This window comes from Christensenellaceae bacterium 44-20 (genome assembly GCA_041223705.1).
Classification (GTDB): Bacteria; Bacillota; Clostridia; order Christensenellales; family Christensenellaceae; genus QANA01.
Genome location: JBCLQU010000003.1, coordinates 57,672 through 155,891, shown reverse-complemented (window position 1 = coordinate 155,891; position 98,220 = coordinate 57,672). Strand labels below are relative to the sequence as shown.

Below are 98,220 nucleotides of genomic sequence, written 5' to 3'. Positions count from 1 at the left end.
TTTTCAGCTCCGCGTGCGGCAACGGCAAGTTTCACATCCCCAGCAATCGGGTACAGCGGCGCGTGCGGGCAAGCACAGCACGGGAGAGCATTTGCTCCCTGACAAGCCGATTTTCAGCTCCGCGTGCGGCAACGGCAAGTTTCACATCCCCAGCAATCGGGTACAGCGGCGCGTGCGGGCAAGCACAACACGGGAGAGCATTTGCCCTCTGGCAAATTAACTTTCAGCTCCGCGTGCGGCGACAGCAGGTTTCACATTCCCATCATTCGGGTATAAAAAAGCATTTCCCCGCGAAATGTTTTCGCAGAAAAATGCCTTCCTGACATAGTTATGAATAAAAACGGGAAATCCCGGCGATGGCCGGGCTGTTCGTGCATGGCGGCCCTTCCTGAGCCGGTTACCTGGTTATTATAGCAAAGCCGGGCAGGGGCGTCAAGGTTTGACAAGCCCCGCTCCGGCCACTATAATAAAAGCAAGCAGTATCAGGAAGATACCATTTTGCCAGGAAGGCCGCGCCATGGGTGCCCGTTTTCGTGGCTTTTTTTGTCATCAGCATAAACAAAGGAGAGAGCATGACGCTGGAGAAATTTTTCAGGGAAAACCCCAGGGCCGCCGTCGCCTTTTCGGGCGGAGTGGATTCGGCCTACCTGCTCTGGGCGGCCAGGCAGTGCGGCGCGGATATCCGGGCATACTACGTCAAAACGCAGTTCCAGCCGGCTTTTGAGCTGGCGGATGCACAGCGGCTGGCCCAGGAGATCGGCGTGCCTATGACCGTCCTGCGGCAGGACGCGCTGGCCAGCGAAGCTGTGGCCCAAAACCCGGCGGACCGCTGCTACTACTGCAAGCAGGGTATTTTTACTGGGATTTTGCAGGCCGCGGCGGCAGACGGCTACACGCTGGTTCTGGACGGCACCAACGCTTCGGATGACGCGGACGACCGCCCGGGTATGCGGGCCCTGCGCGAGCTTCGCGTGCGCTCGCCCCTGCGGGAATGCGGGCTCAGCAAAGACGAGATTCGCTCGCGCTCGAGGCAGGCCGGGCTGTTTACCTGGAAAAAGCCGGCATACGCCTGCCTTGCCACGCGCATCCCCACTGGCCAGCGCATCACGGCCGAGCTTTTGGGCAAAATCGAGCGGGCCGAGGACTTCCTGTTTTCCCTCGGGTTTACGGATTTCCGCGTGCGCATCTTATCCGGCTGCGCGCGGCTTCAGCTGCCCGAGGCGCAGATGAGCCAGGCCATCCGGCAAAGAGGCGCCATCCTCCGGGAGCTGGGCCCGCTGTTCGGCGGCGTACTGCTGGATTTAAAGGAGCGGTAGGCGGGGAAGGTCAAGGGCGATGGGTAAACATGGGGGCAAGCCCCCATACCCCCTTACAATATAATAGTAGGGAGGCAGCGCGGAAAGAGAGGGAATACGGCGGGCAATCTTTGCCGCCCTAAACCCGGCATATCCCAAGTATGGGGTATGGGGCTTCGCCCCATGGCTGCTAAACAGCCCTTGGCCAACCGAAACGGGAGAGCATTTGCCCTCTGGCAAGCTGATTTTCAACGCCGCGTGCGGCGACGGCAATTCCCGCCGCCCCGCCATTCGGGTGCAACAGCCAAAAGGGCAAGAGCGCTTCTGATTTGCGGGGCAGAGGGTCAAGGGCGATGGGTAAACATGGGGGCAAGCCCCCATACCCCCTATATAATAGGAACGCAATTTGCAGGAAAAGCGTGTGCGCCGGAAACAGCATGGGAGAGCATTTGCTCACTGACTGGCCGACTGCCAGCGGCGCGTGCGGGTCGGCACAGCATGAGCGAGTATGCGCTCTCTGACAGGCTGACTTTCAGCGCCGCGTGCGAAACTGACAGATTCCGCCGCCCTATCATTCGGGTGTAGAAAAGGAGTAGAGATGGAGAGAGAACAGTTGCTTGCCCTGCTGGGGCAGGTCCAAAGCGGGGAAATCTCCCCGGAAGAAGCGCTGAACCGCTTCCGGCTGGCGCCTTTTGAGGATTTGGGGTATGCCAAAGTCGACCACCACCGCTCCCTGCGCCAGGGCGCGGCGGAAGTCATCTACGGGCGCAGCAAGACGCCCGAGCAGATTCTGGGCATCGCCCAATCCATGATTGCCGGCGGCGCGCGCAACATCCTCATCACCCGCATGTCGCCCCAGGCGGCAGAGCTGGTGGGAGAGGAAATCGAGCTGGATTACCACCCCATCCCCCAAATCGGCATTGCGGCGCCGATGAAGCAGGAACTTCTGGGGGAAATCGTCGTGGCATCCGGCGGAACCAGCGATATGCCCGTCTGCGAAGAGGCCGCGCTGACGGCGGAGGCGCTGGGCAGCCACGTTACCCGGCTTTACGACGTGGGCGTGGCCGGCCTGCACCGCCTGCTGGCGCATCTGCCCGAGCTTTCCCGGGCGCGGGTGGTGGTGGCGGTGGCCGGGATGGAAGGCGCGCTGGCCAGTGTCATCGGCGGGCTGGTAGACTGCCCGGTCATCGCCGTGCCCACCAGCATCGGCTACGGCGCAAACTTCGGCGGGCTTTCCGCCCTGCTTTCCATGCTCAATTCCTGCGCCAGCGGGTGCAGTGTCGTCAATATCGATAATGGGTTTGGCGCTGGCTTTCTGGCCAGCCGCATCAACCAGATGGAGGGAATTAGATGAAAACGCTGTATTTACAGTGCAATATGGGCGCGGCGGGAGATATGCTCATGGCCGCGCTTTACGAGCTGCTGGAGCCGGGGGCCCGGCAGGAGTTTTTGCGGGACATGAACGCGCTGGGCATTCCCGGTCTGAAGGTCGCGGCAACCCCGGCGCAGAAGTGCGGCATTTGGGGGACGCATATGGACGTGCGCATCGGCGGGCAGGAGGAGCACAGCCACGACCTGCCCCACGGCCATTGCCACAGCCACGATGGGGAAGAGCACGGGCACGGCTGCTGCGGGCATGGGCATACCCACCAAGGCCAAGCAGGCCATTGCCACAGCCGCGCCATGCTGGCAGACGGCCAAAACCTCCAGCTGACCGCTCCCACCGAGCCGGAAGGGCACAGCCATCATCACAGCGAAGGACAGGGGGAGCACAGCCATTGCCACGGCGGGCACGCGCACAGCCACGAAGAGGGTTGCTGCCATGAACATGACGGCGGGCACGGCGAAGGCCACGGCCACCATCATGGCGGCGAACACGGCCATACGCACGAACACGGCCATTCCCACAGCCATTCGGGCATGGCGGATATCGAGCATCTGCTGGCGCATCTGCCCGTCTCCGAGCAGGTCCGGGAAAACGCGCTGGCGGTTTACCGCCTGATTGCCCAGGCCGAATCCCACGCCCACGGCCAGCCCGTCAGCCAGATTCACTTCCACGAGGTGGGCACCATGGACGCGGTGGCAGACGTGGTTGGGGTGTGTATGCTGATGGAGCGCATCGGCGCGCAGAAAATCCTGGCTTCGGCTGTGCATGTGGGCAGCGGGCAGGTGCGCTGTGCGCATGGGGTGCTGCCCGTCCCGGCACCGGCCACAGCGCATATTCTGCGGGGTGTTCCCACCTACGGCGGCGAGATTGCCGGCGAGCTGTGCACGCCCACCGGCGCGGCGCTGCTCCGGCACTTCGCCCAGGGCTTTGGCCCCATGCCCGCGCTCTGCGCTTCGGCCATCGGCTACGGCATGGGCACCAAGGATTTCGCCGCGGCCAACTGTGTGCGGGCGTTTTTGGGCGACGACGGCGCAGGGGAGGGCGGCCCGAACGGCGAGATTGCCCTGCTCTGCTGTAATCTGGACGACATGCCCGGCGAGGATTTGGGCTTTGCCCAGCAGGCGCTTTTGGATGAGGGCGCGCTGGACGTTTACACGCTGCCCATCGGGATGAAGAAAAACCGCCCGGCCGTGCTGCTCTGCTGTATCTGCGAGCCGGATGCAGCGGATAAGCTGGCCGCCGCCATGCTGCGGCACACCAGCACCTTCGGCGTGCGCAGGACACTTTGCCAGCGGTATATGCTCTCCCGCAGTTTTGAGCAGGTGCAGACGCCCTGCGGTGCTGTGCGCATCAAGACCGGCCAGGGTTACGGCGTGAAAAAGAGCAAGGCAGAATATGAGGACATCGCCCGCATCGCCCGGGAGCAGGGCATTTCCCTGGCAGAGGCCCGGGCGCTGCTCAAATAGAAGTACGCAAACAAAAAGAGCCTGCAAGGGCTCTTTTTGTTTGCAAAGAAAGGGGGGTAGCAGAAGGTCAAGGGCCATGGGTTAACATGGGGGCAGAGCCCCCATACCCCCATGAAAAGACAAAATAGGAGAGCACACACGCCGCATGGATGAGTGATTTTCAGCGGCGCGTACGGAATCGACAGGCTCCACATTCCCATCATTCGGGTGCAGAAAAGCCCCCCATACCCCCCATTACTATGATAAGAATAGGATAGTGCGAAAAGAAAATGCGTGCGGAGGCTATATGATGAGCGAATATGTGGCTTCTGACAAGCTGGCCGACAGCCAGCGGCGCGTGGGGGGAGCGGCACAGCATGAGCGAGTATGCGCCCTCTGACAGGCTGACTTCCAGCGCCGCGTGCGGCGATTGCACCCTCCACATTCCCATCATTCGGGTATAAAAAAAGATTTTTATCTGTTATCATAGAGGTATAGATAAAATAGCGGCGTAAAAAGCTATCAAATCATCGAAAAGCTGTTGGCAAAATAGGCCGCAATTTTCAAAAGGAGGGCGAATTGATGGAAGAACACACTTGCGGCAACTGTACACATTTCCGCCTGCACTACATCCGCCAGTCATGGGGGAGATACGACGCGCTAAGCTATGGGCACTGCGTCTATCCGCGCTGCAAAAAGCGGGAGGTGGCCCATCCTGCCTGCCAATACTGGAAGCCCGCCAAACAGGAGGAGGGAGAGGATTCGCTTTCGGATTAGGGCGCTTCCTGCGCGGGGCACAGCTTCGCGGCCGCTTTGGCGCACTGGCCGCCGGCCTAAGAAACCCGGCTTTCTGTTTTTTGCGCCGGGCACCGCCGCGCCAAGGCGCCTTTCGGGTGTTCAAAGCCGAAATTCTATGATACAATACTCCTGCGGAGGACAATACCGCACCCGAATGAGGGGAATGCGAAAGCTGCTATCGCCGCACGCGAAGCCGGAAGTTAGCCTGCCAGAAAGCAAATGCTCGCACAGGTTGTGCCGACCCGGTGCGCGCTCCTGCGGAGGACACACCCGAATGAGGGGAACGTGAAAGCTGCTATCGCCGCACGCGATGTTGGCAGTCAGCCTGCCAGAGAGCAAATGCTCGCTCATGCTGTGCCGACCCGGTGCGCGCTCCTGCGGAGAGCACACCCGAATGAGGGGAACGTGGAAGCTAAAATCTTTGCACGCGAAGCCGGAAACCAGCCTGCCAGAAGGCACCTGCTCCCTCGTGCCGTGCCCGCCGCACGGGCTGTCTTCCCGCACTATTCCATTCTATTATCCCGGTGAGGGGGTATGGGGGCTTGCCCCCATGTTAGCCCAAGGCCCTTGACCTTTTCCCCATGGCTAAGAACGGCCCTTGAACTTGACCTTTCCCTTCCCCTGACTGCAAAACACAACTGGAGGAAACCATGAACCAAACACCCCGCCTAAATCCCTCGGCCAAAGACGGCCTCTCGGCAGAGCAGGTGCTCGGCCAGAAGCAGGCCGGCCTGCAAAACGCCGCGCCTGAGAAAATCACCAGAACCACCGGGCAGATTATCCGGGACAACGTCTGCACGCTGTTTAACCTCTTCAACCTGCTCATCGCCCTGGCGCTGGCGGCCGTGCATGCGTGGTCCAACCTGTTTTTCATGGCGATTATCGCGCTGAATACGGCCATCGGCATTTTTCAGGAAATCCAGGCCAAAAAGCTGGTGGACAAGCTCTCTCTGCTCTCCGCCCCGAGGGCGCAGGTCGTCCGGGGCGGCGAAATGCAGACTGTGGCCGTGGAAGAGCTGGTGCTGGACGACGTCCTCTGCCTGGAGGGCGGCCGGCAAATCTGCGCAGACGCCATCCTGCTGGAAGGGGAGATTGAGGTCAACGAATCCCTGCTGACGGGCGAGAGCGACCCGGTGGCCAAGCGGCCGGGGGATATGGTGCTCTCGGGCAGCTTCGTGCTTTCGGGGAAGTGCCGCGCCAAAGTGGAGCATATCGGCGCGGCAAACTACGCCACCAAAATCGCCGAGGAGGCCAAGGCGCACCGCAAAGTCAGCTCCGAGCTTCTGGCCTCCATGCGCAAGGTTACCCGGTTTACCGGCTGGTTCATCCTGCCGCTGGGCGCGCTGCTCTTTGTGCAGGCGTATTTTTTCCGGGGCGACATGCTCTCTGAGAGCGTCGTCGGCACGGCCGCCGGCCTGCTGGGTATGCTGCCCAAGGGGCTGCTGCTGCTCATGAGCATCGCCCTGGCCACCGGCGTCATCCGGCTGGGCAAAAAGAAAGTGCTGGTGCAGGAGCTCTATGCCCTGGAGACGCTGGCGCATGTGGACGTGCTCTGCCTGGATAAGACCGGGACCATTACTTCCGGCCGCATGAGCGTCGAGCGGGAGGTAATCCTGGCGGAGGATGCGCGCTTCGAACAGCTGATGGGCAGCTTCCTGGCGCATACCGACGACAACAACGCCACGTTCCAGGCGCTTTCGGATTACTACACTAAGGGCGGCGCGCTGATCCCCTGCGGCAAAGTGCCCTTCTCTTCCCAGCGCAAATGGAGCGCCATGGCTTTTGAGGGCGGGGAGGTGTTCCTGGTGGGCGCGCCCGAGCGGCTCTGCCCGGATTACCAGCTGCCCGAGGAGATTGCGGCGCAAATGGAGGCTGGCGCGCGGGTGCTGATGGCCGGACTGGCGGAGGGAGAGGTCTCGGCGGATGCGCCGCTGCCCGCGGTTACCCCGCTTCGGGCCATTCTCATCGCGGATTCTATCCGGGAAAACGCGCACCAGACGCTGGAATATTTCAAAAATGAGGGAGTCGCCCTCAAGGTGATTTCCGGGGACAACCCGAAAACCGTCTCGGCCATCGCAAAAAAGGCCGGGCTAGATGGGGCAGAGCGGTATCTGGATGCCAGCCAGCTGGGCGAGGCGGAGCTGGCCGCCGCCGCGGAGGAGTATACCGTGTTTGGCAGAGTCTCCCCGCATCAGAAAAAACAGCTGGTGCAGGCGCTCCAGGCCGCGGGGCACCAGGTCGCCATGACGGGCGACGGCGTCAACGATATTCTGGCTCTTCGGGAGGCGGACTGCTCGATTGCCATCGGCGAGGGCAGCGACGCGGCCCGGCAGGTTTCCCAGCTGGTTTTGCTGGAATCGGATTTCGCCGTGCTGCCCCAGGTGCTGGCAGAGGGCAGGAGAGTCGTCAACAACGTCACCCGGGTGGCCAGCATCTTCTTCGTCAAGACGATTTATTCGGCCATTTTATCCCTGCTCTGCATTTTCATGAACACGCCGTTCCCCTTCCTGCCCATTCAGATTACGCTGATTGACCTGGCTATTGAGGGCTACCCGACGCTGTTCATGTCGTTCGAACCGGACGGCCGCAGGGTGCGCGGGCGGTTTTTGCCCCAGGTTCTGCGCCGGGCACTGCCAAACGCGCTGGTGATTGTGGCGGATGTGCTGCTGCTCTGGCTGGCCGGGCCGGCGCTGGGCTTTGCCGGCGCACAGGCCGAGACGGCCATGTATCTGCTGGTGGGCCTGATGGGCATTGCCGCAGTTTTCAAATCCTGCTGGCCGTTTAACAAACTGCGGGTGTTCTTATTTGCGACCATGACCATCGGGTTTTACGCGGCGATTTGCCTATTCCAGGGGCTTTTGCAGGTCTCCCTGCCCAGCGCGGCGCAGCTTCCGGCGCTTCTGGCCATCGCCGCCGGCAGCATTTTGCTGGAGCGCGTTTTCGCGGCTCTCATCGGCTGGGCGGGGAAGGGAAAGGCCAGGGACTAAGGTCAAGGGCTTTGGCTAACATGGGGGCAAGCCCCCATACCCCCCTGACTGGGATAGGAAGAAGAGCAAGTTCAAGGTCAAGGGCTGGGTTTAATCATGGGGCTTCGCCCCATACCCCTTCACTTGGGTATAAAAATGGGTTGGGAAAAGGTAAGGTCAGGGGCGGTTCCTAGTTATGGGGCTCCGCCCCATACCCCGTGCCCGAGATAGGAAGAAGGGCAAGTTCAAGGGCCGCTCTTAACCATGGAGCTTCGCCGCCCCATGACTGGGAAGGATAAATGGGGCAGTGCGAAAATAGGTTTTGTGCGGCGGGCACAATGCGGGAGAGCATGTGACCGCTGGCAAATAAGATTCGCAGGCAAAGCCACGGCCCGTGCGAGCATGTGCTGGCTGACAAGCTGACTTCCAGCTTCACGTGCAGAGCTGGCAGGTTTTGCTGTTCTGTCATTCGGGTGCCGCCCTCCGCTAGGAGCGCGTGAGGAGCTGGCAGATTCCGCACTCCCGGCAATCGAGTTCAGACAAGGCCCCGCCGCCTAGGCATAATAAAAGAGCGAGTGCATCATGATAAATTTGCACTCGCTCTTTTATTTCCTCTTATAAGGGCGCGTCTGCCAAATCCAAAGAGCAAGGCCGCGAAACCCTTTGCCCGCGCATACTGCCGCCGCTTAGCCAGCAATCAGGCGCGCACTCACATCTCTTTTTCTTTATCATGGGGGTATGGGGCGAAGCCCCATGGTTAAGAGCGGCCCTTGACCTTGCCCTTTAAGCCTTGGCCTTTTCCGCCGCCTTCTCCCGCTTTTTGGCGGCAAGCAGCGCGCCCATCAGGCAGGCGGCCATGAGCACGGAGAATACCAGCCAGAGCATCCAGGCAGGAGTGTAGCTGCCGCTGGCGTCGTAAATCACGCCCATGAGCGGCGCGGCCACGGCGGCGCCCAGCGTCGACGCCATGGAAGCCAGGCTGAAAATCGAGGCGAAATCCCGGTCGCCGAACACATGGCGCACCAAGGCGCTGATGCCCACAGACGGCCCCATGCCCGTAAACCCGAGAAACGCGGCATACGCCCAGGGGATGCCCGGAACGCGGCAGAACAGCGCCAAAACCGGGAAGCCGATGCAGGCCGCGCAGAGCAGCAGCGCCGTCCGGGGCGTGCCCAGGCGGTCGAACAGCGTGCCCGCGGCGATTTTTCCCGCGGCCACCACCGCCATATACCCGGAGGTTACGGCCGCGGCAAAGGCTGTGGAATAGCCGAGGTCCTGCAAAAAGGCGACGTTGTGGTTGCTGGGGCCGCCGCAGCAGATATTGAGCAGGAAGAACCCGAAAATCAGCAGCCAGAAGGCGGGCATCTTCTTTGCGGCAAACAGGGAAACCCCGCTCCCGGCCCCTGCCGGAGCCTGCCCTTCCTCCTGCTTTTTGCCCGGGGCCTGATAGGGCGCAAGGCCCATCTGGGCAGGGCGATCCCGCAGGAGCAGCAAAATCACGGGCAGCAGCACGGCCACCGAAACCGCCGCCACGCCCCGGTAGGCCCAGCGCCAGCCCAGCCGCTCGGCAAGCTGGCTGATGATGGGCACGAACACCGCGCCGCCCAGGCCCGTCCCGGCGTAGGCGATGCCGGCAACCGTGCTCCGATTATCCAAAAACCAGTTGTTGATGAGCACGCCGATGCTCAGAAAGCTGATGCCGTTGGTAAAAATGCCCTCCAGCGCCGCAGCGAGATAGAACTGCCAAAGCGCGCCGGCAAAGGAATACAGCGTATAGGCCAGCGCATTGCCCATTAGGCCAATCAGCATGACTTTTTTCACGCCCGCCTTTCGGATGAGCCGGGCAAAGACGGGCATGAGCAGTGCCCCCAGCAGTGAGACGATGGTGCGGTAGAGCGTAAACTCGCCTTTGGCAAAGCCCATCTGCGCGCAGACGGGCGCGATATAGGCGGCCGCCGCGCCGGTAAACGCGCCGCACCCCAGCATCATCAGCGCGACGGATGCCGCCACGATAACCCAGCCGTAAAACGGCTTTTTCTTTTCCAATTTTCCTTTTCCCCTAACCCAGGCCCGCGCCTGTTTCTCCCTCGCCCTCTATTTTACCCCTATTTCTCCGCGGGCACAATCTCATTGATGCAGGAAAGGGCGCCCAGCGCCCGGGGAAAGCCGATATAGGGCAGGCACTGGGTCAGCGCGGCGATAAGGGTCCCCCGGGTATTGCCCACATTCAGGTTGCCCCGAATATGCGCGCGCACCTGGCCCTCGCAGCCGCCCAGGGCGCAGAGCACGCTGAAGGTGAGCAGCTCGCGCATGGGGATGCCAAGGCCGCCCCGGGTGTAGATATCGCCAAAGCAGTAGGCCGAGAGGTAATCCTGAATGTGTTTCAGATCTTCCGGCGCGGAGCCGCGCATATTCATGATCGTCTCCTGGCCGAAGATGGCGCACTGGGCTTCCAGCCCCTTTTGCAGGCGGGTTTCCTCACTAACCGTGGCCTGGGCGGGATGCGGCAGGGAAATGCCCCGCTGCTCGAACACCTGGTTGGCCTGCTGCGCGGCGACCAGCGTCCGCGGGAAGCCGATATACGGCGCGCACTGGTAGATGGCCTCCTTGATCTGCGTGGGTGTCGCGCCGACGCAGAGCGCCGCGCCCACATGCGAGCGGCACTGATCCGGCGTGCCCAGCGCGGCCAGCACGGCGACGGTGATCAGCTCCCGCTGGACGTCTTCCAGGCCGCCCTGCTGCCAGACTTCGCCAAACAGAAAGTAATCCAGAATTTTTTGCAGTTCCGGGTCTGCCGGGTTTTGGCTGACGGGCGCGAGGCCCATCTTTTCCCGGACGATTTGGGAGTGTTTGATGCGATCCATTGTTTTCTCCTTTTTTGAGCGGGCTATGTCTGGGGCCGGGAGCCTGCTTTGAACGCGCATCCCGCTCCCGCAAAAGCCCAGTTTTTAAATATAAAGGCCAGCCGGGCTGCCGGCTGGCCTGTTTGCCGCTAGTTCAGGCCGGCCTGCTCAAGCCATGCGGCGATTTTGCCCTCGGCATCCGCGCCGCCGTCGTCATAAAGGGCAATGCCGGCGCAGTTCTGCGCGCCTGGGCAGAGCGCCAGGGTATCCCGCTCCAGCCCGGCCATCCCGCCACCGCCATGCGTGCAGAAGGGGGCGACGCGCTTGCCCGCAAAATCCTGCTGTTCCAGAAAGGCCGCGATAGGCGGCGCAATGGTGCTCCACCAGTTGGGGCTGCCGATGAAAAAGGTGTCGTAATTTGATGCAATTTCTGCATAAGGCTGTAGCTCGGGGCGGAAATTTGTCGAAATCTCCTGTTTCGCCTGGGCCACGACTGCGTCATACTCGCAGGGGTACGCGGACACCGGCTGGATTTCCAGCAGGTCTGCGCCCGTCTGCGCCGCGATGATGCGCGCGATTTTCTCTGTGTTGCCCGAGTGGGTGTAGTAGACCACGAGTTTGTTTGACATGGTTTTTCTTCCTTTCTATTTGAGTTGGATGGAAAAAGGGCAAGGGCAGTGGGTAATCATGGGGCTTCCGCCCCATACCCCTTCACTAAGTAAACAGAACAGAGCCAAAGGCAGTGGACAGTTATAGGGCGATAGATCAAGGGCTGTTCGTTGACATGGGCTTCGCGTTCAGGCCACACAAAAGGCGAAAGGGCAAGCGCCGCTTCTAATCATGGGGGCACGGCCCCCATACCCCCTCACTTGGGAAAAATATGGGAAGGCATTCGCTTTCACAGGCTGAAAACAGCGCGCGGTGATGATGCTTTTCGCCGTCCCGGCAATCGGATAAGCACATGATGAGCGAGCATGTGCCGGCGGGCTGACTGACTGCCGGCTTAGCGTGCGGCGATGGCAGATTTCACACTCCCAGCAATCGGGTAAACACAGCATGAGCGAGCATGTGCTGCCTGACAAACTGATTTCCAGCCCCGCGTGCAGAACTGCCAGTTTCTGCATTCCCATCATTCGGGTATAGCGCCGCGTATGGGATTGGCGGATTCTGCCGTCCTGTCAATCGGGCATTATCCTTCGCAAGAGCAGGTGTGCTTGCCCTTTTTCACCCCAGCCCAAGTGAAGGGGCAGCGAAGCCCCATGGCTGCCCATCGCCCTCGACCTTTTCTCCTCTATTTCCCAAACAGTTCGGCCGCCTGCCGCATGTTTTCCCGAACCGAAACGCCAAACGGGCAGCGGCTCTCGCAGGCGCCGCAGGCAATGCAGTCGCCGCCGGCGCGCTCCAAAACCGCGTAGTGCTCGCGCACGGTTTCGGGGATACCGCCCTGGGCCTTTGCCAGATTGAGCAGCTTGGTTACCATGGCCACATCGATTTTCTGCGGGCAGGGCGCGCAGTGGCCGCAGTACATGCAGTGCCCCTGCCAGCTGATTTTGGGGAACGCGGCAAACGCGGCGGCGTAATCCCGCTCTGCATCCGAGGCATCCTCATAGGCGACGGCATCGGCAAATTCGGCGATTGTGTGCGCGCCCGAGAGCACGCAGGCCACGGCCGGGCGCGTCAGCGCATAGTGGATGCACTGGTTGACCGTCAGCGCGGCGCCGGCGGGCGACATGGCCGCAGAGAGCAGATCGCCGCCGCCAAAGGCTTTCATGACCGTGATGCCCACGCCCAGGCGCTGGCAAGTCTCGTACAGGCGCTCCCGGTCCGGATCCAGGTTGGTGAGCTGGCCGGCATAGGCCTCATCTGCCCAGAGCGCCTCCACATCCTCGCCGGCGGGCTGGAGGTCGTAGCAGGGGTTGACGGAGAACATCAAAACCGCGATATCCCCGCTCTCGGCCGCCGCCTGGGCCACCAGCGGGTTGTGGCTGGAAAGGCCGATATGCCCGATTTTGCCCTGGCGCTGGAGCTCCTTGGCATATTCCAGCACGCCGCCGTCTCTCACTTTCTGCCAATCCGCCATGGAATCCACATAGTGAATCATGCCCACTTCAATATCATCCGTTTGCAGCTCGGCCAGCAGCGCTGCAAAGCCTTGGCGCACTTCGGCCAAATCCCGGGTGCGCTGATACTGCCCATCCTTCCAGACAGAGCAGAGGTGTGCCTGCAAAATGAATTTTTCCCGCCGCCCGGCCAGCGCCTTGCCAAGGGCCGTGCGCGCGGCTGGATCGGAAGTGTATAGATCGATATAGTTGGCGCCTGCCTGCTCGGCAGCATCCAGAAAATCCTGCGCCAGCGCCGGGTTTTGCACAAACCCCTCACAGCCCAGGCCAATTTCGCTCACGTTTAGGCCCGTGCGGCCAAGTTTGCGGTAAATCATCGTCGTTTTCTCCTCCCTAAGGTGATATGGCTCTCTAAAATCATCCTAGCACTTAAAGCCGACTATAAGTCAAGAGGTTTCTTTGAAAAAGGACAGGCCGGGGCGGGGAAGGGCGGTTTGCAATCGTGAAGGGCAAGGTCAGGGGCCGGTTTTTAACATGGGGCAAAGCCCCATACCCCTTTACTAAGGGAACGGCGCAGAGCCAAAGGCAGCGGGTAGTCATGGAGCGATAGGTCAAGGGCCTTGGGTAATCATGGGGGCACGGCCCCCATACCCCCTTACTTGGGAAAAATATGGGAAGGCATTCGCTTTCACAGGCTGAAAACGACGCGCGGTGATAATGCTTTTCGCCGTCCCAGCAATCGGGCAAGCACATGATGAGCGAGCATGCGCTGGCGGGCGGGCTGACTGCCGGCATCGCGTGCGGAAATGGCAGGTTTCACACTCCCGGCAACCGGGTAAGCACGGCCTGTGCGAGCATATGCTGACGGGCTGGCTGGCCACCGGCATCGCGGGCAGGAATGGCAGGTTCAGCCGTCCCATCATTCGGGTACAGCACAGCATGAGCGGGCATGTGCTGACGGGCAGGCTGACTTCCGGCATCGCGGGCAGGAATGGCAGGTTCAGCCGTCCCATCATTCGGGTATAAAAAACCAGCGGGGGTGCCGCTGGCTCTTTTGTTTCTATGGAAGATTCTTCCCGCTTTGTATGAAGCTCTAGCCGTTCAGGTTGAAGGAGAGCATGATGTTGTTGGCGCCCTGGATATAGGCGTTGCCCCGGAGCATATAGTCCACAGCCAGGCTCAGCTTGCCCCAGCTTTGGCCCTCGGATTCGATGATGAGGTCCATAGACTTATAATAGCAGGTGTAGCCCAAAATCATCAGCCGCTGGAAATCCTCAAAGTTTGCGGAAGGGGTCAGCGCCTCGAACCGGGCGCAGAGCTTCTTTGCCTCGGCGGAAATCTCGGAGATGAGCGGCTTCCACTCCTCGGTATTATCGGCCTTGATGGTGTTCGCGTCGACTTTATAGAGCAGGTCTGCCAGATTCTGGGTATCCACCAGAATCGGGGAAGCGCCATCCAGGAAGTAATCTGCATCTTCTTCTGTGATGACGGCGGTTTTGGCGCGCTCCACCATCCGCTCAATCTCCTCATCCGAGATGACCATCGCGGGGTCTATCGTGGGCTCCAGAGTGGGGGTGGGAGTGGGCGTCGGCGTGGCAGAAGGCGCGGCAGGGGGCAAAATTCCCTTGCCCGCGGAAAAGCAGCCCGTCAGCGCGAAGAGCATAACAGCCGCCAAAAGCAGGCTCAACAGTCTTTTTTTCATCGTATCATTTCCTTTCATCATTTCCTGACTATAGTTTAGCACGTTTGCCCTCATCCTGCAAATTTCTACACCCGATTGATGAGAATGTGGAACCTGTTATCGCCGCGCGCGGTGCTGGAGGTCAGCCTGCTCATCAGCACATGCTCGCACAGACTGTGCTTGCCCGGTTGGGGAGATGGCGGAGCCTGCCATTCGCGCACGCGATTGATGGGAATGCGAAACCTGCTGTCGCCGCACGCGCCGCTACACCCGATTGATGGGATAGCAGAACCTGTTATCGCCGCACGCGAAGCCGGCGGTCAGCCTGCTCGTCAGCACATGCTCGCACAGACTGTACCCATCAGCAAAAGCTCCCGCGGACGGCGCAGGAAGGGCGCACTTTGGCATGGGGCCCCGCTCCGTATCCCGCAATGGGAAGCGGGCAGGCCACGCCGCACCTGCCGGGGAAAATCCGAATGATACTCTGAAAAGCCGGGCGATTCTATCTCCTCTTCCACGTCAGAAAAATTCCCGCGACTGCGGCTATCAGGAGAATCGGCGCTGTCCTGACAAACAGCCATTCAAACGCGTGAAAAGCTGTTCCGGCGATGGCAAGTTCCGGGTCGCTGTAATCCCAGCCCAGATAAGGGCCGCGCAGCACAACCAATGCCGCAAAAATCGCGACAATAGCCGCGCACAATAAGACGCATAGCCAAAACAGCAGTTTTCTTCTGGCGGCCTTTCTTTGGGCAAGCTGCAAATTGATTACCTCCAGCTTTTCACAAATGGCTTTTAAATCATCTGTCTCCGGCTGGGCAACCGTCTCTCCAAGCAGAGTGCTGACGGGCGTTTCCAGCGCTTCTGCCAGGGAGAGCAGCAAATCGGCATCGGGAACCGACAAACCCTGCTCCCATTTGGAGATTGTCTGCCGCACCACATTCAGCTTAACCGCAAGCTCTTCCTGCGAAAGCCCTTTGGCTCTTCTAATCGCTTTGATATTTTCATTCAGCATCAAAGGACGCCTCCTTTCTTTTGACACTATTATCACCAAAACTGCCCGTTGCTGCAAGCAACGCAGGATAACATTCGAGGTTATGGCTCTTCTTTCACGGGAAAAGGGCAAGGGCGATGAGTAATCCCCCTCACTGGGAAATGCGGAAAATAGACGCCCATGAGGCGTTTTTCATCATAAGGCGGGCCATGTGAAAGAATCGCTCCTGCCCCGCGAAGCACGGGAGAGCATTTGCCAAATGACAAGCTGATTTTCAGCGGCGCGTGCAGGGCTGGCGGTTTCTGCTGTTTTGCCATTCGGGTACAGAAGGTCAAGGACATTGGTCAACATGGGGCTTCCGCCCCATACCCCGCTGACTTATTCATATAAAGTTGCCCGGGGCGGCGCAGTCTATGCGAGCATTTGCCTTCTGGCTAACTGACTTCCAGCTTCGCGTGCAGGGCCGACAAATTCTACTGTTCTGACATTCGGGTGCGGCATGCCCTCCGCAGGAGCGAAAATGCCGTGTGAGAGTTTTGGAGGCGGGGTGAGTACCCATATATATAGAATAAGAAAAAACTTTCAAATTTCCCAATTATGGTGTATAATAAGAGTGAGCAAAAACCAAGTTTGCCGGGCGCATTTTGGCAGAAGCCAGAAACTCCGGCAGGCGGGAGGGGAAGGCCGCGTGCCTTCCGAAGCGTGGGGGCGCTTTGCCCCCATACCCTCTTTTCAGGAAATACCCGGCATCGGCAAAGGTCAAGGACGATGGGGAAACATGGGGGCGCGCCCCCATACCCCCGACACTTGGGATGATAAATGGGGCAGTGCGGAGATAAATTTTGTGCGGCAGGCACATTATGTGCGAGCATTTGCCTTCTGGCAAGCTAGCTGGCGGCTTCGCGTGCGACGCCGACAGATTTTTCCATCCATCCCGCCATTCGAGTATGCCCTCCGCAGGAGAGAGCATTTCCCCCCTGACAAACAAGTCAACGCACCGCGCGCGGAACTGACAAGCTCCGCCGCCCTAGCAATCGGGTACGCCCTCCGCAGGAGAGAGCAACTGACTGACTCAGCGCGTGAGAAATCAAAAGATTACTGCATCCTAGCAATCGAGTATAAAAAATGGAGAAAACAATGCAAGAGAAAGAAAATCTGCAAAACCACCAGGAAAACGACTACGACGAAAGCCAAATCCAAATTCTGGAGGGGCTGGAGCCGGTGCGCAAACGGCCGGGCATGTATATCGGCTCGACGGACAGCCGCGGCCTGCACCACCTGATTTACGAGGTTGTGGACAACTCGATAGACGAGGCCATGGCTGGCTTTTGCACGCATATCGAAGTAACCCTGACGGCGGGCGGCAGCGCCAGAATTAAGGATAACGGCCGGGGCATCCCCACGGGCATCCACCCCAAAACCGGGCGGACGACGCTGGAAGTGGCGGTCTGCATGCTGCACGCGGGCGGCAAATTCGGCGGCGAGGGGTATAAAGTCTCGGGCGGCCTGCACGGCGTGGGCGTATCCGTCGTCAACGCGCTTTCCACCAAAATGATTGCGACCATCTGGCGGGACGGCCGGGTTGTCACCCAGAGCTACTCCATGGGGCACCCAACTTCCGAGCTCACCGACCTGGGCCCTTCGGACGAGACGGGCACGCAAATCGAGTTTTTCCCGGACCCGGAGATTTTCGAATCCGTAGCCTTTGATTACGACCTGCTGCGCTCCCGCTTCCGGGAGATGGCCTTCCTCAACAAAGGCATCTGCATCACCCTGCGGGACGAGCGGGGTGAAAAGCCGGTGGAGCAGGTCTACGAGTTCGAGGGCGGCATCAAGAGCTTCGTCGAATACCTAAACCGCAACAAAACCCTGCTGCTGGACGAGACCATCTATATGTCTGGCCAGAAGGGCATGGGAATTGTGGAAGTCGCCATGCAGTATAACGACAGCTTCAGCGAAAACGTCCACAGCTTTGCCAACAACATCAACACCCACGAGGGCGGCGCCCACGAGACCGGCTTTCGGAGCGCGCTGACCAAGGCCGTGAACGACTACGCCAGAAAATACAACCTGTTAAAAGAGAAGGACGAGAACCTCTCGGGCGAGGATATCCGGGAGGGGCTGGTGGCGGTCATCTCCGTCAAGCTGCCCGACCCGCAGTTTGAGGGGCAGACCAAAACCAAGCTGGGCAACAGCTATATGCGCACGCTCACGGACAACATCGTCTATACCGGGCTTTCCGAATATCTGGAGGAAAACCCCAAAAACGGCAAGCGCATTGTGGAAAAGTGCATCCTGGCCATGAACGCCAGAGAAGCCGCCCGCAAAGCCCGGGACATGACGCGCAAAAAGAGCGGCGTCTTCTCCATGCCCGCCAAGCTGGCCGACTGCACGAGCAAAGACGTCTCCGAGCGCGAGATTTTCATCGTCGAGGGGGATTCGGCAGGCGGCAGCGCCAAGAGCGGCCGCAACCGCAAGACTCAGGCCATCCTGCCCCTGCGCGGCAAGATTTTGAACGTGGAAAAGACGCGCTACGACAAGGCCCTGGGCAACGCGGAAATCCGCGCCATGATTACCGCCTTTGGCACGGGCATCGGCGAGGAGTTCGACCTCTCCCGCCTGCGCTACGACAAAATCATCATCATGACGGACGCGGACGTGGACGGCAGCCATATTCGGACGCTGCTGCTGACCTTCCTCTACCGGTTCCTGCGGCCGATTATCGAGCAGGGGCATGTTTACATCGCCCAGCCGCCGCTCTACAAGCTGGCCAAGGGCAAGAACGTGCAATACGCCTACACCGAGGCAGACCGGGCCCGCATCGTGGCCGAGATGGGCGACGGCATCGACACCCAGCGCTACAAGGGCCTGGGCGAGATGGACGCTTCCCAGCTCAAGGAGACCACCATGGACCCCGAGCATCGGACGCTCCTGCAAGTCTCCCTGGACGACGCCATCGAGGCCGACGAGGTTTTTACCATTCTCATGGGCGAGGAGGTCGACCCGCGCCGCGTCTTTATCGAGGAGAACTCCAGGCTTGTGGATAAGGATACCCTGGATATTTAAGGGAAAGGGATTAAGGGCGTTAAGGTCAAGGGCTATGGGTAAACATGGGGGCATCGCCCCCATACCCCCTTACTATATTATGATAAGGGAATAGCGTGGAAAGAAAGTATACGTGGTTGGCAGGAAATGGGAGAGCATTCGCCATCTGGCTGGCTGATTTTCAGCGGCGTGTACAGGACCGGCAGATTGCTGTGTTCCATCAATCGGGTATAGGAAGAAACGTGCTTCCCATCAGCAAACTCGAGGCTAGAAATGCGCCGTTTGGGGGTGTGGGGGTGTATGTACGGCGGCACCGACTTACAGTTTCTTCCAGAATTGCTTGTGCGGCAGATTTTAGAAGGTTCCAACATCCTCTATCGCACATCCCACCCCCACGGTGCTGCGCACGGCATACGGAGGCAGCGCGCGTGACGGGCAGAGACTGTGCCAGCATGCGTTTTCGGGCAAGCTGACTTTCAGCTCCGTGTGCAGCGAAAGAAAGCTCCACATTCCCAGCAATCGGGTGTGCCCTCCGCAGGAGCGCCAAAAGTAACAAGAAGAAAGGCTTATGAACAGACCGATGGTCGGATTTTGCACGACCTGGGAGATTTGCGCCAAATAGAAGCCTTTGAACTTGCCTTAGCCCTTCAAAATATACGGCACATAAGATAGAAACCATCTGCTTTTTGCCAATCCTGCAATTTTTGGAGTATTGGGGTATGGGGTGAAACCCCATGTTTAGGAATGGCCCTTGATGCGCACAGCTACGGGTGAGCATTTGCCCTCTGGCAAACTGACCAACAGCGCCGCGTGCAGGGCGACAGATTGCACATTCCCAGCATTCGGGTGCAGCGCGGGCGGAAATGACAATTTACACGAACCTTTGAATCGAGTAACTTGCCCCCTGGCAAACCGGCTGGCTGAGCGCGAGCAATCCTAAAAGGTTAAACGAACTTATCAATCGAGTATAGAGGTAGAAAATGGACGAGAAAAACCAAAATCTTTCGAGAATCATCCCGGTAGACCTGGGCGGCGAGATGAAGAAGAGCTTCATCTCCTATGCCATGGCGGTTATCATCAACCGCGCGCTGCCGGATGTGCGCGATGGCTTAAAGCCCGTGCACAGAAGAATTCTCTATTCCATGGCCGAGCAGGGCATCACGCCGGATAAGCCGCATAAGAAGTGCGCGCGCATCGTGGGCGACGTGCTGGGTAAATACCACCCGCACGGCGATACGGCCATCTACGAGAGCCTGGTGCGCATGGCGCAGGATTTCTCCACCCGCTACCTGCTGGTGGACGGCCACGGCAACTTCGGCTCGGTGGACGGCGACGGCGCCGCGGCCATGCGGTATACCGAGGCAAGGCTGGGCAAAATTTCCATGGAAATGGTCCGCGATATCGATAAGGATACTGTGGACTTCACGGATAACTTCGACGGCTCCTTAAAGCAGCCGGTAACGCTGCCCGCCCGGTTCCCCAACCTGCTGGTCAACGGCACGGGCGGCATTGCCGTGGGCATGGCGACCAACATCCCGCCGCATAACCTGGGCGAAGTCGTCCGGGCAATCGACGCGTATATCGACAACCCGGATCTCACCGTCGAAGATTTAATCGACTATATCCCCGGGCCGGATTTCCCGACGGGCGGGCAAATCGTGGGCGTATCCGGCATCCGCCAGGCCTACCGCACCGGGCGCGGCAAGATCCGCGTGCGGGCCAAGGCCGAAATTGAGGTGGAAAAAGACGGCCGGGAGCGCATCGTCATCACGGAGATTCCCTACCAGGTCAACAAAGAGATGATGGTGGCCAATATCCGGGAGCTGGCGCACGAGAAGCGCATCGAGGGCATCGCCGACGCCAACGACGAATCGGACAGCCAGGGTATGCGCGTGGTGGTGGATCTCAAAAAGGGCTTCAATGCCAACGTCATCCTAAACCAGCTTTATAAGCACACCCAGATGCAGACGACCTTCGGCGTCATCATGATCGCCCTGGTGGGCACAGAGCCGAAAGTGCTCAATTTGAAGGAAATCATCGTCGAATACGTGGACTATCAGCGGGAGATCATCACCCGGCGCACCCGGTTCGACCTGGAAAAGGCCGAGAAGCGGGCGCATATCGTGGAGGGCCTCCTAAAAGCGCTGGACAGCATCGACGAGATCATCGCGACGATCAAGGCCAGCAAGGACGGCGGCACGGCGCGGCTGGCGCTGATGGAGCGCTTCGGCTTTAGCGAGGTGCAGGCTCAGGCGATTCTGGATATGCGGCTCCAGCGGCTCACCGGCCTGGAGCGCGACCGCCTGGAAGAGGAGTTCGCCGCGCTCATGAGCAAAATCGAGTATTACCACGACGTGCTGAACAACCCCTCCATGGTGGACGACATCATCAAGGAGGATTTGGCGGATATCGTCAACCGCTACGGCGACGACCGCAGAACCGAGATCACCATCGACGAGGACGAGGTGGACGCAGACGACCTCATCCAGGAGGAGGAGATGGTCGTAACCCTGACGCACCACGGCTATATCAAGCGCACGGCTTCGGATAACTACCGGGCACAGCGGCGGGGCGGCCGGGGCATCACCGCGCTGGCCACCAAAGAAGAGGACTTCGCCGAGGACGTTTTCGCGACTTCCACGCACAACTACCTGCTCTTCTTCACGACCAAGGGCAAGGTCTACGTCAAAAAATGCTACCAGATTCCCGAGGCCGGGCGCACGGCCAAGGGCATGGCCATCGTCAACCTGCTCTCGCTGGAGAGCGGCGAGAAGGTTTCGGCCGTGTTCCCAGTGGAGAAATTCGAGGATGATTCGAATCTCGTGATGGTAACGCGCCAGGGCGTCATCAAAAAGACGGCCATGAGCGCTTTCTCCCGCATCCGCCAGAACGGCCTGATCGCCATCGCCATCCGCGAGGGCGACGAGCTGATTTCCGTGCTGCGCACCCACGGCGACGACCGGGTCATCATCGGTTCCCGGGACGGCATGGCCATCGCCTTCCACGAGGGCGACGTGCGCCCCATGGGCAGAGTGGCTGTGGGCGTGCGGGGCATCAAGCTGCGGGAGGGCGACGAGGTCATCGGCGCATCCCGGCTGGAGGAGGACCAATACGTCGCCGTCATCTCGGAAAACGGCTACGGCAAGCGGACGGCGGCCGACGAATACCGCGAGCAGACCCGCGGCGGCATTGGCGCCCGGACCATGAACATCACGGAAAAGACGGGCAAGCTGGTTTCGCTTCTGGCTGTGCACAGCCACGAGGATATCATGCTGATTAATGATAGCAACGTCATCATCCGCATGAACTCGGACGAGATTTCCGTGTTCGGGCGCTCGGCTCAGGGTGTGCGGCTCATGCGCATGGAGCAGGGCGGCAGGGTCGTCAGCGCCGCAAAGCTCCCGCCCATGGAGGAGGACGACGCCGCAGGGGAGGACGCCGAGGAGTAGGGCGAAAAGGGAAAGGTCAAGGGCCATTGGATGACATGGGGAAAAGGTCAAGGGCTTCTCTTAGCCATGGGGGCATAGCCCCCATACCCCCTTACTGGGGATAAGAAAATGGGAGAGCATGTGCCGAATGGATGAACAGCTTTCAGCGGCGCGTGCAGGGCTGGCAGGTCTTGCCGTCCTGCCAATCGGGTATAAAAAAGAGCTAGTGCACGATGATAAAATTGCACTGGCTCTTTTATTTTTTGGGAAATAAAAAATACGCTTATTTTTATAGGTTTTTTCGCTCTTCTGTTTATATCAAAATCTGGAAGGATTCACATATCATAGACAAGCGGGAATTGCTCCAGCTATGGCGGGAGACTTGAGGCTAGGGATGAACAGAGCCGGGGGTGTGGGGGTGTTTCACACGCGGAAGATAACCTTCCAAAGCACACTTGCTTTCTGGGGGGTGATGGCCTTGCGGCCATCTGCATTATCCCGCAGGTGTGTCCACCCCCACGTTTTGGTTACTTTTGCGCCAAAAGTAACAAGGCAAATCCTTTTTGAGCCAACGGTTGGTCGGACTCTGCACGGCCTTTGAAATTTGCGCCACATAGAAGCCCTTTCGCCCTTGACCTTTTGCTTTTTGCTCCCAAATAAAAAACCGGAATCCAAACCATAGGATTCCGGCTATTTTATCTCTTGCTCCAGAGCATCGAACTCCGGCGTGCTGAAAAATTCTCCAAGCGTGATGCCCAGCCCATCACATATCATCTTAACCGTAAGTATCTTTGGATTCTGGCTTTTCCCATACAAAATATTTTTGATACTGGAAGGCGGCAATCCGCAAACTGTCGCCAGGCGGTTGATGCTCATGTCCCGCTCTTCGCAAAGAAGCAAAATGCGGTTCTTAATTGCCGTAACAGTATCCATGCCAGCCTCCTCTCCGCTTTTTCTATAGAATAACCAATTTTATTGGACTTTATAGGCTATGTGTGCTACTATTAGGCTATACATAGCCGAAAGGATGCTGTTATGGAAGAAAAGACCTGTGGAAACTGCAAGCATTTTCGCCTGCACTATATTCGCCGGGCGCGGAAATACTCTCCGCTTCACTATGGGCATTGCGTCTACCCCCGATGCAAAAAGAGAAAGACCGAAGAGCCGGCCTGCCAGCATTGGAAACCGGCCGAAAAGGAAAATTAAGTTGTTTCAAATTGATAAGGGGCCGTATGGTCCGAGCAGATTTCGAACTATACGCTTTCCTGAAGCGCTTTTCGAAAGGCTCTCCCAGCTCGCCCAAGAAAACGGAATTTCCTTCAATTTCCTTGTGCTGCAATGCTGCAAGTATTCGCTGAAGTACTTGAAGCCGTTTGAGGAAGAATAGGAGAGCAGCAAAAAATTGCTGGTCTTCGGCAGGAGGAAGAGCGCGCCCCTCTATCTTCCATTTTTTTCTAAATTTCCCAGAAAATAAAAAGAGCCAGTGCCTAATAAGTAAATTGCACTCGCTCTTTTATTATTTCTAGTAAGGGGGTATGGGGGCTATGCCCCCATGTTTGCCCAATAGCCCTTGACCTTTTTCCCTAGCCCTTCATCTTGTCGTAGCTGACCTCGTTTTCAATCTCGCCCTTCTCGAAGAAGTCCGAAATATTCTTGAGCGTAACCTTGGCGATGTTGTGCAGAGCCTCCTGCGTCAGAAACGCCTGGTGGGAAGTGATGAGCACGTTGGGCATGGTGATGAGCCGCGCCAGCGTGTCGTCCTCCACGATGTGGCCGGAGTAGTCCTCGAAAAACAGATCCGATTCCTCCTCGTAAACATCCAGGCAGGCCGCGCCCACATGCCGGTCCTTGATGGCCGAAAGCAGCGCCTCGGCATCGATGAGCGCGCCGCGGGAGGTGTTGATGAGAAAAACGCCCTTTTTCATCTGCGCGATGGCCGCCGCATCGATGATATGGTCGGTCTGCGGGGTCAGCGGGCAGTGCAGGGAAATAATATCGCTCTTTTCAAACAGCTCGGCCAGGGGGACGTAGCAAATATCGCTGCCCTGGGCGGGATAGGGGTCGTAGGCCAGAACCTGCATGCCAAAGCCCCGGCAAATATCGATAAAGCACCGGCCGATTTTGCCCGTGCCGATGACGCCCACCGTCTTGCCGTAGAGGTCGAAGCCCGTCAGCCCGGAAAGGCTGAAGTTGAAATCCTTGGTGCGGTTATAGGCCTTGTGGATGCGCCGCACAGACGCCAGCAACATGGCCATGGCGTGCTCGGCCACGGCGTGCGGGGAATAGGCCGGGACGCGCGCAATGGGGATCTGCCCGCTGGCCGCCTTCAAGTCCACGTTGTTGAACCCGGCACAGCGCAGGGCCAGCAGCCGCACGCCGCACTCCTTCAGCTTCCCGATGACTTCGGCGCTGAGGTCGTCGTTGACGAAGGTGATGGTGGTATCGTAGCCACGGGCGAGATCCGCCGTATCTGCCCCGAGTTTGGTCTCGAAATACTTGATGCTGATGCCGGCCTCTTCGGCCAGGGGCGCAAAGGACTCTTTATCAAAGGATTTTGTATCGAACATTGCCGCTTTGATCATACTAGTTACCTCTTTTCATGCTTTTTGGCTTAGCCTCTGCAAAAATGGAAATTTTATGCGGAGGGGAAGGTCAAGGGCGAAGGTCAAGGACATAGGGGTATTTTTGAAAAAATACCCCTAAAACCCCAAAAACTTTTGGGATAAGGGGAAAGCGTTTTCTGCAAACCGAATTGCCCGCCGCACTATCCCATTATCATAATATAGTAGAGGGGTATGGGGACTTGCCACACCCGAATGATAGGGCAGGGGAAGCTGCCAGCCCTGCACGCGATGTTGTCAGCGGGTTTGCCAGAAAGCACATGCTCTCTCCTGCGGAGGGCATACCCGAATGATAGGAATGTGGAATCTGTCAATTCTACACGCGGAGCTGGGAGTCGGCCAGCCAGAAGGCAAATGCTCTCTCATGTTCTGCCCACCACACAGCCTTTCTTACCGCACTATCCTGTTATCATAAGAATATGGGGGTATGGGGGCATTGCCCCCATGATTACCCATCGCCCTTGACCTCCCCAACCTATGCAATCGCAAACCAACTTCCGTGCCCGCGAGCCAGCATGGCAGGCCGCACATTCCTATCGTTCGGGTGCGGCCGCCCGCCAGGGCTACCGAACGAAGTTGGTCCGGCAGAAAGGCTCTTTTTCGGGAATGCCAAACTCCTGCTTGCCAAGGGCGATGCTCTTCATGAGAAACGCCATGTTGCGGGCCAGCGTGCGCATGATTTGCAGGCCCTCGCCGTCCTGCACTGCCTCGCCCGGCTCGCCGCCGTGGATGCTGTTCCAATACTGGCCGGAAGCCACGGGCATGCCTGAAATGGTGAAAAACTTGTTCAGCTCGTCGAACGTGGAAGAAAGGCCGCCCCGGCGCGCCGCCACCACGCTGGCGCCCACCTTCATGCTCTTGTCAAAGCGCGTGCTGTAAAATAGCCGGGTCAGCAGGGCGACCAGCGTCGCGTTGGCAGAAGCGTAGTAGACCGGGCTGCCCACCACAAGGCCGTCGCAAGCCTCGAACTTCGGGGCAATCTCGTTGACCAAATCGTCGAACACGCATTTGCCGGTTTTTTTGCAGGACATGCAGGCGATACAGCCGCGGATATCCTTCTGGCCGATATGCAAAATCTCGGTCTCGATGCCCTCCTGCGCGAAAACCTGCTCCATCTCGTGCAGGGCGATGCTGGTGTTGCCCTTTGCCCGGGGGCTGCCGTTCAGCATTAAAACTTTCATTTTCTTTCCTTTCCAAAGGCCGCGCGGCCTTTTTGCTTGCTTTATGATTTTATCATAACACTTAAAGCAAGCTTCACGTCAAGCTTTTCTATACCCGATTGATAGGGCGGTGGAACCTTTCAGCACTACACGCGACGCTGGCAATCAGCTTGCCCGAGGGCACATGCTCTCACAGGTTCTGCCAACCGCGCGCTCCTACACCCGAATGAAGGGGGGTAGAATCTGCCATCCCCGCACGCGGGGCTGAAAGCCAGCTTGCCAGAGGGCACATGCCCTCACAGGCCGTGCCAACCGCGCGCTCCTACACCCGAATGATAGAACACAGCAGCCTGGCAGGACTGCACGCGCCGCCGGAAGCCAATTTGCCAGAGGGTACATGCCCTCACAGGCCGTGCCGACCGTACGCTCCTGCGGAGAGCGCACCCGAATGAAGGGGGTAGAGTCTGCCATCCCCGCACGCGGGGCTGAAAGCCAGCTTGCCAGAGGGCATATGCTCTCTCATTCTCTGCCCGCCGGCACAAAAGCTATTTTCGCACCATCCCATCCCTTAGTAAAGGGGTATGGGGCTTTGCCCCATGATTACCCATCGCCCTTGACCTTCCCTTGACCTTCCCTTGACCTTCCCTTGACCTTCCCTTGACCTTCCCTTGACCTTCCCTTGCCCTTCTCCCGCTATGCCTGATGCACATACACCCGAGCCAGGCCGCCCTGCTCCTCCCTTGTCATGCAGAGAAACTCCCAGCCGTAGCGCTCGTAAAAGCTCGTGTGGTCTGTGAGCAGATAGAGCCGGGAAATGCCCCGAGCCTTCATATCTGCGCAGGCGTATTCCAGCAGCGCCCCGGCAATCCCCCTCCGGCGCGCACGCTCCTCCACATAAACCGCACAGATATTGGGCGCCAAATCCTTCCTCTCGTGAAAATCGTTCTCAATCACGCCCAGCCCGCCGAGGATTTGCCCGCCCTCCAGCGCCAGATACCAGGCGGGAACCGGCCCGCTCTGCGCCAGGCTCTCCTCCATGCTCTGCAAATACGCCTCCAGGGGAACGCCCCATTTTTCGTGAAACCAGCGCGCTGCCTGCTCCTTTTTCTGCGGCTCATCTTCCAGCCGCATTATGCGAATCTCCATTTTTTCCCTCCTCTGCTTTTTTAAGCATAACATGGCCTGGCAGGCGAATCAAGCCAGCCGGTTTTGTAAAAATTTTCTTTTTACCCTATTGACTTAGTAGGTGAATCGCAGTATAATTCTACCAAGTTAAAAGGTAGGTGAAAACAAAATGCACTTTCTACACCCGAAATACCCGAATGACAGAGCTGTAAAACCTGTCAGCACTGCACGCGAAGCTGAAACTCCTGCGGAGGGCATACCCGATTGCCAGGGCTGCAAAATCGCTGTTACTGCACACGGTGCTGGCAGTCAGTTTGCCAGAAAGCAAATGCTCGCACAGGCTGTGCTTTTTCGCACGCGCTGTCTCCGTATGCCGTGCGCAGCACCTCCTGCGGAGGGCATACTCGATTGCCAGGGCTGTAAAATCGCTGTTACTGCACGCGGTGCTGGCAGTCAGTTTGCCGGAAAACAAATGCTCTCCCGTTCTCTGCTTCCCGGCACATGCCGATGTACCCGAATGTGGTAGACCCGAATGATGGGGCATCGAAAGCTGGCAATCCCGCAGACAAAGCCGGAAATTACTTTGCCAGAGAACACATGCCCGCCGCACACATTTTCTTCCCGCACCATCCCATTCTAGTAAGATAGCAATGGGGTATGGGGCTTTGCCCCATGATTAAGAGCGGCCCTTGACCTTCGCATTTTCGCGCCACGCCATTGCCCAGTAAAGGGGTATGGGGCGGAGCCCCATGTTAAGAACCCGCCCTTGACCTTATCACCAGAAAGGAACCGATGACCATGAGTGAATACAAATTTGAAACCTTACAGCTGCACGTAGGCCAGGAAACGCCGGACGCCGCCACAGACGCCCGAGCCGTGCCCATCTACGCCACCACCTCCTACGTCTTCCGCGACTGCGCGCACGCCGCCGCCCGGTTTAACCTGACGGACGCGGGCAACATCTACGGCCGGCTGACCAACTCCACCCAGGATGTCTTGGAAAAGCGGGTCGCCGCGCTGGAAGGGGGCGTGGCCGCGCTGGCGCTGGCCTCCGGCGCCGCCGCCATCTCGTATACGATTCAGGCCCTGGCGCAAAACGGCGGGCACATCGTCGCCCAAAAGACCATTTACGGCGGCAGCTACAACCTTTTGGCGCATACGCTTCCCGGCTTTGGCATCACGGCGGCTTTCGTGAATATCCATAATCTTGAGGAGGTCGAGGCGGCCATCCGGCCAAACACCCGGGCCATCTATATCGAGACGCTGGGCAACCCCAACAGCGACATTCCGGATATCGACGCGCTGTCGGCGCTGGCGCACGCCCACGGCCTGCCCATGGTCGTGGATAACACCTTTGGCACGCCCTATCTGCTCCGGCCCATCGAGCATGGGGCGGATATCGTCGTGCATTCGGCGACCAAGTTCCTGGGCGGCCACGGCACGACGCTGGGCGGCATCATCGTGGATTCGGGCAAGTTCGACTGGGCGGCTTCGGGCAATTACCCGGCCATCGCCGCGCCAAACCCCAGCTACCACGGCGTCTCCTTCACCCAGGCGGCCGGGCCGGCGGCGTTCGTAACCTATATCCGGGCGATTTTACTGCGGGATACCGGCGCGACGCTCTCGCCCTTCGCGGCGTTCCTGCTGCTCCAGGGCATCGAGACGCTCTCCCTGCGGCTGGAGCGGCACGCGGAGAACACCAAAAAGGTGCTGGAATTTCTAGTAAAGCACCCGCTGGTGGAGCGCGTCAACCACCCGGCTCTGCCCGGCCATCCCGACCACGCGCTGTATGAGAAGTATTTCCCGCGCGGCGGCGCCTCGATTTTCACATTCGAAATCAAGGGCGGCCAGGAGCAGGCGTTTCGGTTTATCGACAACCTGAAGATTTTCTCCCTGCTGGCCAACGTGGCAGACGTCAAGAGCCTGGTCATCCACCCGGCTACCACCACCCACAGCCAGCTCACCGACCAGGAGCTGGCCGACCAGGGCATCACCCCGGGCACCATCCGCCTCTCCATCGGCACCGAGCACATCGACGACATTCTCGCCGATTTACAGCGCGGGTTCGACGCGGTAAAATAGGGGAAGAAGGGCAAGGTCAAGGGCCACTCTTAACCATGGGGGCACAGCCCCCATACCCCCTACATATATATTGATGGGATAGTGCGGGAAGAAAATGCGTGCGGCGGGCACGGCATACGGAGACAGCGTGTGCGGAAAAGCACAGCCTGTGCGAGCATGTATTGTCTGCCAAACCGACTTTCGGCCTCGCGTGCCGAACTAGCAGATTCTGCATTCCTGTCAATCGGGTGCGGCGAAGCCCCATGTTAAGAAACCGCCCTTGACCTTCGCCGCACAGCACGGGAGAGCATTTGCCCGCTGACCGGCCAGCCGCCAGCACCGCGTGCAAGAATAAAAGGTTCCCGGTTCTATCAATCGGGTATCGCCCTCCGCAGGAGCGCGTGCGGCAAGAACAGCACCCGCATATTTATCAATCGGGTGAGGCATGACCCCACTCCTTAGTAATGGGGTATGGGGCTTTGCCCCATGATTACCCATCGCCCTTGACCTTACATCCCGAAAGGAGATTATTATGGCAAATATCTATACATCCGCCCAGCAGCTCATCGGCAAAACGCCGCTGCTGGAGCTGGTAAACCTGGAGAAAAAACTCGGGCTTGAGGCGAAAGTCGTCGCCAAGCTGGAATACCTGAACCCGGCAGGGTCTGTCAAAGACCGCGTGGCGGCCGAGATGATCGAGCAGGCCGAGCAGAGCGGCGCGCTCCGGGAAGGCTCTGTCATCATCGAGCCCACCTCGGGCAATACGGGCATCGGCCTGGCGGCAGTGGCCGCGGCCAGGGGCTACCGAACCATCATCGTCATGCCAGATACCATGTCCGTCGAGCGGCGGCAGCTCATGAAAGCCTATGGCGCGGAGCTAGTCTTAAGCGAGGGGGCGAAGGGCATGAACGGCGCCATCGCCAAAGCCGAAGAGCTGGCGGCAGAAATTCCCGGGAGCTTTATTCCCGGCCAGTTTACCAACCCCGCCAACCCGGATGCGCACCGCAAGACCACCGGCCCGGAAATCTGGGAGGATACGGACGGCGGCGTGGATATTTTCGTGGCCGGCGTGGGCACGGGCGGCACGATTACCGGCGTGGGCGAGTATCTCAAAAGCAAAAAGCCGGGGGTGAAGATTGTGGCAGTCGAGCCGGCGGATTCCCCTGTGCTTTCGGGCGGCGCGGCCGGGCCGCATAAACTCCAGGGCATCGGCGCCGGGTTTGTCCCCAAAACGCTGAACACCGCGGTTTACGACGAGATTTTGCAGATTACCACCGAGCAGGCGTTCGACGCCGCCCGGCAGATTGGCAGGAGCGAGGGCGTGCTGGTGGGCATCTCCTCGGGCGCGGCGGCCGCGGCGGCCATCACTCTGGCAAAGCGCCCGGAAAACCGCGGCAAGACCATCGTCGTTCTCCTGCCGGATACCGGCGACCACTATCTCTCCACGCCGCTTTTTGAGCAGTAGGAGGAAGGGCGCATGATGATTTCCACGCGCGGGCGCTATGCTCTGCGGTTTTTAATCGACCTGGCCGAACACCAGGGCGACGGGTATGTGCCCATGAAGGAGATTGCCGCCCGGCAGGGCATTTCCCCCAAATACCTGGAGCAGATTGTCCCTGCGCTGGCCAAGGCCGGCTATTTGAAAGGGCTTTCCGGCAAGCGGGGCGGCTATCGGCTGGCCGTTTTGCCGGAAAATTGCCGCGCAGGCGATATTCTGCGGCTGACCGAGGGCGAGTTTGCCCCGGTGGCCTGCCTTGCTCCCGGCGCAAAGCCCTGCCCCAGGGAGCAGGGCTGCCGCACCATCGGCATGTGGCGCGGCTTTGCTCAGCTGGCGCACGATTATTTTGATTCCATCACCCTGGCCGATTTGATGCAGGGGTGTTAAGGTCAAGGGCGATGGGTAAATATGGGTGCAAAAGGTCAAGGGCCACTCTTAACCATGGGGGCAAGCCCCCATACCCCCTTACTGGGGATGATAAATGGGGCAGTGCGGGAATAAATTTTGTGCGGCGGGCAGAGAATGGGAGAGCATGCGCTAACTAACAGACTGACTGCCAGCGCCGCGTACAAAAATAAAAGGTTCCTGCATTCTGCCATTCGGGTATAAAAAATCTGGTGCAATTATAAAAAAGATTGCACCAGCTTTTCTATTTTTATAGTAAGGGGGTATGGGGCGAAGCCCCATGTTTAGAAGAAGCCCTTGACCTTGACCCTTCGCCCTTGACCTTAAACTTTACCCCATGTTTAGCCCTGCACTTCCTGGCCATAGAGCAGATCGTAAAAATAGGATTTGAAAGCCTCCATTCCCATCTGAGTATACTGGTCGTAAAGCTCCTGACAGATATGGTCGGCAGGATAGTTGATTTGGTCTTTGCCGTCGTGAACGGCGCTCCAAACAGTCTGCGCGGCCTCCTCCGGGCCGGGAAATGCCGTATGCCCATTTTTCAGATACTCATGCTGGCGCTGTGCGGCATTCTCGTATCCGGTTCTGTCGTTGACCGGGGTTTGAAAGTTCGTCTTGGTTGCGCCGGGAATGATGGCCTTCACTGCGATGCCAAAGGGCTTTAACTCATAGTAGAGCGATTCCAGCATCCCCTGCTGGGCGCGTTTGGCGGCGCCGTATGCTCCGTCTTTTGGCAGGGCGATAATTCCGGCCAGGGAAGTTGTCGTCAGAATAGCGCCGGCTTTTCTTGCTTTAAAATGCGGGATAAACTGCTGGGTAACAAGCATGGTTCCGATGACGTCCGCATCAAAAACCTCTCGGATCGCTTTTTCCGAAAGCCGCTCAAAGGGCGCCATAATACCATAGCCTGCGTTGTTGAACAGCACATCCACATCGTATTCTTCCAAGGCTTTGGCACAGGTATCGCGAATCTGGCCGGGGTCTGTCAAATCGAGCGGAAGAATGGAAATGTTCTCCATCTCCCCAAGTTCGCCAGCCCGCTGTAAATTTCTCATGGTGGCAATTACATGCCATCCTTTTTGCGCAAAAAGCTTTGCGGTTTCTTTTCCGATTCCAGAGGAAGCCCCTGTGATAAATATTGTCGACATTTTATTCTCCTTTTCTATACCCGAATGGCGGGAATGCAAAACCTGTCAATTCCGCACGCGCCGCTGGCAGTCAATTTGCCAGAGGGCACATACTCGCACAGTCTCTTCCTGCCGCACAAAATCCATCCCCGCACTATCCCATTTATTATCCCCAGTGAGGGGGTATGGGGGCTTTGCCCCCATGATTACCCCTTACCCTTGAATTTGACCCTTACCCTTCGCCCTTGGCTTTTCCTTTCCTACTTCCGCGCAGGCGGAGCCCAGCTCTCCAGCTTTTCGGCCACATCCTTCAAATAATCCACGATGGGCAAATGCTGGGGGCAGGCGCGCTCGCACTGCTTGCAGCCAATGCAGTCGCTGGCCTTGCCGTGGGTCTGGGCAAGGTTGTTGTAGTAAACACCCTGGCTGGAAAAACCGCCGGTGTTGCGCGCAGCGCTGTTGTAAACCGCGAAATACTGCGGAATGGCGATGTTTTTCGGGCAGCCGTGTGTGCAGTATTCGCAGCCCGTGCAGGGGACTAGCGTGTTTGCGTTGATAATCTCGGTGGCCTTGTCGATAACGGCGCGCTCCTCCTGGCTCAGAGGAACAAAGGGCAAGAAGGTTGCCGTGTTGTCCTCCAGCTGCTCCATGGCGTTCATGCCCGTCAGCACACAGAAGACGCCTTCCTGGCTGGCGGCAAAGCGCAGCGCCCAACTGGCAGCAGAAGCCGCGGGGTTATGCTCCTTCAGGCAGGCCAGCGCCGCCTCGGGCAGGTTGACGAGCGTGCCTCCCTTGCAGGGCTCCATCACGCTCACCGGCTTGCCATAACGGTTTGCAATTTCCAGGCAGCGGCGGGATTGCACATTGGGCTGCTCCCAATCCACATAGTTGATTTGCAGCTGAATGAAATCCAGCCCATCGCCGTGCTTTTCCAAAATCTCTTCCAGCAGCTCGGGCGTATCGTGGAACGACATGCCCACATGGCGGATTTTGCCCTCGGCCTTTTTGCGCTGCACAAAGCCAAACGCATCGTATTTGCAGCATTTGGAATACACATTGGTGCCCATATTATGCAGCAGATAGAAATCGAAATAATCGACGCCGCAATGCTCCAGCTGCTCTGCAAAAATCTTCTCCATATCCGCCGCATCCCTAAAATCCCGCAGCGGCAGCTTGGTCGCCAGCTGGAAGCTATCCCGCGGATGCCGCCGCACCAGCGCCTCGCGCACGGCCTCCTCGCCGTGATAGCCGTGGTAGGTGTAGGCAGTATCGAAATAGGTGAACCCCTTTTGCAGGAAAGTATCGAAAAGCCGCTCAATCAGCGGGTAGTTAAAAGAGGTTGCATCCTCCGCATTGTTAAGCGGCAAGCGCATGCACCCAAATCCCATGATTTTTTCTTCAAATACGCTCATTTTCTTCCTCCCAAAATCTTTGATGCATACAGCATAATATATGGAGCTGACTCCAAGTCAAGAAGTTTTTTGGAAAAAGTAAAAAATTTTTTATGCTCTGCCAAATCTGCAAAAAGAGCTTGACCTAGAGCCGGCTCTAAGTGATAATTTAGAGGTAGAAGCAAGCGAAAGGAGTGCAAAGATGACGATTGCGCAGGTGAGCAAACAATACGGCGTATCCGCGGATACGCTGCGCTATTATGAGAGAATCGGGCTGCTGCCCAATGTCGGGCGCACGGCAGGCGGCATCCGGGATTATTCGGAGCAGGACTGCAAGTGGGTTTCCTATATCAAATGTATGCGGGATGCGGGCATTTCTATCGAGACGCTGGGGGAATATATCCGGCTGTTTCACATGGGCCCGGCCACGATTCAGGCCCGCAAGGAGCTGCTTTTAAAGCAACGGGAGCAGATTGTCGCCCGCATTGAGGAGCTGAACAACACGCTGGAGCGCCTGGACTGGAAGCTGGATGGCTACGAGGAGCGCATGCTCAAGCACGAGGAGGATTTGCTCGGCTGACGGCCAGGGAAAAGGGAAAGGGCGAAGGTCAAGGGCCATTCTTAATCATGGGGGCAGGCCCCCATACCCCCTTACTGGGGATGATAAATGGGATAGTGCGGGAATGGATTTTGTGCGGCGGGCAGAGAATGGGGGAGCATGCGCTTTCTGACAAACTGGCTAGCAACGACGTGTGCAGAACTGCCAGATTTTTCCACTCTATCATTCGGATGCAGCACCGCGTGCAGAACTGGCAGGTTCCACATTCCTTCCATTCGGGTGCGCCCTCCGCAGGAGTGTGCGAGCATGCGCTAACTGACAAAATGATTGGCAGCGGCGCGTGCGGAAATAGCAAGTTTTCACTGCCCTATCATTCGGGTATAAAAAACAGCACAGAGGAGTCTGTGCTGTTCTTTTTCCTATCCTTCTTGCCGCTGTTTTTCCATACTGCATAATGCGTAGTTGCAGCATTGCAGAATCAAAGCGTTCATAGAAATGCCGTTCTCCCGGGCAAGCTCGTCAAGATGCCGAAAAAGCTCATCTGGAAGGCGAATTGTTTTAACGCGGATTGCTCCTGCCCCTTTTTGAATTTCAAACATGGTTTTCCTCCTTTTTATACAGCTTTTTTCATAAAAGAATATAAGATTATTATATTATGCCGTCATTATGCCGTCAATATATTTTTTAACGGCATAATGACGGCATAATAGGATATAAGGAGGGTACTATGACAACGAATACGGCCAAATTCACATTAAGAGTAAATGAAGAGTTATTAAAGAAATTTCGCTTTGTTGCAGATTATAACGCACGCTCGGCCAACCGGGAGTTGGAAATTCTTATGAAAAAACATGTTGCGGAGTTTGAGAAAGCAAACGGCACGATAAAAATGGATGAAATTTAGTTTATTTTTTATAATGAAGATAAAACAATAGAAAGAAAAAAGCTGATGCAATCTTTTTATGATGCATCAGCTTTTTTATACCCGATTGGCGGGAATGTGTAACCTGTCGGTTCTGCACACGACGTTGACAGTCAGTTTGCCAGGAATTACATGCTCGCACATACTCTGCCCGCCGCACAAAATCCATCCCCGCACTATCCCATTATGATAAGTAAGGGGGTATGGGGGCTTGCCCCCATGATTACCCTTCGCCCTTGACCTTACCCCTCCTGCGCGGCGTGCTTCTTGGTGTAAATCAGCCACCTAGTAAAACCGTAGCAGGTGTTGACGAGCATGGCGGCAACGGTGATGAGCATGATATACGTCCCGGAAGAGATGTATAAAACCGCGTAGAGCACCAGCGTGATAAGCCAAGCGTACCACTGCTCGCTGTAGCGCAGCAGCAGCAAAATGCCGTTGGCCATGCCGAATGCCGCGGAAAGCGCATCCAGATACGAATCTGCCGCGCCGGGCAGCATGGAAATCAGATAGCCCACGCCAAAACCGAATGCCAGAATCGCCAGAACCGCCAGCGCGCCCTGCTTCCAGGAAAGCCGCTTGACGACGGTCAGCTCCTCCTCTTGGCTGTCGGGATGGCGCGTCCACTGCCGGAAGCTGAAAATATCGATGGGAATCCAGAAAAACATGGTTACGATGGCGATGGTATACCAGCCCATGGCCAGGCAAATGACCAGCTCGGGGAGCTCGATGAAGAAGATATCCACCATGAAGTTCCACTTGCTCTGCTTGGAGATGAGCAGCTCGCAGAGCGGGTTGGCCAGCGTCGCGACCACCGAGCAGACGACTACCAGCGTGTTGCTCATGTCGTCCAGCATGAGGTCGGGCAGGAAGAGGATGAACAGCGCCGTCAGCAAAAACACGACGAGCAGATAGCCGATTTGGTAGGGCGTAAAAGATTTTAGAAACTTCTTCATAGCAAATCACTTTCCTTGAGGTATTTTTTGAGCCGCGGGAAGGCCCGCAAGCAGTTCTCGTAATAAATGGAAGGAAAATCCTTTTCTGGGAAAATCTCTTCGATGCTCTGGTCGTATTCGGCCAGCCGGCCCAGGTTGATAGGCGGGCAAAAATCCGTCCCGTAGAGAATCTTGCGCGCCATGCCCGGCTGGGAATGGATGGCCGCGGCAAACGTCGCAATCGCCCCGGCGACGTCTCCGCCCTCTTTGGTGCCCGTCTCGTAGGCGCCGGAGAAATCCGTAAACAGGTTTTCATGCTGGGAGACGATGCGGATGCAGTCGGTAAAGCGGGGGTCGTCCATATGCGCGATGACAAAGTTGACTTCCGGGAACTTCTGGGCAACTTTTCCGATATAGCGCGCATCCGAGCCCTCCATATCGCCGTCCGAGGGCAGCACCAGCGAGCAAAGGCCGGTATGGAAAGTAACCGAGAGGCCGTGCTTTTTGGCAAACTCGTAGGCCGGCAGGAGGGCTTCGTCGCTGGCCCGGCCCTGCTGATACGTCAGGTAAATCTTCAGGCCCACCACCTTGTGCTTTTCCAGATTCGGCTCTATTGCGGCCAGCTGGGGCGGGATGGGCTGCTTCAAATCGATGCAGGGGCAGAGGAACAGCCGGGGGTCGCTCATGACGGTTTTGGCGCAGTCTGGGTTGGGCAGGATGCGCTCCGGAAGCTGCATGACGATGGCATAGCCGCTCGTCCGCGAGAAATACTCGGCGCGGATTTGCTCGTTATAAATATGCGTATGGCAGTCTATTTTTTTGCCGCTCTGATATGCGTTCATTCTATCTCCTTCTATAGGGAAAAGGTCAAGTTCAAGGGCTGTTGGTTAACATGGGGCAAAAGGTCAAGGACCATGGGTGAACATGGGGGCACGCCCCCATACCCCAGGTGAAAAATAAATGGGGGAGTATGCGCCAAATGGACAAGTAACTTTCAGCTTCGCGTGCAGGGCCGGCAAGTTTCACCGCCCCAGCATTCGGGTGTGGCAGGCCCCCATACCCCCCTTACTAGGGATAATAAATGGGATAGTGCGGGAATGGATTTTGTGCGGCGGGCAGAGCCCGTGCGAGCATTTGCTCTCTGGCAGACTGACCGACAGCGGCGCGGACAAACATAAAAGTTTCCTGTGTTCTGCCGTTCGGGTAGAGCGGCGCGTGCAAGACTGGCAGGTTCCGCATTCCCCTCAATCGGGTATCGCCCTCCGCAGGAGCGCCAAGAGATATTCTAATGAAAGAGGGAAGAGATGTCAAGCAAGAAAGAAAAACGCACATTCAGCAAAAAAGTCGGCAGACCAAGAGACTGAAAATGCACTTTTTTTGCAGAAAGGCCGGAATAAGGCGATAAAAAGATAGAATTTTGTGAAGACTGCGGATATTTTGCAATTAAAAAGAAGAATGGACAATTTTTCTTTAAAAATAAAAAATCGGAACGGGCATAACTCGTTCCGACGTGCCTAAGCCACATGAAAAAGATATTTTCGGCTTTTCGGAGGCGGGAGTCGAACTCTCGTAACTCGCAAAAAGTTGGCAGCGCCGCGAAGGCGTTGTGAGAGCGATTGCAGGCGAACAGCCGTAGCTGCGAAAGAGGAGGAGCAGCATAAGTACACTCCAATTTTTATAAAAAATCGGAGCAAGCTTTATATCGCTTGCTCCGACATGGCGGAGATGGAGAGATTTGAACTCTCGCGACGCTTCACGCATCCTACTCCCTTAGCAGGGGAGCCCCTTCGGCCAACTTGGGTACATCTCCGAATCAAAGACAATTTATTTTACTGCCGCGGCATCCTGCCTGCTCCGAAAAAATGGCGGAGAAGGTGGGATTCGAACCCACGGTACCTTTCGGTATCACTGGTTTTCAAGACCAGCTCCTTAAACCCCTCGGACACCTCTCCGCATCGGGGCAAAGAATAGGGCCGCGCCAGGCGCAACACCTATGGCAAACGCCGTGATGAGGTTATGATACCGCCTAAGCGCAAGCCAAAGGCTTGCTTCCTTATTTTCGCATTGCGGCGAAGTGGAGCAATGCGCGGTTCAATAGCCTCTCAGGCATCCGAAGCTCTGCCTCGGGTAATGCCGTGAGGTTATTATAGCAATATTTTTTTCAGATGTCAACGCCGCACTCTGCACTTTTTTGCACACATCGTGATTGCACCGAAGCAAAACTTCGAGTTTTTAGCCGTTTTTATAAAAAGTTATCCACATTCTATTTCCCCGGAAACGATGTTCGAATGACGGGATAGCGCAACCTGGAAGAAATACACGCGCCGCTGTACCCGATTGGTGGGACGGCGGAGCCTGCTATCGCCGCACACGGCGCTGGAAGCTGGCCTGGCAGAGGGCAAATGCTTTTCCATGCACTGTCCGCCGCACAAATTTTATTTTCACACTGCCCATTTCCTTAGTAAAGGGGTATGGGGCATTGTCCCCATGTTTACCCAAGGCCCTTGACCTTGCCCTTTTTCCCTCATCCCACCGGGGCAATCCGGTGTTCCTCGGCCTGGAAAAACTGCACCCCGGCGAACCCCTCCACGCCGGCGGCGTCTGTCGCCGTGATGAAAACCTGGTTCTCGCCGGTCAGCGAAAGCAACCGCTCCCGCCGCCCAATATCCAGCTCGGAAAAAACGTCGTCCAGCAGCAAAATCGGCGCCTCGCCCGTGGCCTCCTGAGCGATTTTCGCGCACCCCAGCTTGATGGCCAGCATGGCCGTGCGCTGCTGCCCCTGGGAAGCATAGAGCCGGGCGTCTCTGCCGTTGATTAAAATTTCCAAATCCTCCCGGTGCGGGCCGACCATGGCCGTATGCAGCTCCTTCTCCCGGCGCTCGGCCGATTGCAGCTTGAAAGCGATGCTGTCCGGCAGATGCCCCAGCCCGGCGCAGGCCCGGTAGCGGATGGCCAGCTCCTCGCCCCCCGCCAAAAACGAGAAAATCTCCCCGGCCGCCTGCTCCAGCTTGGCCACAAACACCTCCCGCTTTTTCATGATATACTCCGCGCTCTGGCAAAGCGCCTCGTTGTATACTAAAAGCAGGGCGTCGTCTATCTTCTGCGCCTTCAAAATCTTGTTTTTATTCTTTAAAATCGTGTAGTATTTTTGCAGTTCCAGGTAGTAGGCCGTGCGCATCTTGGAAATCTCGATATCCATCAGGCGCCGCCGCAGCTGGGGAGAGCCTTTGACCGTCTGCAAATCCTCGGGCGCGAACACGATGGAGTTGGCCACGCCCATCAACTCGGCCATGCGCCGGGCAGGCAGGCCGTTGACCTTGATGCTGCGCCTGCCGTCTTTTTGCAGAACCACTTCCACCTTCCCGTTGTGGCTTTTTTTGGAATACTCCGCCCGAATGCCGCAAATCTCGCAGCCTTCCCGCACCATCTGCGCACCAGAAGCGCCCCTGAAGGATTTCCCGCAGGAGAGATAATTGATGCTCTCGATGAAGTTGGTCTTGCCCTGGGCATTTTTCCCGATGAGCACATTGACTTTCTTTGAAAAGCCATCTAGCTCCAGCCGGGAAAACCCGCGAAAATCTTTCAGGGCGATTTTCCGTATTCTCATTTCTATACCCGACTCCTGCGGAGGGCACACCCGAATGATAGAACAGCAGAACCTGTCAGTTCCGCACACGCCGCTGGCAATCAGTTTGCCAAAAAGCAAATGCTCGCACAGGCGATGCGTCAAGGGCGATGGGTCATCATGGGGCAGCGCCCCATACCCCATTACTTGGCATGGGTATATGCTTTCCCATTTTCGTATCCCAGTCATGGGGGTATGGGGGCGTTGCCCCCATGGCTAAGAGAAGCCCTTGACCTTGGCCCCCATGTTTACCCATCGCCCTTGACCTTGCCCTTAACCCTTCCCCCTAGGAAGCCACGTTGACAGGCACCACGAGATAGAGGAACTTGTCGCCCTCGATGGGACGGATGACGCAGGGCTTGAGGCGGCTGTCGAACTCCATAAACACCTCTTTGTCCTCCACCACCCGGAAAACGTCCAGCAGGTACTTGGCGTTGAAGGCGATTTTGAGCACCTCGCCCTCCATGAAAATGGGCACTTCGTCCTGTGCCACGCCGTATTCAGATGCCGAACCCAGCCTCAGCGAGGAGTTGCCAATCTCCATGCGAATCAGGTTGCTGCCGTCCTCCTTGGCCAAAACCAGCACCAGCTCCAGGCTTCTGGCAATCATCTTGCCCTCGATGCGCACCCGGGTCTTATACTCCCGGGGGATGATGCTCTCGTAGTTCATGAACTCGCCGTCCAGCAGACGGGTATAGATGATGGTATCCTCACAGGTGATGAAGAACGCGCCCTGGGCAAAATACAGGCTGATGTCGCTGTCCTCGTCGCCAATGATGCGGGAAGCCTCTTTGAGCGTCTTGGCCGGGATGACCGCCCGCAGCTTCTCCTTGCACGAGATGGGCGCGGAGTTTTTGGCCAGACGGATGCCGTCGATGCCTACCACGTGAATCCTGCCGGCATCCGGGTCTGTCTCAAAAAGCAGGCCGGTGAAAATCGGCTTGTCCTCGCCGATATAGGCCGAGAAGGCAGTCTTGTCCACCATCTCCCGAAAAACCCGCCGGTTTATCGTGAGCTGCTCGCCCTCCAGCGCCGGGAACGAGGGGAACTGCTCGGCATCCATCTCCTGCAGGCTGGCCTTGCTGTTTTCCCCTTTGACAAGAATCGTCGAGCCTTCCCGCTCAAAGCAGATTTCCCCGGCCGGGAATTTGGAGACGATGTCGTAGAAAATCCGCGCAGGAATGGCCGTCTGCCCCGGCTCGCCCACTTCCGCATAAATCGCCGTTTTGATGGCCGTGGTCGTATCAAAAGCATCCAGCGTCAGCCGCCCGTCTCTGGCCACAATATGGATGCATTCCAGGATGGATTTCTGGTATTTGGCATACGCTGCCCGGATGACGATATTGATGCCTTTCACAAGTTCTTCTTTGTTGCAGGTAAACTTCATTTGTTCTCTCCTTTGTGATACCTATAAAATATAGAATATAGTAGTAGTAATAGTAGGGGCTGTTGATAGTGTCAGTTTCGCATTTTTTGGCTTACTGACGCGGTTTTTCGGCGCTCCGCATTGTGCAATTCCTGTCCAAATACTGTGGCTGAAACGTGGAAAACTGCCTGGTTTTGTGCATAACTCCTGCCCGCGGCCTGGTTTTGCACTGTCATTTTTGCCCCGCAGTTTTTGTTATCCACGCTCTGCGCACCGCTTATCCCAAAGTTATCATCAAGATATGGACAGGGGGAGGGGGAAGGGCAAGGTCAAGGGCAAAGGTCAAGGGCAAAGGTCAAGGGCAAAGGTCAAGGGCCATTGGTAAACATGGGGGCATGGCCCCCATACCCCCTTACTATATTATAATAATGGGGTAGTGTGGGAAGAGAGTGCGTACGGCGGGCGCATGATGGATAGAAAGCAGGTTTGGCAAGCACGAACTGTGCGAGCATTTGCTCTCTGGCGATCTGACTGTCAGCGCCGCGTATATTTTTCCAGATTGCACCGTTCCGTCATTCGGGTGTGCCCTCCGCAGGAGTCGGGTATATAATATAGTAGGAAATTTGAGCAGGGGCAGAAAAACTCTTCCATTTTATATAGCAAAGTATATCATAATTTGGGCTGGATTGCTAGAAAAAAGGAGATGAGAAGGAGAAAAGAGCAAGGGCTTTTTTGGCCATGGGGCAAAGCCCCATACCCCATAGGAAAAATAAAAAAAAGCTGACGCATGACTGCATCAGCCGATATATTTAAAAAAAGCTAGAGAGCATCTTTTTTTGAAAACCGGCAGATTTTTGCTGGTTTTCTTTTGTTCATTTTTTCATGCAGATAAAAAAGTTCAATGATAAAATGGGATATTTCATCTTTTTCATGAAGGCCGCATTGCCTAAAAAGTTCGAGCAGGCCGCCGCCTTCCTTTAAAAGAGAATTGCGGATATATGTTCCAAGCCCGAAATGATAGAGATATAGATTTTCAAACGCGCATGATAAAAATTCATCCATCGATTTTTCGCTGAAGAGGGCTTCTATCTCTGGAAAGTGCTGCTGAATGAGAGAAATGAGCAAGGCTTTTTCCTCCTTTTCTTCTATTTTACTATCGTTTGATAGTAAAAACAAGGGGAAATGGGCATGATAATTTAGCATATACATTGAGGTGGAAAAGCAATGCCGATGTATCTGTCTAGATTAAAAGATTTAAGAGAAGATGAAGATTTGACGCAAAAAGAGGTCGCCGCGATGCTCAAAATTGACCAGAGAGTTTACAGCAATTATGAGACTGGAAAGAGAGAACTTCCAATTTCTCATTTGATTGCCCTGGCAGATTTTTATCATACGAGCACAGACTATATTTTGGGCAGGACGAATAAAAAATAGCCTGACTGGGTGAAGCCCAAGGGCGATGGGTGAACATGGGGTTTCACCCCATACCTCAACACTTGGAATCAATGGGTTTGCAAGATGTGAATATTTCTATCATTAGAAAATGAAAAAGAGTTGATGCAGTTTCACTGTTGTGCACCAACTCTTTTTTATTATCCCCAGTAAAGGGGTATGGGGGCTTTGCCCCCATGTTTACCAATGGCCCTTGACCTTCGCCCTTTCCCTTAAAAATCCTTAATCTTCTGGGTGATGTCGCCGATGGTGCTGGCCAGCTCTGTGCTGGCGGCCATGGCCTCGGTGATTTTCTTGACGCCGTAAACCACGGTGGTGTGGTTGGTCACGCCCAAGAACTCGCCGATAGCCTGGAAAGTTAAATCCGTCATGTTCTTGAGCAGGTACATGGCAATCTGGCGCGGGAAAGCGATTTCCCGGCTCTTCTTCTTGCTCTTGATATCCTCCTCGGTGATGTCGTAATACTCGCAGACCTTGGAAATAATCTGCTTTGGCGTAACCACCCGGGTGCTGGGCCCGCCCGAGAAGAAGGTCTGAAGCGCCTTTTCCGCGATGGGCAGCGTGATGGAGGAAATGCCGTTTTCCAGCTGTGCGCTGGCGATGACTTTGGTCAGCGCGCCCTCCAGGTCTCGGATGTTGGTATCCTCCTTGGAGGCGATATAGCTGATGACGGCCTCGTCTATCTCCAGATTGCAGCGGATGATCTCCTTGATATGCGGCACTTTCTGCTTCAAAATCGCCACGCGCGTCTCGTAGTCCGGCAGGCCGATGTCTGTGAGAAGGCCCCATTGGAAGCGGGAGAGCAGGCGCTCTTCCAGCTTGGGAATTTCAGACGGCGGCTTGTCCGAGGAAAGCACAATCTGCTTATTGGCCTCGCGCAGGGTGTTGAAGGTGTGGAACAGCTCTTCCTGCGTCCCCTGGGCCTTGGAGATGAACTGGATATCGTCTATCATGAGCACGTCCACCTTGCGGAACTTGTTGCGGAACGCCTCGGTGGTGTGCTTCTGGATGGATTCGATGAACTCGTTGGTAAAGGCCTCGGTGGTGATATAGATGATTTTGGCCGTGGGGCTGTTTTCCAAAATGCGGTTGCCGATGGCGTGCATCAGGTGCGTTTTGCCCAGGCCGACGCCGCCGTAGATGAACAGCGGGTTATATGCCAGCCCCGGGGCATTGGCCACAGCCCGGCTGGCGGCGTGCGCCAGGTTGTTGGAGCTGCCCACGACGAAAGTCTCGAAGGTATAGTTGGGGTTTAGGACGATATCGCCCAGGTTGATTTTGGGCGCCTGCTTTTCCAGCAGCATGTTATCCAGCTCCTGGCCCGTCATGATGAGGATTTCCACAGCCCGCTCCTGGCCGTAGCTCTCGCGGTAGGCCTCTTTCATGGCATCCGAAATCTGCCGGATAAACCGGCCGGCCAGCTCCTGGTGGTGCACATTGGGCACCCGGAAGACATATCTGCCGTTCTCCTCAAACTGCGGGGAGAGCGTTTTGATATAGGTGTTGAAAGCGGTGCCGTTGTTGTTGAGATAAAAATACGTATCCAGTTTTTTGAGCGCCGCTTCCCAGAGCACAGTAAATGAATTCATAATTTTTCCTTTTTTACACCCGATTGATAGGGTGGTATAATCTGTCAGTTTTGCACGCGCCGCTGTCGGTCGGTCTGCCAGTTAGCGCATGCTCGCACAGTCTCTGCTCACCGCACACGCTGTCTCCGTATGCCGTGCGCAGCACCTCCTGCGTAGGGCACACCCGATTGGAGGGAATGCAGAAATTTCCAGTTCCGCGCGCGGGGTTATATTTGATTGATAAGACAGTATAATCTGTCAGTTTTGCACGCGCCGCTGCACCCGAATGATAGGAATGTGAGACGTTTTATCGCCGCACGCGCCGCTGTCGGTCAGCCTGTCAGTTAGCGCATGCTCGCACAGAATGTGCCCGCCGCAAAAAACTATTTTGGCACTGCCCCATTTTCTAGTAATGGGGTATGGGGCTTTGCCCCATGATTAAGGGCCGCCCTTGATCTTCGCCCTTTGCCTGTTTTCCGGCAGATGAGAATAGTATACCACAAAAAGAAACCGGAGTGTATTTATTTCCCGTTTCGGTGATAGTATAACATAATCTTGTGGTAGATGTCATGGAAATTGGCAGAAATTATTTTTATCAAAATGTGGATAATTTTTATAGTTATCCACACAAAAAACAAAGTTATCCACATTTTGTTGATGAAAGTTTGTGTAAAAACCACCCAAAACCATGCTTTTTTGAAAAGAATTCCACAAAATGCGTAAAAGTTATCAACAGTTGTGGATAACTCATGTTCATCGATTTACACCGTTTTTGTGGAATTTTGAAAAAACCATTCCAATACAACCTGTAGTTTTTTCTGAAATTTCGACACCCGTTTCGGCATAAAATAGTCTCCCAAAAAAATTATTTCCCGCAGGGGAGGGGCGGTAAGGTCAAGGGCCATGGGTAAACATGGGGGCAAGCCCCCATACCCCCTTACGGTTTTACTATAATGGGACAGCGCGAAAACAAAGTTTGTGCGGCGGGCGTATTATGAAAGAGCATGTACTGGCTGTTGGCAGTGTGGACGGGAACAGAAGATTACTGCATTTTGCCAATCGGATGCACAAAAGCGGCAAGCAGAAAATGAGAGAGCATTTGCCCTCTGATAAAATGATTGACAGCTTCGCGTGCAGAATTGACAGGTTCTGCTGTTCCATCATTCGGGTGCGCCCTCCGCAGGAGGTGCGGCGGGCAGAGACTGTGCGAGCATTAGCTTTCTGACAAATTGGCTTTCAGCATCGCGTGCAAATCTGGAAATTTTTGCGGGCCTATCAATCGAGTGCGGTTGACATTGGGGGGCGGCTTCTATATAATAATAGACGTATTTTTATCGGTTTTATCTGGACGGCTTTGAAATAGGGACGGGCCAGAGCCCATCCAAAAACGTAAAAAAGCAGCTTAGGCGCTTTCAGATAAACAAGGAAGTGAGGAGACAACATGAAAAGAACGTATCAGCCCAAAAAGCGGCAGAGAAGCAAAGTGCATGGCTTCCGCAAACGCATGGCAAGCAAGAACGGCAGAAATGTCCTAAAACGCCGCCGCGCTAAGGGGAGAAAAAAACTGACTGCTTAGTTTTAAGCCGGGCTGCAACGCTTTGTTACAGCCTTTTTTCTCATGGACGAAACTTCAAACCGGGCAGCTGCCCAGGCGGTTTGCCGCCTAATTCTGGCCTGGAGCGAGCCCTCGGGCCTTGTTTCTGTTAGAATTTTTGGTTTGCCGGGGCGCTGGAAGAGAGGCGGGTTATGCAGGCAAAAAAGACGAGCGGCCTGCTCGTTACCCTGAAAAAAAATAGAGAATACGGCTTTGTCTACCGCAGGGGCAAATCCTGCGGCGGGCACTATATGGTTTTGCTCTGCGTTTTTCGCAAATACGGCGGCCTGAAGGCCGGCTTCTCGGTTAGCAAAAAGGTGGGCAACGCGGTCGTGCGCAACAAGACCAGGCGCCGCTTAAAAGAGTGCCTGCGGCTGTATCTGCCCGAGATTTCCAAAAGCGCTCAGATTATCTTTATCGCCAGGGCGCCCATCGCCGCGGCCGAGTTTGCCGCCATCGCAAAGGAAATGGGCTACCTCCTGCGCAAGGCCGGCCTGCTGGAGGGCGGCAAAAAGCAGGGAGACTAGGGTGTTAAGGGCAAGGGTGAAGGCCAAGGGCGAAGGTCAAGGGCTTTGGGTAAACATGGGGCAGGGCCCCATACCCAGCAATGGGCAAGAGAATGGCGAAGTTCAAGGCCCTTGGGTGAACATGGGGCAAGGCCCCATACCCCATTACTATCTTATTTATATAATGGGATAGTGTGGGAAAAAGTTGTGCGGCAGGCAGAATATGAGAGGGCATGTGCCGTCTGACTGGCCGGCCGGCAATGGCGCGTGCCGAACTGACAGATTCTGCTGTCTCATCATTCGGGTGCGCCCTCCGCAGGAGTGTGCGAGCATGTGCTTTCTGACTGGCTGACTTTCAGCTTCGCGCGCGGCAATAGCAAGTTTAACTGCCCCATCAATCGGGTGCAGCGGTGAGGGCAAGCGCAACACGGGAGAGCATTTGCTCCCTGGCAAATTGACCGCCAGCATCGCGTACGGGGCTGACAAGTTCTGCCGTTCTGGCAATCGAGTATTGCCCTCCGCAGGAGGTGCTGCGCACGGCATACGGAGGCGGCACGAGTGGTAAGCACAAACTGTGCGAGCATGTGCTCTCGGACAAACAGACTTCCGGCTTCGCGTGCAAAACTGACAGATTGCACCATCCTATCATTCGGGTATAAGATTCCTCCTTAGCTCAGTTGGTAGAGCGTATGGCTGGTAACCGAACGCCGCGCAGGCGATGAAATGGGGGAGGAAGGGCCGATATTTGGGTAATCGGATAAAATGCCCCTATCATGGGGGTATGGGGGCTTGCCCCCATGTTTACCCAAAGCCCTTATCCTTTTGCGCCGTGATTGCCCCCATGATTAAGAGTGGCCCTTGACCTTTTGCGCCGCGCTTGCCCCCATGATTAAGAATGGCCCTTGACCTTTTGCTCCCGCGAGTCCCATGTTCATAATATGTGCGAGCATGTGATTCCTGGCGAACTGGCTGGCAATGAAGCAGACGTGCACAACACGGGAGAGCATTTGCTCCCTGACAAACCGACTATCAGCTTCGCGTGCGGGACTAGCAGGTTACGCATTCCTGTCAATCGGGTATAGAAGATGAAAAAAATATTGCTTGGGCTGATTCGCTTTTACCGCAGGCAAATCTCGCCCTTTCTTGGCAGCCACTGCCGGTTTTCGCCGACGTGCTCGCAGTATGGCCTGGAGGCTATCGGGAAATACGGCGCGCTTCGGGGCGGCTGGCTGACGCTCAAACGGATTATTCGGTGCAACCCGTTCTGCAAAGGCGGGTATGACCCTGTTCCATAATGGAGGAAACAATCTTTGAACTGGTTATACGACAATTTTATTTCGGATTTTCTGGTGATCGTCATCCAGTGGATCGTGCGCTTTATCGGGGAGTATTCCATCGCGATTATCCTCTCCATGCTGCTGGTGCGGTTCGTGCTGCTGCCGCTCGACCTTAAGAGCAAGCGCAGCATGAAGCAGATGGCGGCGCTGGGGCCGGAAGTGGAAAACCTCAAAAAGCGCTATGCCAACAACCCAGAACAGCTCAACCGCAAGGTGCAGGAGCTGTATAAAGAGCGCGGCGTCTCGACCATGGCCGGCTGCATCCCCATGCTCATCACGCTGCCGCTTTTAATGGCATTCTACGGCGCACTGCGCTCCATCGCGGCCGAGCAGACCATGGCGCTGGTTTTGCGGGCGGCGGAGAACGGCGCGGCAAACACCCAGCTGACCAGCTGGCTTTGGGTGCGCAACCTCTGGCAGCCGGACTCGGGCAGCGCGGGCATCATGCCGAGCGCGGCCGAGTTCCTCACCTTCCTCCAGCAGAATACCTCCAAAATCACGCCCCAGGCCATGGAGATTTTAAAGACCAAGGGGCTAATCAGCTATTCCTCGGGCATTCTGGCCGTCAACGAGCCCGCGTATACCGCGCTTTCAAAGGCGCTGGTCGCGGCAAACGGCGGCACGGGCTATGCCAACGGCTGGTTCATCCTGCCCGTGCTTTCGGGCGGCACGCAGTTCCTCTCCCAGTGGATCGCCCTGCGCAAGGGCCCCAAGGAGCAACAGCAGCAGGGCAAGATGATGCTGTATATGTTCCCGGTGCTCTCGGGCTGGATCTGCCTGACCAGCAACTCGATGTTTGCAATTTACTGGACCTTCTCCAATATCTACGCCATGCTGATGGACCTGATTTTCAACTTCTTCTATGAGAGAAAGCAAAAGCGCCTGGAGATTGCATCCCGCAAAGTTTCATAACCGGAAGAAAGGAGAGAAGACATGGCAAAGAGCATTGAAGTCAAAGCCAAAACCGTAGACGAGGCGATTCTAAACGGCCTTTCAGAGCTTGGGCTTGGGATAGACCAAGTGGACGTCGAGATTGTGCAGGAGGGCAAGGGCTTTTTGGGCCTGGGCCGCAGCGCGGTAATCCGGCTGACCGAGAAGCAGACTCTGGCGTCGGACGCCGAGCAGTTCTTAAATGAGCTGTTTGTGAAAATGGGCGTGCAGGCCACGGCCAGCGCCGCCGAAGAGGAAAAGAGCATCAAGGTCGACATCGCCGGGGATTCCACGGGCATTCTCATCGGCCGCCGCGGCGAGACGCTGGACAGCCTCCAGTATCTGACCAGCCTGGTCGTCAACAAGGGCACGCAGGATTACAAGCGCATCACGCTGGATACCGAGAACTACCGGGCCAAGCGCGAGGAGACGCTGGTCGCCCTGGCAAACCGCATCGCTTCCAAAGTCGCCCGGACGGGCAAGCGGGTGGTTTTAGAGCCCATGAACCCCTATGAGCGCCGGATTTTGCACGCGACCCTGCATAACCACGACAAAGTCGAGACGGTTTCCGAAGGCGAGGAGCCCTTCCGCCGGGTGGTCGTCCGCAGAAAGCGCGGGGCAGAGCCCGAGCGCAAGAAGCAGGGCAGCACGGGCGCGCTGGGCACGACGAGCATTCAGATGTAGGCACAGACAGGAAATAGCACCGCGCGCGCGGTGCTTTTCTATACCCGCTCCTGCGGAGGGCATACCCGAATGATGGTGCGGCGGAAGGTGCTGGCGCCGCACGCGGAGCTGGGGGTCAGTTTGGCAGATGGCACATGCTCGCTCATTGTGTGCTTACCCCGCACGCGGCGCTATACCCGAATGACGGGGCAGCGGAACTTGTCAATTCCGCACACGGCGCTGAAAGTCGGCCAGTCAGATGGCACATGCTGGCACGGTCTCTGCTTGCCGCACATACTGTCTCCGCATGTCGTGCGCGCAGCCAAGGTCAAGGGAAAAGGGCGTTCGTTTGATGCAAATTTCAAAGGCTGTGCAGAATCCGACCATCTGGCTATTCAAAAGGGATTTGCCTTGTTACTTTTGGCGCAAAAGTAACCAAAACGTGGGGGTGGGATGTGCGATAGAGGATGCAGGGAGCCGTCAAGCTCTGCCGCACAAGTCGTGTTGGAAAAATTTGTAAGCCAGTGTGGCCGTACACACACCCCCACACCCCCGAACGGTTCATTCCTAACATCGAGTTTGCTGATGGAAAGGGCGCTTATCGCGGCACCTGAATGATGGGAATGTGGAAGGTGCTAACGCCGCACGCGGCGCTGAAAGCCGGCCAGTCAAAGGGCGCATGCTCTCCCATTCTCTGCCCCCGCCCGTGCCTTCTTTTCGCGCCATCCCCTTATCATAATATAGTGAGGGGGTATGGGGGCTTGCCCCCATGATTATCAACCGCCCTTGACCTTAACTTCGTTGACCTTAACGCCCTCAAACCTTAACCAAAGGAGAAACCATGCGAGAAGATACCATCTGCGCGGTCGCCACGGCGGCAGGAAGCGCAGGCATTTCCATATTGCGGCTGAGCGGCAAGGATGCCCTGGCCGTTGCCCGGCGGGTGTTTTTTGCGGGAGCAAAGCTGCGTCCCCGGTATTTTGCCCTGGGCAAAGTCATGGACGGCGGAACGCTGATAGACCAGGCCCTGGGCGTCTACTTCGCGGCGCCGGCCTCGTATACCGGGGAGGACGTGTTTGAGATTCACTGCCACGGCGGGCAGGTCGCCACACAGCTCACCTTGGAACTGCTGCTCAAAAACGGCGCACGGCCGGCAGAACCCGGCGAGTTCACCAAGCGCGCCTTCCTGAACGGCAAGATAGACCTCTCGGAGGCCGAAGCCGTGGCCGACCACATCGGCTCGCTTTCGGAAGAGGGCGCAAAACGCGCCGCCCGGCAGATGAGCGGCGAGCTTTCGGAGAAAATCCGGGCCATGCAGGACGCCCTCTCGGATATCCTGGCCGAGATGGAGGCGGGCATCGAGTACCCCGAAGAGGATTTGGAGGACCAGATTGCCGGCGAGGCGCTGCCCCGTCTGCGGGCGCTCTGCGCTCAGGCCGAGGCGCTGGCCCAGAGTTTCCGGCAGGGGCGGGCCGTGCGGGAGGGCATCGAAGTCGCCCTGTGCGGCAAGCCCAACGTGGGCAAATCTTCCCTGCTCAACGCGGTTTTCGGCGAGGAGCGCGCCATTGTCAGCAATATCCCGGGCACGACCCGGGATATCGTCTCCGGGCACTATACGCACCGGGGCCTGGCGCTGCGCTTTCTGGATACGGCGGGCATCCGGCAGACGGACGACGCCGTCGAGCGCATGGGCGTGGAGCGTTCGCACGCGGCCATCGAGAACGCGGGCATTGCCGTGGTGCTCATGGATGGCTCTGTGCCGCTCTCGGAGGAGGATGAGCAGGCCGTCCGGCTGGCAAAAAACAGCCCTGCTGGCATGATTGCGGTTTTGAGCAAGAGCGATTTGCCCCAGGCCGCCGGGGTTTTCCAGCAGGCGCAGGAGCTGGCCGGCCAGGAGCCGCTCTGCATTTCCACAAAAACCGGGCAGGGCATCCCGGCGCTTTTGGACTGCATCTACCAGCAGGCAGTGGGCAGTGCGCGGCTTTCCGAGGGGCTTGTGATTACCAGTGCCCGCCACGCACACGCTCTGCGCATGGCGCAGGCCGCGCTTTTGGAGGCGATTTCCGGCATGGAGCGCGGCGAGGACCTGGACTGCATCACCATCGATTTGAACGAGGCCTGGATGCGCCTGGGCGAGATTACCGGCCAGACCGTCGGCGAGGAGATTATCGACCGCATTTTTAACAAGTTCTGCTTGGGGAAGTAAGGTCAAGGGCGTTAGGGTCAAGGTCAAGGGCTATTGGTTAACATGGGGGCAAGCCCCCATACCCCCATTTGTGGGAAAATAGAATGGGAGAGCATGTGCTGACTGGCAGACTGGCTGAAAACGGCGCGTTCAGAAGCGACAGTTCCCGCATTCTTATCATTCGGGTGTGGTAAGGCCCCATACCCCCTTACTGGGATATAAAAAGGGATAGTGCGGGGTGGAGAAAATTTATGAAGAACTGGAATAATCTTACAATTAAAAACCAGCGGTTTCCCCGCTGGTTTTATCGTTCTTTTCTTCCATATGATCCACAGCGTATTTACAGCATTGAACGACGAATCGGTTGAGTGAAATTTCATTCTCCTGCGCCAGCAGGCAGAGATGCTTAAGAAATGCATCCGGGAAGCGGATGGTCCGCGGGCTCTTTGGCCCATGTAATTCCTTGTCAATCTGAAACATGCGGCTCCTCCTTTTCTGATTTCCAATATTGGCAGGCCGTCTGGGCGGCCTCTCTTTTTTTGAGGCGCGGGCAGACGCAGTGCCCATAGCGAAGCGAAAAATATCTCCGCCCCCGGCGGATATAGTGCAGGCGGAAATGCGCACAGTTGCCGCAGGTTTGCTTGTTCATCTGGTTTTCTCCTTTCTGAAAACGATGGATAAGTTTTTATCATTGTAACATGCAAAATTTCTTTTCTATGCTCAATATATTGAGCATATTTGAAAAAATATGCGATTTAGAAAGAACAGAGCGTTATTTTATGATATAGTAAGGGGGATGGGGGCTTTGCCCCCATGTTTCCCATTGCCCTTGACCTTATGGCATAGCGAAATGTGCTTTGCTGATGATATAGAGAATGAGGATAATGATAAGAAAAAAATGAAGAGCATTTTGGCGGCACGCTTAAAGCAATGCAGAAAAGAGCGCGGCCTTTCGCAAATTAATGTCGCGGTTGCCTGCGGCATTTCCGAAAGAGCGTATCAAAATTATGAAATCCTGCGGCGAGAGCCCAAATTAGAGATTTTGGTCAGAATTGCCGATTATTTCGGCGTGTCATTGGATTATCTTGTGGGGCGGACGGATAAAAGAGATTTGAATCGATAGATTCGCTTTTTTATGATATAGTAGGGTAGTGAAATTTTATTGAGGGCAGAAAAAAGGGCAAGGGCTTCCAGTTTTTAACAAATTTTACAGATTGTGCAGAGTCCGACCATCTGTTTGTTCATAAAAACTTCTTTTTGTTACTTTTGGCGCAAAAGTAACCAAAACGTGGGGGTGGGACACACCTGCGAAAGAACGGAGACGGCCGAAAAGCTATCGCCCCCCAGAGGGCAGGAGTGCCTTGGAGGGCTATCTTCCGCGTGTGAAACACCCCCACACCCCTAATTCTGTTCATCCCTGGTCGGGGGTTGGCTGATGGGCGCTGGGGGCGAAAGATTTACCCGGCAAATGCTAGCCTATTTTTATATTATAGAGGGTATGGAGGCTTGCCGCACCCGAATGATGGGAATGTAAAGGCCATTATTTCTGCACGCGACGTTGGAAGCCGGCCAGTCAGAGGGCAAATGCTCGCCCAGGCTGTGCCGTCCGCACGAAATTTATTTTCGCAAAATCCCATTATGATAATAGTGTGGGGTATGGGGGCGTGCCCCCATGTTTACCAAAAGCCCCTACCTTAACAAACGGAGAAACAAATGAACTATTACGAAGGCGGAACATACGATATCATCGTGGTGGGCGCGGGGCACGCGGGCATCGAGGCGGCGCTGGCGGGCGCGCGCATGGGGATGCAGACGCTTCTGCTCACGCTCAACCTGGACAGCATCGGCCTGATGCCCTGCAACCCCTCCATCGGGGGCACGGCCAAGGGCCACCTGGTGCGGGAAGTGGACGCGCTGGGCGGGCAGATGGGCCTTGCCATCGACGAGACTTTCATCCAAATCAAAATGCTCAATACGGGCAAAGGCCCGGCGGTGCACTCCCTGCGGGCGCAGGCGGATAAAAAGGCCTACCAGGCCTATATGAAGCAGACGCTGGAGCATACGGACAACCTGGAAATCCGCCAGGGCGAGATTACGGCGCTGGATGTGCAGAACGGCCGCATCGCCGGGGTGTATACCGCGTGCGGCGCGCACCTGGCCTGCGGGGCAGTCGTGCTGGCGACGGGGGTATACCTCAAGAGCCGCATCATCATCGGCGAGTTTTCCCAGCAGAGCGGCCCATCCGGCTTCCAGGGGGCAAACGCCCTCTCGCCCATGCTGGCCGAGCTTGGTATGCGGCTGCTGCGCTTCAAGACGGGCACGCCCGCCCGGGTAGACGGCCGCAGCCTGGATTTTTCCAAGATGACGCCCCAGTACGGCGACGAGAAAATCGTCCCGTTCTCCTTTTTGAGCGGAAAGATTGAGCGGGAACAGGTGCCCTGCTATCTGGCGTATACCAACGAGAAAACCCACGAAATCATTCGGCAGAATATTCACCGAAGCCCGCTGTATTCCGGGCAGATTAAGGGGACGGGCCCTAGGTACTGCCCGTCCATCGAGGATAAGGTCGTCAAGTTCCCGCAAAAAGAGCAGCACCAGATGTTCCTCGAGCCGGAGGGGCTGGGGACGAATGAATACTATGTGCAGGGGATGTCCAGCAGCCTGCCGGAGGAGGTGCAAATTGCGCTTTACCGGACGGTTCCGGGCATGGAGCGCGTCCGCTTCACCCGCACGGCCTATGCCATCGAATACGACTGCATCGACCCATTGCAGTTAAAGCTAAACCTGGAATACAAGCAAATTGCCGGGCTGTTTCTGGCCGGGCAAATCAACGGCTCTTCGGGCTACGAGGAGGCGGCGGCCCAGGGCATTTTGGCGGGCATCAACGCGGTGCAGTTTCTGCGGCAAAAGGAGCCGCTCATTCTGGGCCGGGACGAGGCGTATGCCGGCGTGCTGGTGGACGACCTTGCCACCAAGGGCACCCGGGAGCCCTACCGCATGATGACCAGCCGGGCGGAATACCGCCTGCTTTTGCGGCAAGACAACGCGGATGCGCGGCTGGTGCAGAAGGGGAGGGAGGTCGGCCTGGTGAGCGACCAGCGCTATGACGCGTTTATGCGCAAGCAGGAGGCCATCGCCCGGTTTACGTCTAGGCTGGAGCAAACGTCGGCCACGCCGGCGCAGATTTTGCAGAAAACCGGTTTGCAGATGAACCGCACGATGAAGCTGGCAGAGCTCATGCGCCGGCCGGAGGCAGAGGCCGAGCAGGTGTTTGCGCTGCTGGGCGAGCGGCCCAGCGAGGATGTGGCCGAGTGCATTCGGATTGCGCTCAAATACGAGGGGTACATCGGCAAGCAGAGGGCGCAGGTGGAGCGGTTCCGCAATCTGGAAAACCGCAGGCTGCCCGCGGATTTCGATTACTCCGCCATTTCCGGCCTGCGCCTGGAGGCCCGGGCCAAGCTGGCAGAGGCGCGGCCGGAGAACCTCGGCCAGGCGGCCCGCATTTCCGGCGTTTCCCCGGCAGACATCACGGTTCTGCTCGTCGAGCTCAAGGCCCGGGGGATGTAGGGGAAAGGAGTTAAGGGAAAAGGTCAAGGGCGAAGGTCAAGGGCGGTGGGTAATCATGGGGGCAGCGCCCCCATACCCCCTCACTATTATCATAATGGGATTATGCGGAAAGAAAGCGCGTGCGGTGGGCAGAGAATGTGAGAGCATGTGCTGGCTGGCAAATTGACTTTTAGCTTCGCGTGCGGGGTTGGCAGGTTTTGCATTTCCGGCAATCGGGTGTGAAAATTTTCAAAAGGGGTTATTAGGGGCTTGCCCCTAATGTTTAAGATAAGCTCTTGCCCTGCACAGAATGGGAGAGCATGTGCTGGCTAGCAAATTGACTTTCAGCTTCGTGTGCAAAGCCGACAGTTTTTGCATTCCTATCATTCGGGTGAGGCGTTGCCCCCGTGTTCAAGAATAGAAATTGGGTATTGAGATGAAGTTACTAGAGGCGTTATTAGAGCTGCGCATCCCGCAGCAGCAGGCAGAAAAAATGGCGGCATACGGCGCGATGCTGGAAGAGGCGAACAAAAGCTTCAACCTGACGCGCATCACTTCGCCGGAGGACATGGCCGAAAAGCACTTTTACGATTCGCTGGCCCCGGTGCGGCTGGGGCTGGTGCAGGAGGGGCAACGCGTGCTGGATATTGGCACGGGCGCCGGGTTCCCGGGCGTGCCCCTGGCCATCGCGGGGCTTGGTATGACCATGCTGGATGCTTCGGAAAAGAAGATTGGGTTTGTGCGCGAGGGCTGTGCGGCGCTGGGCATTCCGGCGGATTGCATCTGGGGCAGGGCAGAGGAGCTGGCGGCGGGCGCAGGCCAGGGCGGGCCGATTGGGCTTCAGGATGCGGTGGTTGCCCGGGCTGTGGCGCGGCTGGCTGTACTGCTGGAGCTGGGCAGTGCGTTTGTCAAAAAAGGCGGGCTGTTTTTGGCCTACAAGGGCGAGGCGGCGCAGGAGGAGGCCGACGAGGCGCGCAATGCCGCGAAAGTGCTGGGGCTGCGCTTGCGGGAGATTCTGCCTGCCGGTCTGCCCGGCCGGGCGCACAGCCTGGTGGTTTACGAGAAAATTGCCGACACGCCAAAGGGCTATCCCAGAAAGTTTGCCAAAATCAAGGCGCGCCCGCTGTGAGGGTGAAGGGCGAAGGTCAAGGGCGAAGGTCAAGGGAGTAAGGTCAAGGGCGAAGGTCAAGGGAGTAAGGTCAAGGGCGAAGGTCAAGGGAGTAAGGTCAAGGGCTTTGGTTGACATGGGGGCACCGCCCCCATACCCCCTCACTGGGAAGAATAAAATGGGAGAGCATGTGCTTTCTGGCAAAATGATTGGCAGCGGCGCGTGCAGAGCCGGCAGATTCCACAATCCCATCATTCGGGTATGGAAAAGCGGCGCGTGCGGAAGCGGCAGTTCTCGCATTCTTATGATTCGGGTGCGGCACCGCCCCCATACCTCTTTACAATCTTATTATCATAGGATAGCGCGCAAATAAAGCGCGTGCAGTGGGCACGTCATGAGAGAGCATGTGCTCTCTGACAAAATGACTGCCAGCTTCGTGTGCAAAACTGGCAGATTTCACATTCCTATCAAGCGGGTATGAATGTTTATCAGTTGCTCTGGCCTGTGCGAGTATTTGCTTTCTGACAAACTGATTTTCAGCGGCGTGTGCGATTCCGGCAGATTCTGCAATCCCATCAATCGGGTATAAAAAAGGAGGCTTTCGCCTCCTTTTTGTTTCACGTGAAACATCACTGCTATTTTGCGATTTTGACGACCACCTGGATAAAATCGCCCTGGTCTTCAAAGTGAAAATCCGTATTTACCCCCATGGCCGCAATTTTATCTGCGCACTTGCGCAGGGTGTTGACGTAAATCTTGTAGTTACAGCGCATCCGAATGAGGTTGTTTTCCTTCTCCTCGCCGTAGAGATGCAGCAGCTCCTTTTCCACCAGCTCTTCCGTCGCCTTGACGGACAGCCCGCGCTCGCAGACGTGTTCCAGCAGGCGCAGCTGCGCCTCCTCGTTGTGCAGGCGCAAAAGCGCCCGGGCGTGGCGCTCGGTCAGCCCGCCGGCGATGATTTTTTCCTTTACCGGCCGGGGCAGCTTTAAAATGCGCAGTTTGTTGGCCACGGTAGACTGGTTCTTGGCCAGCCGCGTTGCCAGCTCTTCCTGGGTGAAGCCGTGCTCCCGGATGAGGCTCTGGTAGCCCTCGGCTTCCTCGAAGAAATGCAGGTTTTCCCGCTGCAAATTCTCTATCATGGCGATCATGGCGATGTCGCGGTCGTAGGCGCTGTCTAGAATAATCGCTTTAATTTCCGTCAGCCCGGCCAGCTTGCAGGCACGCAGGCGGCGCTCCCCGGCGATGAGCTCATAGCCGCCTTCGCCCGCCCGGCGCACATTGATGGGCTGAAGCAGCCCGATTTGACGGATGGAATCCGCCAAATCCGCGATGGCTTCGTCGGAAAAGTATTTGCGGGGCTGGTATGGGTTGGGCCGGATGGAAAAAATGGGAATCAGTTCAAGGGTAGGTTTCCGCGTGATGCGCACGGGCTCCTGGCGCGCTAATCGAATCATAAAAATCTCCTCCTATGCGGTATAGAGGAGATTTCTGCAAAATATTCCGCTTTCCTGCCCCCTCGACAAAAGCAGTTCCTCTTCGCGTTTTTTCGCTCCTGCGGAGGGCGCACCCGAATGATAAGGCGGTGGAAGGTGCTAGCGCTGCACGCGAAGCTGGAAGTCAGTTTGCCAGCCAGCGCATGCTCGCACAGTCTCTGTTTGCCGCACGGACCATCTCCGTATGCCGTGCGCAGCACCTCCTGCGGAGGGCATACCCGAATGATAGGGCGGTGGAAGGTGCTATCGCCGCACGCGGAGCTGAAGGCCGGCCAGTCAGGGAGCAAATGCGCTCCCGTGCCGTGCGGGAAGGGCAAGGGCGGTGGTAAACATGGGGCTCCCGCCCCATACTCCTTTTTATACTCGGTTTCCAGGATTGCGGAAATTGTGATTGCCGCACGCGAAGCCAAAAATCATTTTGCCAGATGGCATATGCCCTTATATTCTGCCGCGCACACTTTTTCCGCGCTATTCCCTTATCATAATATAGTGAGGGGGTATGGGGGCTGTGCCCCCATGATTACCCGTTTCCCTTGACCTTTTGCCCCATGCCCTTGCCCTCCGAATGTTTCACGTGAAACACTGGGGGAAAAAGAGATTGAAAAGCGGGGCAGATGCTGGTATCATAAATCTATTGGAGGTAAGAGCGTTGGCGAGAAGTATTGTAGTTGCGAATCAGAAAGGCGGCGTGGGCAAGACGACCACAGCCGTCAATTTAAGCGCCTGCCTGGCAGAGCTGGGCCAGCGGACGCTGCTCGTCGATAGCGACCCTCAGGGCAACGCCACCAGCGGGCTGGGCGTGGATAAGCGGGAAGTGGAGCGCTCGATTTACGACGTCATGATCAACGGCGTTCCGGCGCGGCAGGCCGTGCGGCAGACGGGCATCGAGAACCTGGCGCTGCTGCCCAGCAATATCGATTTGGCGGGCGCGGAAATCGAGATGGTTTCCATGATGAGCCGGGAGACCATTCTGGCCCGGGCGCTGGCCGAATTAAAAGAGGATTACGACTTTATCATCATCGATGCGCCGCCTTCTCTGGGGCTGCTGACGCTCAATGCCTTTGCCGCGGCGGGGCAGGTGCTCATCCCGATTCAGTGCGAGTTTTACGCGCTGGAAGGGCTTTCCCAGCTGATGAACACGATTAAGCTGGTGAAAAAGCACATCAACCGGAGCCTGGAAGTGGAGGGCGTGGTGCTGACCATGTTCGATTCGCGCACCAACCTGTCCATGCAGGTGGTGGATGAAGTCAAGCGGTTTTTCGCGGGCAAGGTGCACGGGGCGATCATCCCGCGCAACGTCCGCCTGGGTGAGGCGCCCAGCCACGGGCTGCCCATCACCAAATACGATGCGAAGTGCGTCGGCTCGGAGGCGTATATCGCCCTGGCCGAGGAAATTCTGGGATGCGGGGAGGAAGAGTAGATGAGCAGTAAGAAAGGCCTGGGCAAAGGGCTTGGAGCGCTGATGGGCGGCATGGAACTGAGCGAAGAGCAGCCGCAGGGCGGCATTTTGGAGATTGCAGTCAACCTCATCGACCCTTGCAAGACGCAGCCGCGCCAGCAGTTCGATGAAGAAAAGTTGGAGGAATTGGCGGCCTCTGTGCGCCGGCACGGCATCTTGCAGCCGCTGATTTTGAAGGCCAAGGGCGGCCGGTATACCATCATCGCCGGAGAGCGGCGCTACAGGGCGGCCAGAAAAGCCGGGCTGAAGAGCATCCCGGCGGTGCTCAAGGACGCGGATGAGAAGGAAGTGCTCCAGCTTTCCATCATCGAAAACATCCAGCGGGAGGATCTCAATCCCATCGAGGAGGCCGAGGCCATCGCCCGGCTGATGGAGCAATACAGCCTGAACCAGGAGCAGGTTGCGGCCATGCTGGGGCGCAGCCGCTCTGCCGTGGCCAACACCCTGCGGCTGATGGGGCTGACGCCTGCCGTGCGCGGGCAGGTTTTGCAGGGCGCGCTGACCGGCGGCCATGCCCGGGCGCTTTTGCCCCTGGGGCCGCGGATGGATGAAGCGGCTGAGATTGTCGTAAAAGAGGGGCTCTCTGTGCGGCAGACCGAGGCGCTGGCTGCGCGCATCCAGCAGGAGCAGCCGGAAAAGCCCAAAGCGGCCCGGCGCAAGAGCACCGAGTGGAAGGCCGCGGAAAAGGAGCTGGGCGAGCTCTACGAGACCAAGGTGTTTCTTTCGGGCACGGATGAGCGGGGCAAGATTACCCTGGAATACTACTCGAAGGAACAGCTCTACGCGCTCTACGATTTTTTGCGGCGGAAGTAGGGGAAGAAGGGAAAGGTCAAGGGCGATTCTTAAACATGGGGGCACGGCCCCCATACCCCCATTACTATATATAATAATGAGGTAGTGCGGAAAGAAAATATGTGTGGCGGGCAAAGACTGTGCGAGCATGTGTTTTTCGGAAAACTGGCTTCTGACAGCGCTTTCAATGATAAAAGAGGCAGTACTGGGCGGCTCTATATCCTCCAGTACGGCCTTTTTTCATTTTATGGCATAGGGCTCAGCCGCACCCGAATGATAAGACAGTAGAATCTGTCAGCTCTGCACGCGAAGCCGCAAACCAGCCATTCAGAGGGCACATGCTCGCACAAGCTGTGCCTATCGCACGAAATCTATCCCCGCACTGCCCCATTTATCATCCCAAGTAGGGGTATGGGGGCGTGTCCCCATGTTAGCCAATCGCCCTTTGCCCTTCCCGCCCGGCACGGAAGAGCATTTGCCTGCTGACTGCCAAGCTGTGCGAGCATGCGCTGGCTGGCAAATTGACTCTCAGCACCGTGTGCAGAAACGACAAATTGCACATTCCCAGCAATCGGGTATAGAAGCTTGACTTAAAGCCTGCTCTAGGGGTTATCATAGAGCTATCTTGCAAAAAGGAGAGGGAAAAATGCAGTATTGCAGTCTTGGGAACAGCGATTTGAAGGTTTCGCGCATCTGCATGGGGTGCATGGGCTTTGGGGATGCGCAAAACGGCCAGCATACCTGGACGATAGACGAGGCGCACTCCCGGGAAATCATCCGCCGGGGGCTGGAGCTTGGGGTCAACTTTTTCGATACGGCCATCGCCTACCAGAGCGGCACCAGCGAGCAGTATCTGGGCCGGGCGCTGAGGGACTTCGCGCGGCGGGAGGATGTGGTCGTGGCGACCAAGTTCCTGCCCAGAACGCCGGAGGAAATCGCCCAGGGCGTCTCCGGGGCAGAGCATATTCAGCGGATGCTGGATAAGAGCCTGGAAAACCTGGGGATGGAGTATGTGGACCTATATATCTACCACATGTGGGACTATCAGACCCCGCTGTACGACATTATGGAGGGGCTGAACCGAGTGGTGCGGCAGGGCAAGGCGCGCTATATCGGCATTTCCAACTGCTTTGCCTTCCAGCTTGCCCAGGCAAACGCGCTGGCCGAGCGGGAGGGGTTTGCCGGGTTTGTCTCGGTTCAGGGTCACTATAACCTGATTTTCCGGGAAGAGGAGCGGGAGATGGCAAAGCTCTGCACCCAGGAAAACATCGCCATGACGCCTTACAGCGCGCTGGCCGGCGGGCGGCTGGCCAAGCGGCCGGGAGAGAGCTCCAAACGGCTTTTGGAGGATAGCTATGCCCGGCTCAAATACGCCGCCGCGGCCGGGCAGGATGCTGCCATCATCGCCCGGGTGGCCGAATTGGCCGAGCGCCGGGGCGTCTCCATGACGGAAATCGCGCTGGCATGGCTGCTCACCAAGGTTACAGCGCCGGTAGTCGGGGCGACCAAGCTTTCGCACATCGAGGGCGCGGCCAGGGCGGTGGATTTGGCGCTCTTGGAGGATGAGCTGCGCTACCTGGAGGAGCTCTATCAGCCGCACAGGCTGGTGGGCGTCATGGCGCAGAACACGGTTCAGGACGCGGGCAAGCGCCATGTTTGGTCTACGGGCAGCCAGAGGATTTAGGGGCAAGGTCAAGGGCGGCGGGTAATCATGGGGCAAAAGGTCAAGGTCAAGGGCCATTCTTAAACATGGGGGCACGGCCCCCATACCCCTTTACTGGGGAAAGGGATAGTGCGGGAAGAAAGCGCGTGCGGCTGGCAGGGAATGGGAGAGCATATGCCTCCTGATAAACTGGCTGACAATATCGTGTGCAGAGCTGACAGGCTCCACCGCCCTATCACTCGGGCACTATCCCTCCCATATAATAAAAAAGGCGATGCAGGAGGATATAAAAATCCACCCTGCACCGCCTTTTATGATTGGAAGCATTGCCAGAAAGCATATGCTTTCTCCTGCGGAGGGCGCACCCGATTGATGGGGATGTAGAATCTGTCGGCGGCGCACGCGCCGCTGTACCCGAATGATAGGACAGTAGAATCTGTCAGCTCTGCACGCGAAGCCGCAAACCAGCCATTCAGAGGGCGCATGCTCGCTCATACTCTGCCTGCCGTACGGAATCTATCCTCGCACTGCCCCATTTATCATCCCAAGTAGGGGGGTATGGGGGCGTGCCCCCATGTTTACCCAGCGCCCTTGACCTTGAACTTGACCTTTTACCCCCTCCTAAATCTCCAGCCGCAAACCGTCGTAAGCGATGGAGTAGCCCTGGGGCTGGGCCCAGGCCGAGAGCGCCGCGTGGGAAGGGTTGCCCTCGTGCGAAAGGTGCGTCGCCAGCACAGCGCCGCCCTCGGCCAGCAGACGATGCGCGCGCAAAAGCCGCGCTACCTCCGCCACCTGATTGGCGTTCATATGCCCCTGGCCAGGCGTATCCGGGCCGTAGGTGTGGTCTAGAACCGCGCAGGAGAGCGGGTGTCCCCAGCTGCGCAGTGCGGCCCAGATGGCGGCATCAAAAAAGAGCGAATCCGTCCCGTAGAGCAGTGCGGCCTTGCCATCCCAGACGGCATAGAGCAGAGAGCCGCCGGCAGGATCGTGCGCCGAGGGCAGCGGCAGAATGTGATAATGCCCCAGCCGAAGCTCTTTGCCCGGCTCTGCGGCGTGAAAATGCAGGCGCAGGCGCGCTTGCCAGCCCTCATCCAGGAGCGAGGCGCCGGCTTCCTCCCGGCCCAGGGCGGCAGAGAGCGCCAGCGCGGCAGGCCGGGAAGCGCAGAGCGTCAGCGGCGCGATCTCGTCATCCGCTGTGGCGTATTCGGCCAGGCGCGTAACCAGATGCCCGGCATCGAAGTGATCCGAGTGGGCGTGGGTCTGAAGCAGATAGCGGACGCGGGAGAGGTCTTCCCCCAGGCGCAGGGCGCTGGCCGGGGCATCCGGCCCGAGATCCAGCAGCAAATCCTGGTTGATGAGCAGGCTGGAGCGTGCCCGGCAGTCCCTGCCGCCCGCCTCTCTTGCGGCTGTGCAGGCGGCGCACCGGCAAAAGGGCAGGGGGCAGGCTGTGGCCGCGGCAGTTCCGAGAAATGTTAGGCGCATAAGCTCTCCTTTCCGGCAAATCGATTTACCTTATTCTATGCGGAAAGGCCGCCTTGTGTCAACCGAGATGGGGGAGGGCAAGGGCTATGGGTAAACATGGGGGCACGCCCCCATACCCCCTTACTGGGAAAACGCGAGAAGAAAGAGCGGTTTGCTTACTACGCGCAAGCAATACCTCGCTTATTTTCTGATAACATAGAGAAAACCACCCAGATGTGGGAGGGCAAACGAGGGAGAAAATCATGTTTCAGATTGAAAAAAGGACGCATAGCCTGAGCTGTCCCTGCACCGTCCGCTTCCCGGAAGCGCTTTTTGAATAGCTCAGCCAGCTTGCACAAAACAGCGGCGTTTCGTTCAATTTTCTGGTGCTGCAATGCTGCAAATATGCGCTGGAACATTTGGAGGAGAAGGAACAATGAAAACGCCGGCGATTGCTTCGCCGGCGTCCTTTTTGATTTCTATTTTATCGTAATGGGGTATGGGGCCCAGCCCCATGGCTAAGAATAGCCCTTGCCCTTTTCCCTGCGTCATATCCTGCCCATGAGGAAGGGGAGGATGACGCTGTGCGAGTAGAAGAGCGAGGTGGTAAAGGAAGAGTTGAGCAAATCCGTCAGCTGGGTTACGGGCATGAGGATGAGCAGCATGGGAATCACCATGAAGACCACATGCATGGAGAAGAACCCGCGCAGCAGAGCGATGCTGCCGCCCGAAAGCGCGTCGAACCGGGAGAGCTGAGGGAGCTCGCGGCTGTAGCTGTAGGCGTTGGTCAGCAGGGTAAAGAGCACGCGCAGCAGCAGGAAAATCAGCAGGAAAGCCAAAATATTGAGTATCACGCAGTAGATGGTCATGTCGAAATACTCGCCCACGGTGGTCAGCCCGTCTTTGGCGAAGGCCTGGGTCTCCAGGTTGTGCATAATCGTCCGGTAATAGGGCGAGGAGAGCTTGGCGTTATCCATGATGGAAGTGATATCCGCGCTGGAAAGGCTGCTGACGGGCAGGTTGACCATCTCGTAGTTATTCACCTTTTCCGCGCCCTCGATATAGAAGCGGAAGGAAGAGAAGAAATCCGACTTGACGAACGCCCGGGAGAGCAGGGGATAGCACAAAAACGCGCCCAGCCAGGAGAAAAACAGGCCGCCCAGGTTGAGCAGAGAGGCCAGAAAGCCTTTGTGCAGGCCGTTTAACACATAGAGCAGCAGGATAAAGAGAACCGCGAAATCGATGATATTCATGGCAAACCTCCGTAGAATTAGGAAAGCGGCATGGTATAGAGCCCTTCCGGGCTGCCCAGCAGAACCGCGCCCGGGCAGAGCTTGCGGAAGGAAGTCAGCTCAAATTCGATGGGAATGGATTTGACAAACTCGCCGGTATGCGCATAAAGATAGATGGTATCTTTGGAGAAGCAGTAGATATATTTGCCGGATAACGCGAAATTCGAGATGCCCGAGGGCAGCTGGATGAGCGTATCCAGCCCTTTGCGGGAGAGCAGGCGCACGGTATAGGTGCTGCCGTCCACGCTGGACGTGGGCACATATGCCAAAATCAGGTCGTCTTTTGCGGCAAAGGTGTCGGCCAGCTTGGTGCCGTAGATGAAGGTCTCGCTCTGTTTGGCCTGGTCGAACGTGTTGTAGACCGAGAGCGAAGTGGTATCCGAAAGATATAAGTCCGAGCCGAAGAAGGTAACGTCGCTGATGAGCTGGCCGTAGATATTGTAAATGCCAATCAGCTTCTGCTGGGAGGGCACCGTGATGGTTACCGTCGAGACCACTTCCACGCCCGAGCTGTCCAGCGTCAGGTACCAGAAGTTGTCGCTCTCGCCGTAAAAGCCCATTTTGAGCACGGGCGAGCCGGGCAGCTCGATGCGGTCTAGCTCCTTGCCGCTGGTATCGAAGATGCGCAGATACTGCGCGCTCTGCTCGGGCAGCGTGCAGAGCAGGGCAATGCTGTTTTGCCCGCACTGAACGTCGTGAATCGTGTAATCCGAGGGGGGCAGCGTAAAGAGCGGGGTTTTTTCCGCGCTGATGAGCATGGCCGTCTGCTCGGAATACAGGCAGACCAGCTTCTGGCTCGAGCAAAGCTGCATTTGCCCGGAGGAGAATTTATACGCCCATTTGTTTTCGCCCTGCAAATCCGAGGCGTAGAGCGTCGTCCCCTTGAGGGAATAGAGCGTGGAGGAGTCGGCGGCGGAAATCTGCGCGCCTTCTGCCGCGCCCAGCCGGAAGAAATATTCGGGCGGCCGGAACAGCCCGGTAAACAGCACAAGATAGAGCAAAATGAGCAGGGCAAAGCCCGCCGCGGCCAGCGAGATATAAAACCCGGCCCTGGGGCGGAACTTTCTTCTTCTCATTTTCATTGCACCTGGCTTTCTGCCCATAACCATACCTTTCTATACCCGATTGATTTGTATGCGGAATCTGCTATCGCCGCACGCGGTGCTGGAAGTCAGCTTGTCAGTCAGCACATGCTCGCGCAGGCCGTGCTTACCGCACGCGGAGCTGGAAGTCGGCTTGTCAGTCAGCACATGCTCGCACAGGCCGTGCTTGCCACTCCTGCTGAGGCCATGATTGGCGGGGCGGCGGAATCTGTTATCGCCGCACGCGCTCCTGCGGAGGGCGGTACCCGATTGATAGAGTGGTGGAGCCTGCTATCGCCGCACGCGAAGTTGGAAACCGGTTTGTCAGCCGGCACATGCTCGCGCAGGCCGTGCTTGCCTTGTTTGTGAACCTTATTTGCCAGCGGGCAAACGCTCTCTCATTTCCAGCCCGCTATGCGAACCATCTTTCCCCGCAATCCCATCCTTAAAATAAGTAAGGGGGTATGGGGGCTTGCCCCCATGATTACCCATCGCCCTTGACCTTTGGGTTTTGCCGTGAGGTTATTATACCATGATAGGTGCAAGCGTCAGCTTGCTTCTTGTTTTAGCGCCGCGGCAAAGCGGAGCGGCGCCATGGTTCAATAGCCTCCCAGGCATCCGAGGCTTCGCCTCGGCTAACGCCGTGAGGTTATTATACCATAACTCAGAAAAAAATACGAACTTTAGGCGCAATATGTTATAATAGGAAAATAAAAATTTTGTAACCGGCGGGGGACTGCCGGGAGCAGGCAAGGAGCAGAGCATGGAGCAGCCGCTGATATTTACCAAAATGCACGGACTGGGCAACGACTTTATCCTCATCGACAACTGGGATGGGCGGGTGGAGAACCCGGCCGCGCTGGCCCGGGCGCTCTGCCGGCGGCGGCTTTCGGCCGGGGCAGACGGGCTGATTTTGGCCGAGCCGTCCAGCAGGGCCGATGCGAAGATGCACTTTTTCAATGCAGACGGCAGCGAGGCGGAGATGTGCGGCAACGGCATCCGCTGTTTTGCGCGGTTTCTGCACGACCAGGGCCTGGTGCGCGCCGAGCATATGCGCATCGAGACGCTGGCCGGCATCATGCAGCCCGAGCTGGTTTTGCACCAGGGCGAGGTTGTGGGCGTGAATGTGGATATGGGGCTGCCCGGGTTTGCGCCGGAAAGCGTGCCTACCCGGGGCACGGGCTGGGGCGACGCCCTGGAAGCGGAGGGCGAGCGGCTGCTGGTCTACTCCCTGCGCATGGGCGTGCCGCACGCGGTCATTCTCGTAGAAAACGCGGAGGACTCCAGGTGGATGCGGGTCGGCGCGCAGATAGAGGGGGATACGGCGCTGTTCCCCGAGCGGGTCAACGTAAACTTCGTGCAGATGGCTGGGGAGGATACTGCCGTCATCCGCACATACGAGCGCGGCGCCGGGCCGACGCTGGCCTGCGGCACGGGCTCCTGCGCGGCGGCGGCTGTACTGCATAGGCTGGGGCTGGCCGGGCAGTGCGTGCGCATCTGCCACGCTCCGGGGGATTTGCTCATCCGGCTGACTCCTTCGGCCATTTTCATGCAGGGCCCCGCGGAGTACGTCTACCGCGGCGAGTGGCTGGGGGAGTAGGAGGCACAAGGTCAAGGGCAATGGGTCATCATGGGGCAAGGTCAAGGGCCAGTTCAAGGTCAAGGGCCGCTCGTTAACATGGGGCAAAGCCCCATACCCCCTCACTTATTTAAAAAATGGGATGCGGGAAAAGATAGGTCGCATGGCGGGCAGGAGGAGAGCATTTGCCTGCTGGCAAATAAGATTCGCAAATAAGGCAAGCACAGTGCGTGCGAGCATGTATTAGCTGACAAGCTGACTTCCAGCGCCGCGTGCGGCAATAGCAGGCTCCACTACCCCGCCAATCGGGTATCGCCTTTCCCGCGCAAACCCTCTTTCCGCACGAACCTATTATAATAAGCCAATGGGGTATGGGGGCTTTGCCCCCATGATTAAGAAAGGCCCTAGACCTTGAACTTGACCTTGACCTTTGGCCTTTCCCCACCGCCCCAGAACAGGAAACAACGATATGAAGCAAATCACACTCAAAGAAGAACTGCGCCAGGCGCTCACTGCGCTGGCCCGGGAGCTTGGGACGCCGGTCTACCTGGTGGGCGGGTGCGTCCGAAACGCCCTGCTGGGGCTGCCGGCGGCGGACGTGGATATCGCCTCGGCCGCGCTTCCGGAGCAGGTGCTGGCCGCGGCGGCGCGCATGGGCGTCCAGGCGGCGGTGGTGCATCAGACGCTGGGCACGGTGGAACTGTATCTGGCCGGGGAGCGCATCGAGCATACCGCCTTTCGCCGGGAGAGCTATGCCCCGGGCGGCGGCCATGCGCCAAAAAGCGTCCAGCTGGGGGCCAGCCTGGAGCAAGATGCCCTGCGCCGGGATTTCTCGGTCAACGCCCTCTATTACGACGTCGCCGCAGATTTCGTGCTGGACCCAACCGGCCGCGGCTTTGCCGATTTAGAAAAACGCCGGCTGCGATCTGCCCGGCCAAAAGCCGAAGAGATGATCCGCGACGACGCCCTGCGGCTGCTGCGCATGGTGCGCTTTGCCTGCCAGCTGGGCTTTACCATCCAAAAAGAGCTGTTTTTGCAGGCCCGGCGGTATGCGCACCAGATTGCCGCCCTGCCCCGGGAGCGCATCGCCCCCGAGCTCACAAAAATCCTGCTCTCGGATACCGCCTACGATATCCCCCAGAGCGTGCCGCCCCAAAAACGCGGCCTGCTCTATTTAAAGGCGCTGGGGCTGCTGCAAATCCTCATTCCCGAGTTTGCCCGGGCGGATGAGATGGGCAAATGCCAGTATCACCGCTATAGCGTGCTCATGCACAGCATCTGTTCCTGCGCGGCGGCCCCGCCGGATCTGGTCACCCGGCTGGCGGCGCTGCTGCACGATATCGGCAAGCCCAGCGCCTGGCTGGAGCAGGGCAATATGCACGGGCACGACGCCATCGGCGCACCCATGGCCGAGGGGCGGCTGAAGGCGCTGGGTTTTTCGCATAAAATTGCCGGGCAGGTGCGCGAACTGGTGGCGGCGCATATGTTCGATCTGGATGGCAAAACCCGGGAGGTGCGCGTCCGCAGGCAGGTTCAGCGCATGGGCTACGAGGCCTTCTACCGCCTGGCGGATCTGCGGGAGGCAGACGCGGTAGGCACGGGCAAGGCGCGGCCGCCCATTCTCATCGCCGAGTATTTCCGGGAGACTGCCGGCAAAATGAAGGCCGAGGGCATCCCCATGTCCCCGGCAGACTTGGCAATTTCTGGAAAAGATTTGCAGGCGCTGGGTCTGAAGGGTCCGCAGATCGGCCAGGTTCTGCAAAAGCTGGTGGAGCTGTGCGCGGCAGACCCCGGGCAAAACACGCCAAAACGCCTGCTGGCCCAGGCCAGAGGGCTTGCGCAAAACGCCGGAGAATAGTAAGATAAAGAAAGAATACCGACAAAATTCCTTTTCGCACGACAAAATCATCCGAGCGGGAGATTATTGCCATGAACGTCAAGCCGCAGACCAGGTTTACCAACCACCGGGGCGTGGGAAAATACGCCGATATCAGCTTCGAGACAGAGGTGCAGGTGGGCAAAAAGGAGACGCGCACCCAGCGCGTGCGCACCAAGGTGCACTATTTCGAGGCCGGGCAGGAACATCGGCGCACGCTGCTCTTGCTGCACGGCACGGGGCAGTCTGCCTATTTCTACGCGCACAACTTCGAGGCGCTGGCCCGGCATTTCCACGTGATTTTGCCGGATCTCCCCGGCCACGGCTATTCGGGCTGCCCCGAGATGGATTACGTCATCGGCGATTTCTCCGTGGCGCTGGAGGCGTTTTTGCACCGCGTCGGCGTCGGGCCGGTCTATCTCGTGGCCTATGGCCAGGCGGCGGGCTATGCCGCGGATTTTTGCTACTATAACCCGGATCGCGTGCGGCGCATGGTGTTCATCAGCCCCGGCGCCTACGCCAATACGGACGCGCTCTATGCCCGGAGCTTTTCCGGGATGCTCGGGGGCTGGTATGCCGGCAGGCTGGCGCACCCGGCCCAGGGCGAGAAGTACTGGAAGCGCCTGCTGCTCGACCAAACCATGCTGACAGAGCGGGATATTGACGAGTTTTGCCGCCCCTTTGCCAGAAACGGCGTGCGCATCTGCACGCGGCTTTCGGCGGTCAACTATCTGGAGGAGGATTTGGAGAGCGCGCTTGCCGCGGTTTCCTGCCCGGTGCTCGTGCTTTCGGGCGCAGACGACAACGTCTCCAGCCAGGAGGACACCGCGCTGTTCTGCGATACTCTGCCCAACGCTTACGCCATGCAGCTGCACGGCTGCGGCGCGCTGCCGCATTTCGAAAAGCCTGCCGCCGTCAACCGCGGCATCTCGCGGTTTTTGCTGGGCAAGCTATAGGGGATAAGGTCAAGGGTTTACGGTCAAGGGCTTACGGTCAAGGGCATAGGGGAATTTTTGAAAAAATCCCCCTAAAACCCCAAAAACTTTTGGCGATGGAATATGGGGCAGGTGCGGGCCGAAGGATTCTGCCTGCCCGATGACATGGTATGGGGGCATTGCCCCCATGTTTGCCCCTTGGCCGTTTGGCAGAGAACGGGGTGCGGCCCCGGCAAGGCAAAGGTCAAGGGCGATGAGTAATCATGGGGCTCCGCCCCATACCCCATGACTGGGATAATAAAAACAGGAGAACATGTGCTCTCTGGCAAATGGACTTCCGGCGGCGTATCCGAGGCGCGCAGGAAACGGGAGAGTATTTGCTCTCTGAAAAACTGATTTTCAGCGCCGCGTGCGGCAATAGCAGGTTCTGCCGTCCCGCCAATCGGGTATCGCGGAGCAGGCCAAGCAAGCAGAGCCTGTGCGAGCATTTGCTGGCTGGCAAACCGACTGCCGGCGGCGCGTGCGGCAATAACAGGTTTCGCCGTCCCGCCAATCGGGTATCGCGGAGCAGGCCAGGCAAGCAGAGCCTGTGCGAGCATGTACTGGCTGGCAAACTGACTGCCAGCGGCGCGAGCGGAAATAACAGATTCCTGCGCCCCATCAATCGGGTATAGAAAGGAAAATACAAGTGAATCACGAAAACCAAAGTTCTCTCAAGCATACAGCATCGATTTTAGCATCCGGCAGCCTTTGGGGGACGATTGGGCTGTTCGTGCGGGTGCTCACTCCCAGCGGGCTGACTTCTCTGCAACTGGTGTTTCTGCGCAGCGTGGTAACGGCGCTGGGCCTGCTGGCCTATCTGCTGATTTTTCGGCGGGAAGCGCTTAAAATCCGCCTGAAGGATATCTGGGTTTTTGCCGGGATGGGCATTTTGAGCGTGCTGTTCTTCAGCGTCTGCTATTTTTCCACCATCCAGATGGCAGACCTCTCGGTGGCGGCGGTTTTGCTCTATACTTCGCCAGTCTTTGTCATGCTGCTCAGCCTGCTGCTGTTTCGGGAGAAGCTAAACGCCAGGAAAATTCTGGCGCTTTGCTGCTGCCTGGGGGGCTGCGCGCTGGTCTCGGGCGTTTTGGGCGGCGCCCATAGCCTGACGCTCCCCGCCCTCATTACCGGCCTGCTTTCCGGCCTGGGCTATTCACTCTACGGCATTTTTGGGAAATTTGCCGTAAAAAAGGGCTACGGCGCGCTGACGACCACGTTCTATACCTTCCTGATTTCGGCGGCCGCGGCAATTCCCTTTTCGGGATTGGGGGAGATTCCGGCCAAATGCGCGGCCCAGAGCGGTTCGGTTCTCCTGATTATCCTGCTGGGCATCGTAACCAGCGTTCTGCCGTATCTGCTCTATACTTACGGGCTGACGGGCATTTCGGCCAGCAAAGCGGCGATTTTTGCCTCGGTCGAGCCAGTGGTCGCCATGCTGCTGGGTCTGCTGTTCTTTGGCGAGCCGCTGACGCTCTCGGCTGTCGCCGGCATGGCGCTGGTGCTGGGCGCGGTGGTTCTGCTTTCCTGCGAGGGCAAGAGCAGCAAGGCCAAGGGCAACGGGTAATCATGGGGGCAAGGTTCAAGGTCAAGGGCGGTGGGTAATCATGGGGCTCCGCCCCATACCCCATGACTGGGATAATAAAAACGGGAGAGCATTTGCCCTCTGAAAAACTGATTTTCAGCGGCGCGTGCGGCAATAACAGGTTCCTGCGCCCCATCAATCGGGTGTGGAGAGGCAATAACAGGTTTCGCCGTCCCGCCAATCGGGTATCGCGGAGCAGGCAAGGCAAGCACGTCCTGTGCGAGCATGTACTGGCTGGCAAACTGATTTTCAGCGGCGCGAGCAGGAACGACAGGATCCACCGTTGTATCAATCGGGTAAGGAAGAGAAACTATGGAGTTTAGCAAAGACCTGCTGGATTTTGTCAGCGTGCCGCGCTTCGCGGTGGAAGCGCTGCTGCAAAAAAGCGAATCCAGCATTCGAGTGTATCTATATGGCCTGGTGCGGGGCAGCGCGGAGGCAGAGCAGATGGCGGGCGAGCTGGGCCTTTCCCGGGCGCAGGTGCTGGAAGCGCTGGAGCAGCTGGAAGCGGCCGGGCTTTTGCGCGTGCAGGCAGGGGGCGGGAAGGTGCAGTATCTGCTGCAATCCGCCGCTCCCGCGCCCGAGGCAGACCCATACCCGGACCGGGAGTTCAACGAAACCCTCCAGGCCCTGTTTTCAGACCGCCCCCTCTCCTTTTCGGATTACAAAGCTTTTTACGAGATTCTCGAGGTCTACGGTCTCTCCCGGCCGATTATCCTGATGCTGGCGGAATACTGCATCAATACCAACCAGAAGGGCAACCGCGTGGCCATGAGCTATATCCGGCAGGTGGCCAAGGCCTGGGCAAAAGAGGGCATCGATACCATCGAGCACGCCCAGATGCATATGGCCGCCCTGGCAGAGACGGCCGGCGGCGCCAGGGAAGTGCTCCGGCTGCTCAAGATTGGCCGCCTGCCCACGGACAGCGAGCAGGAGCTCTATGAGAAATGGGAGCGGGAGTGGGGCTTTTCCTTTGCCGCCATCAAGGCCGCGACAGCCGCCACCACCAGCGCCCGGTATCCCAGCATGAAATACCTGGACGGCATCTTGAAAAATCTCCGGCAGGAGGGCGTGCAGACGGCGTCCGGCGTGCGCAGCTATTTCGCAGACCACGAAGCCGAGGACGAGCAGATTAAGGCGCTGCTCCGGGCGGTCTCTGCCCCCAGCCTGGCCGTGGCCCCGGCGCACCGCAGGGCCTACCGGCATTTCCTCGAGATGGGCTATGGCCAGCAGGAGATGCTGATGGCCTGCGCCCAGGCCGTGCGCGCGGGCAAAGCCAGCCTGGATGCCGTGGAAAAAATCTTGCAGGATTGGCAGAAAAAGGGCCTTCTGCACCAGGATGAGATTGCGGCCGCCCAGGCCGAGCAGGAGCGCCGGCAGGAGAAAATCGCGGCCATGCACGCGGCGGCGGGCGTCAAGAAGCGCATCACCCGGGCAGACGAGGCCCTGTATCAGAAGTTTTTGGATTACGGTTTTGGCGAGGATGTCATCGCGTTCGCGGCCTCCTGCGCCTATGGCATGGCCGCGCCCCTCAAGGCCATGGATGCCATCTTGTCCCGCTGGAAGCAGGCCGGCGCCATGAGCCTGCCCGCCGCAAAGGAGCAGAACGAGCAGTTCCGGGCAGGCCGGCAGAAGAGGGGCGGCGCATCTGCCATCGATGAGCGGGAGTATGCCCCGGGCGAGCTGGATGCCAAGGTTTACGACCCCATCGAGGAGATTTTGCGCGGGCAGTCCCGGCAGAAGGATTCGGAGGGCGATACGCAATGACGTTGCAGGAACTTTTAGCACAATACGACCGGCGGCGCGGCGCCGCGGAAAAGCGCCTGGCAGAGCAGGAGCAGGCGCTCTATTCGGCGCACCCTGCCCTTGGCGCCCTGCAGGAGCGGCGGCAGGAGCTGATTTTGGGCCAGCTTTTGGCCGTCATGAAAAACCCGCAGGAAAAGCAGGCCGCCCTGGAAGATTTCGCCCGGCGCATGGAGCAGCTGGAGGCGGAAAAGACCGAGTATATCTGCGCGCACGGCATCGAACTGCCGCGGCTGGAAGTGCAGTGCCCGCTCTGCCAGGACACCGGCTATCTCCAGCAGGGAAACCGCAAAAAATTTTGCCCCTGCCTGCGGGAACAGCTGTATGAGAAGGTATTGGGCGGCCAGAAGGTTGCCGCGCTGGAGGGCAGTTTTGCGGCGTTTGACGCGGGCATTTTCCCGGATACCCAGCAGGGCGGCCAGGCCAGCCAGCGCAGCCGGATTCTGGCCATCCGCTCGTTTGCCGAGGGCTACTGCCAGGCTTTTCCCGAAAACCAGCAGAAGCAGCTGTTGTTTATGGGCAAGCCCGGCCTGGGCAAGAGCTATCTGCTCGCCTGCATCTGCAAGCGGCTTGCCGAGCGGCAGAGAGATATCTGCTATCTGGGCTCCTACGCGCTGTTCGAGCTGTTTCACCGGGATAGGCTGGGCGAGGCCGCGCTGTTAGAGCCGGTCTACGAGGCCAAGATTTTGGTGATAGACGATCTCGGCAGCGAGCCCATGACGCAGAACGTGACAAAGGAGTATTTCTTCGATTTGCTCTGCGCTCGGGAGCGGGCCGGTTTGCACACGTTCATGGCCACCAACTGCACGGCCGACCAGCTGCGGGAGCGCTACACCGAGCGCGTTTCTTCGCGGTTGCTCTCCCGCCAGCAGAGCATGGTCATCCGCTTCTCCGGCGAGGATTTGCGGCTGCTTTAGGGCAAGGTCAAGGGCGGCTCTTAACCATGGGGGCACGGCCCCCATACCCCCTCACTTGAGAGGATAAATGGGGCAGTGCGGGGATGGATTTTGTGCGGCGGACAGAGAATGGGGAGAGCATTTGCTTTCTGGCAAACTGGCTTCCAACACCGCGTGCGGAAGTGAAAATTCTTACCGTTCTATCAATCGGGTGCGGAAAATAAAAAACAGGCATTTGCCTGTTTTTTATTTTCTCTCATTTGTCAGCCCGGCCAGATAATCCAGGCTCACGCCATAATATTTCGCCAAACGAATGGCGACGTTCAAAGGAATTTCCCGCTCACCACGCTCGTAATTAGCATATGTGGTTTTATACATGCCAAGCTCCTTTGCAAGCTGCCGCTGGCTCAAATCTGCATCTTCCCTTAAATCCCTGATTCGCCGATAACGCATCTTTTTCCCCTTGCATATCATTCATTTTTTATTGACATAGTACACCAAATGGTGTTTAATTAGAAAAGATGGACATCATTTAATGTCCAAAACAATTCACCAAAGGGAGAAAACCATGTTTGAAATTCAAAAAGGGGCAGGAGCAATCCGCGTTAAAACCATCCGCCTTCCAGATGAGCTTTTTCAGCATCTTGACGAGCTTGCCCGGGACAACGGCATTTCTATGAACGCTTTGATTCTGCAATGCTGCAACTATGCATTATGCAGTATGGAAAAACAGCGGCAAGAAGGATAGGAAAAAAAACAGCACAGACGCTTCTGTGCTGTTCTTTTATACCCGAATGATGGAGCAGTGGAATCTGCCAGCTCTGCACGCGCTACTGGAAGCCGGCTTGTCAGGGAGCAAATGCTCTCTCCTGCGGAGGGCGATACCCGATTGATAGAGTAGCGGAATCTGCTATTGCCGCACGCGCCGCTGGAAGCCGGCTTGTCAGAGAGCAAATGCTCTCTTATTTTTATTATCCCAGTAAGGGGGTATGGGGGGCGCGCCCCCATGGTTAAAAGTGGCCCTTGACCTTCTCCTGTTGCCAAAAATTTCCACCAAAAAATTTTTGGTATGCGAAAAATTCATAAAGTGCGGATAAGCCCATGGCTATCGCAAAATCTGGGGGAGGAGAGTGGAAACGGCCCCGAAAAGAAATATTGACACCCACCACCCATGGCGATATAATGGAAAGGCAGAACCGATAGTACACAATATCTTGTGTACTATTTTTACGAAAAAGTAATATATAGCATGGATAAAAGTTAGGATTGGAAAGGGCGGAAGAGTATGTTTGCGACGATTATCAAAAGAGACGGCCGGGCAGTGGCATATGACAGAAGCAAAATCGAGGTAGCCATTGAGAAGGCCATGGAGGCAGGCGGCCGGAGAAACGCCGGGCAGGCGCAGCGCCTGGCAGAGCTGGCCGAGGACAAACTGGCCGAGAAATTCATCGACAGAGACCCTGGCGTCGAGGATATTCAGGATGTGGTAGAGCAGGTTTTGATGGAGAATGGCTATGCCCTCATCGCCAAGCGCTATATCCTGTACCGCGCCCAGCGTACCCGTGCCCGGGAGATGAATACGCACCTGATGCGCACATATGACGAGCTGACCTTTGCCGACGCGGCAGACAGCGACCGCAAGCGGGATAACGCCAATGTCGACGGCAATACCGCCATGGGCACCATGCTGCAATACGGCTCGGAGGGCGCGAAGGACTATTACCAGAAGTATATTTTAAGCGAGGAGCAGTCCCGGGCGCACCGGGAAGGGGATATCCATATCCACGATATGGATTTCTATACCCTGACGACCACCTGCTGCCAGATTGACCTTCTAAAGCTCTTCCACGGCGGCTTTTCCACCGGCCACGGCTTTTTGCGCGAGCCCAACGACATCGCCAGCTATGCGGCGCTGGCCTGCATCGCCATCCAGTCCAACCAGAACGACCAGCACGGCGGCCAGAGCATCCCGAACTTCGATTACGGCCTGGCGCCGGGCGTCGTGAAAACCTATAAAAAGCGCTATGCCCAGAACTTCGAGCGCGCGGCCGAGATTCTCTGCCCTGGCGCCGGGATTACGGAAAAGGGCATGCGGGAATTGATTGCTAAAATCGAGCAGGAGCAGGGCTGCTATCCGAACCTGGATGAGAACCCGGCCTATCTGGCGGCGGAAAAAGCCGCGCTGGCCGGCAAGATCGCGGACGAGACGATTGAGAAGCTCCAGGCCTTTGCCTGCGCCCACGCAGGGGAGGAGACCGAGCGGGCGACGTATCAGGCCATGGAGGGCCTGGTGCACAACCTCAATACCATGCACAGCCGCGCCGGCGCGCAGACGCCCTTCTCCTCCATCAACTACGGCACGGATACTTCCGCCGAGGGCAGGCTGGTGATGAGAAGCGTCATGCTGGCGACGGAGGCTGGCCTGGGCCGGGGCGAGACGCCCATCTTCCCCATCCACATCTTCCGCGTCAAAGAGGGCATCAACTACAACCCGGAGGACCCGAACTACGATCTCTTCAAGCTGGCCTGCCGGGTCTCGGCAAAGCGGCTGTTCCCCAACTTCTCCTTCCTGGATGCGCCGTTCAACCTGCAATACTATAAGCCCGGCCATCCCGAGACGGAAATCTGCTATATGGGCTGCCGGACGCGCGTCATGGGCAATCACTACGACCCCAGCCGCGAGATCTCCTATGGCCGGGGCAACCTCTCGTTTACGTCTATCAACCTGCCCCGGATTGCCATCAAGAGCAACGGCAATCTGGAGTGGTTCTTCGAGGAGCTCCAGCGCAAGATGGACCTCTGCACCGGGCAGCTGCTGGATCGCTTCGCCATCCAGGCGGCCAAGAAAGTCAAGAACTATCCTTTCTTGATGGGCCAGGGGGTTTGGATCGATTCGGAAAAGCTGGGCACAGACGACACCGTCGGCGAAGTTCTCAAGCACGGCACGCTCTCCATCGGCTTCATCGGCCTGGCCGAGACGCTCATCGCCCTCATGGGCAAGCACCACGGCGAGAGCGAGGAGGCCCAGAACCTGGGGCTGGAAATCGTGCACTTCATGCGCGACTATGTGGATAATAAGAGCCAGGAGACGGGGCTGAACTTCACGCTGCTGGCCACCCCTGCCGAGGGCCTTTCCGGCCGGTTTGTGCGCATGGATAAAAAGAAATACGGCGTCATTCCCGGGGTGACGGACAAGGAATACTACACCAACAGCTTCCACGTTCCGGTTTACTACAACATCGGCGCGTTCGACAAGATCCAGAAGGAGGCGCCCTACCACGCGCTGACCAACGCCGGCCACATCTCGTATGTCGAGCTGGACGGCGATACGGCCACCAACGTCGAGGCGTTCGAATCCATCATCCGGGCGATGAAGGAGGCGGGCATCGGCTATGGCTCTGTCAACCACCCGGTAGACCGGGACCCAGAGTGCGGCTACTGCGGCATCATCGGGGATGAGTGCCCCCGGTGCGGCAGAAAAGAGGGCGAAGACGGCGAGGGCTTTGAGCGCATCCGCCGCATCACCGGCTATCTCGTGGGCACGGTGGAGCGGTTCAACGACGCCAAGCGCGCCGAAGAGAGGGATCGGGTGAAGCACGATGTCGGATTGCAGTCAAAATAAAATTCACGTCGCCGGGCTGATTGGCGATTCCATTGTGGATGGCCCGGGGCTGAGGGCGGTGGTGTTCGTTCAGGGCTGTGATAAGCGCTGCCCCGGCTGCCATAACCCCGAGGCCCAGAGCTTCGAGGGCGGCACGGCCTACACCCCGGAGGAGATTTTTGAGAAAATCCGCAAAAGCCCGCTCTGCCGCGGCGTTACCTTTTCGGGCGGCGAGCCGCTCTGCCAGGCCGAGGCGCTCATTCCCCTGGCAAAAATGCTCAAAAAGGCGGGGTACGAGCTGGCCATGTATACCGGCGATGTGTATGAGCAGGTGATGGCGGCGGGCGGCGCAAAGGCCGAGCTGGTGCGGCTGGTGGACGTGCTCATCGACGGCCCCTTCCTCCAGGAGCAGAAGAGCCTGCTGCTGCGCTTCAAGGGCTCGAAAAATCAGCGGATTATCGATGTTCCCGCGTCCCTGGAGCAGGGCAGCGCCGTTCTGGTGACCGCCGAGCGCTGGGTAGGCGAGCAATAGGCAAAATAAAAGCAAGTGCGTTTTTGTGCACTTGCTTTTTTATACCCGAATGATGGGAATGCGGAACCTGCTAGCACTGCACGCGCCGCTGGCAGTCAGTTTGCCAGGGAGCAAATGCTCGCTCATCATGTGCCCGCCCCTTCGCGAAGCCGAGAGCTGGCTTGCCAAGGGCGTTTTTATCATTAGGGGCAAGCCCCTAATAACCCTTTGATGGGAACAAAAGGCTTGCTGGATCCTGTATGCTCGCACATGTGGTCAGAGTTTGCTGTTCTCTGTGGCCATGCCCACCGCACGCGCTTTCTCCCCACGCTATCCCATTCTATTATCCCAGTAAGGGGGTATGGGGGCGTGCCCCCATGTTAGCCCAAGGCCCTTGACCTTTACCCTTGAACTTGCCCTTCCCCCTCCGCTAATTGCTGTCGGCCAGACAGCAGTCGATGCCCAGAGCCACGCAGATGGCCAGAATCTCGTCCTGGGGGCTGCGCACGTCGATGCAGTAGCTGTCGCCCCAGGTAAACCACTCCTTGCTGACGTGCGCCACCGGCCCAAACGGCGCGTCGATGGAGTATTCGTGGGAGAAAACGTCGCCAGCAACATCCCAGTTCGGCCCCAAAACCTGATAGCGCCGGGAAAACCAGGCAAACTGCTCGGCAATCTCCGCGGCCAGGCTGCCCGTGATGTAGATGCGGAAGCGGTGCAGAAAGCTCCAGAGCTTCTGCTCCAGATACGCGATTTCCCGGCCGCCCGGCTCGTAAATATGCAGCTTGTGGCCCCAGGAAAAGAGCTCCCCGCGCACATAGTAGCGGGGGATGCCCTGCTCGTCGCAGATGGAGAACTCCTCCCGCCAGCTCCAAACCTTTTGTTTCATGTAAAAACGCACGGCTAATTCCTCCTTGCAGGCAGATAGGGCAGAATGCGCCCGGCAAACTCCGCCATGTTGATGGTTTGCAGCCAGACCTTGCCCGGCCCCTGGAGCACGGTCAGAAACAGGCCCTCGCCGCCAAAGAAGATGTTGGCAAACCCGCGCACGGTCTCGGCGGTGTAGGAGACGCTGCCCTCCCACGCCGCGACGTTGCCCGTGCTGACTTTGATGACCTCTCCCGGCGCAAGATTTTTCTCGACGACCGAGCCGTCCAGCTCTAAAAACGCCATGCCCCGGCCGGAGAGCCGCTCCAGGAGCAGCCCTTCGCCGCCGAAGAAACCGCCCCGGCCAAGCTGCGGGGCAAGGGAGAGCTCGGCGCCTTCCGTCGCGCATAAGAACGACTGCTTCTGGCAGATATATTCCCGGCCATCCAGGGCCAGCGGCAGAATCGAGCCCGGGAAGGAGGAAGAGAAGGTGATTTCCGCCCCCGGCCGCTGGGCTGTGTAGGTCGCCATGAAGATGGATTCCCCGGCAAACATGCGCCCGAGGCTTTTCATGACGCCCCCGCGCATGTTGGTCTCCATGGAAAAGCCGTCGCTCATCCACGTCATCCCGCCAGACTGCGTAAACACCCGCTCGCCCGTCTCCATCCGAAGGGTTACGGCCGGCAGGTTTTCTCCAAATATCCGATACTGCATTTGCTTTTCTCCTTCCAAAAATGCAAAAAGCGCCTGCCAGGCAGGCGCTTTCCCGTTATTCTATCCGATTGCTGCGGGATTCCCCGAGGTTTTTGCGCAGAATGAGGAACCGCTCGTTCTCCAAATCCTCCGGGCTGGCGGCGTTGATGACATGGAAGCCCAAATCCTGCTGATAGATGCGCAGCGCCTTCTGGTTGCGCGGGCTGGAAATCACTTCCACCATGCGCACGCCGGATTCTGCCAAATCCGAAAACGCGCTCAAAAGCAGGGACTGCCCAATGCCCTTGCCCGATTCCCGGGGGCTGGTCAGGATGCTGTAGAGGAAGGCCCGGCCGGGGTTATCGAAATCCCGCAGGAAATAGGCCGCCCCCAGCACTTCGTCGTATTCCAGCGCCGCATAGACCCGCCCGTAGCGGATGAGAGACTGCGCCTCGAAATAGCCAAGGTTCGCGTTTTTGGAGCCGTTCACCTGCCGCTCCAGCTGGACGATCTGTTCCAGCATATCCGTATCGCTGTCGCTGATGCAGAAATATTCGATTGCCATATTCTATCCTTTCTTTGCTTGCGCGCCCCGCGCGCTTATCAGCACCATTATAACAGGCGCGCCGCCGCTTTGCAACGGAAAAGCTGTTTTTTGCCGCCAAGGGAAAAGGCAAAGGTCAAGGGCCATTCTTAATCATGGGGTTTCACCCCATACCCCCACACTTGGGTATGAGAATGAAGCAGCGGAGATGGGTTTTGTGCGGTGAACAGAGTCTGTGCGGGCATGTGCTCCCTGGCAAATTGGCTGACAGTCCCGGCCGCGGCAAATTCCGTGCTTGGGACACTTTATTCTATTTTAGCCTCCTCTTTAATATACTCGCAGATGTCCTCTATCTTGCAGTCCAGTATTTCACAAAGGCGGTCGAGTGTAGTGGTTGTTGCTGGCATATTCTTATTTAAGCGCCGGATAGTGCGCTCATTCATATGGTAATTTTTTACGAGAGAGTATTTTGTAATCCCTCTTTTTTTCATGGTCTCCCACAGTTTGTCGTATACAATCACTTTTTTACTTCTTTCTATTGATTTATTCTTATTATTACATTAAAATAGAAGAAGGTATACCGGTAACATATTACCGTTGTTTTGGGTTATCCTCCCAAGCGTTTTGGGGATTTTTTCAATATACACCCACCCGCGCACTCGATTTGCGAAAGCAGGCACGGTGAATGTGTTTGGAAGATGTGCTTTGTTTTTTGTGCCGGGGGGATAACAGTCAGATACAAGAAAAAGGAGGAAAGATCATGTTTCAAATTGAAAAAGGAATCGATGCGTATACCTCGCGGAGCATCCGTTTTCCGAATACGCTTTTGGAGGAGCTTGCGCAGCTCGCCTATGATAATAATATTTCCATGAATGCACTGGTTCTGCAATGCTGCGAATATGCACTGAGCAATCGGAAAAAAGAAAAAGAAGAATAAAACCAGCGGGGGTGCCGCTGGTTTTATTGTTTATGGAAAATTATCCTATTTTTGTATAAATTTTTTCCGCATTACCCCCATTACAATAAGATAATGGGGGTATGGGGGCTTGCCCCCCATGTTAGCCCAAGCCCTTGACCTTGAACCGCCCTTGCCCTTACTCCTCCTGCTCCTTCTTTTTGCCAAAGCCGAGCGTCAGGCGTGCGGCGGCGTAGAAGACCAGGTCGCCCAGGATGGATTGCAGGCTGGCCAGCGTCACCACCACCAGCACCACCTCCCGGGGGAACACCGCGCCCAGCAGCACCACCTGCAAACTCTCCTTGACGCCCAGCCCGGCCGGAGCGAAGAGCGCCGCCATGCCGATGGCCGTGGCCGCGCAGTTGGCCGCAACCACATAGAGGAAATCCGCGAAAGAGACCTTGCCGAATACGGACAGCGCGATGATGGCAACCGCCATGCCCGAGAGAATTTTTGCGCCCACAACCACCGCCGTGCTGAGCCAGATGGGCCCGCCGGTCATGCGGTATTTTTCGTCGATGGCCGTGCGCCTCAGCACTTTGTGCACCAGGTTTACCAGGAAGTTGAACACCCGGGGCACCAGGCAGAGCAGCAGAGCCGCCGTCAGCGCGTAGGTCAGGTAAATCAGGCTGTCGTCCACCCCCGGGGCGCGCTGAATGACCAGGAAAAACACCGCCGCGACCAGCAGACTGCCGATGACTTGCAGCATACTGTCCAGAAACGAGGTGATGACGGCCACGTTTTTGTCCACCCCTTCCTGCGCGGCGAAGTAAATCTTGCCGCCCACCCAGGCGACTTTGCCCGGAATATACCGCCCAATCCAGGACTGCGCGTAGATGGAATACAGTTTTTTCGCGGGCAGGGCGTTGCCATAGGGTTTGAGCTGTAAATTCCAGGCCAGGGGCTGAAGCAGCAGCCCAGCCATCCGAACGGCGAAGGAAACCGCCATGAATCCCCAGGCAATCTCTACGTTTTTGATGGCGCTCCAGTCAATATCCCGAAAATACAGGACGATGAACACGAGCACCAGCAGATAAAAGGCCCAGACAAAGGCTTTCTTGCAGATTTGTTTTGTTTTTGCTTTCATTGTTCTCCTTTTTGCATGAGCTCCGCGAAGAGGCGCGCGTTCTGCTGTTCCTTCTCCTGCATTTGCAGAGCCCCGGCCGTCTCTGCCCGGCCGTCCAGCGCGGGCTGAACCAGCCGCCAAAGCGCGTCCGCATCCATGGTATCCACATGCACAGCCTCCGCGCCCAGCATCTGTGCCAGCCCGGCGACTTTATCCTGATAGACGATGGGCACCATGGGAACACCCAGGTCTGCCGCGTAAATCAGGCTGTGCAGGCGCATCCCCAGCAGAAGCTTGCTCTGGCCGATGACGGCCAGGGCGTCCTGGGGCGTCATGGAAGGCTCGTCGATGGTAAAATTGCCCAGGTTTTGGGGCAGCTTTGCCAAGATATCCCGGGCGACTCCCGCGTCTCTGCCCCGGCACATGGATAAAAACACCGCGGGCAGCCCCAGCTCATCGTTGATGCGCTGGGTGATCTCGGCCATCACGCTGGTATACCTGGCGTATTGCCGGGCGTTCTTGCGGCTGCGCAGGCCCAGCCGTGTGGCGATTTTCACGGGGATGACGGCGTTCGTGTCATACCAGTGCCGGATGGCGATGCAGACGTATTCCCTGGGCAGATCGTATTTCTGCCGGGCGGCGGCCTGCTCCTCCGGGGTGGGCGGCTCCAGGCTGAATGCCGGGTCTGCCGTAACCTGCGCCCCGGCTACGCCCAGCCGCTCTAAAAGCTCGGCCGAAAGCGCGTCCCGCAGCGTGATGAGGTGCACTTTTTTCAGCGCCCGGGCGGCCATGCGCCGGTTGATGCCAAAGCGCAGCTCGCCCACGCTGTTGGCGTAAAGGCAGGTGGTCTTGCCCATGCGCTGGGCCAGCCGCAGTTTGGCCAGCCAGCGGGAGGGGTTGAAAATCGTCGTCTTATCCTGCAGCAGCCCGCCGCCTCCCAGGATGAACACATCGCATTCGGCAATGGCCTGGCGGCAGGCGGCGTCCCGTTCGCCCAGGGCGCGGATGCCCATGGCCCCGTGCAGGGCCAGCGTCTTTTCCGGGCAGAGGGAGATGACGGCAACCTCAAACTCCGGTGTATAGCGGCGCAGGAGCACCTGTAAAATCGCCTCGTCGCCCGAATTTTCCATGCCCGAGGCGCAGTGGATCACCATTTTTCTCTTTTGCATGAGCCGCGCTCCTCTCTAGCTATGCCAGAAGTTTTCCTTTTTCAGCTTGCCCTGGCGCAGCAGCCGGAATTTGCCCTTGAACCAGGCCACGATATACTTGCCATACTTCTTGATTAAGAAGGAATAGACGAAGTGATAGCAGAACCACCTGGGGTTGAGCCAGAATTTCCAGGCCGGGACATACGGCTTTGGCACGGCGGTCAGCTCTTTGCGCACCTTTTTGTCGTTAAAGTCCACATGCTCGTAGGGGTAGATGATAGAGCCGTCCTCCGCGAAGGTAACGCCGCCCTGCTCGATATAGCTGTTGACGTTGTTGCCCGCAAGGTCTGCGTAATCCAGCTCGATGTAGTCGGCGATGTCGTCCACAGCCGCCAGGGGCACCAGCCCCGGGAAGGGTTTGGGCTCCAGGTCCAGCGCCAGGCGCTCGTCGAACAGGTTGCCGTAGTGCCGGTCGCCGACGTAGCTGTCGCACATCTCGATTTTGCCCTGGTTGTCCACCAGAATATGCGTAACGCCCAGCATGGAGAGCCTGCCCAGCCCGCTGACTTCGCAAAGCTGGTATTTGAGGTTGGCCTCGTCCATGTATTTGGCCGTCTTGTTCCACTGTTCGCGGCTGAGCGCGCCCGGGTATTTGCGGCCGCGGTATAGCCCCCGGAAGGCCCGGATATGCACGCGGTAGCCCTTTTGCTGGAACCGGGGCAAGTAGAGCTTCTCAAAATCGTCCATCTGGTTCGGATACATGACGTATACGATGGAAGGCTCGATGCCCGCGGCCCGGAGCTGGTCGCATTTTTCCAAAAACGGCTCAATGCCGATCTGGGTGGGGTGGAAGGAAGTGTTGATATTCAGCCGGCCTTCCTTTGCCAGCCGCGTCTCCAGCAGGCGGTCCAGCTTGAGGGAGACGTTGGAAGTAATCTTGGCTTCCCAGCGCGGGTGCCGCCCGATCATCTCCAGCACATCGTAGAATTTGCTGGCGATCATGGGCTCGCCGTAGGAGAAGTAGAAAACCGTGTGCTGGTTCTCGAAATGACGGCTGAAAGCCTGCTCCCATTTATCCATATCGAACTGGAAGTGCATCCCTTTGTTGACGCTGGTGGCGACGTAGCAGTAGGGGCAGGCGTAGTTGCAGTGGGCATACCTGCCGTTGAACTGCCAGAGCACCAGCATCTGCGTGCGCTCGATGAGCGGCGCGGCCACGGCGGCGGTAAACTGGGCGGCCTGCTCTGGGGCCACGGCCTTGCGGCCAAAATCGTGCCGCCATCTGCCGTGCACATCCGCGATGCGCATCTGGAGCTGCTCTGCCACCCGGCGCAGTGCGGCGTTATAGGCCCGGGCGCCCTTTTGGGGCGGCAGCGTCAGCAGCACGCCCATGGCCCCGGCGTCTTGGACCATCCGGCAGAGCGCCAGGAGCGCGCTCTCGTATTCCTCCGCCGGGATGCCCCGGGCCAGATCGCCCAGCCCCGTGGCGATGACGGCTGTCGTCGCGCCGGCAAGCGCGGTTTTGGCCGCCTCTGCCAGCGCCGCCGTGCTCTGCTCGTCCACCAGCTGGCGGCAGCGGATGTGGTAGCGGGCAGGGTCGTACCGCCCGGCAAACTTTTCCTCCAGAATGGGCGCAATCTCTCCCGCGCGTCTATCTCCCAAAAACAAAATATCGCTGTTTTTTTCCATGTTTTTCTCCTCACAGTCCGCGCAATGCAGACTCTTACCATGATATACCGATTATACTGAAAACCGCTTTTACTGTCAAACTCCTGCACCCGAATGACAGGACAGTAAAACCTGCCAGTCCCGCACGCGCCCACTGCCCCAAGCTCCATTTCTCCGCACAAAAAGAGCGGCGCTGATGCACCGCTCTTCCGTGTTTTTTCATTGTGAGGGGGTATGGGGCTTTTCTGCACCCGAATGGAAGGAATGTAGAATCTGTCAGTCCCGCACGCGCCGCTGAAAGTTATTTAGCCAGAAAGCACATGCTCTCCCATTCCCATTATCCCCATAATTGGGGTATGGGGGCGCGCCCCCATGTTCACCCATGCCCTTGACCTTGAACTTGTTATCTCGCCAAAGCCTTGGCCTTTTGCCCTCTTTTTAGAAGTATCTCTTGAGCAGGCCCTCGAAGCCCTGGCCGTGCCGCGCCTCGTCCTTGGCCATCTCGTGAACCGTGTCGTGAATGGCGTCCAGGTTCTGCGCCTTGGCCAGCTTAGCCAGCTCGAACTTGCCGGCGCAAGCGCCTCTCTCGGCGTCGGCGCGCAGCTGCAGGTTCTTCTTGGTGGAATCTGTAACGACCTCGCCCAAAAGCTCTGCGAACTTGGCCGCGTGCTCTGCCTCTTCAAACGCATAGCGCTTGTAAGCCTCGGCGATTTCGGGGTAGCCTTCGCGCTCTGCGACCCGGCTCATGGCCAGATACATGCCGACTTCCGTGCACTCGCCGGTGAAGTTTGCGCGCAGACCCTCGAGGATTTCCGCGTCTACGTCCTTAGCGATGCCCACGACGTGCTCAGTCGCGTAAGCGGCGCTTTCCGTCGCCTCGGAAAAGCTGGAAGCGGGCGCCTTGCACTGCGGGCAAGCCTCCGGGGGGTTCTCGCCTTCATATACATAACCACAAACTTTGCAAACAAATTTTTTCATATTGGGGTTCCTCCGTTTCAAATGTTAGAAAAGGCTTCTTTTCATAGTTATAGTATAGCGTGTTTTGAATCGGGAGAGTAGTTGCAAATGCAACAATTTCTTGGATATTTGCCAAAATTTCTCTAAAATTTACCATTTGGACTTATGCAGTTTCTGCATAAAATTTTCGGGCGGAAGCAGAGGCAGGGCCGAAAATTGCCCGCAGTTTTGAGCCTTGCCCAAAAGGGGGGGAGCAGCCCTGCTCGCGCCGCCGCACCCGAACGATGGGGCGGCAAAATCTGGCAGTTCTGCCCGCGCCGCCACACCCGAATGATGGGGCGGCAAAATCTGTCAGTTCCACACGCGTCGCTGCACCCGATTGATAGAACAGAAAAACCTGGCAACTCTGCCCGCGCCGCCGTCAGCCAGTTTGCCAGGGAGCAAATGCTCCCTCATGTTCTACCCGCCGCACAAAATCTATCCCCGCATTGCCCCATTTATTATCCCTAGTGAGGGGGTATGGGGGCGTGCCCCCATGTTTACCCATTGCCCTTGACCTTCGCCGCGCTCATGCCCGCCGCATCGGCTTTGCACCGCGCCATCCCATTATAATAGTGAGGGGGTATGGGGGCCGTACCCCCATGTTTACCCATCGCCCTTGACCTTGAACTCGCCCTTTTGCCCCGCCCATATAAAAAGAGCAGGCGGCCGCCTGCCCGTTTTTGCGCTATGTGAGGGAGAGCGTGGGGATGCCCAGCTCCTGCGGGCGGTGCGAAGCAAAAAGCGCCGCCTTGCCGGCTGTCGCCTCCCGGATGGCCGCCAGCGTTATTTGCAGAGTCTGGTCGTCCAGCCCCCGGAAGGGCTCGTCGAATAAATACAGCTCTGCCGGAAAAGCCAGCGCCCGGGCAATGGCCACCCGCCGGGCCATGCCGCCCGAAAGCTGGGCGGGCCTGGCGTCCAGAAAATCGCCCAGCCCCAGCTTGCAGAGCCAGCGGCGGGCCTCCTGCTCGGGGCAGACCAGCGCGACGTTTTGCAGTGCGCCCAGCCAGGGCAGCAGCCGGTCATCCTGGAAGAGATAGCAGATGCGCTCGGTTTTGCGCAAAATCTGCCCGCTATCCGGGTTTAGTAGCCCGGCGGCCAAATTCAGCACAGTGCTCTTGCCCCGGCCGGATGCGCCCACCAGGCAAAGCTGCTCTCCCGCGCCCAGCGAAAAGGACAAGTTTTCCAAAACAGCGCGCCCACCAAAGCGCTTGCAGACGTTTTCAAATACAATCATGTGCCCCTCCTTGCCAGAAGCCGCCGGAAAAGCTGCTCCAGCGCCATGGAGAGCAGGATAATTGCAATCGTCCAGGCGAAGAGGTCTGGCATTTCCAGATAGATTTTGGATTCATACAGCTCCCGGCCCATGGAAAACTGCGGCCGGCAAATGACCTCCGCCGCGATGCCCGCCTTCCAGGCCAGCCCGATGGAAGAGAGCGCCGCGGCAGAGAAAAACGGGCGCATGGAGGGCAGGTAGAGATGGCGCAGTTTTTGCCATTGGGAGAAGCGGTAGGCCTTGGCCATCTCCAGCAGCTTTGGGTCTGTGCTGGCAAAGCCCTGGGAGACGTTCCCCCAGGCCACGCCCAGCACCATGAGCATGGCCGTAAAGACCGGGACGCTGTCCGTCGCCAGCCAGACCAGCACCAGGATGATGAAGGAGGCCACGGGCGTCGAGCGGATGATGGCGAGAAGCGGGGAGAGGAACGCGCCTGCCGCCGGGCAAAAGGCCGAGACGCCGCCCAAAAGAAGTCCCAGCGCCAGCCCCAGCAGATAGCCCAGCAGGATGCGCCCCATGGAGAGCGCCGCGCTCTTCCAGAACACCCCTTGGCCGCAGAGCGCCCAAAGCCGGGCCAGCACGGCCGCCGGAGCGGGGATGAGCAGTTCCTGGCCCACCAGCATGGCAGAAACCTGCCAGATGGCCAGCCAGACCGCCGCGATGAGCAGTGTGCGCAGTGCTTTTTTCATGGGCTCCCTCCTTTTGCAAGATAGCTCTATTATACTCATTTTCCCAAAAAACTCAAAATGCTCTTGCGCTTTTGGCCAAAACAGGCTACAATATTGCCGTAAAGTGTATTATATGAGACACTAATTGGAGGATGCCTTGGAAGTTTTGCAAAACTGCCCGCTCTTTTCCGGGTTTGAGAGAGAGGAAATCAGCATATTGTTGGGGCGCGCCCAGCCTCGGCGGTGCAAAATGAAGAAGGGGGAGAAGGTTCCCGCGGGGCATCTGGGGCTGCTGCTTTCGGGCAGGCTCTGCATCAAGGGCCATGCCGCAGACAGCCGGAGCATCCAGCTCAACCATGTGCTGCCCGGCGCGGCGTTTGGCGCCGCGGCGCTTTTCCTGGAAGGAGCGGCGCTTTCGGATACGTATGCCGAGATTGCCAGCGAGGTTTTGCTCTTAAATGCAGAGCAGGTCTTTGCGATGATGGATGAATGCCCGCTGTTCCGCAGAAACTATCTCATGTTTTTATGCGGGCGCATCGCGTTTCTCAATCAGAAGATTGAGACGCTTTCGGGCTACACTGCCGAGAGCCGGCTTTTGGCCTATTTACAGCAAAAACAGCAGGGCGGTGTTTTGCGGATACGCAATTTCAGCGCGCTGGCCGGTGTGCTGGGCATTTCCCGGGCTTCGCTCTACCGCGCGCTGGACGCGCTGGCGGATTCCGGCCAGATTGCGCGCCAGGGCGGCTGCATTCTGGTTCAGGGGCAGGGGAGCGAAGGGCAATAAGGCCAGGGGGCGAAGGTCAAGGGATGAAGTTCAAGGTCAAGGGCCATTCTTAGCCATGGGGGCAAGCCCCCATACCCCGCGATGGGCAAGAGAATGGCGAAGGCCAAGGGCTTTGGGTGAACATGGGGCAAAGCCCCATACCCCTTGCTATCTTATTATAATGGGATAGCGCGGGAAGAAAGGCTGTGCGGCGGGCAGAATAGGAGAGAGCATGTGCTGGCTGGCAAACTGGTCGGCAGCGCCGCGTGCAGGACTGACAGATTGCACCGTTCCATCAATCGGGTATAGAAAACGGGAGAGCATTTGCTCTCTGGCAAGCGGATTGCCTGCGCCGCGAGTGGAAATAGCAGTTTCCACATCCTCGTCATTGGGGTGCGCCCTCCGCAGGAGTGTGCGGGCATGTGCCAACTGGCCGACTGGTTGGCAACGTCGCGTGCGGCTCTTCCAGATTGCACCGCTCCATCAATCGGGCTTGGGCATTGTCCTCCGCAGGGGTGTGCGTTTCCCCTTCCCCTCTGATTCCTTCCCTAGTGATGGGGTATGGGGCGGGAGCCCCATGTTCACTCATTGCCCTTGGCCTTGCGCGCAAAGCACGGGAGAGCATTTGCTCCCTGATAAGCCGACTGTCAGCGCCGCGTGCGGAATTGACAGGTTCCACCGTACTATCAATCGGGTGTTGTATAAAAACGCGGGAGCGTTTGATATAAAAATTTAGTTTTAAAGGAGCTTTGTTATGATGAAAAGAACACTTGCGCTGATTTTGGCGCTGGCAGTGGCAGTCCTGGGATTCGCCGGCTGCGCGAAGAAGGTGGAGCCTGCGCCCACGGCAGAGGCGTCCCCCTCGGCTTCGGCGCCTGCGGAGAAAACCAAGGTCAGCATCGCGGCGCTCAACGGGCCGACGGGCATGGGCATGGTACAGCTCATGCAGAAAAACGACGCCGGCGAGGCGGCAAACGACTACACCATCGCGCTGGTAGGCGCGCCGGATGAGATTGTGGGCAAGCTGACCAGCGGGGAAGTGGATATTGCGGCTGTCCCGACCAACCTCGCCGCCACGCTCTACAACAAAACGCAGGGCAAAATCCGCATTGCGGCCATCAATACCCTGGGCGTGCTGTATGTGGTGCAGACGGGCGAAGAGGTGAAGAAGGTCGAGGATTTGGAGGGCAAGAAAATCTACGCCTCCGGCCAGGGCAGCACGCCGGAATACGCGCTGAATTATATCCTGAAGGCCAACGGCCTGGAGGGCAAAGTGAAAGTGGAATACTGCGCGGAGCACAGCGAAGTCGTGGCCAAGCTGGCCAGCGGTGAAGCCAGCATTGCGCTTTTGCCCGAGCCTTTCGTTACGGCCAGCAAGGCCAAGGTGGAAAACCTCAGCACGGCGCTGAACATCACCGAGCTTTGGGAGGACGCCTGCAAGAAGGAAGGCAAGAGCGGTGTGCTCTCCATGGGGTGCGTGGTCGTCCGTGCGGAGTTTGCCGAGCAGAACCCGGATGCGCTGAACGCGTTTTTGGCGGAATACCAGGCCTCTATCGAGTATGTCAACGCCAACAACGAGCAGGCGGCGCAGTTGATTGCGGATTACGGCATTGTGGCCAGCGCGGAGATTGCGAAGCAGGCCCTGCCTGCTTGCAACATCGTCTATATTGACGGCGTTACCATGAAGGATTCCCTGGCGAATTTCTTCGCCGTTCTGCTGGAGGCTAACCCGGCTTCTGTGGGCGGCCAAATCCCCGCTGACGATTTCTACTACGTCAAATAGCAGGGAAGGTTTCAGGTCAAGGGCTATTCTTGGCCATGGGGCTTTGTCCCATATCCCATAAAAAAGAGAAAATAAAGAAAGAGCTGATACGGAGAAACCGCATCGGCTCTTTTTATACCCGAATGATAGGAATGTGGAATCTGTCAGCTCTGCACACGAAGCCGCAAATCATTTTATCAGAGAGCGAATGCTCTCCCGTTTTCTATCCACCCGGCGCATGACGCTATACCCGATTGATGGGACGGCGCAACTTGCTATCGCCGCTCGCGGAGCTGAAAGCCAGCTTGTCAGGGAGCACATGCTCGCACAGTTTGTGCCTGCCGCACACGGCGCTACACCCGATTGGCGGGACAGCGGAACTTGTTATCGCCGCTTGCGGAGCTGAAAGCCAGCTTGTCAGAGGGCAAATGCTCTTCCGTTTCTTGCCGCCCGCGTATCCAAGGTCAAAGGCTTTCGGTAAACATGGAGCTCCCGCCCCATACCCCATCACTGAGCAAGGGGGAGAGGATAAACATGCATCCCTGCGAGGGCAGCACCCGATTGGCGGGATAGTGAAGTTTGTCAAACCCGCGCGCGACACACCCGAATGACGGGACAGCGGAGCCTGTCAATCCCGCCCGCGCCGCTGATAGTCGGTCAGTCAGGGAGCAAATGCTGGCACAGTCTCTGCCCGCCGCACAACCTTTCTTCCCACGCTATCCCATTATAATAAGATAGTAAGGGGGTATGGGGCTTTGCCCCATGTTTACCCAAGGCCCTTGACCTTTGCCATTCTCTTGCCCATCGCGGGGTATGGGGGCTTACCCCCATGATTACCTGTGGCCCTTGACCTTATCCCTTCCCCCCGCTTAAATCTCTCTGCCGCAAACCTCCCGGGCGAACTGTCGGATGTCCTTCTGGAAAAGCGCACTGCGCTCGTCGCTGTACCCAGTGGCGATGCCGGAAGTACTTTTTTTGAACAGAGTCAGCGAGTCTGCGGCGGCCTCTTCGGGCATTTCAAAAAGCATCAGCGCGCCGGAAAGGAAGCAGAGGGCCAGATAGTGGCGATAGTCCCTGGCTTCGCGCGTCGATGCCTCCCATACGGCGCTCTTGTGATGGTAAACCCAGAGAATCTCCTGCGTCTCGTAGAGATATGTCTCGGGGCCCTTCTGCACAAAAACCCACGCGCCTGCAATGCACAGATAGCCATTGTGCCGGGCGGCGGCATAGGCCTGCTCCAGCTGGCGCTGGGTGAGCGCCGGATCCGGCGCGGCCGCAATATACTGGCGCACCCGCTTCTGATAGCCGCCCAAAATAGCATAGAGCATGCGGCATATGCCGTAAAGCGCAGCAGGCCCCGCAAAGAGACAGAGGATAACGCCAAAGGGATGGACATACGCTTTGCTGAAAATGCCCGGCAGAAATATCGCGAGATAGGCGGCGCAAAGCGCCGTCAGGATCATCGAGAATTTATTGATGTGTGAAAAACTGAGCTTTGCCAGATTACGGTACATGGCCGCCCTCCTCTATGCTTCGTCTGTCTCGAGATTTTTTTGCAGCTCCGGGTGGCGGACGAGATGCAGAACTTCCGCGATATTGCGGGTGTAGAGCCGCATCAGGCTGTCGCTGTAACCCCGGATGATGGCAGGCGCGCTCTCGCGGAAGGCGGCAATGCACTGCTCGCAGGCCCATTTGGGCATACGGAATTCCCTAAGCTGGCCATCGTTCATGCCCAGCACCAGGCTGTGATGCCAAACGACAATCAGCCCGCTGTGCCCCGTAGATAGCCGCTGATAGACCCAGAGGATTTCCTGCGCCTCATAAAGATGCGTTGCCGGGCCCTTTTGGATGAGCACCCACGGCCCCGCGATACAGATGCGGTTAAGTGGGTTGGCGGCGGCGTAGGCCTGCTCCAGCTGCTGGGCAGTCAGCGCGGAATCCGGCGCTTTTTTGATATAGCCGCGGATGCGGGATTGGTATCCCCCGCAAAGGGCATAGACCATGCGGTAAATCCCGAACAGGCCGGGAATGAGAGAGCCCAGAGCCGCGCCAAGCATCACAGACGCCCCCCGGGCAAAAGCGGTAAACAGTGTGCCGCCAAACATCAGCGAGAAGAGCACCAGCGGAATGGAAAGCTTGAGGCTGATGATAAAACTGGTCTTTTTCAAATCTTGATAGAGTTTCATGCGCGATTCTCCTCCTTGGCGGCTTTTATATACCCGAATGATAGGGATGTGGAATCTGTCAGCTCTGCACGCGAAGCCGCAAATCATTTTATCAGGAAGCAAATGCTCTCCCGTTTTCTATCCATCCGGTGCACGCAGCGCTGCACCCGAATGAAAGGAATGTGGAAATTGCTATTACTGCACGCGGCGCTGGAAGTCAACTTGTCAGAGGGGCACATGCTCTCTCATGATGTACATTACCGCACGCAGCGCTACACCCGAATGAAAGGAATGTGGAAATTGCTATCATTACACGCGGTGCTGGAAGTCAACTTGTCAGAGGGGCACATGCTCTCTCATGATGTACATTGCCGCACGCGGCGCTACACCCGAATGAAAGGAATGTGGAAATTGTTATTATTACACGCGGCGCTGGAAATCAGCCAGTCAGTCAGTGCATGCTCACACAGGCTCTGTCAGTTCTGCACGCGAAGCTGTCAGTCAGCGCATGCTCGCTCCTGCACCAGCCGGTTAAATTCGTCGCGGTCGCTCTGGTAGAGCTGGAAGAGCTCTTCGCTGTAACCGCGGACGACAAAGGGCGCGTGGACGCGGAACTCCACCAGCGCCTGATCCACATCCCATTGGGGCATGAGAAACGGGGTGCAGGTGCCGTCCGCCTCACAGACTGTGAAATAATGGCTGTTTGAAAAGAGCAGTCCGCGGTAGACGGTTTGGGTCTGCTTATAAACCCAGAGAATCTCCCGTGTCTCGTAAAAATACGTGGAAGGGCCTCTTTGGATGAGCGTCCAGGGCCCCGCGATGCAGACGCGCCCGCCCTTTTCCGCATCGGCATACGCCTGGTCCAGCTGCCGGGCAGTCAGCTCAGGGTCCGGCGCGGCGCTGATATAGTTACGGATGCGCCCCTGATAGCCGCCAAACAGCGCAAAAAGCAGGCGGCCAATTCCGCCGATGCCCGGGAGAAACGCAAAGAGCAGCTGCGGGAAGGCATCGGCAAAGCCCGAGCGCGCCAGCGCTTTGATGCTGCCCGGAATGAGCGCCGCCGATAGCAGGATGAGCGGAACTGAGAGTTTGAGGCAGAAAATCAGGCTGTCTCTTTTCAGCTGTCGGTAGATGTACATGCGTCTTGCCCTCCTTGTTTGGCAATGGTCTGCTCCTGCCGCTGGCGGACGGCTTTGATGAATTTGAACCGGTCGTTTTCATAGAGAGAGGAAAGCTGCCTGCTGTAGCCGCGGACGACAAAGGGCGCATACGCCGCAAACGCCTGGAGGCACTGCCGCACCTCACCCTCAGACATGCAAAACTGAAGGCGCTCATCCCTGTCGCAGATGGTGAGATAATACGTGTGGGAAGAAATGCCCCTTCTGCGGACGGTCTGGGTAAACTGATAGACCCAGAGGATATCCAGCGTCTCGTAAAGATATGTCGCCGGGCCATTCTGCACCAGCGTCCAGGGCCCGGCAATGCACAGGCAGTTTAGGCTGCGGTCTGCCTGGCCGTAAGCCTGCTCCAGCTGCTCCAGCATCAGAGCAGGATCCGGCGCGCTTTTGACGTAGGCGCGCACCCGGGACTGGTAGCCCCCGCAGAGCGCATAGACCAGGCGGCAGATGCCCCAAAGCCCGGGCAGGCAAAAAAAGCCCAGGGGAGTGGAAAGCAAATCAGATAAGCCAGACGAAGAAGCAGAGGCGAGCATGCCAACAAACAGCACGGAGAACACAATGAGCCAAACTGAGAGCTTGAGGCAGGCGCGCAGGCTCTGCTTTCTTAATTCGCGGTAAAGATACATGTGTTTTGCCCTCCCATTGCCGTATTCATCGCCTGCTGGCGCTGGCGCACCTGTCGGGCGAAGCCTTGAAGGTCGCTTTGGTAAAGCCGCAAAAGCGCATCGCTGAAGCCCAGAACGACGAACGGCGCATACGCCTCAAAGGCGGAAAGCGCCTGCATAAGCATTGTTTCGGACAGCGGGAATTTGTCCCGGTGGCCGCCCGCATCGCAGACCACGAGAAAATTGCCGCCGTAATGATCCCGAGGATATCCCTGCACAAAGCGGTAAACCCAGAGAATCTCGGAGGTTTCGTAAAGATGCGTGGCCGCGCCGTCCTGCACCAGCGTCCAGGGCCCGGCGATGCAAAGGTGGCTTAGGCGGCGGTCTGCCTGGCTATAGGCCCGCTCCAGCTGCTCCAGCGTCAGATTCGGGTTTGGCGACTGCGCGATATAGCGGCGCACCCGGGATTGATACCCGCCGCGCAGGGCATAGACCATGCGGCCAATCTCTATCAAACCGGGCAGGCTGAACAGGAGGAGGCCAATCACATCCCAGGGGAAGAAGGTGCCGGAGAGAAATACAGGCACGAAAATTGCTGGCAACAGAAGAAAGCTGATAAGGGAAGGGATTCCTTTTTTCAGGACAAAAGCAAAGCTCTTCCTTCTCAGATCGCGGTAAAGATACATATCCGCCCCCGCTATTCGTTCTGGTCCAGCACGACGTCCTTCTGCAGCTGCCCGCTGCGGGCCAGGCGGATGAATTCGGGCAAATCTTTTTTGAAGAGCGTGGCCAGGGATTCCAGGTAGCCGCGGACGACAAAAGGCGCATGGATGCGGAACAGATCCATGGCTATCTCGGCCTGTTCTTCGCTCATGCGGAACTGGAGGCGCTGGCCGTTTAACAGGCCAACCATCAGGTAGTGGTAGTTGAAATGAAGGAAAAGGCCGTGGCGCACCGTGCGATTCAGCTCGTAGACCCAGAGAATCTCCTGCGTCTCGTAGAAATAGGTGGCCGGGCCTTTCTGGATGAACGTCCAGGCCGGGGTTACGCAGGTCCGCGCGGTTTTCTGCGTGGCGTTATAGGCCTGCTCCATCTGGCTCTGGGTGAACTCCGGGTCCGGCGCGCCCGCGATATACTGGCGCACCCGGCGCTGATACCTGCCGCAGAGGGCATAGACCATGCGGTACAGCCCGAAGGAGAAGGGAATGAGCCCCAATACGAGTATGGGAAACGCTTCCTCAAAGCCGCGGCGGACGAGAATATCGATGCCGGGGATCAGGTAGATGGCCGAGAGGAAGATGAGCGGCAGGGAGAGTCTAAGCGTGATTAGAAAGCTTTCTTTTTTGAGATCTTGAAACATGGTTTGCGTTCCTTTCCATTTCCCACTATATTCAGCGGGCGGAAAGGCCCGCTGTCAGGCGATTTCTATGCCAAAAATCTGCATGCCCCGGGTGCCGACGACGATGGTGTTGCCAAAGACGGCGGGGCTTGCTTCGATATTGGCGCCCAGCTCGGTTTTGCTGAGCAGTTTGCCCGTCCGGGCGTCCAGCAGGTGCAGCGTGCCCTGGGAATCCCCCTGCACGAGATAGGCAGAGCCGTCCTCCGCGTAGAGGGCGACGGGCGAGCTCCAGGCATAGCGGCGCATCTTGTAGCGCCAGACTTCCCGGCCGGTCTTTTTATCCAGCGCGACCAGGAGACCGCTGCGCACCCAGGGCGTTCTGGCTACCGGGAAGATGACCAGGTCCTCGATGCTGTGTTTGCCCACGACGCAGGTTGCCTGCACGCCGCCCGAAACCCCGGCGACGGTGTTGCAGAAGTAGCTGTGAATCCAGACATACTGCCCCGTGATGGCGTTGATTTTGAAGATGGGCGCATCTGCCAGCTTCAGGCGGCGGCTGGCCGTCCAGTGCAGGCTTGTCCCGATATAGAGGTAGGGAACGCCGTCCTCCAGGGAAAAGACGGGCGTGCCGTTGGTATCGTCGGCCACGTCCTGCGCCCAGACGACCTGCATGGTGTTCAGGTCGATGCACAGCAGTGTGCCGCCGTTATCCGCGATATACATGTAGTTTTTCCAGATGACCGGGCTGTCCTCCATGCCAAGCCAATAGCGCTCCTCGCTCGAACGGGCAGTTTTGTAGCGCAGCTTGACGAACTCGGAAGGCTGGATAGAGAGCTTGCCGTCCCCGTCAATTTTGGAATTGAGCCGGAAGGTATAGATGATGCCGTTTTCGCTGGGCTCGATGATGGTATCCGTGGCCTCGTCGAACAGCGGGGCGCTGTCGAACCCGCAGAATTTGCGGGGCGCGAAAGCATCCTGCCCGCCGTATTCCAGCAGTTTTTCGCCGTCGATTAAGCTATAGAGATAGGCCCGGGCATATTCGCCCTCGCCTGCGCCCGAATCCCCCGGGCCCAGGTGCAGCAGGGGCAGGGAAGGGTGCAGAGCGCCTGCGCCCTTAAAGGGCAGGCCGACTTTGATGGTCTCCCGGGTGGGCTGGCCATCCTCCAGGTCGATAAAATAGACGTTGCCATCCATGGTAGAATAGATGACTTCGATGAGGTTTTCCTTCTCTTTCTTTTCCGGCAGCAGGTTCATGGCTGCCCGCTGCTCGGCCGTCCAGCGGACGATGAGGGGCTGGCCCGTCCAGCCGCTGCCCGTCCAAAAGCCGTGGCCATAGCCTTTGGCCAGCTTGCCCGTGCGCACGCTCCATTTCTGCCGAAGCGCCGTGCCCCCGGCAAAATCGCCGTATGCCGCGCCGCTTCTGAGCTGGTCGCCCCGGAAGGTAACAATGCCATCGTGCTTTGCATAGGGCTGCTCCGGGTCCATAAAAATCGGCTGCTGGCGGGAGTAGACTTCGGTTTTTTCGCCGTCCACCTCCAGCTCTGGCTGGATGCCCCAATCCTGCGGGCGCGTGCCGTCTACGGCGTGGGGCGCATCCTCGGCGCTCGTCTTTTGGCATTCGAAGGTCTGCAAATGCGAAAACTTGCGGAAGGGCCGCAAAACCGCCAGGACGATGGTATCCAGCAGCATCATGAAAATTCTGAAAATTCGACTCGTTTTCAACTCTCTACCTCTTTCTTATACCCGATTGATAGGACTGCGGAAGCTTTTGGCTCTGCATACGGCGCTGGCGGCCAATTTGCCAGGGAGCACATGCCCGCACAGGCTGTGCCTGCCTGCACGCGAAGCCGAAAGTCAGCTTGTCAGCAGGCACATACTCGCATAGTTTGTGGCTTGCCTGCACGCGATACCCGATTGCTAGAACAGCGGAACCTGCCAGCTCTGCACGCGATGTTGCTGGCCAATTTGCCAGGGAGCACATGCTCGCGCATATCGTGCCCGCCGCGCTTGCAAGGGGCAAAGGCATGGGCTGGCAGAAGCTTTTGGCTCCGCACGCGGAACCCGAATGGCAGGGCGGCAAAATTTGCCAGCTCTGCACGCGATGTTGCTGGCCAGTTTGCCAGCCAGCACATGCCCGCCCGAGCTGTGCTTGCCGCCCGGGTAAATCGCCCGCGCAACCCGCGCGCTCCGCCTGCCGTCTGACGGGCGGCGGTCAGCACATGCTCCGGCGCTCAAGCTTTGTTTCCAATTATAGCATAATTTGGCGAAAAAGGCAGTCGCAGTATCTTTGGAAAAGAGTTGAAAATATATTTTATTATTGATATACAATATTATACTACTCTTTTTCCGAAATTGCGACTGTTTTTTTATTTCATCACTGCCAATAAAACGCGGCACCTGAATGATGGGAATGCGGAAGTTGTGATTGCGGCGCGCGCCGCTGGCAGTCAGTTTGCCAGATGGCAAATGCTCTCCAATTCCCTGCCGCGCGCACCCTCTTCCCGCACTATCCCATTTTCATACCCCAGTGAGGGGGTATGGGGGCTTGCCCCCATGATTAAGAATAGCCCTTGACCTTTGCCCTCATGATTACCAACCGCCTTTGCCCTTATGGCCGCCTTTTTGCCTGAATTAACGGAAATTTCATAACTCGGTCTTGTAAAAAAAATGCCGACCGATTAAAATAAAGTTATTATGCTGGAAACTTTGGTAGATACTACAATTAAAAGATATAATCTCATCTCTCTGGGCGACCGCGTGGGCGTGGCGGTCTCTGGGGGAGTGGATTCGATGGTGCTGCTAAATGTCTTATATACCCTCTCCAGAAGGAGCGGGTT

87 protein-coding genes and 2 tRNA genes (1 of these 89 cut by a window edge) are annotated in these 98,220 nt (G+C 57.6%); 42 read left to right on the top strand and 47 right to left on the bottom strand.

The features are described 5' to 3' along the window. Positions 1 to 572: 572 nt before the first annotated feature. From larE to AALG83_08905, 6 genes are all read left to right on the top strand, one after another. Positions 573 to 1,316, top strand: coding sequence for an ATP-dependent sacrificial sulfur transferase LarE (gene larE / locus AALG83_08930; protein ID MEY8383273.1), 744 nt, complete (start codon positions 573 to 575; stop codon positions 1,314 to 1,316). 577 nt (positions 1,317 to 1,893) lie between these two features. Further along, a complete protein-coding gene (larB, locus tag AALG83_08925) occupies positions 1,894 to 2,649 on the top strand; it encodes a nickel pincer cofactor biosynthesis protein LarB (GenBank protein MEY8383272.1) in 756 nt (251 codons plus the stop codon). Then, positions 2,646 to 4,148, top strand: coding sequence for a nickel pincer cofactor biosynthesis protein LarC (gene larC, locus AALG83_08920; protein ID MEY8383271.1), 1,503 nt, complete (start codon positions 2,646 to 2,648; stop codon positions 4,146 to 4,148). The genes larB and larC overlap by 4 nt, the downstream gene beginning before the upstream one ends. A gap of 299 nt (positions 4,149 to 4,447) precedes the next feature. After that, positions 4,448 to 4,591, top strand: a complete 144-nt coding sequence (locus AALG83_08915; GenBank protein MEY8383270.1) for a hypothetical protein — start codon at positions 4,448 to 4,450, stop codon at positions 4,589 to 4,591. 118 nt (positions 4,592 to 4,709) lie between these two features. Continuing rightward, positions 4,710 to 4,904 carry a hypothetical protein gene (locus AALG83_08910; GenBank protein MEY8383269.1) on the top strand — a complete coding sequence of 65 codons (195 nt, stop codon included), beginning with the start codon at positions 4,710 to 4,712 and terminating at the stop codon, positions 4,902 to 4,904. A gap of 671 nt (positions 4,905 to 5,575) precedes the next feature. Next, positions 5,576 to 7,912 carry a cation-translocating P-type ATPase gene (locus AALG83_08905; protein ID MEY8383268.1) on the top strand — a complete coding sequence of 779 codons (2,337 nt, stop codon included), beginning with the start codon at positions 5,576 to 5,578 and terminating at the stop codon, positions 7,910 to 7,912. Between the two features lie 762 nt (positions 7,913 to 8,674). On the opposite strand, the gene AALG83_08900 is transcribed toward AALG83_08905, so the two are convergent. The 4 genes from AALG83_08900 to AALG83_08885 form a co-directional block, all read right to left on the bottom strand. Then, positions 8,675 to 9,937, bottom strand: coding sequence for an MFS transporter (locus AALG83_08900; GenBank protein MEY8383267.1), 1,263 nt, complete (start codon positions 9,935 to 9,937; stop codon positions 8,675 to 8,677). A gap of 59 nt (positions 9,938 to 9,996) precedes the next feature. Further along, positions 9,997 to 10,755 carry a carboxymuconolactone decarboxylase family protein gene (locus tag AALG83_08895; GenBank protein MEY8383266.1) on the bottom strand — a complete coding sequence of 253 codons (759 nt, stop codon included), beginning with the start codon at positions 10,753 to 10,755 and terminating at the stop codon, positions 9,997 to 9,999. Between the two features lie 128 nt (positions 10,756 to 10,883). Continuing rightward, the gene (locus AALG83_08890) at positions 10,884 to 11,363 is read right to left on the bottom strand and encodes a flavodoxin (GenBank protein MEY8383265.1); all 480 of its coding nucleotides are present in this window, start codon (positions 11,361 to 11,363) and stop codon (positions 10,884 to 10,886) included. A 662-nt stretch (positions 11,364 to 12,025) separates the two neighbouring features. Continuing rightward, the gene (locus tag AALG83_08885; GenBank protein MEY8383264.1) at positions 12,026 to 13,171 is read right to left on the bottom strand and encodes an aldo/keto reductase; all 1,146 of its coding nucleotides are present in this window, start codon (positions 13,169 to 13,171) and stop codon (positions 12,026 to 12,028) included. 421 nt (positions 13,172 to 13,592) lie between these two features. On the opposite strand from AALG83_08885, the gene AALG83_08880 reads away from it, so the two are divergent. Then, on the top strand, positions 13,593 to 13,820 hold the full coding sequence (locus tag AALG83_08880; protein MEY8383263.1) for a hypothetical protein: 228 nt from the start codon (positions 13,593 to 13,595) through the stop codon (positions 13,818 to 13,820). Positions 13,821 to 13,887: 67 nt separating this feature from the next. Here AALG83_08880 and AALG83_08875 read toward each other — a convergent pair whose 3' ends face one another. Together AALG83_08875 and AALG83_08870 are read right to left on the bottom strand one after the other, a co-directional pair. Next, positions 13,888 to 14,496, bottom strand: coding sequence for a hypothetical protein (locus tag AALG83_08875; protein MEY8383262.1), 609 nt, complete (start codon positions 14,494 to 14,496; stop codon positions 13,888 to 13,890). 481 nt (positions 14,497 to 14,977) lie between these two features. Then, a complete protein-coding gene (locus tag AALG83_08870) occupies positions 14,978 to 15,487 on the bottom strand; it encodes a helix-turn-helix domain-containing protein (protein MEY8383261.1) in 510 nt (169 codons plus the stop codon). 1,116 nt (positions 15,488 to 16,603) lie between these two features. Between AALG83_08870 and gyrB the strand changes: the two genes are divergently transcribed. The 3 genes from gyrB (at position 16,604) to AALG83_08855 (ending at position 22,213) form a co-directional block, all read left to right on the top strand. Beyond that, positions 16,604 to 18,532 (top strand): DNA topoisomerase (ATP-hydrolyzing) subunit B, encoded by a 1,929-nt coding sequence (gyrB, locus tag AALG83_08865; GenBank protein ID MEY8383260.1) that lies wholly within the window; start codon positions 16,604 to 16,606, stop codon positions 18,530 to 18,532. A 959-nt stretch (positions 18,533 to 19,491) separates the two neighbouring features. Continuing rightward, entirely contained in the window at positions 19,492 to 21,960 is a 2,469-nt protein-coding gene (gyrA, locus tag AALG83_08860) for a DNA gyrase subunit A (protein MEY8383259.1), read from the top strand. Positions 21,961 to 22,087: 127 nt separating this feature from the next. Further along, entirely contained in the window at positions 22,088 to 22,213 is a 126-nt protein-coding gene (locus AALG83_08855) for a hypothetical protein (GenBank protein MEY8383258.1), read from the top strand. A gap of 416 nt (positions 22,214 to 22,629) precedes the next feature. Here the strand turns inward: AALG83_08855 and AALG83_08850 are convergent, their stop codons facing one another. From AALG83_08850 to AALG83_08835, 4 genes are all read right to left on the bottom strand, one after another. Beyond that, complete coding sequence (locus AALG83_08850; GenBank protein ID MEY8383257.1) at positions 22,630 to 22,872, bottom strand: helix-turn-helix transcriptional regulator; 243 nt, start codon at positions 22,870 to 22,872, stop codon at positions 22,630 to 22,632. 650 nt (positions 22,873 to 23,522) lie between these two features. Then, positions 23,523 to 24,521 carry a 2-hydroxyacid dehydrogenase gene (locus tag AALG83_08845; protein ID MEY8383256.1) on the bottom strand — a complete coding sequence of 333 codons (999 nt, stop codon included), beginning with the start codon at positions 24,519 to 24,521 and terminating at the stop codon, positions 23,523 to 23,525. A gap of 602 nt (positions 24,522 to 25,123) precedes the next feature. Then, a complete protein-coding gene (locus AALG83_08840; GenBank protein MEY8383255.1) occupies positions 25,124 to 25,741 on the bottom strand; it encodes a flavodoxin family protein in 618 nt (205 codons plus the stop codon). 672 nt (positions 25,742 to 26,413) lie between these two features. Continuing rightward, a complete protein-coding gene (locus AALG83_08835; protein MEY8383254.1) occupies positions 26,414 to 26,866 on the bottom strand; it encodes a GNAT family N-acetyltransferase in 453 nt (150 codons plus the stop codon). Positions 26,867 to 27,643: 777 nt separating this feature from the next. On the opposite strand from AALG83_08835, the gene AALG83_08830 reads away from it, so the two are divergent. The 3 genes from AALG83_08830 (at position 27,644) to AALG83_08820 (ending at position 30,791) form a co-directional block, all read left to right on the top strand. After that, positions 27,644 to 28,927, top strand: a complete 1,284-nt coding sequence (locus AALG83_08830) for an O-acetylhomoserine aminocarboxypropyltransferase/cysteine synthase family protein (protein ID MEY8383253.1) — start codon at positions 27,644 to 27,646, stop codon at positions 28,925 to 28,927. Positions 28,928 to 29,438: 511 nt separating this feature from the next. Then, positions 29,439 to 30,371 carry a cysteine synthase A gene (gene cysK, locus AALG83_08825; protein ID MEY8383252.1) on the top strand — a complete coding sequence of 311 codons (933 nt, stop codon included), beginning with the start codon at positions 29,439 to 29,441 and terminating at the stop codon, positions 30,369 to 30,371. Positions 30,372 to 30,383: 12 nt separating this feature from the next. Then, complete coding sequence (locus tag AALG83_08820) at positions 30,384 to 30,791, top strand: Rrf2 family transcriptional regulator (GenBank protein MEY8383251.1); 408 nt, start codon at positions 30,384 to 30,386, stop codon at positions 30,789 to 30,791. 359 nt (positions 30,792 to 31,150) lie between these two features. Here AALG83_08820 and AALG83_08815 read toward each other — a convergent pair whose 3' ends face one another. Both AALG83_08815 and AALG83_08810 read right to left on the bottom strand, forming a co-directional pair. Next, a complete protein-coding gene (locus tag AALG83_08815; protein MEY8383250.1) occupies positions 31,151 to 31,957 on the bottom strand; it encodes an SDR family NAD(P)-dependent oxidoreductase in 807 nt (268 codons plus the stop codon). Between the two features lie 239 nt (positions 31,958 to 32,196). Continuing rightward, the gene (locus AALG83_08810; GenBank protein ID MEY8383249.1) at positions 32,197 to 33,348 is read right to left on the bottom strand and encodes an aldo/keto reductase; all 1,152 of its coding nucleotides are present in this window, start codon (positions 33,346 to 33,348) and stop codon (positions 32,197 to 32,199) included. Positions 33,349 to 33,529: 181 nt separating this feature from the next. On the opposite strand from AALG83_08810, the gene AALG83_08805 reads away from it, so the two are divergent. Then, entirely contained in the window at positions 33,530 to 33,907 is a 378-nt protein-coding gene (locus AALG83_08805; protein MEY8383248.1) for a MerR family transcriptional regulator, read from the top strand. A gap of 398 nt (positions 33,908 to 34,305) precedes the next feature. Here AALG83_08805 and AALG83_08800 read toward each other — a convergent pair whose 3' ends face one another. After that, positions 34,306 to 34,485 carry a CopG family transcriptional regulator gene (locus tag AALG83_08800; protein MEY8383247.1) on the bottom strand — a complete coding sequence of 60 codons (180 nt, stop codon included), beginning with the start codon at positions 34,483 to 34,485 and terminating at the stop codon, positions 34,306 to 34,308. Positions 34,486 to 34,613: 128 nt separating this feature from the next. Between AALG83_08800 and AALG83_08795 the strand changes: the two genes are divergently transcribed. Beyond that, positions 34,614 to 34,790, top strand: a complete 177-nt coding sequence (locus AALG83_08795; protein MEY8383246.1) for an Arc family DNA-binding protein — start codon at positions 34,614 to 34,616, stop codon at positions 34,788 to 34,790. A gap of 260 nt (positions 34,791 to 35,050) precedes the next feature. Here the strand turns inward: AALG83_08795 and pnuC are convergent, their stop codons facing one another. From pnuC to AALG83_08755, 8 genes are all read right to left on the bottom strand, one after another. After that, the gene (gene pnuC, locus AALG83_08790; GenBank protein MEY8383245.1) at positions 35,051 to 35,764 is read right to left on the bottom strand and encodes a nicotinamide riboside transporter PnuC; all 714 of its coding nucleotides are present in this window, start codon (positions 35,762 to 35,764) and stop codon (positions 35,051 to 35,053) included. Beyond that, positions 35,761 to 36,585, bottom strand: coding sequence for an amidohydrolase family protein (locus AALG83_08785; GenBank protein ID MEY8383244.1), 825 nt, complete (start codon positions 36,583 to 36,585; stop codon positions 35,761 to 35,763). Before AALG83_08785 ends, pnuC begins: the two co-directional genes overlap by 4 nt. Before the next feature lie 443 nt (positions 36,586 to 37,028). Continuing rightward, a complete protein-coding gene (locus tag AALG83_08780) occupies positions 37,029 to 37,415 on the bottom strand; it encodes a hypothetical protein (protein MEY8383243.1) in 387 nt (128 codons plus the stop codon). A gap of 45 nt (positions 37,416 to 37,460) precedes the next feature. After that, positions 37,461 to 37,553 (bottom strand) — tRNA-Ser (locus AALG83_08775). Positions 37,554 to 37,606: 53 nt separating this feature from the next. After that, positions 37,607 to 37,695 (bottom strand) — tRNA-Ser (locus tag AALG83_08770). Positions 37,696 to 38,267: 572 nt separating this feature from the next. Further along, positions 38,268 to 39,350, bottom strand: coding sequence for a DNA replication/repair protein RecF (gene recF / locus AALG83_08765; protein ID MEY8383242.1), 1,083 nt, complete (start codon positions 39,348 to 39,350; stop codon positions 38,268 to 38,270). Positions 39,351 to 39,654: 304 nt separating this feature from the next. Beyond that, on the bottom strand, positions 39,655 to 40,755 hold the full coding sequence (dnaN, locus tag AALG83_08760; GenBank protein MEY8383241.1) for a DNA polymerase III subunit beta: 1,101 nt from the start codon (positions 40,753 to 40,755) through the stop codon (positions 39,655 to 39,657). 798 nt (positions 40,756 to 41,553) lie between these two features. Continuing rightward, positions 41,554 to 41,910, bottom strand: coding sequence for a DUF6794 domain-containing protein (locus AALG83_08755; GenBank protein MEY8383240.1), 357 nt, complete (start codon positions 41,908 to 41,910; stop codon positions 41,554 to 41,556). Between the two features lie 54 nt (positions 41,911 to 41,964). Between AALG83_08755 and AALG83_08750 the strand changes: the two genes are divergently transcribed. Continuing rightward, positions 41,965 to 42,168 carry a helix-turn-helix transcriptional regulator gene (locus AALG83_08750; GenBank protein ID MEY8383239.1) on the top strand — a complete coding sequence of 68 codons (204 nt, stop codon included), beginning with the start codon at positions 41,965 to 41,967 and terminating at the stop codon, positions 42,166 to 42,168. Positions 42,169 to 42,398: 230 nt separating this feature from the next. Here the strand turns inward: AALG83_08750 and dnaA are convergent, their stop codons facing one another. Continuing rightward, entirely contained in the window at positions 42,399 to 43,775 is a 1,377-nt protein-coding gene (gene dnaA / locus AALG83_08745) for a chromosomal replication initiator protein DnaA (GenBank protein ID MEY8383238.1), read from the bottom strand. 1,420 nt (positions 43,776 to 45,195) lie between these two features. On the opposite strand from dnaA, the gene rpmH reads away from it, so the two are divergent. The 7 genes from rpmH to mnmE all read left to right on the top strand — a co-directional run bounded on the left by rpmH (position 45,196) and on the right by mnmE (position 50,990). Next, positions 45,196 to 45,330 carry a 50S ribosomal protein L34 gene (rpmH, locus tag AALG83_08740; GenBank protein ID MEY8383237.1) on the top strand — a complete coding sequence of 45 codons (135 nt, stop codon included), beginning with the start codon at positions 45,196 to 45,198 and terminating at the stop codon, positions 45,328 to 45,330. 170 nt (positions 45,331 to 45,500) lie between these two features. Beyond that, entirely contained in the window at positions 45,501 to 45,875 is a 375-nt protein-coding gene (gene rnpA, locus AALG83_08735; GenBank protein ID MEY8383236.1) for a ribonuclease P protein component, read from the top strand. A 1,064-nt stretch (positions 45,876 to 46,939) separates the two neighbouring features. Then, the gene (gene yidD / locus AALG83_08730) at positions 46,940 to 47,149 is read left to right on the top strand and encodes a membrane protein insertion efficiency factor YidD (protein ID MEY8383235.1); all 210 of its coding nucleotides are present in this window, start codon (positions 46,940 to 46,942) and stop codon (positions 47,147 to 47,149) included. A gap of 15 nt (positions 47,150 to 47,164) precedes the next feature. Continuing rightward, the gene (locus tag AALG83_08725; GenBank protein ID MEY8383234.1) at positions 47,165 to 48,103 is read left to right on the top strand and encodes a YidC/Oxa1 family membrane protein insertase; all 939 of its coding nucleotides are present in this window, start codon (positions 47,165 to 47,167) and stop codon (positions 48,101 to 48,103) included. A gap of 21 nt (positions 48,104 to 48,124) precedes the next feature. Next, complete coding sequence (jag, locus tag AALG83_08720; GenBank protein ID MEY8383233.1) at positions 48,125 to 48,805, top strand: RNA-binding cell elongation regulator Jag/EloR; 681 nt, start codon at positions 48,125 to 48,127, stop codon at positions 48,803 to 48,805. Positions 48,806 to 48,874: 69 nt separating this feature from the next. Then, entirely contained in the window at positions 48,875 to 49,219 is a 345-nt protein-coding gene (locus tag AALG83_08715) for a hypothetical protein (protein ID MEY8383232.1), read from the top strand. A gap of 406 nt (positions 49,220 to 49,625) precedes the next feature. Continuing rightward, positions 49,626 to 50,990, top strand: a complete 1,365-nt coding sequence (gene mnmE / locus AALG83_08710) for a tRNA uridine-5-carboxymethylaminomethyl(34) synthesis GTPase MnmE (protein ID MEY8383231.1) — start codon at positions 49,626 to 49,628, stop codon at positions 50,988 to 50,990. 255 nt (positions 50,991 to 51,245) lie between these two features. Here the strand turns inward: mnmE and AALG83_08705 are convergent, their stop codons facing one another. Both AALG83_08705 and AALG83_08700 read right to left on the bottom strand, forming a co-directional pair. Then, positions 51,246 to 51,449, bottom strand: a complete 204-nt coding sequence (locus AALG83_08705; GenBank protein MEY8383230.1) for a hypothetical protein — start codon at positions 51,447 to 51,449, stop codon at positions 51,246 to 51,248. After that, entirely contained in the window at positions 51,436 to 51,618 is a 183-nt protein-coding gene (locus tag AALG83_08700; protein MEY8383229.1) for a hypothetical protein, read from the bottom strand. The genes AALG83_08705 and AALG83_08700 overlap by 14 nt, the downstream gene beginning before the upstream one ends. Before the next feature lie 99 nt (positions 51,619 to 51,717). Between AALG83_08700 and AALG83_08695 the strand changes: the two genes are divergently transcribed. The 3 genes from AALG83_08695 to rsmG all read left to right on the top strand — a co-directional run bounded on the left by AALG83_08695 (position 51,718) and on the right by rsmG (position 55,644). Beyond that, positions 51,718 to 52,092, top strand: a complete 375-nt coding sequence (locus AALG83_08695) for a helix-turn-helix transcriptional regulator (protein MEY8383228.1) — start codon at positions 51,718 to 51,720, stop codon at positions 52,090 to 52,092. Between the two features lie 590 nt (positions 52,093 to 52,682). Continuing rightward, positions 52,683 to 54,536, top strand: a complete 1,854-nt coding sequence (mnmG, locus tag AALG83_08690) for a tRNA uridine-5-carboxymethylaminomethyl(34) synthesis enzyme MnmG (GenBank protein ID MEY8383227.1) — start codon at positions 52,683 to 52,685, stop codon at positions 54,534 to 54,536. Positions 54,537 to 54,951: 415 nt separating this feature from the next. Further along, positions 54,952 to 55,644, top strand: a complete 693-nt coding sequence (gene rsmG, locus AALG83_08685; GenBank protein ID MEY8383226.1) for a 16S rRNA (guanine(527)-N(7))-methyltransferase RsmG — start codon at positions 54,952 to 54,954, stop codon at positions 55,642 to 55,644. 614 nt (positions 55,645 to 56,258) lie between these two features. Here rsmG and AALG83_08680 read toward each other — a convergent pair. Next, on the bottom strand, positions 56,259 to 57,077 hold the full coding sequence (locus AALG83_08680) for a ParB/RepB/Spo0J family partition protein (protein ID MEY8383225.1): 819 nt from the start codon (positions 57,075 to 57,077) through the stop codon (positions 56,259 to 56,261). Between the two features lie 688 nt (positions 57,078 to 57,765). On the opposite strand from AALG83_08680, the gene AALG83_08675 reads away from it, so the two are divergent. Both AALG83_08675 and AALG83_08670 read left to right on the top strand, forming a co-directional pair. Further along, positions 57,766 to 58,536, top strand: a complete 771-nt coding sequence (locus AALG83_08675) for an AAA family ATPase (protein MEY8383224.1) — start codon at positions 57,766 to 57,768, stop codon at positions 58,534 to 58,536. Next, positions 58,537 to 59,388: a ParB/RepB/Spo0J family partition protein gene (locus AALG83_08670; GenBank protein MEY8383223.1), complete on the top strand. Its 852-nt coding sequence runs from the start codon at positions 58,537 to 58,539 to the stop codon at positions 59,386 to 59,388. It begins immediately after the preceding gene. Positions 59,389 to 59,797: 409 nt separating this feature from the next. Here the strand turns inward: AALG83_08670 and AALG83_08665 are convergent, their stop codons facing one another. Next, positions 59,798 to 59,983, bottom strand: a complete 186-nt coding sequence (locus tag AALG83_08665; protein ID MEY8383222.1) for a hypothetical protein — start codon at positions 59,981 to 59,983, stop codon at positions 59,798 to 59,800. A 30-nt stretch (positions 59,984 to 60,013) separates the two neighbouring features. On the opposite strand from AALG83_08665, the gene AALG83_08660 reads away from it, so the two are divergent. Further along, complete coding sequence (locus AALG83_08660; GenBank protein ID MEY8383221.1) at positions 60,014 to 61,051, top strand: aldo/keto reductase; 1,038 nt, start codon at positions 60,014 to 60,016, stop codon at positions 61,049 to 61,051. A 600-nt stretch (positions 61,052 to 61,651) separates the two neighbouring features. On the opposite strand, the gene AALG83_08655 is transcribed toward AALG83_08660, so the two are convergent. The 3 genes from AALG83_08655 to AALG83_08645 form a co-directional block, all read right to left on the bottom strand. Further along, positions 61,652 to 62,512, bottom strand: a complete 861-nt coding sequence (locus AALG83_08655) for an MBL fold metallo-hydrolase (protein MEY8383220.1) — start codon at positions 62,510 to 62,512, stop codon at positions 61,652 to 61,654. 527 nt (positions 62,513 to 63,039) lie between these two features. Next, positions 63,040 to 63,744: a CvpA family protein gene (locus tag AALG83_08650; protein ID MEY8383219.1), complete on the bottom strand. Its 705-nt coding sequence runs from the start codon at positions 63,742 to 63,744 to the stop codon at positions 63,040 to 63,042. 17 nt (positions 63,745 to 63,761) lie between these two features. Further along, positions 63,762 to 64,859, bottom strand: coding sequence for a DUF5711 family protein (locus AALG83_08645; GenBank protein ID MEY8383218.1), 1,098 nt, complete (start codon positions 64,857 to 64,859; stop codon positions 63,762 to 63,764). 769 nt (positions 64,860 to 65,628) lie between these two features. Here AALG83_08645 and dapF point away from each other — a divergent pair. The 6 genes from dapF to AALG83_08615 all read left to right on the top strand — a co-directional run bounded on the left by dapF (position 65,629) and on the right by AALG83_08615 (position 73,599). Continuing rightward, a complete protein-coding gene (dapF, locus tag AALG83_08640) occupies positions 65,629 to 66,465 on the top strand; it encodes a diaminopimelate epimerase (protein MEY8383217.1) in 837 nt (278 codons plus the stop codon). Positions 66,466 to 66,913: 448 nt separating this feature from the next. Further along, entirely contained in the window at positions 66,914 to 68,302 is a 1,389-nt protein-coding gene (locus AALG83_08635) for a CCA tRNA nucleotidyltransferase (protein ID MEY8383216.1), read from the top strand. 71 nt (positions 68,303 to 68,373) lie between these two features. Then, complete coding sequence (locus AALG83_08630; protein ID MEY8383215.1) at positions 68,374 to 69,276, top strand: alpha/beta hydrolase; 903 nt, start codon at positions 68,374 to 68,376, stop codon at positions 69,274 to 69,276. A 667-nt stretch (positions 69,277 to 69,943) separates the two neighbouring features. Next, positions 69,944 to 70,861: an EamA family transporter gene (locus AALG83_08625; GenBank protein ID MEY8383214.1), complete on the top strand. Its 918-nt coding sequence runs from the start codon at positions 69,944 to 69,946 to the stop codon at positions 70,859 to 70,861. 330 nt (positions 70,862 to 71,191) lie between these two features. After that, positions 71,192 to 72,646 (top strand): DnaD domain protein, encoded by a 1,455-nt coding sequence (locus AALG83_08620; protein ID MEY8383213.1) that lies wholly within the window; start codon positions 71,192 to 71,194, stop codon positions 72,644 to 72,646. Then, complete coding sequence (locus AALG83_08615) at positions 72,643 to 73,599, top strand: ATP-binding protein (protein MEY8383212.1); 957 nt, start codon at positions 72,643 to 72,645, stop codon at positions 73,597 to 73,599. Before AALG83_08620 ends, AALG83_08615 begins: the two co-directional genes overlap by 4 nt. A gap of 225 nt (positions 73,600 to 73,824) precedes the next feature. Here AALG83_08615 and AALG83_08610 read toward each other — a convergent pair whose 3' ends face one another. Next, the gene (locus tag AALG83_08610) at positions 73,825 to 74,031 is read right to left on the bottom strand and encodes a helix-turn-helix transcriptional regulator (GenBank protein MEY8383211.1); all 207 of its coding nucleotides are present in this window, start codon (positions 74,029 to 74,031) and stop codon (positions 73,825 to 73,827) included. Positions 74,032 to 74,146: 115 nt separating this feature from the next. Between AALG83_08610 and AALG83_08605 the strand changes: the two genes are divergently transcribed. The 3 genes from AALG83_08605 to nrdG all read left to right on the top strand — a co-directional run bounded on the left by AALG83_08605 (position 74,147) and on the right by nrdG (position 77,711). Continuing rightward, complete coding sequence (locus tag AALG83_08605; GenBank protein ID MEY8383210.1) at positions 74,147 to 74,326, top strand: CopG family transcriptional regulator; 180 nt, start codon at positions 74,147 to 74,149, stop codon at positions 74,324 to 74,326. Positions 74,327 to 74,863: 537 nt separating this feature from the next. Next, a complete protein-coding gene (locus tag AALG83_08600) occupies positions 74,864 to 77,200 on the top strand; it encodes an anaerobic ribonucleoside triphosphate reductase (protein MEY8383209.1) in 2,337 nt (778 codons plus the stop codon). After that, positions 77,178 to 77,711, top strand: coding sequence for an anaerobic ribonucleoside-triphosphate reductase activating protein (nrdG, locus tag AALG83_08595; GenBank protein MEY8383208.1), 534 nt, complete (start codon positions 77,178 to 77,180; stop codon positions 77,709 to 77,711). Before AALG83_08600 ends, nrdG begins: the two co-directional genes overlap by 23 nt. Before the next feature lie 409 nt (positions 77,712 to 78,120). On the opposite strand, the gene AALG83_08590 is transcribed toward nrdG, so the two are convergent. From AALG83_08590 to AALG83_08575, 4 genes are all read right to left on the bottom strand, one after another. Beyond that, the gene (locus tag AALG83_08590) at positions 78,121 to 78,579 is read right to left on the bottom strand and encodes an LURP-one-related family protein (GenBank protein ID MEY8383207.1); all 459 of its coding nucleotides are present in this window, start codon (positions 78,577 to 78,579) and stop codon (positions 78,121 to 78,123) included. A gap of 14 nt (positions 78,580 to 78,593) precedes the next feature. Further along, entirely contained in the window at positions 78,594 to 79,271 is a 678-nt protein-coding gene (locus AALG83_08585) for a TIGR00266 family protein (protein ID MEY8383206.1), read from the bottom strand. 55 nt (positions 79,272 to 79,326) lie between these two features. Continuing rightward, positions 79,327 to 79,815: a GNAT family N-acetyltransferase gene (locus AALG83_08580; protein ID MEY8383205.1), complete on the bottom strand. Its 489-nt coding sequence runs from the start codon at positions 79,813 to 79,815 to the stop codon at positions 79,327 to 79,329. 284 nt (positions 79,816 to 80,099) lie between these two features. Further along, positions 80,100 to 80,315, bottom strand: coding sequence for a helix-turn-helix transcriptional regulator (locus tag AALG83_08575; protein ID MEY8383204.1), 216 nt, complete (start codon positions 80,313 to 80,315; stop codon positions 80,100 to 80,102). A gap of 239 nt (positions 80,316 to 80,554) precedes the next feature. Between AALG83_08575 and AALG83_08570 the strand changes: the two genes are divergently transcribed. Next, positions 80,555 to 80,731, top strand: a complete 177-nt coding sequence (locus tag AALG83_08570; GenBank protein ID MEY8383203.1) for a hypothetical protein — start codon at positions 80,555 to 80,557, stop codon at positions 80,729 to 80,731. Between the two features lie 157 nt (positions 80,732 to 80,888). Here AALG83_08570 and AALG83_08565 read toward each other — a convergent pair whose 3' ends face one another. The 6 genes from AALG83_08565 to AALG83_08540 all read right to left on the bottom strand — a co-directional run bounded on the left by AALG83_08565 (position 80,889) and on the right by AALG83_08540 (position 87,592). Further along, positions 80,889 to 81,836, bottom strand: coding sequence for a lysylphosphatidylglycerol synthase domain-containing protein (locus AALG83_08565; GenBank protein MEY8383202.1), 948 nt, complete (start codon positions 81,834 to 81,836; stop codon positions 80,889 to 80,891). Beyond that, positions 81,833 to 82,984, bottom strand: a complete 1,152-nt coding sequence (locus AALG83_08560; protein MEY8383201.1) for a polysaccharide pyruvyl transferase family protein — start codon at positions 82,982 to 82,984, stop codon at positions 81,833 to 81,835. The genes AALG83_08565 and AALG83_08560 overlap by 4 nt, the downstream gene beginning before the upstream one ends. A gap of 15 nt (positions 82,985 to 82,999) precedes the next feature. After that, the gene (locus AALG83_08555) at positions 83,000 to 84,652 is read right to left on the bottom strand and encodes a radical SAM protein (GenBank protein MEY8383200.1); all 1,653 of its coding nucleotides are present in this window, start codon (positions 84,650 to 84,652) and stop codon (positions 83,000 to 83,002) included. Positions 84,653 to 85,069: 417 nt separating this feature from the next. Continuing rightward, a complete protein-coding gene (locus tag AALG83_08550; protein MEY8383199.1) occupies positions 85,070 to 85,609 on the bottom strand; it encodes a ferritin family protein in 540 nt (179 codons plus the stop codon). Between the two features lie 706 nt (positions 85,610 to 86,315). Further along, the gene (locus AALG83_08545) at positions 86,316 to 86,864 is read right to left on the bottom strand and encodes an ATP-binding cassette domain-containing protein (GenBank protein MEY8383198.1); all 549 of its coding nucleotides are present in this window, start codon (positions 86,862 to 86,864) and stop codon (positions 86,316 to 86,318) included. Beyond that, a complete protein-coding gene (locus AALG83_08540) occupies positions 86,861 to 87,592 on the bottom strand; it encodes an ABC transporter permease subunit (protein ID MEY8383197.1) in 732 nt (243 codons plus the stop codon). Before AALG83_08540 ends, AALG83_08545 begins: the two co-directional genes overlap by 4 nt. Before the next feature lie 229 nt (positions 87,593 to 87,821). On the opposite strand from AALG83_08540, the gene AALG83_08535 reads away from it, so the two are divergent. Both AALG83_08535 and AALG83_08530 read left to right on the top strand, forming a co-directional pair. After that, positions 87,822 to 88,355, top strand: coding sequence for a Crp/Fnr family transcriptional regulator (locus tag AALG83_08535; protein MEY8383196.1), 534 nt, complete (start codon positions 87,822 to 87,824; stop codon positions 88,353 to 88,355). A 733-nt stretch (positions 88,356 to 89,088) separates the two neighbouring features. Beyond that, positions 89,089 to 90,117, top strand: coding sequence for an MqnA/MqnD/SBP family protein (locus tag AALG83_08530; protein MEY8383195.1), 1,029 nt, complete (start codon positions 89,089 to 89,091; stop codon positions 90,115 to 90,117). 848 nt (positions 90,118 to 90,965) lie between these two features. On the opposite strand, the gene AALG83_08525 is transcribed toward AALG83_08530, so the two are convergent. From AALG83_08525 to AALG83_08495, 7 genes are all read right to left on the bottom strand, one after another. Continuing rightward, positions 90,966 to 91,610, bottom strand: a complete 645-nt coding sequence (locus tag AALG83_08525; protein MEY8383194.1) for a DUF6709 family protein — start codon at positions 91,608 to 91,610, stop codon at positions 90,966 to 90,968. A 12-nt stretch (positions 91,611 to 91,622) separates the two neighbouring features. Further along, entirely contained in the window at positions 91,623 to 92,282 is a 660-nt protein-coding gene (locus AALG83_08520; protein ID MEY8383193.1) for a DUF6709 family protein, read from the bottom strand. A 476-nt stretch (positions 92,283 to 92,758) separates the two neighbouring features. After that, positions 92,759 to 93,400 carry a DUF6709 family protein gene (locus AALG83_08515; GenBank protein MEY8383192.1) on the bottom strand — a complete coding sequence of 214 codons (642 nt, stop codon included), beginning with the start codon at positions 93,398 to 93,400 and terminating at the stop codon, positions 92,759 to 92,761. Next, positions 93,379 to 94,065, bottom strand: coding sequence for a DUF6709 family protein (locus tag AALG83_08510; protein MEY8383191.1), 687 nt, complete (start codon positions 94,063 to 94,065; stop codon positions 93,379 to 93,381). The genes AALG83_08515 and AALG83_08510 overlap by 22 nt, the downstream gene beginning before the upstream one ends. After that, on the bottom strand, positions 94,044 to 94,631 hold the full coding sequence (locus AALG83_08505; protein MEY8383190.1) for a DUF6709 family protein: 588 nt from the start codon (positions 94,629 to 94,631) through the stop codon (positions 94,044 to 94,046). Before AALG83_08505 ends, AALG83_08510 begins: the two co-directional genes overlap by 22 nt. Before the next feature lie 110 nt (positions 94,632 to 94,741). After that, a complete protein-coding gene (locus AALG83_08500) occupies positions 94,742 to 95,404 on the bottom strand; it encodes a DUF6709 family protein (GenBank protein ID MEY8383189.1) in 663 nt (220 codons plus the stop codon). A 54-nt stretch (positions 95,405 to 95,458) separates the two neighbouring features. Beyond that, on the bottom strand, positions 95,459 to 97,075 hold the full coding sequence (locus tag AALG83_08495; GenBank protein MEY8383188.1) for a PQQ-binding-like beta-propeller repeat protein: 1,617 nt from the start codon (positions 97,073 to 97,075) through the stop codon (positions 95,459 to 95,461). A 1,002-nt stretch (positions 97,076 to 98,077) separates the two neighbouring features. On the opposite strand from AALG83_08495, the gene tilS reads away from it, so the two are divergent. Beyond that, positions 98,078 to 98,220 carry the start of a tRNA lysidine(34) synthetase TilS gene (gene tilS / locus AALG83_08490; GenBank protein ID MEY8383187.1) on the top strand. It continues 1,270 nt past the right edge of the window, so 143 of the gene's 1,413 nt are visible here — the first part of the coding sequence; the start codon lies at positions 98,078 to 98,080; its stop codon lies beyond the right edge, outside the window.

Bases quoted from the DNA above. Each gene is read 5' to 3' on its own strand.
- larE (MEY8383273.1), top strand. From the start codon at position 573: ATGACGCTGGAGAAATTTTTCAGGGAAAACCCCAGGGCCGCCGTCGCC.
- larB (MEY8383272.1), top strand. From the start codon at position 1,894: ATGGAGAGAGAACAGTTGCTTGCCCTGCTGGGGCAGGTCCAAAGCGGG.
- larC (MEY8383271.1), top strand. From the start codon at position 2,646: ATGAAAACGCTGTATTTACAGTGCAATATGGGCGCGGCGGGAGATATG.
- AALG83_08915 (MEY8383270.1), top strand. From the start codon at position 4,448: ATGTGGCTTCTGACAAGCTGGCCGACAGCCAGCGGCGCGTGGGGGGAG.
- AALG83_08910 (MEY8383269.1), top strand. From the start codon at position 4,710: ATGGAAGAACACACTTGCGGCAACTGTACACATTTCCGCCTGCACTAC.
- AALG83_08905 (MEY8383268.1), top strand. From the start codon at position 5,576: ATGAACCAAACACCCCGCCTAAATCCCTCGGCCAAAGACGGCCTCTCG.
- AALG83_08895 (MEY8383266.1), bottom strand. From the start codon at position 10,755: ATGGATCGCATCAAACACTCCCAAATCGTCCGGGAAAAGATGGGCCTC.
- AALG83_08890 (MEY8383265.1), bottom strand. From the start codon at position 11,363: ATGTCAAACAAACTCGTGGTCTACTACACCCACTCGGGCAACACAGAG.
- AALG83_08885 (MEY8383264.1), bottom strand. From the start codon at position 13,171: ATGATTTACCGCAAACTTGGCCGCACGGGCCTAAACGTGAGCGAAATT.
- AALG83_08875 (MEY8383262.1), bottom strand. From the start codon at position 14,496: ATGAAAAAAAGACTGTTGAGCCTGCTTTTGGCGGCTGTTATGCTCTTC.
- AALG83_08870 (MEY8383261.1), bottom strand. From the start codon at position 15,487: ATGCTGAATGAAAATATCAAAGCGATTAGAAGAGCCAAAGGGCTTTCG.
- gyrB (MEY8383260.1), top strand. From the start codon at position 16,604: ATGCAAGAGAAAGAAAATCTGCAAAACCACCAGGAAAACGACTACGAC.
- gyrA (MEY8383259.1), top strand. From the start codon at position 19,492: ATGGACGAGAAAAACCAAAATCTTTCGAGAATCATCCCGGTAGACCTG.
- AALG83_08855 (MEY8383258.1), top strand. From the start codon at position 22,088: ATGGATGAACAGCTTTCAGCGGCGCGTGCAGGGCTGGCAGGTCTTGCC.
- AALG83_08850 (MEY8383257.1), bottom strand. From the start codon at position 22,872: ATGGATACTGTTACGGCAATTAAGAACCGCATTTTGCTTCTTTGCGAA.
- AALG83_08845 (MEY8383256.1), bottom strand. From the start codon at position 24,521: ATGATCAAAGCGGCAATGTTCGATACAAAATCCTTTGATAAAGAGTCC.
- AALG83_08840 (MEY8383255.1), bottom strand. From the start codon at position 25,741: ATGAAAGTTTTAATGCTGAACGGCAGCCCCCGGGCAAAGGGCAACACC.
- AALG83_08835 (MEY8383254.1), bottom strand. From the start codon at position 26,866: ATGGAGATTCGCATAATGCGGCTGGAAGATGAGCCGCAGAAAAAGGAG.
- AALG83_08830 (MEY8383253.1), top strand. From the start codon at position 27,644: ATGAGTGAATACAAATTTGAAACCTTACAGCTGCACGTAGGCCAGGAA.
- cysK (MEY8383252.1), top strand. From the start codon at position 29,439: ATGGCAAATATCTATACATCCGCCCAGCAGCTCATCGGCAAAACGCCG.
- AALG83_08820 (MEY8383251.1), top strand. From the start codon at position 30,384: ATGATGATTTCCACGCGCGGGCGCTATGCTCTGCGGTTTTTAATCGAC.
- AALG83_08815 (MEY8383250.1), bottom strand. From the start codon at position 31,957: ATGTCGACAATATTTATCACAGGGGCTTCCTCTGGAATCGGAAAAGAA.
- AALG83_08810 (MEY8383249.1), bottom strand. From the start codon at position 33,348: ATGAGCGTATTTGAAGAAAAAATCATGGGATTTGGGTGCATGCGCTTG.
- AALG83_08805 (MEY8383248.1), top strand. From the start codon at position 33,530: ATGACGATTGCGCAGGTGAGCAAACAATACGGCGTATCCGCGGATACG.
- AALG83_08800 (MEY8383247.1), bottom strand. From the start codon at position 34,485: ATGTTTGAAATTCAAAAAGGGGCAGGAGCAATCCGCGTTAAAACAATT.
- AALG83_08795 (MEY8383246.1), top strand. From the start codon at position 34,614: ATGACAACGAATACGGCCAAATTCACATTAAGAGTAAATGAAGAGTTA.
- pnuC (MEY8383245.1), bottom strand. From the start codon at position 35,764: ATGAAGAAGTTTCTAAAATCTTTTACGCCCTACCAAATCGGCTATCTG.
- AALG83_08785 (MEY8383244.1), bottom strand. From the start codon at position 36,585: ATGAACGCATATCAGAGCGGCAAAAAAATAGACTGCCATACGCATATT.
- recF (MEY8383242.1), bottom strand. From the start codon at position 39,350: ATGAGAATACGGAAAATCGCCCTGAAAGATTTTCGCGGGTTTTCCCGG.
- dnaN (MEY8383241.1), bottom strand. From the start codon at position 40,755: ATGAAGTTTACCTGCAACAAAGAAGAACTTGTGAAAGGCATCAATATC.
- AALG83_08750 (MEY8383239.1), top strand. From the start codon at position 41,965: ATGTATCTGTCTAGATTAAAAGATTTAAGAGAAGATGAAGATTTGACG.
- dnaA (MEY8383238.1), bottom strand. From the start codon at position 43,775: ATGAATTCATTTACTGTGCTCTGGGAAGCGGCGCTCAAAAAACTGGAT.
- rpmH (MEY8383237.1), top strand. From the start codon at position 45,196: ATGAAAAGAACGTATCAGCCCAAAAAGCGGCAGAGAAGCAAAGTGCAT.
- rnpA (MEY8383236.1), top strand. From the start codon at position 45,501: ATGCAGGCAAAAAAGACGAGCGGCCTGCTCGTTACCCTGAAAAAAAAT.
- yidD (MEY8383235.1), top strand. From the start codon at position 46,940: ATGAAAAAAATATTGCTTGGGCTGATTCGCTTTTACCGCAGGCAAATC.
- jag (MEY8383233.1), top strand. From the start codon at position 48,125: ATGGCAAAGAGCATTGAAGTCAAAGCCAAAACCGTAGACGAGGCGATT.
- AALG83_08715 (MEY8383232.1), top strand. From the start codon at position 48,875: ATGATGGTGCGGCGGAAGGTGCTGGCGCCGCACGCGGAGCTGGGGGTC.
- mnmE (MEY8383231.1), top strand. From the start codon at position 49,626: ATGCGAGAAGATACCATCTGCGCGGTCGCCACGGCGGCAGGAAGCGCA.
- AALG83_08705 (MEY8383230.1), bottom strand. From the start codon at position 51,449: ATGTTTCAGATTGACAAGGAATTACATGGGCCAAAGAGCCCGCGGACC.
- AALG83_08700 (MEY8383229.1), bottom strand. From the start codon at position 51,618: ATGAACAAGCAAACCTGCGGCAACTGTGCGCATTTCCGCCTGCACTAT.
- AALG83_08695 (MEY8383228.1), top strand. From the start codon at position 51,718: ATGCGATTTAGAAAGAACAGAGCGTTATTTTATGATATAGTAAGGGGG.
- mnmG (MEY8383227.1), top strand. From the start codon at position 52,683: ATGAACTATTACGAAGGCGGAACATACGATATCATCGTGGTGGGCGCG.
- rsmG (MEY8383226.1), top strand. From the start codon at position 54,952: ATGAAGTTACTAGAGGCGTTATTAGAGCTGCGCATCCCGCAGCAGCAG.
- AALG83_08680 (MEY8383225.1), bottom strand. From the start codon at position 57,077: ATGATTCGATTAGCGCGCCAGGAGCCCGTGCGCATCACGCGGAAACCT.
- AALG83_08670 (MEY8383223.1), top strand. From the start codon at position 58,537: ATGAGCAGTAAGAAAGGCCTGGGCAAAGGGCTTGGAGCGCTGATGGGC.
- AALG83_08665 (MEY8383222.1), bottom strand. From the start codon at position 59,983: ATGATAACCCCTAGAGCAGGCTTTAAGTCAAGCTTCTATACCCGATTG.
- AALG83_08660 (MEY8383221.1), top strand. From the start codon at position 60,014: ATGCAGTATTGCAGTCTTGGGAACAGCGATTTGAAGGTTTCGCGCATC.
- AALG83_08655 (MEY8383220.1), bottom strand. From the start codon at position 62,512: ATGCGCCTAACATTTCTCGGAACTGCCGCGGCCACAGCCTGCCCCCTG.
- AALG83_08650 (MEY8383219.1), bottom strand. From the start codon at position 63,744: ATGAATATCATCGATTTCGCGGTTCTCTTTATCCTGCTGCTCTATGTG.
- AALG83_08645 (MEY8383218.1), bottom strand. From the start codon at position 64,859: ATGAGAAGAAGAAAGTTCCGCCCCAGGGCCGGGTTTTATATCTCGCTG.
- dapF (MEY8383217.1), top strand. From the start codon at position 65,629: ATGGAGCAGCCGCTGATATTTACCAAAATGCACGGACTGGGCAACGAC.
- AALG83_08635 (MEY8383216.1), top strand. From the start codon at position 66,914: ATGAAGCAAATCACACTCAAAGAAGAACTGCGCCAGGCGCTCACTGCG.
- AALG83_08630 (MEY8383215.1), top strand. From the start codon at position 68,374: ATGAACGTCAAGCCGCAGACCAGGTTTACCAACCACCGGGGCGTGGGA.
- AALG83_08620 (MEY8383213.1), top strand. From the start codon at position 71,192: ATGGAGTTTAGCAAAGACCTGCTGGATTTTGTCAGCGTGCCGCGCTTC.
- AALG83_08615 (MEY8383212.1), top strand. From the start codon at position 72,643: ATGACGTTGCAGGAACTTTTAGCACAATACGACCGGCGGCGCGGCGCC.
- AALG83_08610 (MEY8383211.1), bottom strand. From the start codon at position 74,031: ATGCGTTATCGGCGAATCAGGGATTTAAGGGAAGATGCAGATTTGAGC.
- AALG83_08605 (MEY8383210.1), top strand. From the start codon at position 74,147: ATGTTTGAAATTCAAAAAGGGGCAGGAGCAATCCGCGTTAAAACCATC.
- AALG83_08600 (MEY8383209.1), top strand. From the start codon at position 74,864: ATGTTTGCGACGATTATCAAAAGAGACGGCCGGGCAGTGGCATATGAC.
- nrdG (MEY8383208.1), top strand. From the start codon at position 77,178: ATGTCGGATTGCAGTCAAAATAAAATTCACGTCGCCGGGCTGATTGGC.
- AALG83_08590 (MEY8383207.1), bottom strand. From the start codon at position 78,579: ATGAAACAAAAGGTTTGGAGCTGGCGGGAGGAGTTCTCCATCTGCGAC.
- AALG83_08585 (MEY8383206.1), bottom strand. From the start codon at position 79,271: ATGCAGTATCGGATATTTGGAGAAAACCTGCCGGCCGTAACCCTTCGG.
- AALG83_08580 (MEY8383205.1), bottom strand. From the start codon at position 79,815: ATGGCAATCGAATATTTCTGCATCAGCGACAGCGATACGGATATGCTG.
- AALG83_08570 (MEY8383203.1), top strand. From the start codon at position 80,555: ATGTTTCAAATTGAAAAAGGAATCGATGCGTATACCTCGCGGAGCATC.
- AALG83_08565 (MEY8383202.1), bottom strand. From the start codon at position 81,836: ATGAAAGCAAAAACAAAACAAATCTGCAAGAAAGCCTTTGTCTGGGCC.
- AALG83_08560 (MEY8383201.1), bottom strand. From the start codon at position 82,984: ATGCAAAAGAGAAAAATGGTGATCCACTGCGCCTCGGGCATGGAAAAT.
- AALG83_08555 (MEY8383200.1), bottom strand. From the start codon at position 84,652: ATGGAAAAAAACAGCGATATTTTGTTTTTGGGAGATAGACGCGCGGGA.
- AALG83_08550 (MEY8383199.1), bottom strand. From the start codon at position 85,609: ATGAAAAAATTTGTTTGCAAAGTTTGTGGTTATGTATATGAAGGCGAG.
- AALG83_08545 (MEY8383198.1), bottom strand. From the start codon at position 86,864: ATGATTGTATTTGAAAACGTCTGCAAGCGCTTTGGTGGGCGCGCTGTT.
- AALG83_08540 (MEY8383197.1), bottom strand. From the start codon at position 87,592: ATGAAAAAAGCACTGCGCACACTGCTCATCGCGGCGGTCTGGCTGGCC.
- AALG83_08535 (MEY8383196.1), top strand. From the start codon at position 87,822: ATGAAGAAGGGGGAGAAGGTTCCCGCGGGGCATCTGGGGCTGCTGCTT.
- AALG83_08530 (MEY8383195.1), top strand. From the start codon at position 89,089: ATGATGAAAAGAACACTTGCGCTGATTTTGGCGCTGGCAGTGGCAGTC.
- AALG83_08525 (MEY8383194.1), bottom strand. From the start codon at position 91,610: ATGTACCGTAATCTGGCAAAGCTCAGTTTTTCACACATCAATAAATTC.
- AALG83_08520 (MEY8383193.1), bottom strand. From the start codon at position 92,282: ATGAAACTCTATCAAGATTTGAAAAAGACCAGTTTTATCATCAGCCTC.
- AALG83_08515 (MEY8383192.1), bottom strand. From the start codon at position 93,400: ATGTACATCTACCGACAGCTGAAAAGAGACAGCCTGATTTTCTGCCTC.
- AALG83_08510 (MEY8383191.1), bottom strand. From the start codon at position 94,065: ATGTATCTTTACCGCGAATTAAGAAAGCAGAGCCTGCGCGCCTGCCTC.
- AALG83_08500 (MEY8383189.1), bottom strand. From the start codon at position 95,404: ATGTTTCAAGATCTCAAAAAAGAAAGCTTTCTAATCACGCTTAGACTC.
- AALG83_08495 (MEY8383188.1), bottom strand. From the start codon at position 97,075: ATGATGCTGCTGGATACCATCGTCCTGGCGGTTTTGCGGCCCTTCCGC.